Raw genomic sequence first — 110,812 nt, forward strand, 5'->3', positions numbered from 1 at the left:
CTTCTCGGGGATCTTCGGGGGCGCGGGCGCCGGTGCGGGCGGCGGCGTGAAGGTCAACGCCCTTGGCAATGTCTTCGAGGGCGGCCGGGTCCGGGCCTTTGCCGCGGGCGGCGTGGTCGACCGGCCGACCTTCTTTCCGATGCGGGGCGGCGCGACCGGGCTGATGGGCGAGGCAGGCCCCGAGGCGATCCTGCCGCTGACCCGGCTGGGCAATGGCAAGCTCGGGGTCGCGAGCCTCGGCGGCGGCGGGGTGCGCATGGGCGATGTGCATGTCAGCGTCGCGGGCAGCACTGCCAGCCCGGAACAGATCGCCGAGGCCGTGCGGCGGGTGACGCGCGACGAGGCGCAGCGGGTCTATGCCCGCCAGCGCCGGGAGGGCGTCTGATGGCCTTCCCGCCCGAGGCGGTGCGCATCGCGGGCTTCACGCTCCGCCAGATCAGCAGCGCCATCCGCACCCAAAGCCCCTACAGCTTTGCGCAGACGGCCTATGACTTCATGGGCGGAACTTGGGCGGCCGAGCTGACGCTGGCGGCGTTCGATGCCCGCGAAAGCGCGGCGATCTCGGCCTGGCTTGCGGGGCTGAACGGCCCGGCCGGACGCTTCGAGCTCGACATGGCCGCGATGGACTACGCGGGCCCCCAAGGCACGATCTCGGCCGATCCGGTGGTGGCGGTCGCGGCCCAGCCCCGGGCGCAGACGCTGGTGCTGCAACTCGCCACGGCGGCCGACACTATAGAAGCAGGCGACTATCTCACGCTCGACGGCCATCTGCACATCGTGACCGGGGCCGAGGCCCCCACGGCCGCCTTCCGGCAGACCCTCACCCTCTGGCCCCGCCTGCGCGCCCCTGTCGCGGCGGGCGATCCGGTGGCGCTGCGCGCGCCCTGGGGGACCTGGGCGCTGGCCGGACCCGAGACCGCGCTCGCCGTCAGCCAGGCCCGCCTCCGCACCCGCACATTGCAGCTGGTCGAGGCGCTCTGATGACAGGCTCAGCCGGTGATCTCGCGCCGCGCCAGATCGGCAAGGAAGGCCGAACGGGTCAGCCCGCGCTCCTTCGCGGTCTGGTCGATGGCCGCCAGCAGCCCCGCATCCATGGTGATATTGGCCTTGGCGGTCCGCCCGCTCAGCCGGAAGAACGGCACCGCCAGAAGGAACGCCCCGGCCTCCAGATCGCGGGCGACCTCCGCATCGGTGCGGACCGCATCGAGGCTGCGCGCCTCGGGCAGGGGCTCGTCTTCCAGATGAAGCGCAAGCGCCTCGCTGGCATTGGGCAGAAGATCGTCGAGCGCATCGGCGGCCGAGAAGCAGCCGGGCACGTCGGGGAAATGGATGCCGAAGGCGCTGTCGCCCTCCTGATGCACGACGCCGATGTAATGGCGCATGGGGTCTCTCCCTTCGGTCACAGCCAACCGGCCTGCTTGTGGATGTTGCGCACCGTGCCCAGCGGCAGGTCCTTCTTCGGGTGCGGAATCGTCACCGTCCGGTCGCCCTTGCGGAACTTGTGGTGCGAGCCGGTGACCTTCACCAGCACGAAGCCGTCCTGTTCGAGGCGCTTGATGATCTTCCGGCTGTTGGTTTCCACCCTCGGCGCCCCTGTGTGGTTGTGCGCATATAAATACGCCCTGCGCTGCGCGAGTACAAGGGTCGGGTGCAGATATATGCGCATGGAGGCGCTCTGATGGACACCAGCGGCGACCGGAACCTCGGCCTGCTGGTGCAGTGCCGGTTCGACAACGGGGATCTGGCGATGTTCACGGGCCATGGCACGGTCGAGTGGGAGGGCGTGACCTATCTCGGCGCGGCGGGGCAGATGCTGCGGATCGGCGAGGCGCAGGAGACCTCGGGCGGCGAGATGCCGGGGCTGACGCTGACGCTGTCGGGGCTCGATCCGGAGGTGGTGGCGCTGGCCGAGCTGGAGGAGTTCCAGCGCCGCCGGGTGACCCTGCGCCTCGCGCTCTTCGGGCCCGAGGGCCAGATCGAGGCGGCCGATGTGCTCTGGGACGGGCTGGCCGACACGCTCGACAGCGATGACGGGCCCGAGGCCGCGACCGCGACGCTGGCCTGCGAGGAACGCGCCATGGATCTGGGCCGCAAGCGCCCGTTCTACTACCTGCCCGAGGATCAGCAGCGCCGCTTTCCCGGCGACCGTTTCTTCGACCTCGTCCAGGCCATCCAGAACCGGGAGGACACATGGGGGAGATGATCACCCGCCGCGAGGGCTGGGAGCTGCGGCTGGCGGCCGAGATCGGCGCCTGGGAGGGCCGGGTCTTCGTCTGGGGAACGGCCGATTGCCTGGGCTTCTGCCGGGCGACCGCACGGGCGATGACCGGCCGCGATCCGATCCCGGACCTGCCGGATTATGCCTCGGAATACGAGGCCGCCCGAGGCCTCGTCGCGCTGGGATACCGCTCCATCGCCGATCTGATCGACGCGCATCTGCCGCGGGTGCCGGTCGCGTTGGCGCGGCGCGGCGACTGGGTGATGGGCGATGCTGCGGGCGCGCTGCCCGGCGCCATGGGCGTGGTGACCGGCCGCCATGCGGTGCATCTGGCCGAGCGCGGCCCCGTCCGCCGCCCGGTCCTCGACGCGGAGGCGGCATGGCGCATCGGGTGATTGGCCTCGCGGCGGCTCTCTTTCTTCTATCGGTTGCCCCCGCCGCCGCGATGCCGCCGGTCGGGGCGGCGCTGGCGGCGGCCGCCGGGGGCTGGGCCGCCGGGCTGACCGCGACCGCCATCATGGGCCAGGCCGCCATGGCCTTCGTGCTGTCGGGCGTGCAGATGGCGCTGGCGAAGAAGCCGAAAGCGAAGACCCGCGACGAGATCACGCTGAACAAGATCCAGCCGGTGACCGCGGGCCTCATCCTCTATGGCGAACGCACCCTGGGCGGCACCATCACCGCCCGCTCGACCACCGAGGCCGGGGGCAAGCCGCATCGGCGCTATCATTCCGTCATGCCGCTCGCCTGCCACGAGATCGACGGCGCGGTCGAGATCTGGCTCGGCGAGACCAAGGTCTGGACCGAGGCGCAATACCGGCAGGACGCCGCCCGGGGCACCGGCGATCCCTACCACTGGGGCCAGATCGAGAGCGACTTCAAGGGCCGCATCCGGCTCCGCGTCCATACCGGCGCCGAGGATCAGGCGGCCGAGCCGCGCTATGTCGCGGCCGCCTCGGAATGGACGGCCGATCACCGCGGCCGCGGCGTCGCCTATGTCTATTTCGAGGCCGATTACGACCGGGACCTGTTTCCGACCGGCGCGCCGCAGATCCGCGTCCGCGCCCGCGGCAAGCGCGTCTATGACCCGCGCGACTGGATCTCGACCCCGCTCGCCTCGGCCAGGGCCGTCCGGCCCGGCTCGATATGGGCTGGCTATGACGGCGGGGCCATCGGCCGGACCTCGGGCGCGAGCTATCCGCAGGGCGAATCCGACGCCGCCTGGACCGGCGGCCCCATCGCCGCGCGGTTCTTCTTCGGGCGCCGCTATCCCGGCGGGCTCACCCCCGAGGCCGGGCTCAGCCCGGATCTGACCGCGCAGGACGGCGACACGCTCGATTACACAAGGATGGCGCTCGACGCGGATCTCTTCGCGGCCTTCGATGTCGCCTTCCCGGCCGCCCCCGAAGGCGTGATCTGGGAACAGGGCGGTTCAGGCTATGGCGCTTATCTGGGCGTGACCGGGGCCGATCTCGTCTTCCGCGCCGGATCGGGCGAGGTCGCGGGCGAGGAACTGGCCCGGGCGACCCTGCCGGTCGCGGAACTCGCCGGGCGGCGCGGCACGGTCTATGTCGAGATCGACATGACGGCGGGCGCGGTTGCGCTGTGGTTCAAGGGGCGGCGCTATTCGACGAACCCGGCGCTGTGCCTGCGCGACTACGCCCTGACGCCCGAGCTCTTCGGCGGCATCGGCTGGACCGAGGCCGATCTCGACGATGCCGCTATCGTGGCGCTGGCCAATGCCGCCGAGGAACCGGTGCCGCTGGCCACGGGCGGCACCCAGCCGCGCTATGCCTTCAACGGCGTGCTCGATACCGAGGCCAGCCCGCGCGAGAACCTCGATGCGCTCTCCTCCGCCTGGGGCGGCTGGTGGGCCTGCGAACGCGGGCGGCTGACGGTCGGCGGCGCGGTCTGGGAAGAGCCCGAGCTGACCATCACCGAGGACATGCTGGTCGCGGGGATCCGGGTGATCGCGCGGCGGCCCTTCGAGGAGCAGTTCAACACCGTCAAGGCGCAGTTCGCCGATGCGACGGCCGAGCATGTGGTGACCGACCTGCCGGTCCTCGCCTCCGAGACCTACCGCGCCGCCGACAATGGCGAGCGGCTGGTGCGCGATCTGGGCGAGCTGCCGGGCGAGACCGATCCGGTGCGCGGCCAGCGGCTGATGAAGCTGGCGCTCCTGAAGGGGCGGCGCCAGCGCCAGGTGATCCTGCCCTGCAGCCTCGCGGCCTGGGGCGTGCGGCTGGGCGACACCGTCCGGGTGACGCTGCCCCGGCGCGGCTGGCAGGCCAAGACCTTCGAGGTCACGGCCCGCGCGGTGACGGTCGGCCCCGAAGGCGTCCAGGTGCGGCTGACCTGCCTGGAAACCGGCCCCGCGATCTTCGACTGGCGGACCAGCGAGGAACAGGCCCGGCCCGCGGGCGGCATCCCCACGCTGCCCTCGCCGACCGCCAGACCGCAGGTCTCGGCGCCGACGATGACCGAGGAGCTGTACGAGACCCGCGGCGGCGGCGGGGTCAAGACCCGGGTGCGGCTGGCAGCCAGCACCGACAATCCGTTCATCGACGCCTGGCAGTTTTCCTGGCGGCCGATCTCGGCGCCCGAGGCGACCGTGCGCGGCCTCACCGACACGCCCGAGGACCTGATCGACGACATGGCGCCCGGCACCTATGTCTTCGGCGCGCGCGGGCGCAACACGCGCGGCATGTGGTCGGACTGGGTCTATGCGGGCGCGGCCGCGGTGCAGGGCGAGAACGCCCCGCCGGTCGCGATTACCGGGCTGTCGGGTCAGTCCGCGGGCGGGGCCGTGGCGATGCTGCGCTGGGACCGGCATCCGTCCCTCGACGTGCGCCAGGGCGGCTGGATCGAGTTCCGGCATTCGGCCGAGCTGACCGGCGCCACCTGGCAAAGCTCGGTCGTGATCGGCAAGGCGGTGCCGGGCGGGTCGACGGACGCCTCGCTGCCGCTCAAGACCGGCAGCTATCTCGCGCGGCCCTATGACGCCAGGGGCAATCCCGGCCCGGTCAGCGCGGTCGCGCTGCGCGCCGCCTCGCTGGTGCCGATGACAGAGGTCGCCCGCCTCGACGAGGCCCCGGGCTTTGCCGGGACCAAGGCCGGTTGCTCGGCCGCGGGCGGGGTCCTGTCGACCGACGAGGGCGCGACCGAGGCGCTTTACGTCTTCTCGGCGCTCATCAACCTCGGCACGGCCGGGCCGGTGCGGCTGGTCAGCGATGTCGGGATCCTGATCGAGGAACGGCAGGACCGGATCTTCGGCCCCGAAACGGGCGCCTTCTGGTCCCCGCCCGACGCGCTCTTCTGGCAGGGCGGGGCCGATGCCTATGGCGATCTCGACACCCAGGTCCGGGTCCATGACGACGCGACCGCGACCTGGGGCCCCTGGCAAAGCTTCGATGCGGCCGAGTTCGACGGCCGCCTCTTCCAGATCCGCGCGGCGCTGTCCGTCGAAAGCGCGGCCTATGCGCTGCGCGTCACCCGCCTGTCCGTCGCGGCCTACCGCGCGACGTAACCCCAGAGGAGATCATGACCCAGGCCACCTATATCCCGAACGTCACCCACACCAAGGCCCAGGCCTTCGCCTTCTTCCAGGGCGCCCTGGCCGCCGCCGCCTCGACCAATGCCGGGGCGACCGCGCCGTCCGAGACCTGGCCCGGCATGCTCTGGGTCGATACCGCCGCGAAGGCGCTCAGGATGCGCAACGAGGCCAATAGCGGCTGGATCGCGCTTGGCGGCTATGCGTCTGACAGCTTCGTTCCGGCCGGGCTGCGGGAACTGACCGAGGCGCAGGCGCTCGACAGCACCGGCACGGCCTATGGCATGCTGACCGGGAAGATCCTCGCCGCGCTTCTGGACAAATACGACAGCACCAACACCAGGGCCGCCTGCCACCAGTTCCATTCGGACGGGTCCTCCGAGCCCGGGATCGTCGCGATTGGCGATTTTGCGATGGCGCATGTCGCGTATTATTCGGCGCAGAAGGGCTCGGATGGCTGGCGCATGGCGTTCTCGTCCGATGAGGGCATGAGCTGGGGGCCATGGATCGCGCTGCCCGGCGACTATGCCAACGAGACCGGCGGGGCCGGGACCTTTCCCCTGACCGAGGGCGCGTTCCTCTGTCCGTTCCAGTCCTATGCCAGGCGGGCGGTCACGCTGCCGGGCGGCTCGGGCACCGAGCTTTTCCCCGCGCTCACGACAAAGACCGTCCGGGTGCCCGCCCTGGCCACGCATGTGCGGTTTGCCGTTGTGAGGAGCCGCACGGGCGATGCGGTCCTGACCGTGACCCTCTCTCCCGCGGGCGCGCGGACCGAGCTCTGATCCCCCGAGACCCATCCCGAAGGAGACCGGCCATGGCCGACGATACCGACATCCCCCGCGACCGTCCCGGGGCGGACCGGACCCTCTGGGCGCGCCGCCATGCTTGAGGCGACCGACCACGCGCTCCGCACCCTGCTGGCGCTCCTCGGCGGGCTGGTGCTGGTCTGGCTCCGCACCGATGGCATGGCGGTGATCGCCCGCATGGGCATCGTGCTGGCCTCGGGCGCCATCGGCTATGTCGCGGGCCCCGAGATCGCGCTCTGGCTGGGCACGCCCGAGCGCCTGACCATCGTCGGTGTGACCGTCCTCGGCCCGCTGGCGCTCGAAACCGCCGCCGCGGCCCTCCTCTGGCTGAAGCGCGACCCCGCCCATCTGGCCGAGATGCTGCGCCTCTGGCGGGGCGGGAAATGAGCCGGACCCTCTACCTCACCCTCACCGCCGCCATCTGGCTGGCGCTCATCGTCTGGCCCTGACGCTCGGTCCAGAGGTCGACCGTTAATCAAGCGCTGCTTGAATAGGGCGCCCGGCACTGCGCCGACACCACCCATCCCCGAACAGCCCAAGGAGGGCGAAATGCTGAACTTCATCCTGAAGTCTCTTCCCGCGTTGATTCCGAACTGGCGGGCGGTTCTGTGGCGATCGCACTCGATGCGCGCGCTGATCCTCGGCGTGATCTGGACGGGCCTCGTCTCGATCATCGCCATGGTGCCCTGGCTACCGATCCCGCCCATGCTGGTCGCCTGGGTCTATCTCGGGCTGCTGGCCTATGGCGCTGTCGGTCGCCTTCTGGCGCAGGGGATCGGCGATGAATAAGATCCTGCTCGCCGTGGCCGGTCTGGTGCTGGTCGCCGTCTTCGCCTTCCCTCAGCCGCAACCCGATATCGGAATTCCGACATCGGCCCCGGCCAGCGCCCGGACGCAGGAGGCCCGCGCGCTGGCGCTGGCCGTGCCGCTGATCGCGAAATGGGAAGGCAAGCGGAACGCGGCCTACCAGGACCTCGTGGGCGTCTGGACAATCTGCTACGGCCACACGCGCACCGCGCGGCCGGGCATGGTTCTGTCGGATGCGGACTGCGAGGCCCTGCTGCGCGCCGAGGTGCGCGACTATCGTGCCCGGCTTCTGCCCCACTTCTCGGCCGAGACGCGCGCCCGGCGCCTGCCGCCGCCCCGGGATGCGGCCTTCACCAGCCTTGCCTTCAACGTCGGCGTGGCCGGGGCGGGCCGATCCACCGCGACCCGGCGTCTGAACGAAGGCGACGTGCCGGGTGCCTGCGAGGCCCTGACCTGGTGGAACAAGGCGGGCGGGCGCGTCGTCGCGGGGCTCCGGAACCGCCGGACCGAGGAATACGGCTACTGCATGCGCGAGGCGTCGTGATGGGCTGGCTGATGCAGATCCTCGGCGGCGGGCTGGCGGGCCAGCTGCGCGCGGCCTACGAGGCGCGGCTGCGCGCCGCCAACGATGCCGACCGGATCGCGGCCGAGATCCGCATCGCCGAGTTGCAGGAGCGTCAGGCGAATCGGGCGCTCGGCGGGCGCCTGACCGCGTGGGTGCAGGCCGCCTGGGCGGCGCCGTTCATCCTCTACAACGCTAAGCTGCTGATCTGGGACAAAGTTCTGGGCCTCGACGCCACCGACGCGCTGTCCGCCGACCTGCTGGACCTGCAGCTGAGGATCGTGACGTTCTATTTCGGTGGGGCCGCAGCTATCGGGGTGGTCCGGGCGCTCAGGCGGTAGGGGCGATCCTGGCGGCCCGGACGAGCGGGATCCGGTGGCGCTGGCCAGGCGGGTGTGCGGGGCGTGAAAGGGCGGAAAGCGGGCTTTCGCTGCAAGAGCGGACCTATCATAGCCAAGCTGGCAGAGCAGACATTCAGCCTACGACAATTTCGATGCCTGGCGGTAAGCCGCAGGCCACATGCAAAGGTCCTATGCCCTGTTCTCCGAGTGTCGGATGTAAGCTCTTCTGAGGTTCACAATCGACAGGATCGTTTCAGACATTCTGTAGAATGTATACAGGCATTCAAGGTATATAAATATTACAATCAAGATCATCACTGTCGAAATCAAATCCAAGATCATCAAGAGATAAGCTTTTGAATTGAAACCCAGCAATTCTGTAAAAGTTGGCCAAAATTCTGCGAGCGCATCAGAGAAGAGCTTGGGGCTAGTTAATTCAAGCGATGCGATAGTCATTAACACCGCCCCAATTATCGACAATGCGATAAAATATGACGAGCGGCACTTAAAATTTTCACCTAAAACTCCAAGGCGCGCCAGGTCGGTTCGATCATTTTCGTCCTTTGGGCATGGAAGGCCAACATCTGCCATCGTGTGGTCCGAAAACAGGGCTGTGAATGTAAAACCCGTAAGGATCGTGATCGACGTGACCAAGACCGAATAGGACGAATATATCGAAGTTTTCGCAAAGACGGCGCAGATTGCAGAGAAGATCAGAAACAACACTATTCGAAGACAGTGTCCTTCCCTCCTCCCTGTTACGGCGCTGACGTAAGTGCCGTAATTTTTTTCGATAAGCCCCTTCATGTCTTAGTTCATCATCGGCATTATTTTTTCTCGCAGAACTCGAACCATCTCATCTCTTACTTGGTCCTGCCGCGGCACTCCGTTTGCATCGAACTGCACATTCAGCAGAAACTTCGTTGCAAAGTTGTTTTCCCCAAGGAGATAGATTGTGCGCCTCCTTCCCTGTTCCCTAACAACTGCCGTGCATCCAATGATGTCTTCATCATTAAGCTCTAGCATCTCGCCATTGTTCACAATATCCGCTAGAATCTGCTTGCGACGCCGCACATCGCCATGCACTCGTTCTGCCACCGCGCCTACTTGATCAGCGAAATCATCTCCGAACTCGGTGTTCTTGATTGCGATCACACCTGACCGACCGAACAGATGCTGCCGTTCCGGACGGTCATCAGGTCGCCGATAGGTAAGTGTGAGTTCCACTGGAACACCATTCCCGATCTCGCCGGACAAACTCCGCAAGGTGCGGGAGGCAATGCTATAATTACCACGGAGAATATGAATAAGGCATTTACTCATGCCATCATAGTCGCCAAACTGACCGTGATAAGTTACGCCGATAATAATCTTCCCATCTCTCAGGCGCGTGATAAGGTAGTGGAAGGGTCTAAGGTTGAGACTGTCGGCGGAAATTGTTCCCAAGATGTTATTTCTGTACTGCTGCCCGTAATACGCTCCGTCGAAGCGCCCAAAATGTAGATACCCATCGACCAATTCATGTTCCCCGAACGGCAGGTCCGTCCCATCTTTTATTCTCTGGATTACGTCGTCGTCGCGTTCATCTAGGGGGTTAGGATCGATGATCCGATCCACAACTCTTTGAAATTCGTTGGGCGTAAATCCCGATTCTATGGGGTTTGCGGGATCATCTTCATTTTTTGTTGTCTTAACAAGATAATGAAAGGAGGTCGTGACGATGTTGTTCCGAGTTCGTTTCGCCATTCAGATTCTCATTACCCAAAAGTTATATTTTCTCTATGCCTGCCTTAAAGGTTGACCCCCAGCAGCGCAAGGACAAGCTACCTAGAACACCGCCTGTCGATGAAGGTGCGAACAAAGTGTGCCCCTCCCCCACATGTTACGTATACCTAGGACTCCTGCGCAAGTCATGGCTTATGCAACGTTAAAATAAACTCAGCAAAATCGAGCGGTAGCGATCAAGCCTAGGTCTGGTCCAAGCCAAAGGTCCGCTCTCGGGAGGCTGCGCCGCAGCACGTGCGATCCTCGCGAAGGCCTGCAGCGGAACCGCTCGCTACGTTTATGCAGGTGGGCAGGGAAGCGGACGGTGAGTTTGCGAAAGCATTTCCTCCGGTAATCGGCGAAGACTGCTGTTCTCCTTGCGTTCCTTAGAAGCAAGGTTCGCAAGAAGCAGGCGACGGACGGCAATGCACCAGAGCATAGGCGGTGGGTCAGGTCGTTTTTTTTCGGACATTCTCGCGCACTTCTGAGTGTGCGGATCAAACCCCGCCCGATACGCTCAGCCAAGCAGTAACTTCCCGAAAAACTACACCGAAACTGTGGCGGACGCGGCAGGCCTTAATACGGCCGCACCGCATGACGGCGTCGGCTTCGATATGTTCAAAATCCATCAAATTCGACTTCACCCAAGCTATGCGCTCTGAGCTCTACATTGAGAAATTCGAGGGCCCTTTTTCGGTGCTCATTCAGACAGTTGGCAATTTTCGGAGACCTAATTTCCATCACGGATTGGTGCTCCACAATCAAATTCTTTGATATGGCTTCCGTCGCAATCTCGCGAGCCTTCTGCAGGTGCTTTCCCGCTTCTGTTAATCCAGGGATCTTCGGTTTAGGGATTTTACATTCGTCTATAATCTTCCCATCTCTATCCTTTAGACGACCAGTAGAAATTGCATTCTGAGTGTCCGAAATCGCTTGAATAAAATCCGCGGCTCGATTTTCAAGGTGAAATGGTGTTCTCAGGGCGGGCCTATCGAACGCCATGCTAAGCATTAGTAGGTAATGCTCTGTTGGGTTATACTTTTCGCGGTACTCCAGAACGTCCTTGTAGTATCTATACATCAGGTCGACATGATTATTGAGGTACTCTTGGTAATCTTCCCAAAACATCAAAGAAATCTGGAACTTGAATCCAGATCGATTCAAATTCCTCACATGATCCTGAAGGTTCGCATCTCGCGGACCAGTTGTTGCAATTATGAAGCGGTCGAGATCCGGGGTGAACCTTTTTGCAGCTTCGACCTCAGAATCTATCTCCGCAATGGTCAGCTGTTTGGACGGAATTCCTGAGCTATTCTTCTTCTTGCACTGAATTCCGACGTGCTCTCCATTCTTGCGACTGCATCCATAAACGTCAACGCCAGCCTGAGCCTGTCCCTGACGCCCATTTCTTTCTGCATAGTCGTCCTCCCAAAGCACCTTTGCAATGTCGAGGGTAAGCCTTTCGAAGTCTTGCCAATTTGCAGGTGGGGCAATCTCTACTTCAATGGCTGGCACGCTTCCCTCCTAAAAAATAACGTGATTGAGGCGGCGAGCAAGATGCTCCTCGCTCTTGCAGACCTGCTTGCCTATCCGTAACGGCGAGAGCAGGCAATCGCAAGCGAACTGCGGTTCATCCTGCGGCGAGCTTGAAAGGCCGCTTTGACGGCATGCGACTGGCGGAGCGACCGGCAGCTTTGGGCCGCCTGCGTCGCTGGTTGAGAGTTGTTCCATGCGCCAAACGCATGTCCCCTTCCGCGATTCGTCAACCGGTGAAGGCCTCGGGTGACGAATGGCCGCTATCGGCAGCGAGCGTCCCTGGTCAGTTTGCGCGGGGAGGGCGGCCGTGCCCCGCGTTCCGCCGGACCAGTGGCGAAGTGCAATCAACCGGCTTTGATCTTGACGACATTGTCTGCGCAGCCGGTCACATGCCGTTCCCACGCATCCATGACTGGGCGTCTGCGTTCCAATAGATCGGATCGTGCATAGGTTCGCTCGACGCGGTTGCCGACCGTATGGCCGAGTATCGTCTCGGCGACGTCGTAGTCGCAGGCATCGGTGTCCTGGACCCAAGTGCGAAAACTGGCACGAAACCCATGTGGGCGTCCTGCCTCGCCGATGGAATCCAGCGCTTTTTCAATCGCGCGTGACGTAATCGGGGCCCCTGAGCGGCCGGGGAATAGCAGATCGCCCCAAACTTCTTTTCCCTCGTCAACGATCTCGCGGGCGGTGACCGGCAGGGGCACGCGAAAGTCCTTTGTGCGTCCCTCTTGACCTTTCACCCGTTCGGCCGGGACCGTCCAGACATCGCCATCGACCTCGTTCGCCCGTGCTCCGGCGCAGCCCATGTACCTGACCAAGGTGAGCATCATGAAACGCAGGCACTCATGGGCGGGCGATCCGCTATCTAGCCGGGCATATAGCGCAGGCATGTCCTGCCAAGGCGTCACGTGGATATGCTGGGTGGTATGCGACACGGTTCCGAGCAGGCGCTGCGCGGCGTCCGCTGTAAATGGATCGCACTCGAACCCCATCAGCTTCCCTTCCCGGAGAACGAGGCGCGTCCTCTGCCAAGCCTTCTCCGCGGTTGGGGGTTTGGTTTGCCAGATCGAAGACATCGCATCGCGGATGTCCTGAGCCGTCAATTGCGATATGCAAATCCGTCCGATCTTCGGGATCACGTGAACGCGCAACGGCGAGAACCATCTGCCGCGGTCGCCGTCGCCACGAAGTTCAGCTTTCTTGGCCTCAAAGACCATTTGGGCGAGTTCGGCGAAGGTGGGATCGTGTTTGTCGCGTGCTTCCCTTTCGGCGCGCCGCAGCGCGTCGCGGAGGTTGATGGGGTCTTGGCCAGAGCGTAGCTCAGCCGCCCATCTATCGCGCTCTTTTCGAGCGGTCGCCAACCCGACTTCCGGCCAGGACCCGAGGCCCATTTCCCGCCGCTTGCCGAGATGGCTGTATCGGAAGACCCACTTTCCGGAAGTGGGCGATGCCTTCACAAGCCTGAGCCCGCTTCCATCGTCATGTTTCCCGGCACACGCTGCCTTGATGCCCCGCGTCGTGAGGTTTGCCATTCGGTCCTCCGGTCAGTCCCCCAGCCAGTCCCCCAGTCTGCATCGCGCTTCCCAGCTTTTTGCTGATCGCCGCTGACAGAATTTATGGGCTAAGGTATTGTTATTTTATGGAGTCCCAGCGCCCAGAGCAACCCATAGCACACCTAGTTCGCTGTATCTCGACCGCACCATAGTCCCTCGGAAACAGGGACTTACTCTCCCGGATGTGCGGGAGAATAAATCTGTGTCCCTCACACTTCTGCCCAAGGGCATCTTCAAGCGCGGCAGCAATTACGCCGTCCGATTCACCGGTCCTGCCGAGCTGAGACAGGCGCTCGGCAAGCGCGAAATCATCCGGTTTCTCGGGACGTCCGACCTCGGGGCAGCCCCGAGCCGACGCCGGGAAACGCTGGACGAGATCAAGGCGTCCCGTTTCGCGAAACGCGATGAGCCCGTAGATGAACCCGGGCCGCAGCTTGTCTTCGGGACGACCCTGAGGGAAGGGCTGCAGGATGCCGCCGCAGACAATCTTGCCGTTCATCTGCGCATCGCAGCCTGAGCGGAGCAGGCTCGTCGCCCGCGACCGCCCGGCGTCCATATCCCCTGACGGAAGCCGCCGGGCGCGCCTCGGATCACCGGCCGGGCGAAGGTGCGAGGCGTGATCGCATCCGGCCATCGCGCCCGCCCGGTCGCGCAGATCCTCGCCAGGCTTGGCCTCGATCCTCGGGGGCTGCGGAGGTCCCGAAACGCAGCAGGTTTGGCCTTGGGGGCCCTGCAAGCCGACCTGCCCGGGCCGGGGACGAGGCGGGACGCCGATTGCCCCGCCGCAGCCGGTCGTGGGGCGGCGGATCTGCCCGGGACTGCCGCCCTGCCGTCGGACGCGCGATCCGCCCGTTCGCTGCCGTGGCATCGTGGTGCGTCCGCGGACTTGATCCGCCGGACCCCGTCCCCTAGGCTTTTTCGGCGCAGGGAGGCCGGGCGGCATGAGACGGTTTGCGATCCTTCTGGCGGCAGGCCTGCTGCGCGCGGCCTCGGTCCAGGCCCAGATGTGGATGCCGCTGACCGGCACCGGCGGCGAGTTCGACGGTGCCGTGGTCTGCGAGGATCACCCCTGGGGCGAAAGCTCCTGCATCCTTTTGGGATGCCGCGCCGGGCAGCCGATCGATCTTTATGTCGTCTCCCGCACGCTCACGCGGTCCGGGCTGACCGATGCGATGCTGACTGTCGACGGGCGCGTCATCTCCGTTGCCGCGTTCCAGCGACAGGAGGGCCATGACGATCTCTTCTTCGCGGGCGCGACCCGGCAGAGCATCGAGGCCATCGCGGAACCGCTGCGCCGGGGCAGCCGCTTCGCGCTGGACTTCGAGGGCGGCGCTGCGGGACTGACGCTTCAGGGCTCGCTGCGGGGGTCGTCCCGCGCCATCGACCATGCGCTGTCGGTCTGCCCGATGCCGCTGCCCGCGCCCGTGGCCGACCCCGCCGGGGACGCGCTGGCGCAGGTGCAGCGGGATTGCGCCGAGATCGGCGGCACCGTCACGCCAGAGCAGCCGATGGCCCGGCCGGTCGATATCGACGGCGTCGCGCCCATGGATCTTGCCGTCGATTTCGGGGCGGTCCGGTGTTCGAGCGCGAGCTCGTTGTATTGCGGCTCGGGCGGCTGTTCGCAGCAGATCTACCTGGGTGTTGCGGGCGGGGGCTATCGTCCGATCTACGGCGATACGATGTACGGATTCGAGGTGCCGAGCCCGGGGGTGCTGCGCGTCGATGTGCATGGCAGTGCCTGCGGACGCGTCGGGGCCTCGGGGGCCTGCAGGCTGACCTTCCGGGTCGATCCCGACGGCGTGACGCTTTTGTCGAAGGAGTAGGGGCGGTTGGGATGCTGCCCGCGGGTATGATCCGGCGGGCCGGAGCGCGGGGGCGCAGGCCAACGGATCGGCCAGCGCGCGGGGGGCGGCCGTGGCCGGGGCGGGGTCTCTCAGAGGCGCATCGTCTGCCCGGCTGCCGGGCAGCGGCGGCCACATCTGCCCAAGGATGCGGCAGATGTCAGCGTACCCGCCGCCGGGCGTCCGGGCGGGGATGGCGGGCTCGCGGGGCTCCGCTAAGAGAAAGGGGCCCGTTGGCCTTGGCCGGGGGCCTGCGAACGCGGTCGGGATAGGGACGGGCCGGATCGTTTCACGCAGCCTTCAAGTTCTGCGTTGCACTTACGGGTTCAGATGATACCTTTTTGGGCAACGGACGCAGAGCCGACAAGAAGAGCGGCCCCAAAAAGGGGGCGCCAGAACGACAGGGGATACCGGTTGACCGGAACAAGCGACGGTTTCGTGGTCTTCGACCGCGTGCAGAAGAGCTATGACGGGGAAACCCTCGTCGTCAAAGACCTCAATCTCTCCATCGGCAAGGGCGAGTTCCTGACGATGCTCGGACCCTCGGGGTCGGGCAAGACCACCTGTCTGATGATGCTGGCCGGGTTCGAGACCGCGACCCATGGCGACATCCTTCTGGACGGCAAGCCGATCAACAACATTCCGCCGCACAAGCGCGGGATCGGCATGGTGTTCCAGAACTACGCCCTGTTCCCGCACATGACGGTGGCCGAAAACCTGGCCTTTCCGCTGGAGGTGCGCAAGATCGGCCGATCTGACCGCGAGGCGAAGGTGCAGCGCGCGCTGGAAATGGTGCAGATGGGCGCGTTTGGCGGCCGCCGACCGGCGCAGCTTTCGGGCGGCCAGCAGCAGCGGATCGCGCTGGCCCGCGCGCTGGTCTTCGAGCCCGAGCTGGTCCTGATGGACGAACCGCTGGGCGCGCTCGACAAGCAGCTGCGCGAGCATATGCAGTTCGAGATCACCCGGCTGGCCCACAATCTGGGGATCACCACGGTCTATGTGACCCATGACCAGACCGAGGCGCTGACCATGTCGGACCGGGTCGCGGTGTTCAACGACGGGCGTATCCAGCAACTGGCCCGGCCCGACGAGCTTTACGAGAAACCCGTGAACAGTTTCGTCGCCCAGTTCATCGGCGAGAACAACACGCTGCTTGGGCGCGTCAAGGAGATCGACGGTACCGCGCTGGTCGAACTGGACGATGGCGAGGTCATCGACGCCATGCCGGTCAATGTCTCGCGTCCCGGCGAACGGACGCTGGTCTCGATCCGGCCCGAGCGGGTCGAGATCGACCCCAAGCGGCTCACGCCCGGGGCGCATCTGATTCATGCCGAGGTGCTGGAATTCATCTATATGGGCGACATCTACCGGACCCGGCTGCGGGTCGCGGGAAACGACGATTTCGTCATCAAGACCCGGAACGCCCCGGATCAGCGCCGGCTGAGACCCGGCGAGCATATCGAGATCGGCTGGTTGCCGGAGGACTGCCGCGCGCTGGACGCGCCCTGACGGTTTCCGGGCCCGCCTTGCCCGGGGGCGGTGGCCGGAGCAACACTGAACCGGGCCAAGTCAGCAGGGAGATCGCAATGACGATCAGACATCTTCTTTCCGCAACCGCGCTGGCGGCGCTGCCCGCCGGATTTGCCCTTGCCGAGGACCTGCCGCCCTGCGAGGGCTGCGCCGACAGCTTGACGGTCGTGTCCTGGGGAGGGGCCTACCAGACCAGTCAGCAGAAAGCCTATTCCGAGCCCTATGCCGAGATGACCGGCACGGGCTTCACCTGGGACGAAAGCTCGAACGAGGCGGTGGCCAAGCTGCGCGCCATGAACGAGGCGGGCAACGTCACCTGGGATCTGGTCGATGTCGAGGGCCCGGACAGCCAGCGTCTTTGCGACGAGGGTCTGGCGATGGAGGTGGATCTCGACGAGATGCTGGCGCCCGGGGCCGACGGCACCCCGGCGTCCGAGGATTTCGGCGACAGCGTCATCAACGATTGCTTCGTGCCGCAGATCGTGTTCTCGACCACATTCGGTTACCGCACCGATGTCGCGGCCTGGAACGGCAAGGAGCCCGAGAATCTCTGCGCGCTGTTCGATACCGAGACCTTCCCGGGCAAGCGCAGCCTCGAGAAGCGTCCGAAGAAGAACCTCGAATGGGCGCTGCTGTGCGACGGCGTGACCAAGGACGAGCTTTACGACGTGCTCGACACGCCCGAGGGCGTGGACCGCGCGCTGGCCAAGCTCGACACCATCAAGGACGACGTGATCTGGTGGTCGGCGGGCGCCGAGACGCCCCAGCGCCTGGCCGATGGCGAGGTGGTCATCGGCTCGACCTATAACGGCCGTCTGTTCAGCCTGATCGTCGAGCAGAAACAGCCGGTGAAGATGCTCTGGGACTGGCAGGTCTTCGACTATGACGGCTGGATCATCCCCGCCGACCTGCCCGAAGACCGGCTGAACCGGGTGATGCACTTCCTGCATTTCGCGACCGACACCCAGCGCCTGGCCGATCAGGCCAAGTATATCTCTTACGGCCCGTCGCGCGCCTCGTCGCAGCCGCTGGTGTCGACCCATGCCGAGCTTGGCATCGAGATGGCGCCGTTCATGCCCACCAACCCCGAGAACCAGAAGAACTATCTGGTGAACAACATCGAATGGTGGGCCGACAACCAGGATGACGTCGAGGCCAAGTTCCAGGCCTGGCTCGCCAGGTAAACCCGCCCGTCGGGCAGCGCGCCCCTGCGGGCGGCGCGCTGCCCCGACATTCCGGCCGGGGCGCGCGCGTTTGCCTGACGCGTGCACGCCCGGGCTCCAGGCACAAGACCAGGGGGACGCGCGAGATGCCCAAGGGGTATATCATCGCCCATATCACCGTGACCGATCCGGAGGCCTACCGCGAGTATGTCGACCGCGACACGCCCATTCTTGAAAGCTTCGGCGGACGGTTCATCGTCCGGGGCGGCGCCTCGGAAGCGCCCGAAGGGCCGATGAAGGACCGCCATGTGGTGATCGAGTTCCCCGATTTCGAGACCGCGAAGCGCGCCTTCCATTCGCCCGAATACCAGGAGGTCGCGCGCATCCGCCACGCCACCGCGTTCAGCGACATCGTTCTGGTCGAGGGCGTGGCATGACCGAGACCGCCACCGACCCCACCGGCCCGGTCCTGGCCGCCGACGGCCTGCCGCTCAAGCGCAGCCTGCGCCGCGCGCTCCGGGCGCAGAAGCTGCGCGCGCTGATGCTGATCGCGCCGCTGCTGATCTTCATCCTGGTGACCTTCATCGCGCCCATCGCCGACATGCTGTTCCGGTCGGTCGAGAACGAGATCGTCGCCGACACCCTGCCGCGGACCGCCCGTGCGATCCAGGATTACGACCCGGATCTGGGCGGGATGCCCTCCGACAAGGTTCTGGCAGCCTTCACCTACGATCTGGTCGCCGCGGACGAGCGCAAGCAGCATACCCGCCTCGGCTCGCGGCTGAACTACGAGTATTCCGGGATCTCGTCCCTGTTCCGCAAGACCGGCCGCCGGGTCGACGATTTCGGCGAGACCTATCGCGACCAGTTCGCCGCGGTCGATCCCGCCTGGGAAGAGCCCGCCACCTGGATCGCGCTGATGGCTGATCCGGACTGGGTCGCCGAATACCGGGCCTGGACCGCGGCGGGCGATGCCGCCAAGGCCGCGCGGCGCGATTTCGCGCAGGCCCAGCCGCTGTTCCGGCTGCGCGACGGGGTCGAGGACATCCTGCCCGAGACCGCCAGCGCCTATGCCGAATTCGCCCGCATCGTGCAGGTCGAGGACGGCGACGACCCGGCGGCCGAAGAACCCTGGGCGCCGGTCTATCTGGCGCTTTACCGGGACCTTCTTCATGTCGGGCCGGGCGCCATCGCCCAGCTCGGCCCCGAGGCCGAGGCGATGCTGGATGCCGCCCATGACGCGGTCGAGGATTTCGCGCCGGTCGATCTGTCCGGGCTGTATCTGAAAGCCGACAAGGATTGGGCCGATCCCGGTGTCTGGGGCACGATCAAGGCCTTCTCTCCCGCCTACACGCCCGGCTATTTCCTGAATGCGGTCGATCTGCAACTGACCCCCGACGGGGTCGCGGCCCAGCCCGAGGACCGGCAGATCTACATCATGCTGTTCGAGCGGACGCTGTTCATGAGCCTGATGATCATGGGGTCCTGCGTGCTTCTGGGCTATCCGATCGCCTATCTGCTGTCGAACCTGCCGCTCCGGACCTCGAACCTGTTGATGATCCTGGTGCTCTTGCCGTTCTGGACCTCGCTTCTGGTGCGGACCTCGGCCTGGAAGGTGCTCTTGCAGCAACAGGGGGTGATCAACGACGTCCTCGTCTGGCTGGGGATCGTGTCGAACAGCGGGCGGCTGATCCTGATCAACAACCAGACGGGCACCATCATCGCGATGACCCATATCCTGCTGCCCTTCATGATCCTGCCGCTTTATTCGGTGATGAAGACCATTCCGCCCACTTACGTGCGGGCCGCGAAAAGCCTTGGCGCCACCAACTGGACGGCCTTCTGGCGGGTCTACTTCCCGCAATCGGTGCCGGGGATCGGCGCGGGCTGCATCCTCGTCTTCATCCTGGCTATCGGCTATTACATCACGCCCGAACTGGTCGGCGGGACCAACGGCACCTTCATCTCGAACCGGATCGCCTATCATATCTCCAGCTCGCTCAACTGGGGGCTGGCGGCCGCGCTGGGCTCGATCCTGCTGGCGGTCGTGCTGATCCTTTACTGGGCCTATGACAAGCTCGTGGGCATCGACAATGTGAGCCTGGGGTAACGCGCATGTCACAGATGGACCTTCCCCCCTATGCCACGGCCGGTCAGCGGATCTGGCATTATGCCTTCTACGTGATCTGCGGGCTGATCTTCTTCTTCCTGATCGCGCCGATCCTCGTCATCATCCCGCTCAGCTTCAACGCCGAGAATTTCTTCACCTTCACGCCGAAGATGCTGGCGCTCGACCCCGAGGGCTATTCGCTGAAGCATTATCAGGAGTTCTTCACCAGCAATTCCTGGCAGCATGCGCTGTGGAACTCGGTCAAGATCGCGCCCGCCGCCACGCTTCTGGCGGTCGGGCTCGGTACGCTCGCGGCGGTGGGGCTCAGCCAGGAACATGTGCCGTTCCGCCGGGCGATCATGGCGATCCTGATCTCGCCGATGATCGTGCCGCTGATCATCTCGGCGGCGGGGATGTATTTCTTCTATTCCCGGATCGGGCTGCAGGGCACCTATGTCGGCGTGGTGCTGGCCCATGCGGCGCTGGGCATTCCCTTCGTCATCATCACCGTGACGGCGACGCTGGTGGGGTTCGACAAGTCGCTGACGCGCGCGTCGGCCAGCCTTGGCGCGAACCCTGTCACGACCTTCTTCAAGGTGCAGATGCCGCTGATCCTGCCGGGCGTCGTCTCGGGCGGGCTTTTCGCCTTCATCACCTCCTTCGACGAGGTGGTGGTGGTGCTGTTCGTCGGCTCGGCCAACCAGCAGACGCTGCCCTGGCAGATGTTCACGGGGCTGCGCGAACAGATCAGCCCGACCATTCTGGCGGTCGCGACGATCCTCGTGGTGATCTCGATCGGGCTGCTGACGGCGGTCGAGATCCTGCGGCGCCGGTCCGAAAAGATGCGCGGCATGAGCCCGGGCTAAGCGGGCGGGGCAGGGCCCCGTTCTCCGCTTGACGGAACAACCGCCGCGCCTGTCTTGTTGAAGAGATGTCTACGGCAAGGGAGGGGAGGCCATGAAACCGTTCAAGACACTGGTACTCGTCGCCAACGAGCGCGAGGCCCGACTGCTGGTCAATCTGGGTCCCGGCAAGGGTCTGAGGGAGGTCAGCCATTTCCAGAAGGCGCGCGAAATCGAATATGCCGACGGGCGCGGCCGCGATCAGGGCGGGCCGGCCGCCGGGCGCCATGCGCTGGAGCCAGCGACCAGCGCGCGACAGCTGAGCCGCGAGAGCTTTGCGATGCATGTTCTGTCGGTCGCGGCCGAGGCCTGGGCGCGGGGCGACTACGACCGCTTCGTGATGACCGCGCCGCCGCAGATGCTGGGCGAATTGCGCAACCGCATCGAAGGCCCGCTTGAGCGCGCGCTTGCCGTCGATCTGAACAAGGACATCGTGGGGGTTGCAGCGACGGACCTGCCTCGCCATTTCGAAGAGGTGATCGTGTTCTGAGACGGGCTGCGTGGGGTAGCCCGGGAATGCGGTCGCAGCGGAGGCTGGACCAATGACCGATACCAACTCGACGCTCAACGACGGCGCGCGGGCATCGGGCGCCCAGGGCAAGGGCTACCGTCCCGCGCTGATCCGGGGGGGCTGGATGCTTGTCATGCTGGCCCTCTTCTACGCCGCGCACACGGTGCTGATCATCGCGGCCGTGCTGCAATTCGGCTGGCTTCTCTTCGCCAAGGAAGAGAACGAGCGGATCGCCGAATTCGGCGACAAGCTGGCCAACTGGATGGCGATTGCCGCGCGCTACCTGACGGTGGCGAGCGAAGCCAAGCCTTTCCCCTGGACCGACTGGAGATAATCGGCCGATCCCGGGCGCAATCGGACCGGGTGGCGCAGAGCCTGCGCCGCCCGGCAGTGCGGCGGGGGCTCAGTCCTCCATCGCCTCCAGTTCGTCGATGAAGCCCGAGATCATCGACAGGCCCTTGTCCCAGAAGGCCGGGTCCGAGGCGTCGAGCCCGAAGGGGGCCAGCAGATCCTTGTGGTGCTTGGACCCGCCCGCCTTCAGCATGTCGAAATACTTGTCCTGGAAGCCCGGACCGCTTTCCTCGTAGACCGCGTAAAGCGCATTCACCAGCCCGTCGCCGAAGGCATAGGCATAGACGTAGAAGGGCGAATGGACGAAATGCGGGACATAGGCCCAGAAGGTCTCGTAGCCCGGCATGAACTCGAAGACGGGCCCGAGGCTTTCGCCCTGAACGCTCATCCAGATCTCGTTGATGTCCTCGGGTGTCAGTTCGCCGCCGCGCCGGGCCGCGTGCAGCTTGCATTCGAAATCGTAGAAGGCGATCTGCCGCACGACCGTGTTGATCATGTCCTCGACCTTGCCCGCCAGCAGGGTCTTTTTCTGGGCCTGCGTCGTGGCGCCCGCCAGCAGCTTGCGGAAGGTCAGCATCTCGCCGAACACGGAGGCCGTCTCGGCCAGCGTCAGGGGCGTCGAGGCCAGCAATTCGCCCTGACCGGCGGCCAGCACCTGATGGACGCCGTGCCCCAGCTCATGGGCGAGCGTCATCACGTCGCGCGGCTTGCCCAGATAGTTCAGCATCACATAGGGGTGGACGTCGGTCACGGTGGGATGGGCGAAGGCCCCCGGCGCCTTGCCGGGTTTGACGCCCGCGTCGATCCAGCCCCGGTCGAAGAAGGGTTCGGCGATCTCGGCCATCTTCGGCGAGAATTCTGCATAGGCCTCCATCACGGTGGTCTTGGCAGCGTTCCAGCCGACCGTCTTCGGCTCCTCGATGGGCAGCGGCGCGTTGCGGTCCCAGACCTGCAGCTTGTCGAGCCCCAGCCATTTCGCCTTCAGCGCGTAATAGCGGTGCGAGAGCTTGGGATAGGCCGCGACCACGGCATTGCGCAGCGCCTCGACGACCTCGGGTTCGACATGGTTCGACAGATGCCGCCCGGTCTGCGGCGTCGGCATCTTGCGCCAGCGGTCCTCGATCTCCTTTTCCTTGGCGAGCGTGTTATGGACCCGGGCAAAGAGCTTGATATTGGCGCCGAAAACCTCGGCCAGCGCGCGCGCGGCCGCCTCGCGCCTGTCGCGGTCGGGATCGGTCAGCAGGTTCAGCGTGCCCTCGATCCCCAGCGCCTCGTCGCCGACTTCGAAGCCAAGCCCGGCGACGGTTTCGTCGAACAGCTTGTTCCAGGCGCTCGCGCCCACCACCGACTGGTCGTGCAGGAATTTTTCCAGCTCGTCCGACAGCTGATAGGGCCGCATCGCCCGCATCCGGTCGAAGACGGGCTTGTAGCGCGCAAGGGCCGGGTCGGCCGTGATCACGGCCTCATAGGCACTGTCGCCGATCCGGTTGAATTCGAGCGAGAAGAACACCAGCGGCGTGGTCGCCGCGGTGATGCGGTCCTGGCAATCCGACAGGAACTTGGCGCGGCCCGCATCCATGGTGTTCTGATAATAGCGCAGCCCCGCAAAGGACATGATCCGCCCGGCCACGCGGTCGATGGCCTCGTAGCGTTCGACGCAAGCCAGCATCCCGGCGGCGTCGAGCCCGGCCAGCTTGCCCTCGTAATCGGCCGCGAAGGCCGTGCATTCCTGTTCGAGCCAGTCCATGTCCCGGGCGATTTCAGGGGCGTCGGGGGCCGCGTAGAGATCGGACAGATCCCATTCCGGCAGGTCGCCCAGAGCGCCGCCGGCGCTGGCATTGGCGTCGAAGACGGGGGCGGGCGGGGCGATGCGCATGGGCGATCCTCATTTGTTGTCTCGACCCAGAGATAGAGTGCCGGGGGGCGGCGGTTCAAGCGCCGGGCTGTCCTTCAGGGCCTGCGTCCGGGTCCGGCGCCTCCAGCAGGGCCTTCAGATCGTCCAGGGTATTGGCCTCGGCGGCGGGCTTGTCGCGCCGCCAGCGCGCCATCCGGGGAAAGCGCAGGGCAAGGCCGGATTTGTGCCGGGGGCTGGCCCGGATGCCCTCGAAGGCGATCTCGAAGACCAGTTCGGGCGCGACCTGTCGCACCGGGCCGAAGCGTTGCAGGGTATTCCTGCGCACCCAGGCGGTGATGTCGCGGAATTCGGCATCGGTCAGCCCGGAATAGGCCTTGGTCACCGGCACCAGCGCAGCGCCGTCCCAGACCGCGAAGGTGAAATCGGTGTAAAGCGTCGCGCGCCGCCCGTGCCCCGCCTGGGCATAGATCATCACCGCATCGACGGTCAGTGGATCGAGCTTCCATTTCCACCAGTCGCCTTTCCTGCGCCCGGCCAGATAGGGCGCGTCCGCGCGTTTCAGCATCACGCCTTCGGCCTCGGCCATGCGCGCCGCGCCCCGGGTCCGGGCCAGATCCTGCCAGTCGTCGAAGGGCAGGACCGGCGACAGGCGCAGCGGCCCGCCGGGCGGCACCCCTGCGATGATCTGTTCCAGCCGGGCGCGGCGTTCGGCCAGCGGGCAGGCGCGGATATCGGTGCCGCCGTCTTCCAGCAGGTCATAGGCAAGAAACGCGGCCGGGGTCTCGGCCAGCAGCCGTTTCGACACGGTCTTCCGCCCGATCCGGGTCTGGAGCACGGCGAAGGGCAGGGGGCGGCCGTCTTTCCAGGCCAGGATCTCGCCGTCGAGCACGGTGCCTGCGGGCAGGAAATCCCGGGCGACGGCCAGTTCGGGAAAGCGGTCCGTGATCAGGTCCTCGCCGCGCGACCACAGGAAATGCGTCCCGCCGCGTGCGATCAGCTGGCCGCGGATGCCGTCCCACTTGTATTCGGCGATCCAGTCGGGGGGCGCGCCCAAGGCCTCGGGCGGGCCCTCGATCTGATAGGCCAGGTAGAACGGATAGGGGCGCGAGAGCGCCGCGGCCGGGTCGGGCGCCTCGATCAGCGCCCGCCAGCTGGTCGTCGCGGGGGTCCAGTCGCCCATCAGGCGGTGCGCCAGCTCGGCCTCGTCCTGCCCGGTGGCACGGGCCAGCGCGCGGGTCATCAGGGTCTGGCTGACGCCGACGCGGAACCCGCCGGTCAGCAGTTTGGTGTAGAGGAACCGTTCGGTCCCGCCGAGGCTGTCCCAGGCGTCAAGGATCGCGGTCTTGCGGGCGGGCTCGTCCATCGCGGCCATGGCAAGGATGTCGGCCATCCGGGCCGACAGGCTGAGGTCGCTGTCCTGCCCGGGCGGCGGCAGGACCAGCGCGATGGTCTCGGCCAGATCGCCCACCACCGGGTAGCAGTGCTCGAACAGCCAAAGCGGCAGCCCCGCCCGTTCGGCCGCCCATTCCCGCAGCCGCGCAGCCGTCACCGCCCGGCGCGGCCGCCGCCCCGACAGAAGCGCCACGGTCCAGAGCCGGTCGGGCTCGGGCGCCTCGGCCAGATAGGCGGCGAGCGCCTCGACCTTGGCGGTGGTGCGGGTGGTCCGGTCGAGCGCTGTATAGAGGGCGGCGAAGCGGTTCATTCCGCGTCGCCTTCGGTCGTTTCGCCCTCCCAGGCGGTGGCGACGATGCCCGCATCATAGCCCTGTTCGGCCAGCCAGCGCCGGAACGGGCCGGTATAGCCATGGGTCACCAGAACCCGCTCGGCCCCCGTCGCGCGGATCGCGGCGTTGAGCCCGTCCCAGTCGGCATGATCGGACAGCACGAAGCCGCGGTCGGCCGCGCGCCGCCTGCGCACACCGCGCAGCGCCATCCAGCCCGAGGCGAGGCCGGTCGAGGCCTGCCCGAAGCGCCGCGCCCAGGCGCTGCCAAGGGCCGAGGGCGGGGCCAGCACCAGCGCGCCGGGATGGGCGCGCGGGTCGGTTTCGGGCGTGACCGGCACCGTGTCGGGCAGGGCGATGCCTTGCGCGCGCATCACCCGGCAGGTGGCCTCGATGGCGCCATGGGTCAGGATCGGGCCCGGCCCTGCGCCGTCCCCTGCGCCGTCGCCAAGCCCGACCAGCAGCCGCTGTGCCTTGCCAAGCGCATAGGCGCCCAGAAGGCTGGCCCGGCCCTGAGCTGCGTTTTCCGCCCACCAGTCGCGGATTTCGGCCATCACCTGCGCTTGCGGGCGCCAGCGGAAGACCGGCAGCCCGAAGGTGCATTCGCTGATGAAGGTGTGGCAGGGCACCGGCTCGAACGGTTCGGACAGCCCGTCGGGCTCGGGCTTGTAATCGCCCGAGACGACCCAGACCTCGCCGTTGCACTCGACCCGGATCTGGGCCGAGCCGGGCACATGGCCCGCCGGGTGGAACGAGACCGACGCCGCGCCGATCCGGCGCGTCTCGGCGTAGCGGATCGTGTCGAGCGCGATGGCGCCCAGCCGGTGGCGCATGACCGGGGCGGCGGTGTCGGTTGCCAGATAGCGGCGGTGGCCGGGGCGGGCATGGTCGGCATGGCCATGGGTGATCAGCGCCCGGTCGACCGGCGCCCAGGGGTCGATGTAAAAATCGCCTGCGGCGCAATAAAGCCCGTGCTCGGTGACGCTCAGAACGCTCATGGCCCGACTATAGCGCGGCCCGGGGCCGGGGCGATTGCATTCGGTGCGGCGGCGGCGCATAGCGCCTCCATGGCCGATGTGCATGTGACCGAACCGATCCATCCCGACGCGCTGGCGCTGCTGGCGGCGGCGGGGCTGAGTGTGTCTTGCGGCTGGGAGGACAGCGACCCCGCGGCCGGGCTGGCCGCCGCGCGGGCCTGGATCCTGCGCACTTTCGTGGTGAGCCCTGCGATGATCGCCGGGGCGCCCGCATTGCAGGCGATCTGCAAGCACGGGGTCGGCACCGACAATATCCCGGTGGCCGAGGCAGAACGCCGGGGCATTCCGGTCTTCAACACGCCCGGGGCCAATGCCAATGCGGTGGCCGAGCATACGATGATGTTGCTTCTGGCGCTGGCGCGGCAGGCGGTGGCGATGGACCGTGTCGCGCGGACGGGCTTTCAGGGCGTCGAGCGGCTGGCGCCGGTCGAGCTTTCGGGCCGGCGGATGCTGATCGCGGGCTTCGGGCCGATCGGCCAGCGGGTCGCGCATCTGGCGCGGGCCTTCGGGATCGAGGTCACGCTCTGGCACCGGCGTCTGAGCGCCGAAGACGCGGGCCTGCCGGTGGTGCGCGATCTGCGGGCCGCGCTGCCCGCCGCGCAGATCCTCAGCCTGCATCTGCCGCTGAACGAGGGCACGCGCGGGCTGATCGGCGCGGCCGAGCTGGCGGCGCTGCCCGAGGGCGCGATCCTGATCAATACCGGGCGGGGCGGTGTCGTCGACGAGGCGGCGCTGGTCGCGGCCGCGCCCCGGCTGGGCGGCATCGGGCTCGATGTGTTCGAGACCGAACCGGCGCGACCCACCGACCCGCTTTTCGCATTGCCGAATGCGCTGGTCTCGCCCCATGCCGCGGCGCGGGGCGACCAGAGCTTTCGTCGGATGGGGATGATGGCCGCCGAGGCCGCGATCCGGGCGCTCGGCGCTTGACAGTGGGGGGAACCCCTGTATAAGCGCGCCATTCCGGCCCCTCGCGGCCGGGATTTTCATTGGTGTTGGTGGCCCCCGCAAGGGGATGCCTGTCAGGGTCCGGGCCGTGCCGGAACGGGTCCAGAGGACAACGCCCTTCATTGCCGCTTTCGGGCGGCGCCCGTTTGAAGGAGATCAGCCGTGACCAAACGCACGTCTGCCAAGTACAAGATCGACCGCCGCATGGGCGAAAACATCTGGGGCCGTGCCAAGTCCCCGGTCAACCGCCGCGAATACGGCCCCGGCCAGCACGGCCAGCGCCGCAAGGGCAAGCTGTCCGACTTCGGGATCCAGCTGCGCGCCAAGCAGAAGCTGAAAGGCTACTACGGCGACATGACCGAGAAACAGTTCCGCCGCATCTTCGCCGAGGCCGAGCGTCAGCGCGGCGATACCGGTGAACTGCTGGTCGGTCTGCTGGAGCGCCGTCTCGACACCGTGGTCTACCGCGCCAAGTTCGTGCCGACCATCTTCGCCGCCCGCCAGTTCGTGAACCACGGCCATGTGACCGTGAACGGCCAGCGCGTCAACATCCCGTCCTACCGGGTCAAGGAAGGCGACGTGGTCGAGGTCCGCGAGAAGTCCAAGCAGATGGCCGCGCTGCTCGAAGCGACCCAGCTGGCCGAGCGTGACGTTCCCGACTATATCGAGGCCGACCATTCCAAGATGACCGCTACCTTCGTGCGGATCCCGGGTCTTGGCGACGTGCCCTATCCGGTGCTGATGGAACCCCACCTCGTCATCGAATTCTACGCGCAGAACTAAGGTTCCGCGCCGACCCGCAAGATCTGGGGCCCGTCCTGCCGCGCGCAGGGCGGGCTCTCTGCGTTGCGGGCGCTGCGGCCTCGGGCGCCGGTCCGGCGGAATCCCTGTCGCCGCGCCGGTTCGCCCGCTTGCCCGAATCCGGGCGGCGCGCTATGGGCCGCTCGCAGAGGGTCCCTGGGAGTTCCGATCATGGCCGAAAAACCTTCCGTCGAGCAGGCGTTCGAACGCGGGCTTTTCGCATCGCGCTGGCTGATGGCGCCGATGTATCTGGGCCTCGTGGTGTCGCTGGCGATGCTGGTCGTCGTCTTCATGCGCGAGATCGCCTATTACGCGCCGCAGGTGCTGACCATGTCCAGCGAGACCGCGATCCTGGCGGTGCTGACGCTGATCGACCTGACGCTGGCGGCCAACCTGCTGCTGATCGTGCTGTTCTCGGGCTACGAGAATTTCGTCTCGAAGCTGGATATCGGCGCCCATAGCGACCGGCCCGACTGGATGGGCACGGTCGATTTCTCGGGGCTCAAGATGAAGCTGATCGCCTCGATCGTGGCGATTTCCGGGATTCACCTGCTGAAACGCTTCATGGAGATCGGGCAGGCCAAGGCCGATGCGATCTATGGCGATACCGAACTGTTCTGGCTGGTGCTGATCCACATGGTCTTCGTGCTGTCGGGCGTGCTGCTGGCGGCGATGGACTGGCTGTCGGCGCGCGCCGGGAAACACTGAGCCGGGGCGGCCCGGCCACGCCGGTCACGCGGTCCGCCGAACCGCCCGGGCGGGGTCTTTTCGTGCTGGCCTTGGCCCCGGCCGTGGGCTACGGATGCCCGCCAAGGAGACAACGAAAATGACCAGGATCCCCCCCCAACCCGGAATTCTCGAGATCGCCCTTTACCAGGGCGGGCAGTCGAAAATCGAGGGGATGAGCGATGTCGTCAAGCTGTCGTCGAACGAGAACCCGTTCGGCACCTCCGAGAAGACGAAAACCGCCTTCTCGCGCTGCGTGCACAGCCTGCATCGCTATCCCTCGACCGACCATGCCGAGCTGCGCGCCGCCATCGGCGAAGAGCACGATCTCGATCCCGAGCGGGTGATCTGCGGCGTCGGGTCGGACGAGATCATCGCCTTTCTCTGTCAGGCCTATGCCGGTCCCGGCGACGAGGTGATCCATACCCGGCACGGCTTTGCCATGTACCGGATTTCGGCACTGGCCGCGGGGGCGACGCCTGTCGAGGTCGAGGAGGTCGAGCGCACCGTCGATGTCGACGCGATCCTTGCCGGGGTCACCGACCGGACCCGGATCGTGTTCCTGGCCAATCCGGGCAACCCGACCGGCACCATGATCCCCGAGGCCGAGACCCGGCGGCTGGCCGAAAACCTGCCCGAGCGCGTGGTGCTGGTGCTTGACGCGGCCTATGCCGAATATGTCGAGGGCTTCGATGGCGGCCGCGCGCTGGTCGACCGGCACCATAACGTGGTGATGACCCGGACCTTCTCGAAGATCTACGGCCTTGGCGGGCTGCGGGTCGGCTGGGCCTATGCCGCGCCCGAGGTGATCGGCGTGCTGAACCGGGTCCGCAGCCCCTTCAACCTCGGCCAGGCGCAGCTTGAGACCGCCGAGGCCGCGGTGCGCGACCAGGCGTTCGTGGCGCGCTGCCGGGCCGAGAACACGCGGCTTGCGGCCTGGCTGGCCGGGGCGCTGACCGAGGCGGGCGTGCCGACGGACCCGACCTTTGCCAATTTCGTGCTGCCCCGCTTTGCCGACGCGGCCGAGGCCGAGGCCTGCGATGCCTATCTCAAGTCGCAGGGGCTGATCGTGCGCCGGGTCGGCGGCTACAAGCTGCCCCATGCGCTGCGCATCACCGTGGGCGACGAGGCCGCCTGCCGACGGGTGGCCCATGCCGTGCGGGCGTTCAAGGAGGGGGCTCGGTGAGCAGCCCGCTCTACGATCGGGTCGCGCTGATCGGGCTGGGCCTGATCGCGGGCTCGATGGCGCTGGCGATGCGCCGGGCGGGGCTGGCGGGCGAGATCGTCGGCACAGCCCGCTCGGCCGAAACCCGCGCCATTGCCGCCGAGATCGGGCTGGTCGACCGCGTGGTCGAGACCGCGGCCGAGGCCGCTGAGGGTGCCGATCTGGTGGTGCTGGCCGTGCCGGTCGGCGCGATGGGCGCGGTCGCGGCCGAGATCGCGCCGCATCTGGCACCCGGTGCCACCTTGACCGACGTGGGGTCTGTCAAGCGCGCGGTGATCGAGACGGTCGCGCCGCATGTGCCCGAGGGCGTTCATTTCATTCCTGCCCACCCGCTGGCCGGGACCGAGCATTCGGGGCCCCGGTCGGGCTTTGCCGAACTGTTCGACAATCGCTGGAGCCTGATCGTGCCGGTGCCCGGCACCGACCCGGCCGCGACCGAGCGGCTCCGGCGGCTCTGGGAAGGCATGGGCGCCAATGTCGAGGAGATGGACCCCGACCACCACGATCTGGTTCTGGCGGTGACCTCGCATGTGCCGCACCTGATCGCCTATACCATGGTGGGCGTCGCCGACGACCTGCGCCGGGTGACCGACAGCGAGGTCATCAAGTATTCGGCTGCGGGCTTTCGCGACTTCACCCGGATCGCGGCTTCGGACCCGACCATGTGGCGCGACGTGTTCCTGACCAACAAGGAAGCCACGCTGGAAATCCTCGGCCGCTTCACCGAAGAACTGTTCGCGCTGCAACGGGCGATCCGGACCGGGCAGGGCGACGAGCTGTTCGACTATTTCACCCGGACGCGCGCCATCCGCCGCGGCATCATCGAGGCCGGCCAGGATACCGACGCGCCCGATTTCGGCCGCGGCACCAAGGCCCGGACCTGATGCGGCGCGCGGGCCTCGGTCTTGCGCTGGTTCTGATCGCCGGAACGGGAAGCGCCGCCACGCTCGACAGTGTGCTGCGCCCGAAGCCGCGCCCGGCCGCCACCCAGGCTGCCACCCGGACCGATGCCGCGACTGTGGCGATGGCAGAGGGGCCGGCCGCCCTGGGCAGGACCCTTGCCCCGGCGCGCCCGCAGCCGCGCCCCGAGGGCGATGCCGAGCTGCCGCTGGCCGGGGCCGAGCCCGACCCGGCCCCGGACCTCGCGCTGCGCCCGCATTCCCGGCCGACCGTCGCCGGGGCGCCCGTCCGCGTGCGCGAGGTCACGGCCGATCTGACCCTCGACCGGTCCGCCCGGCCCGAGCCGCGTCCGAGAACGCCCTATCAGGTGGCGTCGCTGTCGGCGGCGGGCATCCGCACCCAGCCCTCGGCCATCCTGACCCCGCGCGGCGGTGTCGTCTGCGGCGATCCCGCGATCACCGGCCAGATGATCGCGCCGATCCCGGGCCGGATCGCGGGCTGCGGGGTCGACCGGCCGGTGCGGGTGACGGCGGTCGACGGCGTGGCGCTCAGCCAGGCCGCCACCATCGATTGCGACACTGCCCGCGCGCTGCGGGTCTGGGTCAGCGACGGCATCAAGCCCGCCGTGGGGCGTCTGGGCGGGGGCGTTGCCTCGCTGAAGGTCTTTGCCCATTACGCCTGCCGTCCGCGCAACAACCAGAAGGGTGCCAAGGTGTCCGAACACGGGCGCGGCCATGCCGTCGATATCGGCGCGGTGACCTTGCGCAACGGCGTGTCGATGACGGTGGCCCGGGGCTGGAACGACGCCGCGCAGGGCAAGATCCTGCGCCGCATCCATCGCGCGGCCTGCGGTCCCTTCGGCACCGTTCTTGGCCCCGGGTCGGACGGGTTTCACAAGGATCACATCCATGTCGACACGGCGCGCTACCGCAGCGGGTCCTATTGCCGCTGACGCGGCCGGAGCCGTCTAGCGCAGCCGCAAATTCGGCGCAGGTCCCAGCGGCACCGGGCCGAGCCACACTTGCCCCAGCGCAAGGCGCAGCGGCACGTCCAGCATGCCGGGCCGCCCCGACAGCCCCGCCAGCAGCCCCAGCGCCTCTTCCAGCCGGTCCGCGAGCGGCGCGGAAAGCCGCCCCGAGCCGCGCGCAAGCGCGATCATCTCGCGCCAGTTGGTGGCCCGCAGCGTGAGGCTGCCCGAGGGCTGGCCTTCGGCATCGACATCGAACCGGCCTGCCGCCTGCAACGCCAGATCGCCCCATTGCGCGTCAAGCCGCCCGATCTCGACCTGCCGCAATTGCGGCCGCCGGTCCTCGACCGCGTGCCGGTCCCAGGGCGCGTCGAAGACCGCCACGGCCTCGATCGCGACCTGCTGGAAGACGGGCGGCAGCAGCCCGGCCGGATCGAGCGTCGCGACAAGCTTCTCGGGCGGGCGCATGCCGCTCGCGGACAGGCGCAGCCGCTGGGCGCCGGGGCGCTCGTCAAGCGCGGCCGTCTCGATTTCGGCGCCATCCATCGAGGCGCGCCAGCCCGCATCCGACACCAGCCCGAAGGCGCCGATGGAAAGCTGCGCCGAAACCAGCTCCAGCGCCAGACCCGGGCGGAAGGCAAGCGCGCCGGTCATCGCCTCGGCGGTGACCTCGATCCTCTCAGTGGGTGTCGCGATCCGCTGGGTCTCGGGCCAGCGAACGGTGACGCGCTGGGGCCGGTGGCTGTGCGCGGAAAAGCCGAACCAGGGCAGCGACCAGGCCAGCCCCGTGGCCGGATCGGCCAGGTCCAGAGGCGCGAGACGGGTGTCGAAGCGGGCCGGGAAGCCGGTCACCGAGATGCGGCCCGCATCGGCTGCCCACCCTTCGGCGCGGCGGGCATCGAGCCAGCCTGCAAGACCGCGTTCGATCCCGCGCGCGGCCAGCGCCCAGTAGCCCGACCAGGCCAGCGCCGCCAGCACCGCCAGAGACAGAAGAAACCGCATCGCCTTCCCCCCCTTTCGTCCCATGCCCCGATGAGGGTAACAGGGGGCGACGGGAAAGGACCAGACGATGCAGGACGGCTTGTGGGTTTTCGGCTATGGATCGCTTCTGTGGAAGCCGGGCTTCGAGGTGGCCGAGAGGCGGCTCGCGCGGCTCGACGGCTGGCATCGCAGCTTCTGCATGCGCTCGATCCATCATCGCGGCAGCGAGGCCGAGCCGGGGCTGGTGCTGGCGCTGGATGCCGCGCCGGGGGCCTCTTGCCATGGCGTGGCGCTGCGGGCCGCGCCGGGGAGCGAGGAGGCGACCCTGGCCGCGCTGCGGGAACGCGAACTGATCTCGTCGGCCTATTTCGAGGTCGAGCTTGAGGTGACGCCGGAGGCTGGCCCCGACGGGACGGTGCCCGCAGCCTTGCGGGTGGTGGCCTATGTGATCGACCCCGATCACGTGCAGTATTGCGGCGGGCTGCCGCTGGACGAGCAGGCGCGCATCATCGCCCGGGCGAAGGGCGGGATGGGGCCGAACGACGAGTACCTGTTCAATACGGTGGCGCATCTGGCCGAGCTGGGCCTCGCCGATCCCGATCTGGACTGGCTCGCCCAGCGGGTCAGAGCGCTGCAAACGGATTGATTGTTGTGGGGGCGCCCGGCTTCGCCTAGTCTCTGCCCCAAGAATGACCGGGCCAGAACCCAATCCCATGGACAAGACCCCTCGCGAGGCCGAACCGCAGTTTTCCAGGCCGCTGCGGCAGGTTGTGTTGATGACAAGTTCCTGCGTGCTGTTCGCAACGGGGGCCTATCTGGCCTATCCGCAGGTGGCGCCGGTCTTCATGGCCAGCCCCTATCTGAACGGGGCCATCTTCTGCGTGTTCCTGATCGGGGTCGCGACCTGCTTTCTGCAGGTGATCCAGCTGGGCGCCTCGGTGCGCTGGATCGAGGATTTCGCCTCGGGCATCCCGGGCCACAACCTGACCCGCGCGCCGCGCCTGCTGGCGCCGCTGGCGGCATTGCTGCGCAAGCGCCGCGACAAGCGGATGCAGATCAACACGGGCTCGGCCCGCACCATCCTCGATTCCGTCGCAACCCGGATCGAGGAACAGCGCGACATCACCCGCTATCTGACCAACCTTCTGATTTTCCTCGGGCTTCTGGGCACCTTCTACGGGCTGGCCACGGTGGTTCCGGCGGTGGTGGACACCATCCGCTCGCTTGCGCCGCGCGATGGCGAGGGGGGCGTCGAGGTGTTCGGGCGGCTGATGACCGGGCTCGAAAGTCAGCTGGGCGGCATGGGCACGGCCTTTGCCTCGTCGCTTCTGGGGCTGGCGGGCTCGCTGGTGGTGGGGCTTCTCGAACTCTTCGCGGGCCACGGCCAGAACCGGTTCTATCAGGAGCTCGAGGAATGGCTGTCGTCGATCACCCGGCTCGGGTTCTCGACCGGCGAGACCGAGGGCGAGGTCAGTGCCGAGGTCGGGCTGCTGGCCGCCACGCTCGACCAGCTGGCCGAGCAGATGGAGGGGCTGCACACGCTCTTTGCCGAATCCGAGGGCGAGCGGGTGGCGCTGGAAAGCCGGGTCGGCACGCTTGCGGAGGCGGTCAACACGCTGGGCGCGGCGATGGAGCGCCAGCTTGACGACACGCGCGCGGTGACCGAGGCGCTGTCGCGGGTGGCCGATGCGCAGGGACGCGCGACCGCCGCCATCGAGGCGCGGATGGGCGAGGAGGGCGCGCTGGCCGATGCCGAGGCGCGGATGCGGCTGCGGTCGATCGACGTGCAGCTTCTGCGCATTCTCGAAGAGATTTCCGCCGGGCGTCAGGAGACGGTGACCGATCTGCGCGGCGATCTGGCGGCGCTGGGCCGGGTGCTGTCGCGGCTGGCGCCCGGGGACGAGCGGTGGGGCTGAGATGGCCCTGACCCGGCGCGGCGGCGGACGGTTTCAGGCCACGATCTGGCCGGGCTTCGTCGATGCGATGACGGCGCTTCTGCTGGTCCTGATGTTCGTGCTGTCGATCTTCATGCTGGTGCAGGAGATGCTGCGCGAGACCATCACCGGGCAGAAGAGCGAACTGACCGAGCTGAATGCCGAATTGTCGGCCCTGGCCGATGCGCTGGGCATGGAACGGCAGCGCGCCTCGGGGCTCGAAGAGCAGGTGGGCGAACTGGGCGCGGCGTTGACGACGGCGCGCAGTGACGCCGAGGCGCAGGCGGCGCTGATCGCGGCGCTGCGCGACCGGGTCTCGACGGGCGAGGCCGATCTGGCCGCCGCGCGGACCCGGATCGAGGATGTCGAGGCGCGCATGGCTCGGCTTCTGACCGAGCGCGACGCGGCGCAGGCACGTGGCGATGCGCTGGCGGGCGAGGTGGCCGAGCTTGAGGGCACCCGCGACCGGCTGGAGGCGGCGCTGGCCTCGACGCGGCAAGAGGTCGACGCCCAGACCGAGGCCGCGCGGCTGGCTGCGGCCCGGCGCGAGGCGCTGGAGGCCCTGATTGCCGATCTGCGCGCCCGGAACGCCGAAACCGAAGCGGCGCGCGCGGCGCTGGCGGACGAGGTCCAAAGCACCGAGGCCGCGCTGTCGCAGGCCGAAAAGGACCGTCTGGCCGAGGCGGCGGCAGCTGCGGCGCTGCGCGACAGGCTGGCCGGGTCCGAGGACGAACTGACCGCCATGAGCCTGGCGCTGGAAGAGGCCCGCAAGCGGGCCGAGGACACGCTGACCCTGCTGGCGGCGGCCGAGAAGGCGCGCGATCAGGCTGCGGCCAGGGCCGAAGGCGCGCTGACCGAGGCCGACCGGCGCGCGGCGTTGCTGGCGGTGGCGAACGAGACGCTGGACAAGGAAGAGGCAAAATCGGCTGAAAGCCAGCGGCAGGTCGAATTGCTGAACCGCCAGATGGCGGCGCTGCGCGGCCAGTTGGGCGAGTTGCAGGGGTTGCTGGACGCCGCCGAGGATCGCGATGCCGCGGCCCGGATCCAGATCGAGACGCTGGGCAGCAAGTTGAACGCGGCGCTGGCGCGGGCGGCGTCCGAACAGCGCGCCCGGGCCGAACTGGAGGAAGCCGCGCGCCGCAAGGCCGAGGAAGAGGCCGCGCGGCTTGCCGCCGAGAAGAAGACGCTGGAAGGCTACCGGTCGGAATTCTTCGGGCGGATGCGCACGCTGCTGGCCGGGCGCGAGGGCGTCAGGATCGTGGGCGACCGCTTCGTGTTTTCCTCCGAAGTGCTGTTCGAGACCGGCAAGGCGGATCTGTCGGACGATGGCGAGGCGCAGATCGCCAATGTGGTCTCGATCCTGCGCGAGGTCGCGGGCGAGATCCCGCCCGATATCGACTGGATCCTGCGGGTCGACGGCCATACCGACGACGTGCCGCTGGCGAAGGGCGCCGATTTCGCCGACAACTGGGAACTCAGCCAGGCCCGCGCCCTGTCGGTGGTGCGCTACATGACCGAGGATCTGGGCTTTCCGCCCGACCGGCTGGCGGCGGCTGGCTTCGGTCAGTACCAGCCGGTGGCGCGGGGCAACAGCCCCGAGGCGCGCGCCCAGAACCGCCGGATCGAACTGAAGCTGACCGAACGCTGAGCGTCAGCGCCGCCGCCGTCCCTTGGGAACCGGCAGCGGGCGCACCCGCTTCTCGATCTCGTCGTACAGCATCCCGGCGATGTTCTTGCCCGAGGCCTTCTCGATCCCTTCGAGCCCGGGCGAGGAATTGACCTCCAGCACCTTGGGCCCGTCATGGGCGCGCAGAACGTCGACTCCGGCGAGGTTCAGCTTGAAGGCACGGGCCGCGCGGACGGCGGTTTCGCGCTCCTGCGGGGTGATCTTGACCGGAACCGCATAGCCGCCCTGATGCAGGTTCGACCGGAAATCGCCCTCGGCGCCGGTCCGCTTCATCGCCGCCACGACCTTCGAGCCGACGACAAGACAGCGGATGTCCTCGCCCGCGGCTTCCTTGATGAAGCGCTGGACGAGGAACGAGGCCTTCAGTCCGCGAAAGGCCGAGATCACCGATTCGGCCGCGTTGTTGGTCTCGGCCAGCACCACGCCCTTTCCTTGTGTCGATTCCAGCAGCTTGACGATCAGCGGCGCGCCGCCCACCAGCGAGATCAGGTTGCCGGTATCCTTGGGCGAGGCGGCGAAGGCGGTGGTCGGCATTCCGATCCGGTGGCGGGCGAGGATCTGATGCGCATGCAGCTTGTCGCGGCTCGCGGTGATACCTTCCGAGCCGTTGACGCAATAGGTGCCGATGGTCTCGAACTGGCGGATCACGGCGGTGCCATAGGCGGTGACCGAGGCGCCGATCCGGGGGATGATCGCGTCATAGCGCGGCAGGCGGGCGCCATCATAGTGGACCTCGGGCGCCAGTGCGTCGAGCGCCATGTAGCAGCGCGCGGTGTCGATCACCTCGACCACATGGCCGCGCGCCTCGCCTTCGGCCACCAGCCGCGCGGTCGAGTAGTTGTGCGGCTCGCGGCTGATCACGGCGACGCGCAGCACCCGCGCGGGCGCCACCTCGCGCACCCGGGCCGTGTGATAGACGTCATAGGACAGGCGGGGCTGGCAGAAGCTGTCGACCGGGCTGACCAGAACGTCCTCGCCCAGCGCCTGCCGGCCCAGCAGCATCCGGTAGGCCATGCCGCCCCGGTGGGTCAGGGTCAGCTCGATCGGCCAGCGCCGTCCGCCCACCACGATCTCGGCGGCGATGACATAGCGCCATTCGGAATCGCCGTTCGACGAGGTCACCTCGCGGCGGTCGACGATGGTGGCCGAGCAGGGGATCGACAGATCCTCGCGGCCGGGAATCGGATGCACCGCGAACCGGACCTTGGGCCGCGAGGCAGGGCCGAAGGGTTCGATGTCGAAGGCATGCAGCGCCGAGGTCTTGGCGCCGGTATCGACCTTGGCCTTCATCGCGGGCAGCCCCAGCTCGGGCAGCGAAATCCATTCTTCCCAGCCAAGGCGAAAGCCCGGGAGCGCCGGTTCGGTGTGCTCGGTCATGCGGATCGTCCTGTGCGGTGGCCGGGCGCCGGGCCCGTTCCCTTCCCCAAGTGCTGTCCGGTATCCTGTCCCGAGGCCGGACCTCTCGCGCCCTGTTAGCGAAGCCCGCTCCGGGGGCACAAGCGGCGCATCGTCCCGGGGCCGAAGATTTTCATCTGAAGCGGCGCGCCGGAGCCTCTGTCCCCGGCCGCGCCAGGCTGATATGCGAACGCCCATGACGACATTCGGTTTCACCCTTCATGCCACCGACGGGGCCGCGCGCAGCGGCGCCATCGCAACCCCGCGCGGCACGATCCGCACCCCCGCCTTCATGCCTGTCGGCACCGCAGGCACCGTCAAGGCGATGCTGCCCGAAAGCGTGGCCGCGACCGGGGCCGACATCCTTCTGGGCAATACCTATCACCTGATGCTGCGGCCCGGGGCCGAGCGGGTGGCGCGCCTTGGAGGGTTGCACGCCTTCATGCATTGGAACAAGCCCATCCTCACCGATTCCGGCGGGTTCCAGGTCATGAGCCTCGCCGGGCTGAGGAAAATGTCGGAAGACGGGGTCGCCTTCCGGTCGCATATCGACGGCTCGACCCACATGCTGAGCCCCGAACGCAGCATGGAGATCCAGCGCCTCTTGGGGTCCGACATCGTGATGTGTTTCGACGAATGCCCGGCGCTCCCGGCCTCCGAGGCCGAGGTCGCGCGCGCGATGCGGCTGTCGATGCGCTGGGCCGAGCGGTCGAAGCAGGCGTTCGGCGACCGTCCGGGCCATGCGCTGTTCGGGATCATGCAGGGCGGCGTCACCCGCGAGCTGCGCGAGGAATCGGCCCGGGCGCTGACGGCCATCGGCTTCGACGGCTATGCGGTGGGCGGGCTCGCCGTGGGCGAGGGGCAGGAGGCGATGTTCGGCGTCCTTGACTACGCGACCGGTTTCCTGCCCGCCGACCGGCCGCGCTATCTGATGGGCGTCGGCAAGCCCGACGACATCGTGGGCGCGGTCGCGCGCGGCATCGACATGATGGATTGCGTTCTGCCCTCGCGCTCGGGGCGTACGGGGCAGGCCTTTACCCGGCGCGGCGTCGTCAACATCAAGAACGCCCGCCATGCCGACGATCCGCGGCCGCTGGACGAGCACTGTTCCTGCCCGGCCTGCCGCAACTATTCGCGCGCCTATCTGCATCATGTGTTCCGCGCGCAGGAGATCCTCTCGTCGATGCTGCTGACCTGGCACAACCTGCATTATTTCCAGGAGCTGATGGCGGGCATGCGCGCGGCGATCGCCGAGGGCCGTTTCGCGGCCTGGCAGGCGGCGTTCCATGCCGGGCGGGCCGAGGGCGATATCGAGCCGCTCTAGGCGGGGGCGCCGTTGATGGCGGGTTTACCCTGGCGGGGCTTTGCCCGGACGGGGGCCGTCTCGGCGCTTGCGCCGGGGGCGCCGGGCGGGCATTCTGGACCCCGGAACATGGCGGGCATGTTGAATTGGCGACCAATTGCCCCAGATAATGACAGCAGACCGGGGACGGCCATGCGCTGCCGATGATCGGGGCCGGTAGCCGTCCAGCGAACCTAAGGATACCTCATGCCCGAGCATATCAGCTCTTCCTATCCCGTCCTTCCGCTGCGCGATATCGTGGTCTTCCCCCACATGATCGTGCCGCTCTTCGTCGGCCGCGAGAAATCCGTCCGTGCGCTCGAAGAGGTGATGCAGGACGACAAACAGATCCTTCTGTCGGCGCAGATCGACCCGGCGGTGGACGAACCCACGACCGAGGGCATCTACCGGACCGGCGTGCTGGCCAATGTGCTGCAACTGCTCAAGCTGCCCGACGGCACCGTCAAGGTGCTGGTCGAGGGCAAGACGCGGGTGCGCACCACCGGCTATCTCGACAATCCGTCCTTCTTCGAGGCGAGTTGCGAGCCGCTGTCCGAGGAACTGGGCGACGAGGAGGTTGTCGAGGCGCTGCTGCGCTCGGTCGGCGCCGAGTTCGAGCGCTATGCCAAGGTCAAGAAGAACATCCCCGAAGAGGCGCTGTCGGCGGTCGCCGATACCCGCGAACCGGCCAAGCTGGCCGATCTGGTCGCGGGCCATCTTGGCGTCGAGGTCGCGCAGAAGCAGGAGCTTCTGGAAACGCTGACCGTCGCCGCGCGGCTGGAGAAGGTCTATGGCCTGATGCAGGGCGAGATGTCGGTCCTGCAGGTCGAGAAGAAGATCAAGACCCGCGTCAAGTCGCAGATGGAGCGGACCCAGCGCGAATATTATCTGAACGAGCAGATGAAGGCGATCCAGCGCGAGCTGGGCGATGGCGATGACGGCCAGAACGAGATCGCCGAGCTGGAAGAACGGATCGCCGGCATCAAGCTGTCGAAGGAAGCCTCCGAGAAGGTCGCGGCCGAGGTCAAGAAGCTGAAGTCGATGTCGCCGATGTCGGCCGAGGCGACGGTCGTGCGCAACTATCTCGACTGGATCCTGTCGCTGCCCTGGGGCGTGAAATCGCGGGTCAAGAAGGACCTGACGGCGGCCGAGAAGGTTCTGGACAACGACCATTACGGGCTTGAGAAGGTCAAGGAACGGATCGTCGAATATCTGGCGGTGCAACAGCGCAGCCAGAAGCTGAAAGGCCCGATCCTCTGCCTCGTCGGCCCGCCCGGCGTCGGCAAGACCTCGCTTGGCAAGTCGGTGGCGCGGGCGACGGGACGCGAATTCATCCGCATCAGCCTGGGCGGCGTGCGCGACGAATCCGAGATCCGCGGCCACCGGCGGACCTATATCGGTTCGATGCCCGGCAAGATCGTCCAGGCGATGAAGAAGGCCAAGACCACCAATCCGCTGATCCTGCTCGACGAGATCGACAAGATGGGACAGGATTTCCGCGGCGACCCGGCCTCGGCCATGCTGGAGGTGCTGGACCCCGAACAGAACGCGACCTTCGTCGATCACTATCTCGAGGTCGAATATGACCTCTCGAACGTGATGTTCCTGACCACGGCCAACAGCTACAACATGCCGGGGCCGCTTCTGGACCGGATGGAGATCATCAGCCTCGCGGGCTACACCGAGGACGAGAAGCGCGAGATCGCCGAACGTCACCTGGTGCCCAAGCAGATGAAGAACCACGGGCTGAAGGCGAAGGAATTCGAGCTGACGCCCGAGGCGCTGACCGAGATCATCCGCCGCTATACCCGCGAGGCGGGGGTGCGGAACCTCGAACGCGAGATCGCCAAGCTGGGCCGGAAGGCGGTGACCAAGCTGATCAAGAAGGAGACCGACAAGGTCACCATCGGGCCGGATGTCCTCGAGGACTATCTGGGCGTCAAGAAGTACCGCTACGGGCTGGCCGAGAAGGAAGACCAGATCGGCGTCGTGACGGGGCTGGCCTGGACCTCGGTCGGGGGCGATCTTCTGTCGATCGAGGCGCTCAAGCTGCCGGGCAAGGGCCGGATGAAGACCACCGGCAAGCTCGGCGACGTGATGAAGGAATCGATCGATGCCGCGTCGAGCTATGTCCGTTCCATCGCGCCCGATATCGGCTTCAAGCCGCCGCGCTTCGACAAGATCGACATCCACGTCCACGTGCCCGAGGGTGCCACGCCCAAGGACGGGCCGTCGGCCGGGGTGGCGATGGTGACCTCGATCGTGTCGGTGCTGACCCAGATCCCGGTTCGCAAGGATATCGCGATGACCGGCGAGGTGACGCTGCGCGGCAATGTGCTGGCCATCGGCGGGCTCAAGGAGAAACTGCTGGCGGCACTCCGAGGCGGGATCAAGACGGTGCTCATTCCCGAAGAGAACGAGAAGGACCTGCGCGAGATCCCCGACAACGTGAAGGAGGGGCTGACGATCATTCCGGTCGCCCATGTCCGCGAGGTTCTGAAACAGGCCTTGGTGCGCGAACCCGAGCCCATTGAATGGGACGAAGCCGCCGAGGAGGCCGCAGCGGCCGCCGCCGCCAAGGCCTCGGGCGGCGAAACTGCGGGGCAGGTCGCGCACTGACGCGGCAACGTCCGGCACCGTCCATGACAAGGGACGCGCCCGGGAGGGCGCGTCTTTTCGTTTCCGGCCTTTGGGCCGGGGGCAGCGCGGGCGCCCGAAAAAAGCCGAAGCCAATTCGCCCCGACCCTCTTGCAAAGCGCGGCACGGGCGGATAACAAGCGCGCCACGGGTGATTAGCTCAGCGGTAGAGCGCTTCGTTCACATCGAAGATGTCAGGAGTTCGAATCTCTTATCACCCACCATCTTCTCAATGGCTTATGGCGTTTTTGCGAACTGCCCCGGGGTCCGTGAACCTTTCGGAGCTTCGTGACGTCCAGAACGTCGGCCGCGCGGCGCAGGTGGGTCGGAGAGGATCTGGCGTAAACGCGCCCGGTGACTGAGACGTTGGAATGCCCCAGATACTGGCTGATCTCGCTCATCGGAACGCCCGCCTCGGCCATATGGACAGCTGCGGTGTGCCGGAGCACCTGCGGGGACACGTCCTTGAGGCCTGCCGAGGCGACCGCCCGCTGGAACCCCTTGCGGATCGATTTCACCGGCCCCCCCCCGGCCCATCCGATGACCTGATCGCTCAGGGCGGCCTCTTTCGCGGCGGTCAGCGCGGCCCGCGCCCCGGACTTCATCGGGACCACGGCACGACCCTTTCTCGGACCCGTGGTATCCCGGCGCAGATCGATCTGACCTCGTCTCATGTCCACACGATCCCAGGTACGTTCCCGGACTGCCGTCACGCGCGCTGCGGTGGAGAGCATCAGGGTGATCGCAGGCGCGATATACGGTTCGCAGTCTGCGGCCAGCAGCCGGCCGATTTCCGCATGCGTCAGGTGGCGATCACGCGGAGAGGGCTTCGGCGGCCTGTCAATGCATGGCGAGAACTCGATCATGCGCATCCTTGCCGCCCCGTTGAGCGCCGTGCGCAGGCGTCCCGGTTCTGTCCAGGATGAGCCGTCGCCGATCCCGGGCGCACGGCGCGCTGCGGTGTAGGCGCGGCATCTCTGGGTCGAGATCCGGTCGGGGCGAAGCGCGCCGAAATGGGCCAGGATCGGCTTCCCGGTCCAGCGCATGGTTGCCGTCACTGGCCGTCACTGGCCGTCCCGCACGATCTGCGCGATAGGCTTTGGCCGGTTATGTGGCCGCTTCAGCGGCAGAGCGCTGTGCGCTCCAAGCCATCACTTCACGATTTATCGACAAGCTGCTCTAAGCGTTTGGAAATAGCGCCCTGAACCGATGTCGCGATCTCTTCCGGAAAGTCGTGCGGCAGGTCAACGACCGTTGCGGCGATGTTCCCGCCGTGCCGACACGTTCCGCCACACGGCGGCGGATGGTCGGATTATCGGGCAGCAAGTTGTCGAAGACGGGGATTGCTTCACCGCCGAGAAAGCGGTCTTCCCGCAGCGGCAGGGAGAGCGAGATCGGCATCCGATGTTCCCACTCCAGCCAGGAACGGTCGTAGGCAAAGCTGATTGCGCCGGATTTCTCGCGCAGGAGCTGCCCGACAAGCCGCGTGTTCAAGAAGACGTTCAACGGTGCAAAGCTGCGGCGGCGCCCCATCTAGAAGATGTACTCCAGGCCGCTTTGCGCCCCCTTGCTTCTTGGTTGCACCTGGATTTCAAGGTCGAGCGCAGCGAACAGGTCGAAGAGCGTTTCCAGCTTGGTACTGGCGACGCCATTCTCGATCTTGGAGATGGTTTCCTGCAGACCCCGCTTCTGGCTGCGAGGTCTTTTTGTGTGAAACCCTTGGCCTTCCGTGCTTCACGGATGGCATGTCCGATATCCTTGGGGGTGCGCGCTAACTGCGTCATGTCATGTCTCTTTCTGTCCTTATGACGCAAAAATCATATTTTGTCAGTATGATGCGAAGGTCATAAGGCGCCAGTATGATGTTTGCATCATACATCGCCTTTATGGCCTCCGCGTCATAAACCCGCGAGGAAATGCCCCGTCAGAGCGACGGGGCCGGGACTGCGCGGCGGCGATTGCGCACGCGCGTGATGTTCTCGAGGGGCGCCAGGATGTTGCGGCGCTCGGGTGTGCCGGTGGCCGTGGCCATCAGCAGGCGTTCAAGCGCGGCGAAACGCTCATCCGGTTTGTCGTCGGTCAGCGGCTCCAGCTCGTGAATGGTGAAAAACGCGATCATCGTGATCTTTCTGTTCTTGGCATTGTCGAGCCCGAACCGTTTGGGGCTTCGTTGAACAGGACGACCGGCGTCTTCGTGCATGAGAGGGACACCTTTGGGCGCAACATATGTCAAGCAGGCCTGCCCTTGTCCCGCCCCCTACAGCCCGGGGGACTGTTTTCCCGGCAAACGGACGCAGCTGCGCCATCTGCGCTTCCGTCAGCCAGAAAAGCTCGCTCATGATCCCTCCCCAAATCGGGAGTTTGAATTACGCGGCGAGCCCGCGCTCAAGCAGATTTATGGGTCCTGCTCCAGCGCCCATCAGCCGGAAATTCTTGCCCATCGCTCAGTCTCCATGCGGCCCCCAAATCACGCCCCGGCCGTAAATAAATGGGCTCTGACGCGAATTGAGAAGTCATCGGAACGGTTCCCGCTCAAATCGTCGAAACGTGAAATTCTTCCTTCTAGAATCGCCTAAGTTGTGTGATGTTTCTTTACTGCCAAGGCAGAGTGCATGTGAAAGGTGCAAGAGGGGACAGGGTCCCTTCGGTTTTGTCCAACCAATCCATAAAATGGGGACAATTGCCATGAAGATCTCGAAGGGATTTATTGCTGCCGCCTTTGCCGTCGCAACAGGTTTCGCGGGGACCACTGCGATGGCCGACTCGTGCTTCTGGATGTCAACGGATTCCGGCAATCCCTGGGTTCCCGCTCCACAAGGCGATGTCGACAAGGACAAGTGCTTCGCGTTGGATAGCTGCGATGGCGGAAAAGGGGAATCCGGCGGCGGATGCTACAAGTGGGCGGCCAGCGCCGATGCCCCGCGCGAGCCCTGGTATTCCTGCTTCTGGCTCAACAACCAGACCAATGAATGGGTTCCCGCCCCGCAGGGCATGGTCAGCGAGGGCCAATGCCAGGCGCTCGACAGCTGCCAGACCGGTGGCGGAGGCCAGTCGGGCGGCGGATGCTACAAGTGGACCGTCAGCGCAACCGACCCGCAGAATCAGTGGGATTGAGGATTTCTCGGATGGGGGCCGCCCCCGTCCGAGCTTTCAGATCTCTTGAATGCGAAGCGGGTCGTTGCCGCAATTCCTGTCGGTGCGCCGACCGGGACGCCATAAGCGGAAGGGTCATATCGGAGTCAAGTCTTGCGCATGATCGGCGTCGCTGCCGACGTTCGGTCGTTTGGGTCGCTCGCCTCTGCTGACCGGGTGACCCTGCCTGCGCCATCCCGGAGGATCACATAGCCCCGTCGGTCTGCCCTGTGCATGGCAAGATCGCGTCTGCGCGAGGTCCGGGATGGAGGGCAGAGGTGCCGATCTCTCTTCACAAGCAGGCGACAACGACACCGGGGATCCGGGCGGCGATCCAGGCGGGCACGGACCCGGCCTGGATGGTGGCCGAGCGGGACGGGATCTCTGAACAGACGGTCGGGACGTGGCGGGGGCGCGATGACGTTCACGACCGGTGCCACACGCCGCACAGGCTTCAGACGGCGCTGACCCCGGCGCAGGAGGCGGTGGCGTGCGCTGCGCAAGACGCTCCTCCTGCCGCTCGACGAGCTGCCTGCCGTGGTGCGCGAGGTCCTCAATCCGCATGTCTCGCGCTCGGGGCTCGATCGCTGCCTGCGGCGCCATGGCCTGGGCAACCTGCGGGCGCTGCAGCTGAAGGAACCCGGCCCCGCGCATGGCAGCTTCAAGGCCGACGACCCCGGCGACCTGCACATCGACATCAAATACCTGCCCCGGATGGCCGACGAGGATCGCCGCCGCCACCTCTTCCTGGCCATCGACCGGGCCACGCGGTGGGTCTTCGTGCGCATCTACCCGGCACAGAGCGCGGCTAATGCGCGGAGGTTTCTCCGCGATCTCGAGCGCGCGGCCCCGATGAAGATCACCCGGCTGCTGACCGACAACGGCAAGGCCTTCACCGACCGGCTGTTCGGCCTGCACAAGCGCACTGCAACCGGACAGCACGAGTTCGACCTGCTCTGCACGGACCTCGGCATCGAGCATCGTCTTGCGCCTCCGATGCGGCCGCAGACGAACGGCATGGTCGAGCGGTTCAACGGCCGGATCGAGGGCATCCTCCAGAGCCATCGCTTCCACAGCGGCGGGGACCTCGAGCAAACTATCCTGCGCTGCGTGCACCTCTGCAACAGCCAGCTGCCGCAATCGGCCCTGAAGGCCAGAACACCGGTCGACGCCCTCAAGGACTGGCCAGGTCAACGGCCCGAACTCTTCAGGAAGCGGGCATGCAATCACGCGGGATGTGACGCGGATCAGTTCTCGAAGCATGGGTCGCGTTTGACTGTCGTTCGCCACCGAAGTCGACTTCGGCGTTGCGGTTGCGGTTGCGGTTGCGGTTGCGGTTGCGGTTGCGGTTGCGGTTGCGGCGTGTGGGGCGGGTCATCGGGTCGGGCTCGGCGGTGGATTGGTCAGAATCAGAAGAGGATGTGGGCGGCGCACCGTATCCGGCGGATCGCCGGGTCCCTCGTCCCCGCCGGACGTCGCTCTCGCCTTCAGCTGAAAGCTCTTCATGGAAGCCCGGGCATTCACCAGGGTGTCATCGACCGAGAAATGCTCGTCCGAGAGCCGTGGCGCCACCTCGTGATGCGCCAGGATGGCGGCCACGATCCGACGGGATATCTCCGTCGTCAACAACCGGTCGCGGTTCTTGCTGAACACCGTGGGGACCCAGATCGCATCATCGATCCCGAGGCCCAAGAACCAGCGGAAGAGCAGGTTGTAATCCATCTGCTCCATGAGCTGCGGCCCGGACCGGATCGAGTAGAGGGCCTGCAGCAGGCTGGCTGGGATCGACCCCTCCGGCGCGATGGAGGGGTGGCCCTTACCCGAGTGGAGCCGGTCGAACTCGGCGTCCAGCGCGCGCAGCGCATCGTTGACGACGGCCCCGATCCTTCGAAGAGGATGTCGCGCCGGAACTCGATGTTCGAGATCGGCGTAGCTGAACGGCGAGCCCGTCACCTGGTCCGATCCCCGACGAACGTCTCGCCGGTGGAGTGCTGGACATACGGGGGCTCGACCAAGCGGGCGACGACCGCCGCGTCCGAAAGCCCATCAGCCCGGCGACCAGTCGCGGATCAGTTTCTGGCCGTTCCTGCGTCGAGGGGAAAACCCCGCCCCACTCGCGGTCGACCCAGCCCCGGTCAATGAGCTGGGCCAGTTTCACCGACGCGTGGCGCCTGTCGATCATGGCGACAAGCCTGGGCCGGAAAGGATCATCCTGTTCGGTGGCGCGGACCCGGCTTCATCGGGCAATCCGGACTTGCAGGGTTTGCGCATGACGCACACGAAAACCTGCAGATCCACGCCACCAAAACCGCCAGTTCCCCACCTGAAATAAAAGCGTTCTGACCTGGTCAGAGTGACTATATCCGTGCCCGCTCCCGCTGGGGACGGATCGCCTGGGGCAGAAATCGGACGAGGGCAGGGAACTTCGGGGCAAGGGCAGCGTTCTGTGGCTGAAGGGCGGCCGTCGGGGTGCCTTTCATGGAGGCGGGCGTTTCGCTTGCGTCAGATGCGCAGGACTTTGCTCAGCGAGGGGCAGGGACCGGCCAGTATCTGCCGGATCGGTGCAACCGGCGGCGCTCCGGCTCACATCCCCGTGCGCTGCTCTTTTCAGGGGCGGGCATGAGGATTTTGTTATGAGGTGCGGGATGGCTCCCGGTTCCGCACCTGAATCGTACACACCGCCCCTCCTCCCTGGAGGCGGAGAACAAACGAGAGGCAAGGAGAAGACAATGACATCCTATTTTGCACCCGCCGCGATCGCATTGGGTCTTTCCACGGCGATGGCCGCCCCGGCGATGGCGGGCAGCTATGCCCCGGCTCCGGCCGAACCCGTGATCGTGCCCGCCGTGCCGGCTGCCGCGCCCGATGGCGACTGGGGCGGCGCCTATGTCGGTCTGAGCTACGGCTATATCGACGTCGATACCGATAGCGGGGCCCCGGACGATGACAGCGATGCCCTTGGCATCATGGCGGGCTATCGCTGGGACTTCGGCAAGACCGTTGCCGGCGTCGAGGTCGAGTATGGCGAACCCGATCTGAACTTCGGGTCGGAAGAGGTCGACTCGGTGTGGCGGATCAAGGGTCAGTACGGCTACGATTTCGGCCGCACGCTGGCCTACGCGACCGCCGGTATCGCGCCCACCGACACCTCGCTTGGCAGCGAAACCGGCTATCTGGTCGGTCTCGGCGTCGATTACCAGATGACCCCGAACTGGGTGCTGGGCGCCGAAGTGCTGTATCACGACTTCGACGAATTCGGCAGCTCGGGCGTGGGCGCCGACGCGACCACCGCGGCGGTTCGCGTGTCCTACCGGTTCTGACCGGTCACCGGGTCAGATCGGCCAGCACCCGCGGGATCGTCAGAACGTCCTCGCGGGTGCAGTCGAACGGCCCGACCTGAACCCGGATCACCAACCGCCCCTCGTGGCGGGTCTGGGTCAGATAGATACGGCCGTCATCGTTGACCCGCCTCAGCAGGTCGGCGGTGGCGGCCTCGTCGTTCAGGGCAAAGGTGAACAGCGACAGGCGCGGTTCGGTCACGATCTCGACCCCCGGCAGCGCCGCAATGGCGTCGCGCGCCTCTGCCGCCCAGGAGACATGGTTCCTGATGCGAGTGCGCAGGCCCTCGAGCCCGTAGGCGCGCAGCGTGAACCACAGCTTCAGCGCCCGGAAGCGGCGCCCCAGTGGCACCGTCCATTCGTTGAAATCCGTCACCTCCGCCTGACCGGGCGTCTGCAGGTAGTCGGGGCGCAGGCCCAGGGTGCGGACCTGCGGCGCCGGGTCGGCCAGAAACTGCACCGAACAGTCGAACTGGACGCCCAGCCACTTGTGCGGGTTGAAGACAAGCGAGTCGACCGTCTCGATCCCGTCCCAGAGGTCCCGGAATTCGGGGCAGATCATCGCCGAGCCAGCCCAGGCGGCATCGACATGGATATAAAGCCCGTGCGTCCGGGTCACGGCCGCGCAGGCGGCGATGGGGTCGGTCGCGCCGATGCCGGTGGCGCCGACGCACAGAACGACCCCCGCCGGGACCCGCCCGGCCATGAGATCGGCCCGGATCGCGGCATCGAGCGCGGTCGGGTCCATGGCGAAATCGGCGTCGGTCGCGACCTTGACGAGATTCTCCTGCCCGATCCCTGCGATCCGAACTGCCTTGTCGACCGAGCTGTGGGTCTGGGCGCTGGCATAGATCCGCAGCCTCGGCTGCCCGGCGAGACCCCCGGTGTTGCCCGCCCAGCCCAGCGCGCGCTCGCGCATCGTCAGCACCGCCGAAAGCGTTGCGGTAGTGGCGCTGTCATGGATCGTGCCGGTGAAGCGGTCGGAAAGTCCCAATGCCTGACGCAGCCAGCCGACCATCACCTGCTCGATCTCGGTCGCTGCGGGCGAGGTCTGCCACAGCATGCATTGCGCGGCCATGGCACTGGCCAGCTGCTCGGCCAGCATCGAGGCGGGCGAGGCGTTCGACGGGAAATAGGCGAAGAAGCGGGGATGCTGCCAATGGGTCATGGCATCCGGCACCAGCGCCTCGAAATCGGCGAAGATCGTCTCGACCGGTTCCGGGGTCTCGGGCGGCGTGGCGGGCAGTTTCGCGGCCGTTTCGCCCGGGGCGGTGTGGGCGCGGACCGGCCGGTCGCGGAGCCCCGAGTGGTAGGCCTGCGCCCAGTCGGCGGCGCGTTTCGACCAATAGGCGAGATCGTCCTGATTCATGGCCTGTCCCCTCCGTTCGGGTCCGGGATAGGCCCGGGACGGCGGGGCGGGCAAGGAGGCGGGGTGCCTCAGCGGGGGGAGCGGGGTCAGTCGAGGGGGGGCGGGGTCAGTCGAGCGTCGCCTGCACCCGGCGCGGCAGGCTCGCACGCACGGTGTCGTAGCTTTCACGCAGGCGGTGGGCCATCTCTTCGGGGTCGTGGCGGGCGGTTTCGAGCGCGATCCAGCCGCCGCGCGGCAGATAGGGCGCCTTGCCCGCCCGGCCGACCGAGATCAGCATTTCGGCAAAGCCCGGATCGGCACATTTCAGCGAGACCCGGCCCGAGCCCGGCGCCATCAGCGCAAAGATCTTGTCGCCGACCTTCCAGACGTCGGTTCCCGGGCCGAAGGGCTGGCTGCGCGCGGCTCCGGGCAGGCCGTCGCAAAAGGCCAGGATCTGGTCTTCGGTCATCGGGGCAGGCGTCTGGTCGGGCGTCGGGTCGGGTGTCGGGGCGGACATGGGGCGGGGTTCCGGGCGTCGGGACAGGGATCGCAGGCTTGGCAGGACCGTGCCGCGCTGATAAGACACCCGCATGACGACCGTCCGCAACCCCATTTGCTGCATTATCCGCTGACATCCCTCGGGCGGGCCGGGCGTCGTATTTCCCTCAGACAGGATATGTGCCAGAACCCGCCGCGGGACGCGCGCGAAGGATCTGGACCGCATGACCGACATTCAGCTTTACAACACCCGGACCCGCCAGAAGCAGAGGCTCGAGCCGCTCGACCCCGCCAATGTGCGGATGTATGTCTGCGGCCCCACGGTCTATGACCGCGCGCATCTGGGCAATGCCCGGCCCGTGGTCGTGTTTGACGTGCTTTACCGGCTGCTGCGGCATGTCTACGGGGCCGATCACGTCACCTATGTGCGGAACTTCACCGATGTCGACGACAAGATCAACGCCGCGGCGCTGGCGCGCAAGCAGGCGGGCGATCCGCGCCCGCTGGAAGAGCTGATCCGCGAGCGCACCGAAGAGACCATCGGCTGGTATCATGCCGACATGGACGCGCTTGGGGCGCTGAGGCCCGGTCAGGAGCCCCGCGCGACCGAATTCATCGGCGCGATGATCGCGATGATCGAGGACCTGATCGCGAAGGGCCACGCCTATGCGGCCGAGGGCCATGTGCTGTTCCGGGTGCGGTCCTACAAGGACTATGGCGCGCTGTCGGGCCGGTCGGTCGACGACATGATCGCGGGCGCCCGGGTCGAGGTCGCGCCCTTCAAGGAAGACCCGATGGATTTCGTGCTGTGGAAGCCCTCGGACGGTGACCTGCCGGGCTGGGACAGCCCCTGGGGCCGCGGGCGGCCGGGCTGGCATATCGAATGCTCGGCCATGTCCTATGAGCTTTTGGGGCCGAGCTTCGACATTCATGGCGGCGGGATCGACCTGCAGTTTCCCCACCACGAGAACGAGATCGCGCAAAGCTGCTGCGCCCATCCCGAAGGCGATTTCGCGAAGGTCTGGATGCATAACGAGATGCTGCTGGTCGAGGGCAAGAAGATGTCGAAGAGCCTCGGCAACTTCTTCACGGTGCGGGATCTGCTGGATCAGGGCGTGCCGGGCGAGGTGATCCGATTTGTGCTTCTGATGACCCATTACAGAAAGCCTATGGACTGGACCGCAGACAAAGTTCGCCTAGCAGAGAATACTCTTGAACGTTGGCGAACCTTCACCGCTAACCTGGAACCAAGCCCGGAGAATGACTTTGAAGCTGATCCGAGTGTGATCGAAGCACTTGCTGATGATTTGAACACGCATCTGGCTATTTCAAAGCTTAATGCGCTCAAGTCTGAGCCTCAGAAGTTGCTCGATAATGCGCGGCTGTTGGGTTTTCTGTCCGACGAGTCTCGACGCGGAAAAATGGTTCATGCAATTCCGGTCTCGGTCGGAGGAGAGGACGACCTGTTCTGGGGTAACGATTACATTCTTCTCTATAAAATGAGAGATCGCCTTGTCGAACTGCGTAATTCGGCGATGGAAACCAAGGATTTCTTCGAGGTGGACCGTCTGAAGGCGCTGCTGATCGGGGCGGGCGTCGAGGTGCGGATGAGCAAGGCAGGTGTCGAGCTGGTGCCGGGGGCGGGCTTTGATCCAGCCAGGCTGGAGGCACTGGAATGAGCGTGCAACGGCTTGGCGGTTTCACCCGGCGGCACGCCGGGCAGCGCCCGACCCTCCCCCCGGGAGGGCGCCTTGGTGACGTTCTGCGCCGAAGGGGCGGCAGGTGCGGCTGCGATGTCTTGTGCTGCGCGGCCGTTGCGTGCGCCCTCCCGGGCTCGGGCGCTGCCCTTCTTTTCCATGCGGGAGCGGACGCATGAAAGACCGCCTTTATCTTTACGACACCACGCTCCGCGACGGGCAGCAGACGCAGGGCGTTCAGTTCTCGACCGACGAGAAGATCCGCATCGCCCATGTGCTGGACGAGTTGGGGGTCGACTATATCGAGGGCGGCTGGCCCGGCGCGAACCCGACCGACAGCGCCTTCTTCGAGGCGCGGCCCGAAACCCGCGCCACCTTCACCGCCTTCGGCATGACCAAGCGGGCCGGGCGGTCGGCCGAAAACGACGAGGTGCTGGCGGGCGTTCTGAACGCGGGCACCGGGGCGGTCTGTCTGGTTGGCAAGACCCATGATTTCCACGTCACCACGGCGCTGGGGATCGGGCTGGACGAGAATATCGACAATATCGCGAAATCCGTCGCCCATCTGGTGGCGCAGGGCCGCGAGCCGCTGTTCGATGCCGAGCATTTCTTCGACGGCTTCAAGGCCAATCCCGGCTATGCGCTGGACTGCTGCCGCGCCGCTCTGGAGGCGGGCGCGCGCTGGATCGTGCTGTGCGACACCAATGGCGGCACCCTTCCGCCCGAGATCGGCCGGATCACCGCCGAGGTGATCGCGGCGGGCATCCCGGGCGCCCGGCTGGGCATCCACACCCATGACGACACCGGCAATGCGGTCGCGGGCAGTCTGGCCGCCATCGACGCGGGCGCGCGGCAGGTGCAGGGCACGCTGAACGGGCTGGGCGAGCGCTGCGGCAACGCGAACCTGACGACGCTGATCCCGACGCTGCTGCTGAAAGAGCCCTATGCCAGCCGTTTCGAGACCGGGATCACGCCGGAGGCGCTGGCGGGGATCACCCGGGCCTCGCGGCTGCTGGACGAGATCCTGAACCGGGTGCCGCAGAAAAGCGCACCCTATGTCGGGTCTTCGGCTTTCGCGCACAAGGCGGGGCTGCATGCCAGCGCAATCCTGAAGGACCCCACGACCTACGAGCATGTCGAGCCCCAAGCGACCGGCAATATCCGCATCATCCCGATGTCGAACCAGGCCGGGCAGTCGAACCTGCGCCGCCGTTTGGCCGAGGCCGGACTTGAGGTGGCAAAGGACGACCCCCGGCTGGCCGAAATCCTCGACGAGGTGAAGGTGCGCGAGGGGCAGGGCTATTCCTATGATACCGCGCAGGCGAGCTTCGAGCTGATCGCGCGCCGCGTGCTGGACCGGCTGCCCGCCTTCTTCCGGATCAAGCGTTACCGGGTGACGGTCGAACGGCGGCGGCTCGATCCCGCCCGGGTGGTGACCCTGTCCGAGGCGGTGGTGGTGCTGGATGTCGATGGCGAGAGGAAGCTGTCGGTGTCGGAAAGCCTCGATGCCGAGGGCAACGATCGCGGCCCGGTCAACGCGCTCTGGCGGGCGCTGGCCAAGGATCTGGGGCCCTATCAGGCGTTCATCGACGATATGCGGCTTGTCGATTTCAAGGTGCGCATCACCAATGGCGGCACCGAGGCCGTGACCCGGGTCATCATCGACAGCGAGGATGGGGCGGGGCGGCGCTGGGCGACGGTCGGCGTGTCTCCGAACATCGTCGATGCCTCGTTCGAGGCGCTGCTGGACGCGGTGGTCTGGAAACTGGTGCGTGACGGCGCGCCCGACTTCGACGCGCGCCGCCCATGACGCTGGAGGCCTGTGCCGAGATCGTCCGCAAGGGCGATCCCGACCGCTTTCTGGCGGTCATGGCGGCGCCGGTCGCGGCGCGGACGCGGCTCTTGCCGCTTTATGCCTTCAATGTCGAGGTCGCGCGCGCGCCCTGGGTCACCGAAGAGCCGCTGATCGCCGAGATGCGGCTGCAATGGTGGCTGGACGCGCTGGAGGAAATCGCGGGCGGCGGTCCGGTCCGCCGTCACGAGGTGGCGACGCCCCTCTCCGAGGTGCTGGCCCGCGAGGCTGCCCGCGATCTGCTGCCGCTGGTCGAGGCGCGGCGCTGGGACGCCTATCGCGAACCCTTCGCCGATGGCGCAGCCCTCAAGGCGCATCTGGCGGCGACCTCTGGTCGGCTGATGGGGGCGGCTGCCCGGGTGCTGGGCGCCGAAGACGGGCAGGCGGCGCTGGCCGATCTGGGTCTGGCCATGGGGCTTGCGGGCTGGTTTCTGGCGGTGCCCGCGCTTCTGGCGCGGGGACGTCAGCCCTTGCCGGACGACCGGCCGGAGGCCATTGCCGATCTGGCCCGGTCGGGGCTTGCGCGGCTTGCTGCTGCGCACGCGGCGGGCCTTCCGGCCCGTGCGATCCCGGCGGCGCGGACGGCCTGGCGCACGGGCGCGATCCTGAAGCGGGCCGCTGCCCGGCCCGATCGCGTCCGGGGGGGCGGGCTGGAAGAGGCGGAAGTCGCGCGCCGGGCGGGGCTTTTGCGGCGGGCGCTGACCGGCGGCTGGTAGCGCGGCGGGCTTGCCCAAGACGCATCATTCGAAAATGGGGGGAAGTGCAGGTTTCTGCCTGATCCCGCCATTATGGCGCAGCATCAATACGGTGCGTTTTGCTGCGGCCCCCCGAACTTCCGCGAACATGCGGGGAGCGAACCGGTATCTTATAAAGCGTTTAGTGGCCTTGCCTCCGAAGAAAACGCCGCTGCGGCCGGCCCCCGCAACGACGCTGAAAATGCATGTGAAGCCTCCCGACTTCCCAGCCATTCCAGGGTCAGGATGGGCAAACGGACCAGTCGAACTGTTGGCCCATGATCCGAAACAAAGCGTCGAGCGGTTCGCCAAGGGTGAGGGGCACCGGCCTTGGCCCCCCGAGCAACTCGAATACGCAAAAAAAGCGCTTCGAGGGAGTGATCCGCCGCGTCTACTTCCTGAGCTGCTGCACTGGCCAGCGCATCAGCGACGTGGTGCGCCTCAACCCGAACGACGAAGATGATGGCGGTTTCAGCCTGCCGCAGCAGAAAACCGGCGTGAAGCCGTGGTGCCCAATCTTCCCCGAGCTTGAGGCGGAAATGACCAAATGGTGCCGCCGTCGCGGCCCCTGCCTGCTTCGGGAGGACGGCAAGAGCAAAGGCAAGCCATTCAGCACGATCCAGATGTGGAAGGCGTCTGACCGCGAGCGCCAGAAACACCCGAGCCTTGCGGGCGCTGTCCCCCATGGCCTGCGAGCCAATGCGGTGATCCGGCTCCGGGGCGCTGGTTACTCTGCACTGAAGATCTCGGACATGGTGGGGATATCTGTCGATATGGTCGAGCATTTCTGCCGACACGCAGACCGCAAGGCAAGCGGGCAGGCGGTCCCGCAGGACCTACGGGAACGAAACGACGGCACGACTGTGGAACACTGGGAAAGTGGGAAGCAAAAATGACTGAAACACAGTCGCTTATCGGACCGAAAAGAGAGTGCAGGTTTCTGTTGCCAGGTACCTGCGAACCCCGCCTTACGTTGCTAGACGCAAGGGCTTAAGATTTGGTTTTGCGGACTGCTTACGCAGCCAGCGCCACCGGAGCACGGTTGTCATTGGCAACTATCATGCTTGCACCGATAACGGTGGTAGCTCACCGGGCAAAAGCTAACCCCTTTAGACGTCCGTCGATCCTGTTTCGGCCCCAGGATCCCGCCAATGTGGGATATTTGGTGGAGCCGCCGGGTACCGCCCCCGGGTCCGATCCGCTTATTACGGGCGCGTTTATCGCCATAGTCCCTTGCGGGACGGTGCCAAGATAAGCCGAGGCGGCGCGCGCTTCAAGGGGTCAGCGCGCGGGAAGGGCCGCACAATGGGCGCCGCCCGCCGCCTGACCCGAGCCGAGCGCGAAAAGCGCCGGGGCAAGATAGGGGTCGAGCGGGGCGGACCGCGCGAGGTCGAAGGCCAGAAACCCCGCCGCCGCGGTCAGAAGGATCAGAACGACCGGGCGCCGGGTCATCTGCGCGCCTCAAGCCCCAGCAGGGGCCGAAGCTGGATGCCGTACCAGGACCCGGTGAAAGCGGCCGCGAACCAGGCCCAGCCATGCAGGCTGCCGGTCGAGATCCCCGAGAAGAAGGCGCCGATATTGCAGCCGAAGGCAAGCCGCGAGGAATAGCCCAGCAGGAACCCTGCGATCACCACCGCGACCCAGGCCCGCGCCGGGTGATCGGCGATCCGTCCTGTCAGCCCGTCGCGCCAGAATGCGGCCAGTGCCGCCCCGGCGATCAGCCCCAGATCGGTCAGCGAGGTGACGTCGGTCAGCACGCTTTCGCGCAGCCGCTCGGCATTGGCGGGGGCCGACCAGAAGGCCGAGCCCGAGAGGTCGGCCCCGAGCGCCGCCGCGCCCTTCGCGACCCAGAGCCCCAGACCGTAGACGACGCCCCAGGGCTGGCCCGCCACCGCCAGATGCAGGATCGCCAGCCCGGCCAGCAGCACCGCCGCCAGCCAGTAGCGCGCCGGGATCGCGCGCTTGCCCGGATCGGCCAGCGCCATCGCAAGCCCCGCGACCGAGGCCAGCAGCACCAGCGTCAGCGCCAACCCCCCGGTGCCGGTCAGCGCGGCAACCGGCAACGCGCCAAGCTCGGTCCACCAGACCAGATGATAGGCGCCGAAAAAGCTGCCCAGACAGAAGAAGGGCAGGGCGATGGCGCTGACCAGATTGCCCGATCCGGCATTGACCAGTGTGCCCGACCCGCAGCCCAGCACGATCTGCATGCAGGCGCCGAAGACGAAGGCGCCGCCGACCATCGCATAGCCGACAGGGGCATGGGCGCCCACCAGCTCGCCCGGATGGGCGGCCAGCATCGGGAAGGCCGCCGCTGCGACCAGCGCCAGACAGACCATCTGCGCCACCAGCCCCGAGGCGTCCCGCTGCAGGATCATCCGCCGCCAGGGACCGGTAAAGCCGAAGCGCAACCCCTCAAGCACCAGCCCGAAGCCGAGCCCGATCATCAGCAGCGCGCCCGAGCGTGGCCCGGCCATCGCGGCCACGGCCAGAACCGCCAGTGCGCACAGCCCGAAAGCGGCGGTTCGGGGCAGGATGTGGGGGGGAACGGGCATCGTCTGGCTGCTGTCGGTCATGGGGTCAATAGCGTCCGGTCACGCGGTTCCAGAGATTGCGAAGCGGGCCGGGCAGGTTCGCGGTCTCGTGCCCCGAGCGGGTCCAGCCGACCATCGACTCGGGGTAAAGCCTGACCCCCTCGATCCCGGCCAGTTCGCTGAGCGCGAACCAGTTCGTCGCGGCCCAGTGGCCGGTATTGCAAAACGACACCAGCCGGTCGCCCTGGGCAAAGCCGTTGGCCGCGGCGAGATCCGGGACCAGATCGGGCTTGATCAAGGCGGGGGCGTCGCTGCCGAACCAGCCCGAATGGGTGAAATAGCGCGATTGCGGCAGGGTGCCGGGCCGGGCCGCCGCCGGATGCTTGGCATTGCCCGCCCAGAAGGATTGGGGCCGCGCGTCGATCAGGTCGCCGGGCGCGTCGCCCGCGACGATGGCCTCGACATCCTCGGTGGTGGCCAGCCAGTCATGACTGAAGCTTACCTCGATATCGCTGGGCGCGGGGCGCAGCGCCGGGCCGGTCTCGACCGGCAGGCCGGATGCGCTCCAGGCGGTCATGCCGCCGTTCAGGATCGCAAGCGGGCTGACCCCGCTCGATTTCAGCGTCCAGTAAACCCGCGCGGCCGCGCCGAAATCGGACGGGTCGCTGCCCTGATGCACGATCACCGTGGGCCGGTCCCGGGTCACGCCGAGACTGCGCAGCACCTCGGTCAACCGGTCCTCGGGGATCAGCGCGCCCGGATTGTCGGCCGGGCCGCGGAACAGCCCGTAGGGCGCCGAGACCGCGCCGGGAATATGGCCAGCCTCGAAGACCGGGGCGGCGCCATCGGGGCCGCTGCGGATATCGAGCACAAGCGGCGCGACCGCGGCCTGCGCCTCGGCCAGACCCTGGGGGTCGATCAGCGGTCCGAAACCCGGTGCGGCAAGGGCTGCGGGACCGGCAAGAAGGGCAAGGACGAAGGCGGCGCTCGGGGCAAATCTGGTCATCTGGTCACCTCATGAATTGCGCCCCAAAGCTGTGGCGGCCGGACGCGCGACGCAAGGCCGCAACATCTTGTTAACCCTAATCCGATTCGTTTTGAAGGTCGCCTGTTCGTTGTGCGTCTGCCGCGAGACCACGCGTGGACGGTTTCGCGGCATCGCCCCGCCCCGGCCGCGCATCGGGCGGTCCCGCACGGACCGGGCCGCAAATGGGGGGCTGGGCGGGAAATGCCCGCCGGTTGACAGCGGGCGTGGTCGGTTCGCGATTGATCCCTCCGCGCGTCATGCCGATCATGGAGCCACCGGCAATAGAGTAGCAGGGTGGTGTCTCCTGCGCCCGTCTTGCGACGGGTTCTTCGCAGCCACGGTGTTCGACCTGATCCGATCGGGACGGCACTCTGGCTTGTCTATGGGCTTTCCCGATCCTCACTACAGACAGACCGCTCGGTTGCGGTCGGGAAAGCGCAGACCTCATGCCCTCTTACCTTGTGTCTTATTCCGCTCTTGCGGGAGCGATCCTCTGCGAAGTCGCGGGCTCCAGTTTCCTTCTGAAATCGGAGCAGTTCACCAGGCTTGGCCCGACTGCGGTCATGGCCTTGTTCTACATCGCCTCTTTCTATCTCTTGTCGATCGCTCTCAAGACGATTCCTCTCGGCATTGCCTATGCGGTCTGGGGGGGACTGGGCACCGTGCTGATCGCGCTGGTCAGCGTCACGATCTTCCGGCAATCGCTGGATGCGGCGGCCATAGTGGGGATCGCCATGATCGTGGGCGGCGTCGTCATCATGAACGCCTTTTCGACGGTCTCTCACTAGCAGAGGCCACCGCCAAGGGCTTGGCGACAGAGCAAAGATGGCCCGCGAAGGGCCGCGGCTCGTCAGCGGGTCCGGACGGGTCGGCAAGGGCCGAGCCGTCCGGACTGGTCGGCGCCCCGGCAGGAGCGCCGACCCGGTTCAGGCTGCCGCCTCGGCGGCGTCGGGTCCTAGAAGCCCGCCTTGATCTTCTCGAAGGCCGCCGACTGCTTTTCGCGCAGCTCGCCCGGCATCGGCAGTTGCGCCAGCACCGGCACGTCGATCGGGCCGAGCCCGACCGCGGTCAGCGCCTCGTCGCCGATTTCGGCCATCGCCTTGTCGTTCGACTGGCCATAGCCCGCATCCAGCAGCGCCTGGGTCGCGGCGGGGTCGAGCATGGCGTTCAGGAAGTCGTAGGCCTTCTCTTCCGACCCGGGGCCGTCCTTGAGATCGACATAGCCGCACAGCCAGAGCGACGAGCCCTCCTTGGCCTCGCGCTGGAAGCCGATGGGGAAGTCCTGTTCGACCATCGTGGGCAGGGTCTCGTTCCAGGCCCAGGCCACCAGCACCTCGCCCGAGGCCAGAAGCTGCGCCAGCTCGGCCGGATCGGTCCAGTAGGTGCGCAGGTTCGGATGCACCTCGCGCAGCCATTCCACGGCCGCGTCGAACTGGGCATCCGTGGCATGGGTCCAGTTGGTGGTGCCGGTCGCCAGATAGGCCAGCGCGAAGGTGTCGTCCACGTTGTCGGGCAGGGTCACGCGGCCTTCGTATTTCGGGTCCTTGAAGACCTCGAGCGAGGCCACGTCCTCGGCCGGCACCTCCTCGGTGTTATAGGCGATCCCGGTCGAGCCGAAATCGGTCGGCACGAAATAAACGTCGGCGCCGGTATCGGCCACGTCGGTGCCCTTGAGATCGGCGTTCAGATCGCCCCAGGCAGGGATCTTCGAGGTGTCCCAGGGGTCGAGAATGCCGGCTTCGACCCATTTCGTGACCGAGCCCGCGCAGACATGGCTGACATCGGTCCGGAAGCCAGAGCGCAGTTTCTGGAACGCTTCTTCCTCGTCGCCGAAGAAGGTGAAGGTCGGGTTGTCTCCGTATTTGTCCTTGTACTTGGTGTGGAAGGCCGCGTTCTCGAAGCCGGGATAGTCGAACACGAGCAGATCGGCGTCGGTGGCCCAGGCGGCCGACCCTGCAATCAGGGCCGCGGTGCTGGCGAGAATCAGGCGAACGGTCATGGAGGTCCCTCGCATTGGGAATGGGTGCAAGGTAACGCTAGCGGTGCGCCGGGCTCCGCTCAAGACCATTGGCGGGACTCGCCTCCGCGTCGCGGGTCTGCCAAAAGGGGGCCAGGCAAGAGGACGGGGACCGATGGGACAGGCAATGGTCACGGCGGGCTGGTGCCGGCTGATGGCACGATACAATCGCTGGCAGAACCGCGCGATGATGGAAGAGGTGGCCGGGATGGACGAGGCCGCCCGCACGGCCGGGCGCGGCGCCTTCTGGGGGTCGATCCAGGGCACCATGGCGCATCTGCTCTGGGCCGATCACGTCTGGATGTCGCGGCTCGACGGCTGGGAGGCGCCCCATGTGGGGTTGTCCGACAGCGCTCATTTCGTTGCCGACTGGTCGGAATACCGCTCCAAGCGGCAGATCACCGATGCCCGCATCAGCCGCTGGGCGCAGGGCCTGACCGAGGCCGGTCTTGCGGGCGATCTGGCCTGGTATTCGGGGGCCGCGGGGCGCGAGATGGTGGTGCCGCGCGCGGTCTGCGTCGTTCACATGTTCAACCACCAGACCCATCACCGCGGCCAGATCCACGCGATGCTGACCGCCGCCGGGGTGTTGACCGCGCCGACCGATCTGTTTCTGATGCCGGACCTGATCGGGTAGGGACGCCCGACACGGAAAGAGGGAAAAACAGGCATGTTCAGAGCGCTGGTCGTCGAGAAGGATGCGGAGGGCAAGACCCGTGCTTCGGTGCAGGATCTGTCGGAGGACCGGCTGCCCGAGGGCGATGTCACGGTCGCGGTCGAATATTCGACGCTGAACTACAAGGACGGGCTTTGCCTGGGATCGGGCGGCGGGCTGGTGCGCAGCTGGCCGCATGTGCCGGGCATCGACTTCGCGGGCGTGGTCCAGCAAAGCGCCGATCCGCGCTACAAGCCCGGCGACCGGGTGGTGCTGACCGGCTGGCGCGTGGGCGAGGTGCATTGGGGCGGCTATGCCCAGCGGGCGCGGGTGAAGGCCGACTGGCTGGTGCCGCTGCCCGACGGGCTGTCGACCCAGATGGCGATGGCGGTCGGCACGGCGGGCATGGCCGCGATGCTGGCGGTGCTGGCGCTGGAGGATCAGGGGCTGAGGCCCGGCGACGGCCCGGTTCTGGTCACCGGCGCCTCGGGGGGCGTGGGCTCGGTGGCGACGGCGGTGCTGGCGCATCTGGGCCATGAGGTGGCCGCGGTGACCGGCCGCCCCGGGTCCGAAAGCTATCTGCGCGATCTCGGCGCCAGCCGGATCGTGCCGCGCGAGGACCTGTCCGAGGTGACGCGCAAGCCCTTGGAAAGCGAGATCTGGGCGGGCTGCGTCGATCCGGTGGCGGGCGCGATGCTGGGCCGGGTGTTGAAGCAGATGAAATACGGCGCCTCGGTCGCGGCCGTGGGCCTTGCGGGCGGCGCCGCCATCGAGGGCGCTCTGATCACGCCCTTCATCCTGCGCGGCGTGAACCTTCTGGGCATCGACAGCGTGATGCGGCCCTACGAGGACCGTCTGCGCGCCTGGCAGCGGATCGCGACGGACCTGCCGATGGATCGGCTGAAGGGCATGATCCGTCACGCGACGCTGGAGGATCTGCCCGGGCTCGGGGCCGACATCCTGAACGGCAAGGTCCAGGGTCGCGTCGTGGTCGACGTCAACGCCTGAGCCGACCGGGCCTTAAACCGGCCCGGGCCGGATCGGCGGTGGGCGTGTCGAAGCAAAGGCTTGCGGAGATGGGGCGCGGAGGCAAACTCCGCGCCCTTTGCTTTGCAGAGTGAAGCTCTGGCGGCTCTGGCGTTCGGTCTGACTTGCGGAAGGAGAGTCGTCTAATATATTGAAAATAAAAATATTAATTGGATTCTGGCTTCGCCCTTTCCGGGCGTGTCGTTGGCCGGGCTCTTCCCCGCACTTGGTCTTTCGAAGAAAACGTCCTAAGGTTTGGCGCAACGGAACGCCGCCTGTCCGGGGGCGGTGGCGGCGCGACAGGTGTCGGCATGACCGAGTCCGGGACGACTGACTGGCGCCTTTGCCCGTCGGGTGGAGGTTCTGCATCGGGGCGCCCACTGGGCCGCCGGATGTGACGAAGCGCAAGGAGGGCATGATGTTCAAGCAGATCCTGGTGCCGGTCGATCTTGCCCATGCCGACCGGCTGACGCGCGCCTGCGAGGTGGCCGGAGATCTGGCGCGCCATTATGGCATCGGCGTGACCTATGTCGCCGTGGCCGCGCCGCAGCCGGGCGCGGTCGCGCAGTCGCCCGAGGAGTATCGCTGGAAGCTCGATGCCTTTGCCGCGGCCGAGGCCGACCGGCATGGCCACCGGGTGGCCTCGCGGCTGATGGTCAGCCCGGACCCGGCGGCCGAACTCGACGAGGCGCTGGTGCGCGCGCTTGAAGAGTCGGGCGCCGATCTGGTGGTCATGGCAAGCCATGTGCCCGGATGGGCCGAGCATGTCTTCCCGTCGCACGGGGGCAGGCTGGCAAGCCATGCCAAGGCCTCGGTCCTGCTGGTGCGCCCCTAGCGCCCAATAGGGCCGGGGGCCCCGGTCCGGCGGCCCTGAACGAGAAACCGAAGAAGACACGGGTCGCGACCGGCGGCGACCGCCACAGACATGAAGGGGAAAACATGACCGATCAGACGTCCCAGGACCTGACCGATCAGGGAATTCCGGCGCCCGAGGGCGAGGTGGACCTGATCGAGACCGATTACGAAATCGGTCAGGACAATATCGAAGGCAGCCTGGGTCCGTTCGGCTTTGACATTCACAACCCGGTTTTTCTGGTCTCGGGCCTTTCGATCATGGCCTTCGTTTTCTATGCGCTGGCGCTGCCGGGCCAGGCCGAGGCGGTCTTCGGCTGGCTGAGGCCGTTCCTGACCTCGACCTTCGACTGGGTGTTTCTCAGCGCGGGCAACATCTTCGTGCTGTTCTGTCTGGCGCTGATCGTGCTGCCGGTCGGCCGGGTCCGGCTGGGCGGTGCCGAGGCGACGCCCGATTACAGCTATGCGGGCTGGTTCGCGATGCTGTTCGCCGCCGGGATGGGCATCGGGCTGATGTTCTTCGGCGTGCTCGAACCGGTCTATCACATGGCGATTTCCCAGCCGCTGGGCACGCCCTCGCCCTTTGCCGCCGATGGCAGCCTGATCCCCGGCAATGTCGATGCCGCGCGCGAGATGGGGCTGGCGGCGACGATCTATCACTGGGGGCTGCACCCTTGGGCGATCTACGCGGTGGTGGCGCTGGCGCTGGCGCTGTTCACCTATAACAAGGGGCTTCCGCTGACGATCCGGTCGGCCTTCTACCCGATCTTCGGCGAACGGATCTGGGGCTGGACCGGCCATGTCATCGATATCATCGCGGTCTTCGCAACGCTCTTCGGGCTGGCGACCTCGCTGGGCTTCGGGGCGCAGCAGGCCAATGCCGGGCTGCACCATGTCTTCGGGGTGCCCGAGGATCTGACGGTGCAGATCCTGCTGATCACCGGCATCACCGCGATCGCCCTGATCTCGGTGCTGCGCGGGCTCGATGGCGGGGTGAAGGTGCTGTCGGAAATCAACATGGTCGTGGCCGCTCTGCTGCTGGTCTTCGTGCTGGTGGCCGGGCCGACCGGCACCATCCTTGCCGATTTCGGCGAGGGCATGCTGGCCTATGTCAAGGATCTGCCCGCGCTCTCGAACCCGTTCGGGCGCGAGGATACCGATTACATGCAGGGCTGGACCGCCTTCTACTGGGCCTGGTGGATTTCCTGGTCGCCCTTCGTCGGCATGTTCATCGCCCGCGTCAGCCGCGGCCGGACGGTGCGCGAATTCGTGGTCTGCGTTCTGCTGATCCCCAGCCTGGTCTGTGTGCTGTGGATGGCGGTCTTCGGCGGCGCGGCCATCGACCAGGTGCTGTCCGACCCGGTGAACAGCGCGGTCAAGGCGCAGGTGATCGACAGCTACAACCCGCCGATGTCGCTCTTCGCGATGCTCGAGGCGCTGCCCTGGGCGTCGGTCACCTCGGTGATCGGCATCGTGCTGGTGATCGTCTTCTTCGTCACCTCGTCGGATTCGGGCAGCCTGGTGATCGACACGATCACTGCCGGCGGCAAGATCGATGCGCCGCTGCCCCAGCGGGTGTTCTGGTGCGCCTTCGAGGGGGCGGTCGCCATCGTGCTGCTGGTCGGCGGCGGACTGTCGGCGCTGCAGGCGATGGTGATCTCGACCGGGCTTCCGTTCACGCTGGTGCTGCTGATGATGTGCTTTGCCATCTTCCGCGGTCTTCAGGCCGAGGCGCATTAGGGCGATTCGGGCGGGGCTAGAGCGTAATCTCCGGATTTCAAGGCGTTGCGTGGCCGCACTTGGCCGATTAGACAGGTTGGAATGGCCACGCAGCGTCCGGGTGGGGAATGGTTGCGCTCGATACCGAATTTGTCCGCAACCAGTTTCCGGCCTTCCGGTACAAGGAGTTGCGCGACAAGGTGTTCTGCGAGAATGCGGGCGGGTCCTATGCATGCCGCTACGTGATCTGGCGGCTGCACCGCTTTTACCAGGAGCGCAAGGTTCAGCCCTACGGCGCCTTCCCCACGTCGCGCCTGGCGGGCGAAGAGATGGACGAGGCCCGCACCCGTCTGGCCGCACATCTGGGCGTCGGCCGGGACGAGTTGCATTTCGGCCCCTCGACCAGCGCCAATACCTATGTTCTGGCCCAGGCCTTCGGCGCCTGGATCGAGCCGGGCCAGGCCATCGTCGTCACCGATCAGGATCACGAGGCCAATTCGGGCGTCTGGCGGCGGCTTGCGGCGCGCGGCATCGAGTTGCGGGAATGGAAGGTCGATCCCGGGACCGGGCATCTCGACCCCGCGGCGCTTGAGCCTTTGCTGGACGAGACGGTGCGGCTGGTCTGTTTTCCGCATGCCTCGAACATCCTCGGCGAGGTCAACGACGTGGCCCGGATCACCGCTATGGTGCGGCGGGCGGGCGCCTTCACCTGCGTCGACGGGGTCAGCTTCGCCCCGCACGGGCTGCCCGACATCCCGGCGCTGGGGGCCGACATCTATCTTTTCTCGACCTACAAGACCTATGGGCCGCATCAGGGCGTGATGCTGATCCGCCGCGAGCTGGCCTATCAACTGCCCAACCAAGGCCATTGGTTCAATGCCGAGGACGTGTTGCGCCGGTTCGATCCGGCTGGTCCCGATCATGCCCAGGTGGCGGCGGTGGCCGGGATATCGGATTATATCGACGCGCTTTACGACCACCATGTCCGGGGCGGGCGTGACGCCCATGCCCGGGCGGGGATTGTCGCGGGCATGATCCGGATTCAGGAAACCGCAATTCTGGAACCGTTGCTGGAGTATCTGTCGACCCGCCCCGATCTGCGCGTGCTGGGGCCTGCGCGCGCCGGTCCGGCGCGGCTGCCGACGGTGTCGATCGCGCTCGACCGGCCGGGGCACGAGGCGGCCGGGCGGCTGGCCGCCAGGGGGGTGCTGGCGGGCGGCGGCGATTTCTATGCGCGCCGGGTGCTGGAGGCGATGGGGATCGACCCGGCGCTTGGCGTGCTGCGGCTGAGCCTGCTGCACTACACCCTGCCCGAAGAGGTTGACCGCCTCATCGAAGCGCTAGATTCCGAACTCTAGGGCCCGTGCGAGGGCAGGGGCCGCTTTATCGTGGCTATCGGCCTGTGCCGCCGCGCGGCGGGGGTCGATCGGGGATGTGACGAAACCGAATGTCAGACCAAGTGCCCGTGATCTGGTGGGTCCGCCGCGACCTCCGTCTCGGCGACAACGCAGCGCTTGCCGGTGCCATCGCGTCCGGCCGCCCGGTCGTGCCGCTTTTCATCCATGACGAAACGGTCGAGGCGCTGGGCGCGGCGGCGAAATGGCGGCTGGGCGAGGGCGTCGCGTGTTTCGGGCAGGCCCTGTCGGCGCGCGGCTCGCGGCTGATCCTGCGGCGCGGTCCCGCGCTTGACGTGCTGCGCGCGGTGATTGCCGGGACCGGTGCCGCCGCCGTGGTCTGGAGCCGCGCCTATGACCCGGCTTCGGTCGCCCGCGACAAGGCGGTCAAGGCCGCTCTGGCCGAAGACGGTGTCGAGGCGCGGTCCTGCGCCGGGCATCTGCTGTTCGAACCCTGGACGGTCGAGACCGGGCAGGGCGGCTTTTACAAGGTCTACACCCCCTACTGGAAGGCGGTGCGCGACCGCGCCGTTCCCGAGCCCGCCCCCGCACCGGGGCTGATCCCCCGGCCCGACACCTGGCCCGCCTCCGACGAGATCGGGACCTGGCGGATGGGCGCGGCGCTCCGCCGGGGCGCGGCGGTGCTGGCGCGGTTCGCCCCGGTCGGCGAGGCGGCGGCGCAGGACCGGCTGGACGAGTTCGCCACGCGCAAGATCGCCGATTATGCCGACCGGCGCGATATGCCCGCAGCCGACGCCACCTCGGGCCTGTCGGCGCATCTGACCTGCGGCGAGATTTCGGCGCGCGCCTGCTGGCATGCCGGGCTAAATGCGATGGACGCGGGCAAGGCCGGGGCCGAGACCTTCCTCAAGGAGCTGGTCTGGCGCGAATTCGGCTGGCATCTGATGTGGCACAGCCCGCATATCGCCGAGCGGAACTGGCGCGAGGGCTGGGACGGTTTCCCCTGGTCGACAGAAGGCGACAGCCCCGAGGCCACGGCCTGGAAGCGCGGCCGGACCGGCATTCCCTTCGTCGATGCTGCCATGCGCGAGATGTATGTGACCGGCACCATGCACAACCGCGCGCGGATGATCGCGGCCTCCTGGCTGACCAAGAACCTGATGACCCACTGGCGGGTTGGGATGGACTGGTTCGCCGAGCATCTGATCGACTGGGACCCGGCCTCGAATGCCATGGGCTGGCAATGGGTGGCGGGCTCGGGGCCCGATGCCGCGCCCTATTTCCGGATCTTCAATCCCGTCACGCAGGCCGAGAAATTCGACCCCGACGGCGCCTATCGCGACGCCTGGATCGCCGAGGGGCGCCAGAGCCCCGCCCCCCGCGCGCTGGCCTATTTCGACGCGGTGCCGCGCGCCTGGGGGCTTTCGCCGGGCGATGCCTATCCCGCCCCGGCCGTCACGCCCGAGGCCGGGCGCCGCCGTGCTCTGGCGGCCTATGAGGCGCGAGGGGGGTAGGCCGTTGCGGTGGCGCGCGCGATCTGCACAATCGCAGGACAGAACCAGAAAAAACCATAAGGGAACGAGGGAGCCAGGATGACCGTCCTGACGAGTACCAGGGGGCAGGCCGACCTGCCGCGCTATTTTGCACAGGTTTTCGACATCGCAGGCCGAATGGGCCACGGACGGCTCGATTTCGTGCTGTCCGACGGGCGGCGTTTTCGCGCCGAGGGCCGGGCGCCAGGCCCGGTGGCCGAGCTGGACATTCACGACCCGGATGTCTTCGCCCGGCTGATCCGCGAGGGCGATCTGGGCTTTTGCGAAGCCTATGTCGAGGGCGGCTGGTCCACGCCCGATCTGATGGCCTTCATGGATCTCGTTCATGCGGATAACGACGAACTCTTCGACGGGTTCCCCGGCCTGGGGCTGATCCGCGCCTACGAGCGGCTGCGCTTCTGGCTGCAAAGGAACTCGAAGACCCAGGCGCGCAAGAACATTTCTCACCATTACGACCTGGGCAACGACTTCTACGGGCTCTGGCTCGACGAGACGATGACCTATTCCTCGGCGCTGTTCCGCACCGGGCAGGAAAGCCTCGAGGCCGCGCAGGAGCTGAAATACGCGGCCATGGTCGACCAGATGGGGGTGGCGCCGGGCGATCATGTGCTGGAGATTGGCTGCGGCTGGGGCGGTTTCGCCGAATATGCCGCCGGACAGCGGGGGCTGAAGGTCACCGGGCTGACCATCAGCCGCGAACAGCATGATTATGCCGTCGCGCGGATCGCCAAGGCCGGGCTTTCCGACCGGGTCGAGATCAAGCTGCAGGACTATCGCGACGAGACCGGGCGCTATGACGGGATCGCCTCGATCGAGATGTTCGAGGCGGTGGGCGAGAAATACTGGCCGACCTATTTCCGGCAGGTGACCGACTGCCTCAAGCCCGGCGGGCAGGCGACGCTGCAGGTCATCACCGTGCAGGAGCGGCGCTACGAGATCTATCGCAAGGGCGTCGATTTCATCCAGAAATACATCTTTCCGGGTGGCATGCTGCCCAGTCCCGGCGTGCTGCGCGCCCAGGCCAGTGCAGCCGGGCTGGAAATCCGGCGCTCGATGGAATTCGGCGATAGCTATGCGCTGACGCTCCGGCGCTGGCACGAAACCTTCAACGAGCGCTGGGACGATGTCGCGCGGCTTGGGTTCGACGCGCGGTTCCGGCGCATGTGGAACCTCTACCTCGCCTCTTGCGCGGCCACGTTCCAAAGCGGAAACTGCGACGTGACTCAACTGACCGTTGCACGGCCCACCTGACGAATGCCCGCCTGATCCATGCCCACCGCCGCCAAGCTTGTCGCATTCCTTCTCTACGGAGGGCTGGCCTGGGCCGCCTCCGTCGCGCTTGTGCCGAGCTTTCCCGAGGGCATGGATCTGGGCCATTTCTTCACCGTCAACGCGGCGGTGGGGGCGCTGGCGGGCTGGTTCGTCATGGGCCGGCTCGCGGGGCAGGGCTATGGGCTGGCGGTCACGGCGGGACTGCGCACGACCGTGGTGCTGGTCTTCTACGCGCTCTTGATCCATGCCGGGGCCCGGGCCTATGCCCGCACCGTCGAGATGCGCTTTGGCGATCCGGTTGCGGCGGTCTTGGGCTGGATCGGGCTGGCGGCCGACTACGGGGTGCAGCTTTTCACCTCGCCCGCGGCGATGGGCGTGCTGCTGGTCGGCGGCGTTCTGGCCGGGCTGGCGGTCGAAGCCGTGTCACATTTCTGGACCTGAAGGACACGAACATGGAACGCATGTTCTTTTATGGCACGCTGTGCCATCTGCCGCTTTTGGCGCGGGTGCTGGACCGCCCGGCCGGCACGCTGACGACGCGGCCCGCGCGTCTGGCGGATCATGCCGTGCGGCTGGCCGAGGGCGAGAGCTTTCCGCTGATCCTGCCCGAACCCGGCAAGCAGGCCGAGGGGCTTCTAGTCGACGGGCTGACGGCGGAAGACCGTGCGCGGCTCGATTATTACGAGGGCGGCTATGGCTTCGACCGCCAGGAGGTTTCGGTCGAGACCGCCGGGGGGGCCGTCAAGGCCGGGGTCTATGCCCATGACCGCGCGGGGCTCGTGCCGGGCGCGCCCTGGGATCTTGACGGCTGGCGCAGGCGCTGGGGCGATCTGGTGACCGAGGCCGCGTCGGAGGCGATGCTGGGCTATCCCGACCGCCCGCCCGAGGTGACTGCGCGGCGCTACCGGATGATCCTGGCCCGCGCCGCCTCGACGCTGCGCGCCCGCCAGCCGGGGCCTGCCACCCTGCGCAAGCCGACCGGCCCGGGCGATATCGTCGAGACCGCCCGGGTCCAGCCCTATGCGAATTTCTTCGCGGTCGAGGAATATACCTTCCGCCATACCCGCTTCGACGGGCGCATGAGCGACGAGATGGTGCGCGCGGCCTTCCTGACGGGGGACGCCGCGACCGTGCTGCCCTATGACCCGGCCCGCGATGCGGTCTTGCTGATCGAACAGGTGCGCGCGGGGCCCTATGCACGGGGCGACAGCCAGGTCTGGTCGGTCGAGGCCATCGCCGGGCTGATCGACCCGGGCGAAACCCCCGAAGAGACGGTGCGCCGCGAGGCGCTCGAAGAGGCGGGGCTGACGATCGGGGCGCTGCATCGCTGTTTTGGCTATTACACCTCGCCGGGCGCGAAGGCCGAATACATCTACTCGTTCGTGGGCGAGGCCGATCTTGGGGCCGATGCGGGCGGTCTGGGCGGGGTCCCGGCCGAGGGCGAGGACATCCGTGCCCATGTGGTGCCTTTCGCGCGGGCGATGGATCTGGTCGATACCGGCGAGATCGGCAATGCCCCGCTCATCCTGTCGCTTCTCTGGCTTGCACGTCACCGTGAGGCCTTCCGGCCCCCGGCTTGAGTTCCCTCCGGGGCGCCGGTAGCAATGACGAAACCGGCAGGCAGAGGGAGACGCACATGGCGGCGATACGGAGCGATCTGGCCGATCTGGTCGGCAATACGCCTCTGGTGCGCCTGAAAGGGCCATCGGAGGCGACCGGCTGCGAGATCCTCGGCAAGGCCGAATTCCTCAATCCGGGTCAGTCGGTCAAGGACCGCGCCGCCTTGTGGATCATCCGCGATGCGGTGGCGCGCGGCGCGCTGGCGCCGGGCGGCACCATCGTCGAGGGCACGGCGGGCAATACCGGCATCGGGCTGGCGCTGGTCGGCGCCTCGATGGGGTTTCGCACGGTGATCGTGATCCCCGAGACGCAAAGCCGCGAGAAGAAGGACATGCTGCGCCTGGCCGGGGCCGAGCTGGTCGAGGTGCCCGCGAAACCCTATCGCGACCCCGACAACTACGTGCGCTATTCGGGCCGTCTGGCCGAGGCGCTGGCGCAGACCGAAGCCAATGGCGCGATCTGGGCCAACCAGTTCGACAATACCGCCAACCGCCAGGCCCATGCCGAGGGCACCGGCCCCGAGATCTGGGAGCAGACCGGCGGCCGCATCGACGGGTTCATCTGCGCGGTCGGTTCGGGCGGAACGCTGGCGGGGACCGCGATGGCGCTGCAGCCCAGGGGCGTGAGGATCGGGCTGGCCGATCCCCATGGGGCCGCCCTCTACAGCTATTACACCACCGGCGAGATGACATCCGAGGGCTCCTCGATCACCGAGGGGATCGGACAGGGCCGGATCACCGCCAATCTTGAAGGTTTCACCCCCGATTTCTGCTGCCGCATCGGCGACGACGAGGCGCTGGGCGTGGTCTTCGACCTGCTGGCGCAGGAGGGGCTTTGCCTTGGCGGTTCGTCGGGGGTCAATGTCGCGGGCGCCATGCGGATGGCCCGCGAGATGGGTCCGGGCCACAGGATCGTCACCATGCTGTGCGATTCCGGTACCCGCTATCAGTCGCGGCTTTTCGATCCCGCCTTTCTGCGCGGGAAGGGCCTGCCCGTGCCGTCCTGGATGGACGGCCCCAAACGGTCGATGCCGGAGGTGTTCGCCGGATGAAGTTTCGTTTCCTTTTTGCGCTGCTGGCCGTCCTGGCCACAGCCGTTTTGCCGACCGTACTCTCCACCCCCGCGCTGGCTCAGGCCCAGGCCCAGCAGGAGGGCCCCGATTACGCCCAGTGGAACAAGGTCGCCTCGCGGGTGGAGAAGGTTCTTGCCGAGGGCAAGGCCTCGACGGCCGCCTTCGATACGCTGCGTGGCGAACTGGTGGACTGGCGCACGCGGTTTCTCGACGCGCAGAACATCAACTCGGCCCGGATCAAGACCCTGCGCGACCAGATCTCGGCGCTGGGCGATCCGCCCGCCGAGGGCGAGACCGAGCCGCAGGAAATCGCCAAGCGCCGGGCGGAACTGACTAAGCAGCTGAACGAGGCGCAGGCGCCAAGCCTGAAGGCGGTCGAGGCCTATAGCCGGGCCGACGGCCTGATCCGCGAGATCGACCAGATCATCCGCGAACGTCAGGCCGATCAGCTGCTGCAGCTGGGACCCTCGCCGGTGAACCCGGTCAACTGGGCCGCCGGTCTGACCGCGATCCGCGGCACCCTTGTCGAGGTCGGCAACGAGCTGTCGTCGAACTGGGAAAACCCCAATGCGCGCGCGACCATGCGAAGCGCGCTGCCCGTGACGCTGCTGTTTCTGGCCCTGGCAGCCCTCCTGACGGTCAGGGGCCGCCGCTGGATGGAGATGCTGTCGGTGTTTCTGGCCCAGCGCGGCCGGGGCCGGGGACGGACACTCTTTTCCGGCATCGCATCGCTCGGCCAGATCGTGGTGCCGACGCTGGGGATCGTGCTGCTGGCGGGGGCGCTGAAATCCTCGGCGATGCTCGGGCTTCGCACCGAGCGGCTGGCGCAGATCCTGCCGATCCTCGGCTTCACGATCTTCACCGCGGGCTGGCTGGGGGGCCGGGTCTTCGCCCAGCTGGGCGTCAGCCGCGCCATCCTGACCCTGCCGCCCGAGCGGCGCGCCGAGGGAAGGTTCAATTCCTGGATCATCGGGCTGATCCTGGCGCTGGCGATGCTGGCCCAGGAAGTCAGCAAGGTCGAGACCTACTCCGCCGAGGCGGTGGCGGTCCTGAGCTTCCCGATCCTGCTTCTGGCCGGGCTGATGCTGTCGCGGATGGGCCAGCTTCTGCTGGCGCATTCCCGGGCCGACAGCGCCGAAAGCCCCGAAGAGCGGCCCTATCGCAACCGCGTCGCCGCCTTCTTCGGCCGCGCCGCCATCGGGGCCGGGCTGATCGGGCCGCTGCTGGCGGCGGTGGGCTATGCCGAGGCGGGCGATTTCTTCGTCTATCCCTCGATCCTGACGCTGGCTTTGATGGGGTTCCTGCTGCTGTTGCAGCGCTTTGTGACCGATATCTACGCCATCCTGATGGGCCGCGATGTCGAGGACCCCGAGAATGGCGGCGACCTGATCCCGGTGCTGATCGGGATGATGCTGGTGCTGCTGTCCATGCCGGTGCTGGCGCTGATCTGGGGCGCGCGCATCGCCGACCTGACCGAGCTCTGGACGCGCTTCACCGCGGGCTACAGCATCGGCGGCACCCGGATCTCGCCGACGAGCTTCCTGACCTTCGTCGTGGTCTTCACGCTGGGCTATGCGCTGACCCGGCTGGTGCAGGGCATGCTGCGCTCGACCGTACTGCCGAAGACAAAGATCGACCCGGGCGGGCAGACCGCGCTGATCTCGGGCGTGGGCTATGTCGGGATCTTCCTGGCCGGTGTGGTGTCGGTGACGACCGCGGGCATCGACCTCAGCTCGCTGGCCATCGTCGCCGGTGCGCTGTCTGTCGGTATCGGCTTCGGGCTTCAGACCATCGTGCAGAACTTCGTCTCGGGCATCATCCTGCTGATCGAGCGGCCCGTCAGCCAGGGCGACTGGATCGAGGTCGGGGGCGTGATGGGGATCGTCAAGGATATCTCGGTCCGCTCGACCCGGATCCAGACCTTCGACCGCACCGACGTGATCGTGCCCAATGCCGATCTGATCGCCGGGCAGGTGACGAACTGGACCCGGCAGAACCTGACCGGGCGGGTCATCCTCAAGGTCGGTGTCGCCTATGGCAGCGACACCCGCAAGGTCGAGAAGATCCTCATGGAAATCGGCGAAAGCCATCCGCTGGTGATGGTGAACCCGGCGCCGCTGGTGGTGTTCCAGGGCTTCGGCGCCGATGCGCTGGAATTCGAGCTTCGGGTCATTCTGCGCGACATCAACTACGGGCTTTCGGTGCGAACCGAACTGAACCATGAGATTGCCCGCCGGTTTGCGGAGGAAGGGATCGAGATCCCCTTCGCCCAGCGCGACATCTGGCTCAGAAACCCCGAAACCCTGCGCGAGCGGCCTGCGCCGCAGCCGCCGGGTCCGTTCCTGCCGCGCCAGAGCGCCGAACCCCAGCCCGAGCCGCTCGCGGATCTCGGCGGCGACGCCGATGCCGATGGAGGAGATGGCCCACGTTGACCGGCCCGCTTTACCGCAAGGCCCCCTATCTCAGGGAGGCGCCCGCCACGGTCACCGCCCATGCCGAGGGCGGCGTGGTGCTGTCGGCGCCGCTTTTCTATCCGCGCGGCGGCGGCCAGCCCGGCGACACCGGGCGGCTGGTCTGGCAGGGCGGCCAGATGATCGTGGCCGACACCGTCAAGAGCGAGGCGGGGGCCGAGCTGTTGCTGGCGCCCGAGGGTGCCGCCCTGCCGCCGGTTGGAGCCGAACTCACCCAGCATCTCGACTGGGATTGCCGCTATGGGCATATGCGCGTCCATACCGCGCTGCATCTGCTGTCGGTGGTCATTCCGCTGCCGGTCTCCGGCGGCGCCATCGGCGCCGACAAGGGGCGGCTCGACTTCGACATGCCCGAGGCGCCCGGGGACAAGGGGGCGCTCGAGGCGGCCCTGAACGATCTGATCGCCCGCGATCTTCCGGTCGCCGAGCAGTGGATCACCGAGGCCGAACTCGACGCCGGTCCGGGGCTCGTGAAGACGATGTCGGCGGCCCCGCCGCGCGGCACGGGGCGTGTTCGCCTTGTCCGCATCGGCTCCGGCGAGGCCCCGGTCGACCTGCAACCCTGCGGCGGCACCCATGTCGCCCGCACCGGCGAGATCGGCGCGGTCCGTCTTGGCAAGATCGAGAAGAAGGGCCGTCAGAACCGGCGGGTGACGGTGCATCTGGGCGGTTAGCCTCGGCCATGGCACACTCGGCTTCGGACCCGTGCCGGAGGGTCGCGGGGCAGGGGGGGCGAGAGTGGCCAAACTCCTCTTGCATCGCGCCCCCGGCCGAGGGTAGACAGCCTGTCACGGAGAGGTGGCCGAGTGGTCGAAGGCGCACGCCTGGAACGCGTGTAGGCGGGAAACCGTCTCCAGGGTTCGAATCCCTGTCTCTCCGCCAATTCGCCCTATAAGATATTGATTTTATTGACTTTTAGGCGCGCTGCAAGGCTGCGCCCCACGTTGCGCCCATCATCCCCAAAATGCACTCCCGCGCGGCTCGTCACTGGGGATTTCCCCAGTGAGCCTCGCACCGCGCCTCGTGGATCTCATCGCGGCGTAGGCCAAGGTCGGCGGAGGTTGCTGGCAAACCGTTGTCGTCCTCAACTGTTTTCGGTCGGCCATCAGAAGCCACCTCGCCACGCTCCTGCGCAGCGTCGGCGTCCATCTGCAAACCGTTAGCAGATGACTCACCGTGCCCCACGCGCGCGGGTCAGCCGGCATCTGGCAACGGTTGCCAGATGCTCAGCCCCCCTGCACCACATGCACCCCTGCAAAACGTGCACCCCTACGCGCGCGGTTCAGCCTCTGGCGCTATCTGTCCACCGTGGACAGATAGCCGTGCCCCCCCCCTGCGCGCGCGGGTCAGCCCTTCCGGCGGGCCTCTCGGGCATGGGCACCGCAGGACTTGCTGCAAAACCGAGTCGTCGCCTTGGGCTTGGGCATCATCATGCCGCACCAGTCGCAGGGCCGGGGCTTGTTCTTCATCTTCGCGCGGCTGCGACAGGACCGCGAGCAATACACCTGCCCTGAATTGCAGGCGAAGAACGATCCGCCGCAATGCGGACACGTACGCGGGCGTCGCCTCTTGTCCCTGTCCCGTCGATCTGCGGTCTGGCACCGCTCGCAGCAATAGCGAGCTGTCGCAGGCTTCTCTGGCGCCACTGGATCGCCGCACCATGCGCAGGGCGGTCGATCTGCCTTCGCTTCGAGCCGGGCCTTGGCCTCCAGGGCGTTGAAGTAGGAGTTGCGGCAAGTCTTGTCACAAAACGCCCGGTTTGCCCGCACACCGTCTGGCAAAGCCTCTCCGCACCATTCGCACCGCGCGGTCAGGTCGAGCGGATCGCCAACACCACCGCCCGATCCTCGCTGGCCTCCTTGATCCGGGCAACGCGCCTGCGCTTCGAGTCCGCGCAGATTTCCCCGCAATACTTGTGATGTCCCTCGGGCAAGGGTTTGCCGCAGTTGATGCAGCGGGTCCGCTCGATCAGCGTTCCGGCCTCGATCACCCATTCCGGCTGTCCTTCGTTCCATGTCGGGCGCACCGCGCGAACACGCTTGAACGCCTCGTCCAGCAGTTCGCGGGCCATCAGGTCCGCGCTTTCCCAAGTCCAGCCCATCAGGCATAGGTCGCTGCGAATGCCGTGCCGCAAAGGCCCCTCAAGCCCGAACAGCGTCGCCGTTGCCCCGGCCTCGAAGGCCAGCCGGATCACCGCAGCCAGTTCACCGGCCAGAGCGTCAAAGCGGGCCTGCCCGAGACGCCCCCGCCGCGCCTCCCGTTCCCGCCCTTCCAGCTTTCGCTTCATCTTGGCTGCGGCGGGGGTCATCATCAGCATTATGCCGCACCGTCGTTCGTGCCCCAGTTGACCAAGGTCAGCGCCTTGTCGGTTTCGGCCGGATCGAGCCCGGCGGCCTTCGCTGCGGCCAGAGCCTCGATCACGGTTGCCGCCGCCCGCGCCCGCCCGCCTGCGTCATAGGCTTGCAGCGGCCGCAGACAGTCGATCACCACCGGCCCGCCCAGCTTCGCGGACGCTTCCTCGGCCATCAGCATGGCGAGAGGCTGCAAGACCCACTGCGCCAAATGGCGCTGCGCCTCCCTGACAACCGGACCTTGCGCCTCGGGAACGACCAGGGCGGGCAAGACCCCGAAGGCATTGCAGATCGCTGCCCGCGCCGCCGTCAACATCGCATCGGGCATCATGCCGGAAAGGTTCGGGGTCACGTCCTGCGGCTTCCAATCCTGCGTCGGGACCGGCCCGCCTGCCGCCGAAACGTTGACGGATTCCCGCACCAGCACGCGCCCGCGCCGCCCCCGGAAGCCCGCCCCGAGGGTTTCAAGATCCACCTCTTGGCTTTCGGGGAAGGGCACCACCTGAGAGCCCATCGGCGCGTTGCTATAGACCTCGGACAGGGCGGTTTCGATTTGGTGCAGCAGGCCCGCCGTCAGGCTGGATCGCCGCAACGGGGCCTGCCCCGCCCAGGGCTGCGCCGGATCGGGGGCGACGCGGAAATGCAGCACCTCGGCCGCCAGCGCGGTTTCGGTGGTGTTTCCGCCCGCCTCGGGCAGTGACAGACGATAGGCTCGAGGCTTACCGCCCCGCGTCGTCACCTCCCAATCGACCGCCGGGATAAGGTCGTCCCCGACGAAGAAGACAGCTTCGCCCCGCAGCGCCAGAGACCGCGCCGCGACCGCCAGCGCGTGACGGGTCAACAGGTCGGTGCCCTGAACGTCGGCCAGGGATAGCCCGCCCTCCCAGAGGGCGACGCATCCCTGCACCGTCGCCGTCAGTTCCGCGAGGCCCGACACGCCCGCGATATAGGCTTGCCGGGCGCCGATCAGCTGCGCCGTGTAGCCGGTGCTGGATCGGGTTTCGACGGGCTTGCGCTTGAAAGGCCACATGCTCACGCCCTCCTGTAAGGCCGCAGCAGGTCCGCCGCGCCCGAGTTCTGCAACGCCTTCGCCATGTGGGCGGGGTCGCGGTTGATGGTCTCGGAAAGCTGCCCCACGGAAGCCGACCAGGAACGTGCGCCCGCCGGAGTGTCCGCTTCGGCAGCGAGATAGGTCGCGAGCCGCTGCACCGCCGCCGCCACCGCCTCGGGCACCGGCCCGGCCCCTACCGTTGCCGTGATCCGATACGGCCCTTCAAGCGTCAGGTCATAGCCGTTCCAGGTCGCATCGGGGGAGGCCGCGATCCACGCCGAACCGTCCCAGATTTCCGCCGTCAGGTCGGCCACGGGGCGAAGCGGCGGAATCCACATGCCCGGCCCCTTCACCGTCCAGGTCACCGTGCGGGGGGCAAAGCGCCAGGCAATGTGATGCTCGACGCGCTGCCATGCCACCGGGGCCATCGTCAGCGCATCCCCGGTCAGTCCCGGGATTGCGGGATACGCCGAAGGCGCACCTTCCGTCTGAGCCATATACTCGATCATACGCGCCACCTTTTCAGGGGGTGGGTCAGGCCCTTAGGGGTGCGATCCCATTGGAAATGCCGAAGGTCTGCCTCGGTCTCGTGATAGGCTGGCCGCGTGACCATGGAGAGTTCGAAGAGGATCGCGGCGAAGATCGTTCGAATGAGCGCATTGCCTTCCTCAGGCGGTTCCTCGGTCACGTCCTCGGGTTTCTCGACAGCCTCGGGTGGGGCCACGCGAAACCCTGGGGAAATACCCGTGATGAGACCGGCGGCAAAGCCCGCAAGGAAGTCCTGCACCCAGCTGGCCCGCTGGATCTCGGGGGTCAGGACAGCTTCGAAGCTCAGCGCCTCCGCCGAGTCCTGCAACATCAGCGTCCCGGCCTTCCGGCTGGCAAGGGGGCGGTCGAAGGAATGGCACAGAAGAAGGTGAATATCGCGGTCGGGATCGTCCACCGCGAAGGAGAATGCATTGGGCGCGAATTGCTCTTTCTTCGGCCTGCGCCCCTTGCCTCCCGCGTCCAGAACCGCGCGCTTGCCATAAGGGAACCGCCCTGTCAGGCGGCGAGACCCATCCCCCGCCGCCCGCAGTTCCAGGCCCCCGTTGAAGACGGGGCTTTCCATCACGCCAGCTCCAGCCCGGTGACGAGTTCCAGCTGCGACGCGCGAGCCACCGTCACATCGGCGGTGGTCAGAGCCGTCAACCGAAGCCCGCCCGACTGCGCATCGCTGAACGGGTCGCGGATCAGATCCACAGCACCCCAAAGGCCGACGAAGACGGGCGAGACGCCGCCCGCCGCAGTCGTCAGCAGAACCGAGGTCTCTTTCGGGGTGCCCGCGGGCGCCGCGAGCGCGTTGGTCGTCTGCGCCACGCCGCCGAGTTGGGCGGTCATCCGCGCCCATTCGGTGATGCCGGTCCCTGCGAAAGCCTCGGCATCGTCCATGAAGGCCCAGAGTTCGGGGCGAACCAGCGCCTTGACCGCGCCGGGATCAGCGGCGGCATTGGCGGTCATGAACCGCACCACTGCCGCCCGCAGCGCCGCCCAAGACGCCGGGCCCGCCGCATCGGTGGACGTGATGCCATAGGTCGCCGCGCCGGTCACCACGCCCAGCGGCTGCCCGTTCGCTCCGGTGCCGAGGAAGATCGCCTTGTCCAGCTCGGCCGACATGGCGCCGTTCATGTCGCGGCGGATCGCCTGCTCCAGCGCCTCGCCCGATTGTTGCAGCGCCTTGCGCGTGATGCGCATATGCACGCCCAAGGTTTGCTCAGGTTTCAGCGCCTTGTCGGTTGTGGCGTAGGCGGTCGGGCCGGGAACCGAAGCCGTCTCGCCGTCCGCCCATCCCGCCGTGACGGCCGAGGTCGTCACCGGCCATTCGGTCGCGCCCGATCCGATCTGGATCATCTGCGCGCCCATCTTCGCCGCCACGGATGCCGGGAACAACCGGTCAATGATTGGCCGCGTGGTCATCGGGTCCGGGGTGCCGCTCGCCATCGTCTCACCGGCGCGGGTTTCCAGCGCCATGAGCGGAACCGGGATGCCGCGATAACCGCCCGCGTTGCGAAGCTCGGTCACGACTTCCGCCGTCTTGCCCGACAGCGCCCGGCCTTCGTCCAGGTGCAACGCGACTTGGCGAAGCTCGAAGCCCGCCACCAGATCGGCAAATTCCCGATCCGCGCGGGTCTCAAGATCTTTGCCCGCCTCGCGCCGTTCCTCGGTTTCCGCGATCAGCGCCGCGCGATACCGCGTCTCATTCGTCCGATATTCCGCATCGAGGCTTTCCATCGAACGGGTTTCATCGTCGGTCGGGCTGTCCTTCCCGACCAGTTCGGCCAGCTTCTGGCGGATCTCCGATTGCCGCCGCTGGATCTTCACGGAATCAAGCATTTGTCACTCCTGCTCGATAGGTTGGCGGCCCGTTTCACGGACCAGTTTTTTCCAAGCGTCTCGCTCGGGGTCGATCCGGCCGAGGCCGATTTCGATACGGGTTTTGCGAGCATGACAGCGCCCGCAAAGGCATTGCAGGTTGCCGAGGTCGAAGGGGGCGCCGCCGTCGCGCAGGGGCGTGATGTGGTCCACCTCAAGCCGCCCCTTGGCGCCGCACTCGACACACCGCCAGCCGTCGCGCCGCTTGGCCTCAAGCCGAACAGCCTTCCACCGTTGCGTGCGGTAGATCGCAGAACCGACACGGGGGAACCGTCCTAGACCCATGCCACGCGCCCCCCTCGGGCCTTCGGGGCGCCGGTCATGCGGACGCCTTGTGCCACCGCCAACACCGTGGCCGCCGCCGCGTCGATCCGGCCGAGGCTTCGAGCCTTGGCGAGTTTGTGGTTCCCAGCAGGGTCTACCAGCGTGATCGCGTCCGCGAAGGCAGAGCGCAGCAGAAGCGAGGGAACCGTTTTCACCTTCCCTTCAAAGAGTGCTCGCCGGAACCGCTCCACATCCTCGGAGCCGTCTTTCCACCCGAACCCGCGCCAGATGAACGGCACCCGATCAAGGCCAGCGTTCCGCAACGCCTCAAGAAACTCAGCATGTCGGAAACGGTCGCCGCAGATCGCCGCCGGAGCCTGCCCGTTCAACCGCTCGACAACGCTTGCCAGGAAACGGCCCACGGGCACGGTTGTCTCTCCCATCGTCACCAGCTCGCCCCGGTCGCACATTTCGACATAGCGCCGGGCCACGCCGTCAGCCTGCCCGCGATCCGCAAGGCCCGGTTTCGTGGGGAAGGCCGCCACACACTCAAGGCGCCCGGTCAGGGGCCAATACAGCGAAGCGGCGGACATGCTCCGCGAGCCGCCCAGGTCAACGCCAAGGATCACCGGCCCTTCCCGCTCGGGCAGAGCGTCGGGCGCGACTTCCGCGCTCATCCATTCGTCAACCGTGACCAACACCGACCGATCATCGGAGGCGACACGTTCATTCCGGTTGAGATTGCGGAAGGACGACAGCGCCGAACCGCCGCGCGCAATCGCCCGTCGCGCCTGCGCCTGTAGCCATTCCGGGGTTGAGCCGATACCCTCTTTCGCGCCGGGGTTGGCGATCAGCAGGCTTTCCAGATCGTCGGGCGGCAAGCCCGGTTCCGGCCGGTGTTCCTGCACATACGTTCCGGGGGGCGGTTCATCCAGCCAGCGGGAAAAGGTGTTGGCGTCGTCCGGGGCGGACGTGGAAATGATGAGCGCCCGGCCGTCGCGTTTCCCCAGGCCCGACAGGATTGCGTTCTCTAGGCTGTCGCCCTTCTCGCGTTCCCACGCCGCCCGCTCGTCGAGGATCGCCAGCGTCGGGGCGCCGCCGAGGATCGACTTGCCATCGGCCGCGATCACGCGCGCTAGCCCGCCGCCGTTCTCGGCCGTCTCCACTTCCAGCTTGCTACCGCGCCGGATCGTGAATTGTTCCTGTTCGTCCTCAGGCAGGCCCTCGATGAAGCCCACCAGGAAGCCGAAAGCGATCTTGGCTTGGTCCCGGTTCCGCGCGGCGAAAATGATCTCGCGTTTCGGCTGGGGCGCAATCTCGCCCATCAGGTGCCCGAGCGAGAGCCCGGCAGACAGAGCCGTCTTAGCGTTCCCGCGTCCGATGCTGAGACAGCCAACGGCCACGTCCTTCGCGAAGGCGCCCCGGATAAAGTCCTTCTGATAGCCCGCCAGCCTCAACCGCCGCCCGGCCGTGCGCCCCTCGGGCACGATCAGCCGGGGCAGGAACCGCAGCGCCGCCGAGGCTTCTTTCGACGCCCTAGCCACGATTTCCCCCGGATTTTTTCGGGAGTGAGAAAGGAAGAGCCCGCTCCGCGACGGCCTCCCCTCTCCCATGCGAAGCCATTGGGACCATTCTCAGCGCCTCCCGTGCAGGCGGTAGTGCATCACCGGCCCGCTGGGGTCGCTGCGGACGGGCTCGGCGTTGACAAGCGTGAACGTGCCCGCGTTGGTCGTGAGCTTGTCGTTCAGCGCGGGCGTCACGTCGGCATGGGGCAGCATGGCCGCCACGAGATCGCCAGCCTGTATCAGCGAACCCGTGCGATACTCCACGTCCGCTCCGGTCTCGATGATCTGCACCGCCCATGTCTCGGTCGTCACCGTGCCAGTCTCGCCGGGGCGGGTGCGCGTGTCAGTCGTCCGGGCCAGCGTGGCGGCACCGCCGAAGCGGGCCGTGAGACGGGCAGTCAAGGCGGAATGGCGTGGAGACATGTCACCCAAAAAGGTAAGCAATGCTGCCTTATATCATTGTCCAACATAGGTCAGTAAGAGTTACCTATATGCAGGAGACACACTACCGTCACCCGCTCCTTCCCCCCGCATGCAGGGGAAGGCCCTTCGCTGCCTCGATCCGTATCCGCGCGATGCCCGGTATCGGGGGCCAGCCGCCTTCCCGCAGGCTTTGCACCTGCCCCGGTCGTGGGAGCCGTCCCCGTTTCCGGTCCCCGGTCGTCGGCCTCACATAGCCTTTGCCGGTGGGTTTCGTTGTCGCGCATCTGAGCGGCCCAGAAGGAGCCGGTTCCGCTCGGGTCGGGTGATGTCCCCGGATCGTCATACCCCGTTGATCTGGCTCAACGGTCAAAGGCGAGGGCGGTTGATGGGATATGCCCGGCTCATGGTCCGGTCTGCTCACGATGGATGGACGCCCCCGCACCGCGCCCGAGGCACGGGGGCGAGGGTGGGTCAGTCGTCCCGGTGAACGGCCCGGTGATGCGCCCGGCAGAGCCACGTCACATCAAGGGGGCGGTCATAGTCGTCGTGGTGGGCTTCCGATTTCGGATCGCCGCAGACTTCGCAGGGCTGTCGTTCCAGCAGACCCAGGCGCATGGCGTTCCGCACCGTGAGGTGGGCGAGGTAGCTTCGCGGGTTCCGCTTCCGCCAACGCTGTTGCCGGGTCGGCCGCCGGGTGCTATCGTCTGCCTCGGTAGACTGATTTTTGCCCTCGGTCGCGGTTGCCGCCGCACCGGGGGTTTTCCTTGCCCCCATCATCGCGCCCCCTCGACAAAGCCGGTGAGGCCCGCATCGGTCAGGCGAAGACGCACTTGATTGGCGTGGCCGGGGCTGAGACAGTCGATGATTTCGACGGGCTCGCCGGGACGGTGCACGGTGATCGTCGTTCCACCGTCCCGTGTCTCGACGCGGTAAAAGCCGCGAGGCTTCAACGCCATGAGATCGTCAAGGCTCAGATCGCTTGCGGAAAACATCACGCCGCGACCCCCGCGCGGGTCTTCTCCCACGCTTCGATTTCGGACAGGCGCCAGCGGGCGCAGCCGGGGGTGAGTTTCACAACGCGGGGAAAGCCGGGCTGTTCTTTGGCCCAGCGCCACACGGTCGGGCGATGAACGCCCCAACGCGCGGCAAGGTCTTTATCGGAAAGGAAAGTTTCTTGCATCTGTCGCAGTCCTCAGTTTGACTAACGACAGGATGCGACAGGCGGCTCGGGTAATTCGTGGGGTCTTACCCTTTTTTCTTCGGGTTCCGCACCGACCCCTTAATCGTCTCTGAGCTCACTTTAAATTCTGCCGCAAGCATTTCGCGAATGCGCGTCCATGTTCTGCTCGGTTTCTCCCGGAACAGTTCGTTCGCCCGCTCCTGCGCTTTCTCGCCGTGCCGGTTCGCGAAGCTCCCGGAGGAGCGGATTGTTCGGCCCCGCTCGCTGGCTTTCAATTGACGCTCACCGCAAAGGGCTTTGTCTTCCCATTGAAATTTTACCTGAGCCAGCGCCCATTTCACGCCAGCATCAAAAGCATGTCGCGCAGCTAGGTCTGCGTTCTTATTTTCAATTTCAATTTTCGCGCAATCAATAGAGCATACAATAACATGAGCAAAGTCCGAAGGCGAATGCTCTGGCGTTTCCTCTGTATAAGGCTCATGGGCAAGAATTGACCTTGAAGTCTCATATGCCCGCTTTGACACCGCACCGAAGATGCCGCCGTATTTCTTAATATCGTCGTTCCATGTGCTCCATGACGCCCGCACCCTTTCCATATCCTCGCGGTTCCGCACGTCACCCATGTTCACTTCATACGAGGTGATGCCGGTGCCGAACTTCCACTTCTTCATCCTGCCGCCTCCATCTTGACCACCTTGGCCCCAGCCTCGCCCCGCAGGAACGCGCCCCATGCGGCCATCATTTGGCGCCGCCGGTCCAGCATGTCGGACCGCCGATAGGCCCTTTCCACGTCGCTGCCAACGGTATGGGCGAGCGCAATTTCGGCCATGTCGCGGGGATAGCCACGTTCGGCCGTCCAGTCGCGGAAGGTCGAGCGCAGTCCATGCGGGACAGCAGGGCGCCCGGATCGCGGGTCGAGATAGCCGCCCTCGCGCGCCTCGTTGATCCGCCTCATGCACGCCGAAAGCGCCATGTCCGACAGCATCCCGCCACGTGCCGCCGGGAAGGCATAGGAACTGCCCGCCATCCTCGGCAGGGCTTTCAGCAGCACCACCGCCTCGGCCGTCAGCGGCACGCGATGTTCCCGGCCTGCCTTCATCCGCTCTGCGGGTATCGTCCAGAGCCCCGCCGTGAGGTCAAATTCCTCCCATGTCGCCCCACGCACTTCGCCCGAGCGGGCAGCCGTCAAGGCCATCAACTCCAAGGCCCGCGTTGCCATGCCGTCCCGGCCGCGCAGGTCCGCGAACCAGTCGGGCGCATCGGCCAGCGCCAAGGCGGGATGGTGCGCGACCTTTGCCACCTTGCCGGGCTTGGGCAGGATCGCGTCGAGATTGCCCTTCCAACGGGCCGGATTGTCGCCCGTCCGGTGCCCGGCCACGGTCGCCCATGCCAGCACCGCCTCGATGCGCCCGCGCAGTCGGGATGCCGTCTCGGTCTTGCTCGTCCAGATCGGTTCAAGCGCCCGCTGCACGTCCGACACGGTGATTTCGTCCACCAGCATCGGCCCGAGCGCGGGCACCGCGTAGGCGTCCAGCGTGGATCGCCATTGGGCCTTGTGCTTTTCGTTGCGCAGTTCGCCCAACTTGGCGGCGCAGTATTTTTCAACCGCCTTGGCGAAGGTAAGCCCGCGCCGCTGTTGCGCCGCCAGAGCGGCCCGTGCGGCCTTGCGCTGTTCCACGGGGTCTATGCCCTGCCGGATCATGTCCCGCGCCTCCCGCGCCCGCTCGCGAGCTTGGGCAAGAGTTACGTCAGGATAGCCACCAAGACCAATGTCTCGCCGCTTGGCCCCCACTGTCGCGCGCAGGATCCACGACTTGGCGCCGGTCGGGGCTACCTGCATCATCAGCCCCGAGACGCCGCCCACCGCGAAAACCGCGTTGCGCCCCCGGCCGGGGTGTTCCAGCCGCTTCACGTCTAGGGCCGAAAGTTCCTTCGCCTTCCTCGGCACGGTTCGAGGCCCCCTTCTCTGCGCCCAACGTAAAACCCATCAAAAAGCATGGCATTGGACGTTACGGATTGCAACAGGGGGATACAGGGGGACGCTATATTTTGTTGGGAGACGGGGCAATAATGCGCCGGGGTGCTACATGCTGATACAGGGCAAGGGCTGCCTGTCTCTCCGCCACTCGCCCTCGCGAAAGCGTTCTCCCGATCCGGCTGCGGCCGGAGTTTCTCGTTGTATTAGAGGGTTATGCGGGAGGGGCTGAGCACTGGCCTCGTCGCCAGAAGGCCCGGAAGCGGTCTCTGAGGGCCGATATTCTCCGGACCTCATGACTGCGCCGATTTGGTGAATAGATTTCAAGTATCTGGAATTGCTATATTTTTCTGAGGCTGCGGCTGAACACTTCGATTTCAGGGTCGCGCGTCGAGAAGGAACCGAAATCGAACCTATGCATAGTCGAAGTATCAGTCGGACCCTGGCAAAAGGGATAGCCCGAGTTCTTTCAGGAACGAGTTGTGTCTCGAAGTTGCCTCTCGGATCTGGTTTCCGATGTCGAGCAACTCCTTCTGCGTAGAGCCCAAATCGATCTCTACCTCGTCAACGGCGGTACTGATGTATCGCGAGATGTTGAGGTTGTAGCCTTCTTGAGCGATGCGCTCCATGCTCACGCGCTTCGAGTAGCGGTCCTCTTCCTTGCGGAACTGGTACGTTTCAATGATCTTGCCGATGTGCTCATCCGTCAGCTGGTTCTGACGCTTGCCCTTCGCAAAGTGCTCCGCCGCGTTGATGAACAGGACGTCATCCGGCTTTTTGCACTTCTTTAGGACGAGAATGCAGACCGGGATGCCGGTCGAGTAGAATAGGTTCGCTGGCAGGCCGATTACCGTGTCTATGTGACCGTCCTTCAACAGCTTCGTCCGGATGCGCTCCTCTGCCCCACCCCGGAAAAGCACGCCGTGAGGGAGGATGATGGCCATAACGCCCTCATCTTTCAGGTAGTGAAACCCGTGCAGCAGGAAGGCGAAGTCGGCGGCCGACTTGGGCGCAAGCCCGTAGTTCTTGAACCGCACATCATCGCCCATCGCTTCGGTCGGCTCCCAGCGGAAACTGAACGGCGGGTTTGCCACCACGGCATCGAAAGAGGGCTTCTTGGCGGGGTTCAGTTCGCGCAGGATATCCCAATCATTGGCCAGAGTATCGCCGTGGTAGATTTCAAATTCGGTGTCCTTCACCCCATGCAGCAGCATGTTCATGCGGGCGAGGTTGTAGGTCGTGATGTTGCTTTCCTGACCGAATATCTTGCCAATGCCATGCGTGCCCATCCGCTTGCGAACGTTCAGCAAGAGCGAGCCCGATCCGCAAGCAAAGTCCAAGACGCTAGCCAATCGGTCCTTTTGGCCCGTCGCGGGTTCCTGGCTGTCCAAGGTCACGATCGCCGATAGAATGTCGGAAATCTGCTGCGGGGTGTAGAACTCGCCCGCCTTCTTGCCCGAACCGGCGGCGAACTGTCCGATCAGGTACTCATAAGCATCGCCAAGATGATCCACCTCGGACGAGAACTCGGCCAACCCGCGGGCGATCTCGGCGATGATCGAACACAGTTTTTTGTTCTTGTCCGCCTGCGTCTTGCCCAGCTTTTCCGAGTAAAGGTTGATCTCGGAGAACAGGCCACCGAAGGTGCTCTGGAAGGACTCTGTTTCAATATACTTGAAACCTCTGTCTAGCGTCAGCAGTAGCTCATCGCTTTGTATACGGGCAAGGTCGGCAATGTTGTTCCACAGATAGGGTGGCTGGATTACATAGTGCACCTTGCGGCGCATCTGCTTTTCAAATTCAGCCACATCGTCTGGATTACGCCGATACCAGAGCTGCAATGGAGTCGCGATGTCCGACTGCCTCGGATCTGCAACATCCAGTGGCATCTCTTCGATGCTCCGTGCGCTCTGCCGAGCTTTCGCAGCCTTCTCGGCTGCTTCGGCCCTCAGGGCGGAAACCCGTGCTCGTTCAGCCGCAACGTCCGAGTCACTTGGATAGTCCCCCCCCAGCTCTCGCTTCGCTGCCGCCTCGTAGTTGTCCGACAAGTAGCGCAGGAACAGGAAGGACAGCATGTAATCGCGAAAGTCGTCCGCGTTCATCGCTCCGCGCAGCGTGTCGGCGATGTTCCAGAGCGTCTTGCCCAGTTGCTTTTGGATTTGGTCGTTCATTGTGCGGGTGCTTCCTCAGGGGCGTCGACAGGCGCAAGTGCGGGTGCGGGCGCATGAAGGACAAAGTTGTACTTGTCCTTCAAGCCCACGAAAACCCTGTCAAAAAGTTCTCGTGAGTCCTGCTCCAGGATTTCGCCTTCGAAGTAATACACCTTCTTATGCGAAAGCGTGTTGATGACACGCGCGACATCCTCGGGATCGCTGATGCCTATTTCTCTCAGGACATAGCCAAACTGGCCAACTCCAAGGAACGACGCGACATTCTCCAACACCTGACGCAGCAGCGCGAAGTGAAATGCCCGTACCTCATTTGCTGCCCACGCTTGTTCAAGCAGTTGCAGAAGGCGCAAGTGGTAAAGCAACACGTCGTTGTTCGGGCTCTCCAACGCAAGCTCACCATTTTTAGCGCTTAGAATGCCAATTTTCGCATGCTTCTTGAACTTATCAGCCTTCTCACCCTTCTTCAGCCAATCGGCTAGGATCGCGAAAAACCCAAGGTGATGCGTCGTGATGATGAACTTGCGCTTCTGGAAGTGGTCTTCGATCAAATCGAACAGGGTTGAAGCGGTGATGAAGATGTTATGATCATCCAGGCTGGAAACCGGATCATCGATAAAGAAGTGGGATGCCTGCTGGTCTGCCCATCCATCCACCTCGAAAAGCGCGAGGAAGAAGCACCAGACGAAAATCCGCTCTTCCCCGCGAGAAATCTTGAAGGGGACTTTTGTGACGATGTTGGCGTCATCGGGGTCAGGAACTTCCTGAAAGAACGACACCGCTTGAATGCCATCCTGTGGGTCGTCGTAGTAAAGAAACTCAAAACGATAGCCCGGCTTGAAGCGGTTCAGCTTATCGCGCACGTTGTCTTCGGTCAGCGCGCTGTGGAACTTGTTCAGGCTGCACTTGCGGATATCCAACTGAATGGGCGTTCCATCGTTCTCGGGATCGTTCTGCCAGACGAACAGATCCTCGCTGTAGGCGTTGTAATAGACACCTGAGTGCGTGCCTGCCTCGTCTTTGGTCGCATCCTTGTAGGCGACCGAAAGCCGCGTCTTGCCGGTTGCGTTGAACGCATAGACCAAAACGATCTTTTCTTTTGCTTTCAGGAGGGTGTCAGCAATGTCGGAGTGGTTCATGAATCTTTTTCTTCAATGGTTGGGAAAAGCTGCTGCATTAGCCCCTTCTTGTGCGCGGCCAACGTGTCGAGCTTTCGCGTCTCGGCAGAAATGAGGTCGTCGAGGGAGCTGAGGCAGTCGGCGATGCGCTGTTGTTCGTCAGTCGTGGTTGGAACAAAAACAACAATGTCGCCGATCTTGGTTGGCGAGGTGTGACGGACTTTCGCTCCAGATGCCGTGTCATGGATCGCTTTTCGAACCGGGAGCGTATTAAGTACGTGGAAAAAGAACTCGTTCAACCAAGCAACTCCAGGCCTTTTTGTCACCAGGCCAAGTCTTTGATTATGTAGAAACTTGTCAGACTGGGGAACGAGAGCCGGACTGCCAAGCAAACCAGCCGCCTGTTCGGTCATGGCAATCAGCATGTCTCCCTCGTTGAGCACATATTCACGCGGAATTTCGCCGTTGAAGTATTTCTGTTTCTCGCCTCGATCGCGGTATCCGCCCTCCTCGTAGAAGTTACCGGGTGTGAGGAGAACATAGTCACCTTCATTGCTGAAGAACTCACTTTGGAAAGCGTAGCCGTGCTTTATCTCACAGAGCTCGGAGAACGTACTTCTTTCCCAACCACCCGTCCCTTCAAACTCAGGGAAGCGGAGGCGGGGTTGGGTTTCGCCTTCCTGGGGGAAAAGCTGCTGCATCAGGCCCTTCTTGTGGGCCCTCAGCGCCTCCACCTTCCGACCTTGCGCCTCGATCAGCGCGTCAGCTGAGTCCAGACAGTCGGCGATCTTTTGTTGTTCCTTGAGAGAATTTGGACCGGCTGGGACCGGCACGGGCAAAGCCAAGAGATCAGTGTTGTTGATGCTGAGAGAGCCATGAGCGCGGGCTCCAATTTCAATGAACTTCCGCAACCACCGCCCGTGCAGATTGCCAAGAAACAGGTAGTTCAAATACTTCGGGGAAGTCGCCTCGCCTTTGATGCGGAAGCAAGTGAATATGCTGTTGGGGACGGCAGCAAGCTTTTCACCGGTGTAAAGCGCGATAAATCCCTCGGGGTATTCTTTTGTCGCGCTCTTGTTGTAGGCAAAGTCATTCTTCTGGAGAAGCAAGTAGTTCTTGTAAGAATCACCCGCGATGATCCGCCCGAACTTCTCCATTTGGCTGACAAGGCCAACGCCGGAAGTGATGCTCATCGGGACACAGGTCTTGTCCCCGACCTTCTTGGTGCTGATCGACGCGACAGAGCCAAGGGAAACATTCTCCCAAGCCCCAGCATCCTGAAACTCGGGAAAACGCCGTTCAGGCACGAACGCAGCCCCGCCGCCCGTCGCGGCAGACGATTTCAGCTTACTGCTCATATGCACTCAGCCCCGAAATCTCACGCCCACCGGCGCGCTTCAACAGCAGCGGCATCAGGTCGGCCATCAGGTCCAGTTCCTTCACCCGCCGTGCCTTCCAGTTCAGGCCAAGGGGCCCCATCAGGTCGGTCAGCGCCTCGCCATCAAAGATCATGCGTTGCAAGATGGTGTCGACAAAGCCTTGCAACGCTTCGGTCGCCAGCCCGTGCTTGCCCGCGATGCTTGCCAGTTCCGCCGCGTGCTTCTCCGCCTTGAATCGACTGTAACCGTCGCGGATGACCCTTTCGCTTAGTCCCTCGCCCGCCTTGAGGGTGTTGATATAGGCCGCGATATCCTCGCGCTCATCCATGAACTTGGCATCTGACTGGATCAGGCCGATCAATTCCTCGCGGCTCATCTTCTGCTTGCCAGGTGTTGCCTCGGAATAGCGAGCGATCAGACCCATGATGTAGTCATAATCGATGACGGCCGAGGCGAAGAGGACGAATTCGAAGTCCAGTTGGTCGGCGTCCTGGCTCGGCGCGCCATCGCCCTGATCATGGCCCTTGCCCTGCTGGGCCCTAAGGCGTTGGGCCGTTTCGAGATACGCACCGCGGAAGCCAAGCAGGTTTTCGCGCGGCAGGACCTGCTCGATATCATCGCGGTTTTCTTCGGTCAGGTCGGTGTACTGGTCAAGCTGGGTCTTGAGGCGCTGGACCTCTTTGAAGTGTTCAATGAACGCCGCGCGGGCCGCATCGCCCTTGAGCTTCGGCACCGCATCCGGGGCGCAGTCGAGGCCCTGCGATTTCATGAAGGAATCGAGATTCTGCACCGCGGTTTCTAGCTTCTGGATGACCACGGGCGCCTTGTCGACCAGCCAGATTTCTCGGGCTTTCTCGGCGGCGGCCTCGCCTGAGAACAGCGCAATGGCGGCATCGACCGCGCCCTGTTGCTGGCGGAAGTCGAGGATGTTGCCATAGGGCTTGGTGGCGTTCAGCACCCGGTTCGTGCGCGAGAAGGCCTGGATCAGTCCGTGATGCTTCAGGTTCTTGTCGACGTAGAGGGTGTTCAGGAACTTAGAGTCAAAGCCGGTCAGCAGCATGTCGACGACAATCGTGATGTCGATCTTGTGGTGTGGTTGGTTCGGGTAAGCCTTCTTGAGGTCAGCATCCGGCCATTGCTGGTCTTTGATGCGCTTCTGCACGTCCTGATAATACAGGTCGAATTCGCCGATCTTGTGGTTGGTGCCGTAATGGGCGTTGTAGTCGGCGAGGATGGCTTTCAGCGCCTCCTTCTTCTTATCGGGTTCAACCGCGTTGTCTTCCTTCTCCTGCGGCAGGTCCTCCTGGATCTGCTTTACGTCCGGATTGCCCTCGGCAGGCGGGGAGAAGACGCAGGCGATGTTCAGCGGTTGGAAGCTGGGATCGGCGGCCAGCTTCTCGGCCTGCACGGTCTTGAAGAGTGCGTGATATTCGATGGCGTCATTGATCGACGATGTGGCAAGCAGGGCGTTGAAACGACGCTGACCAGTGGCTTGGTCATGCTTGGCGAGGATCGCCTCGATTACGGCCCGTTTCGCCAGGGGTTCGCCCGGCTTGGGCAGGGTTTTGCCCTGTGGCTTGAAGTAGTCCACATGGAACCGAAGGACGTTGCCGTCTTCGATGGCGTGGGTGATCGTGTAGGTGTGAAGGCGCCGCTGGAAGAGGTCGTCCGTCGTCTTCATGCTGGCTTGGGTGTCTTCGATCTTCTGCTGGGCGGCGTTTTGGTCGAAGATGGGCGTTCCCGTAAAACCGAAGAGCTGGGCGCGCGGGAAGAACTCCTTGATGGCCCTGTGGTTCTCGCCGAACTGGGAACGGTGGCATTCGTCAAAGATGAAGGCGATACGCTTGTCGCGCAGGGGTTCTAGCTGTTCTTTGAAGCTCTTCTTGCCGTCCTTCTTCTGCTGCTTGTTGCGCTTGCTGTTCTCGTCCAACGCGAGCCCCAGCTTCTGGATCGTGCAAACGATGACCTTGTCGGCGTAATCATCCGAAACAAGCCGGCGAACAAGGGAAGCGGTGTTGGTGTTTTCTTCGACGCAGCCTTCCTGAAACTTGTTGAACTCCTCGCGCGTCTGTCTATCGAGGTCCTTGCGGTCCACAACGAAGAGGCACTTCTCGATGTCGGGATTGTCCTTCAAAAGCGTTGACGCTTTGAAAGAGGTAAGCGTCTTGCCGCTGCCAGTCGTGTGCCAAATGTAGCCATTGCCGCAGTCTTGGGCGATGGAGTCGACAATCGCCTTCACCGCATAGACTTGATACGGCCGCATCATCAGGAGCTTTTGCTCGCTTGCGACAAGAACCATGTAGCGGCTGATCGTCTGGCCGAGGGTGCACTTCGCAAGAAACGTCTCGGCGAAGCTGTCGAGGTGTACAACCTTCGCGTTGTCGACATCCGCGAACTCATAGACTGGCAGAAAGCGCTCGTCGGCATTGAAGGCAAAATGGCGCGTATTGTTGTTCGAGAAGTAGAACGTTCTATCACGATTACTTACAATGAACAGCTGCAGAAAGCACAGAATTGTCCTAGTATAGCCGTTCCCCGGGTCATTCTTGTATTCGACTATCTGCTCCATGGCACGACGCGGGCTTATGCCGAGAGTCTTGAGTTCGATCTGAACGACTGGCACGCCGTTGATCAGGAGAATGACGTCATAGCGATGGTGGCTGTTGTCCGTATTAATACGGAGCTGATTGACCACCTCAAAGGAATTCTTGCACCAGTCCTTTATGTTAACGAGCGTGTAGTTCAGCGGCGTGCCGTCATCGCGGGTGAAATTGCTCCGCTCTCGTAAGATTCGAGCTGCTGTGAAAACGTCTGGGGTAACGATTTCATCGAGCAGCCGCTGAAACTCACTATCGGTAAGCGTCACGCGATTCAGTTGTTCGAACTTCCGCCTGAAGTTCTCTTCCAGCGTGGCCCGATCACGGATATCGGGGCGATATTCATATTTGAGATCTCTTAGCTTGGCGACCAGATCCTCTTCAAGATCGCGTTCAGCTTTGCTCATTGTCGTTGCAGCATTCATCGCGTGAACAGTCCCATCGAACAGAACAAGGTGTCTGAAATCGGGTCGAAACCTTTATCCAAAAGATGCCCTGCACCGCAGGGGCCCTCGATAGTCTTCGTGCCAATATTTTTCTTAATCAATCGTCCGCCCCGTCGGCTTTATCGGAGCTGTTTTGTTGTCCGTTTTCAATACCTTTCAGGCGATCGTACTCTTCGACCGCCATCACTACAACGACCGGTCGTCCGTGCTTTGCAACTGCGACAGGCCCAGCCCGGGCGAGATCAATCAGTCGGCCGAAGCCGTACTTCGCGTCTTTCGCGCTCAGGGTCTGCATCTCACTCCCCGCCCTTGGCCTTTCGTATTATTGGCCATTTTGGCCCAATGAAGCAATAGGAGTTGCTGCGCGGGATGTAGGAAATCAGATGGTCAGGTGTGGCCGAAGGTGCTCTTCTGTTCGTTCCAGCTATGCGGAAACGGTTCAAGCACACGCGCCAGCGTCACCACCGGGCCCGGCTTCCCGTCCAGGATCGCCTCGACGATGTCGGGCGCGATTAGGGTTAGGCGCAGAACGCGGGTCATGTACGACGGCGCGATCCCCTCGCGCTCGGCCAGTTCGGCGACGGTCGCGAACTCGCCCGACTCCAGCATGCGCTTCCAGCGGAAAGCGCGGGCCAGAGCCTTGACCAGCGCGCTATCGATCTTGCGCGGTCGCGCTGAGCCCTCGGGCATCTGCATCTCCTTCCGTCCACCGCGCTTCACAACGCGGAACGGGACGTAGAGCGTCACAGTCTCGGGGATCGGCGACCCACGGCTCATGCGGCCTCTCCGATACTGCCAGCCAGCATTTCGCGCGCGAGTCCGCTGAGGCCATCAACGCGCAGCCGGACGTTCAACCCGTCCGTGCCGATGTCCACGCGCTCAACCATCAGCGCCACGATGCGCGCCTGCTCGGCGGGGAAGAGTTCCTCCCACAGCGGGTCGATCTGCTGCAGGGCTACGCGAGCCTCGGCCTCAGTAATGTCGGCGGCATGGGCGCAGGCGGCCTTCCACGTGCCCGCCACGATCTCCGGCTGGCGAAACACAGTGCGAAGCTGGTCGATGACCGCGGCCTCGATCGCGCCCGCTGGCACGCGACCCACCGGGCAGGATCCGGCACCGTGCTTCAACACCGCTTGGCTGACATAGTAGCGGTAGAGCCGGTCGCCCTTGCGCGTGTGGGTCGGTGAGAAGGCGGCGCCATCGGGCCCGAACAGTAGCCCCTTCAGCAGGGCGGGCGTGTCGGCGCGTGTGCGGGCGGCGCGCTTCCGGGGGCTCTCCTGCAGGATCGCATGGACACGGTCCCATGTCTCGCGATCGACGATGGCGTCGTGCTCGCCGGGATAGCTCTCGCCCTTGTGCACTGCCTCGCCGATATAGGCGCGGTTGCTGAGGATCCGATAGGTGTATTTTTTGTCGATCCGGTTGCCGCGTGGCGTCCGGATGCCGCGTGTGCCAACCTCTCGCGCCAGTTCCGTGCACGACCCGATCTCAAGAAAGCGCGCGAAGATCCAACGAACCTGTGCTGCGGCCTCCAAGTCGACCACCAGCTTCCGGTTCTCGACGCGGTAACCGTATGGTGGCACCCCGCCCATCCACATGCCCTTCTTCCGGCTGGCGGCGACCTTGTCGCGGATGCGCTCGGCCGTCACTTCGCGCTCGAATTGGGCGAACGACAGCAGGATGTTCAGCGTCAGCCGCCCCATCGAGGTGGTCGTGTTGAACGACTGCGTGACCGAGACGAACGTCACGCCGTTCCTGTCGAATACCTCTACCAGCTTGGCAAAGTCGGCGAGCGAACGGCTGAGGCGGTCGATCTTGTAGACGACGACCACGTCGACCAGCCCGTCCTCGATGTCCTCCAGCAGCCGCTTGAGGCCGGGCCGTTCCAGCGTGCCGCCGGAGATGCCGCCGTCGTCATACTGATCGCGGACAAGTACCCAGCCCTCGGACCGCTGGCTGGCGATGTACGCCTCACAGGCTTCGCGTTGGGCGTGCAGGCTGTTGAACTCCTGCTCCAGCCCTTCCTCGGAGGATTTCCGAGTGTAGATCGCGCAGCGCAGTTTCCGGACCATTCCTGATTTCGCAGGGGCCTTCGTCATGTCCGCGCCCTCCGATTCTTGAGGCCGAAGAACACCCAGCCATTCCAGCGCGTGCCCGTGATGGCGCGCGCGATAGCGGACAGCGACTTGTACGGCCGCCCCTGCCATTCGAAGCCGTCGGCCGTGACGGTGACGATCTGCTCGACGCCCTGCCATTCGCGCAGGAGGCGCGTGCCGGTGATCGGGCGGTCGCGATCGGCACGGATGCTGCGCTTCTTGCTGTCGCCGCCGTCCAGTTCCTCGCCCAGCCGCTCAAGGCGCCGGATCGTCTCCGGCTTCAGCCCGCCATAGGCGAGCTCCTGGATGCGATAGGCCAGCCGGCTTTCGAGGTAGCGGCGATTGAAAGGTGGTGGCTCGCTGTCGAACAGCTCGCGCCACTGTTGCTTCAGGTCAGGCGTCGGCGTGGTCTTGAGCGCGGCCAGGCGCGCGGGGATCGGATCGTGGGTCGTCATGCGGTTCTCCGGTGAGTTGGAGTTGCATGACGGCATTGGTCGGTCGGAGAGTGTAGGCAAATTTCTCCAGTATCGTCAGGGTGTTCGTCTCGCTCTCGCATCCGCAACCGAACCAGCCCAATCGCCAGCAGGCGGCAGAGTTCGGTGCGGCGCTCGGGGGGCGTCATCTGGTCGGGTGGCAGTGGGTTCGACCCCAGCCGCGGATATGTCGGTGCGTTTCGCATGGGGGAAACGCTACCCGCGCACCCTCTGAAAACAACCGGAATCAATGGCTTATGGGAGTTCCGCGTAAGCCTGCGCAGAGGATGGGAACCGGCGGAGCCTCAGTGACGGGTCGCCGGCGCGACCTCGGCATCGGTGTCGAGAACCAGCGCCGATCGCCAGAGCGGTGTCTTGACGAACAGCGCATCCTCCGACCGGTACCGGCTGGCGCCGTCCTGCTTCTCCAGAAGGCCGGCCCAGCAGAGTGGGCGTAGCACCTGGACGTAGAGGCTGCTCATCATGGTGTCGAACCCGACCTCCGGCTCGCCATAGAAGACGCGCCGGAGGTCGGCGCCTGTCGCGCCGTCCTCGGTTTCTACGTTCAGCACATTCAGGAAGACGTCCCAGTTGCCGAGGATCGGCGCATCGTCGAAGCGTGACATGCTGGCGTGGTTGAGGCGGAACAGGAAAAACGGGACGACCGTGCCGAAGATCCGACCTGGATGGCCGACCAACGCCTGGCCTGCCTTGGTCAGGCGGAACTCGCCCTTGTAGTGTCGGCCGAGCTTCATCGCGATCATCAGGTCATGCAGCACCATGAGGGGGGCGAAGTCGGGCTCGTTCAGCACCTTGTTGACGGCGAAGAGGTCCGCCTCTGTGTGGCCTGGCCAGTCAAACTCGGCCGCGGCCCAGTGCACGAAGATCCGTTTGAACGCCTTGGACGGCGTCAGGGGGATGCCGCCGTGCTCGCCGATCCAGGCGGAGGTCTTCGCGATCCCGCGGACCAGCGGCGAGAACGCCAGCGACGGATCGGCATCGTCGATCTCCCGAAACGCGATCATGATCGCCGATCCTTGCGCGCCAGATCAGCCATGGCCTTGCTCAGCAGATGTCGCGGGATGCTGACCAGCGCGAAGCGTTTCTTGTCCGATGGCGCCACATCATGGGGCGCCTCGATCACCAGTTCGACGTGATCCTCGCTGGCGTGCAGTTCCAAAGTGATGTCGGCGTCTTCGAAATCCACTTCGTGGCGGCGACCATTTCGGCCCCGGATGATGACGTGCGCCATGCTCAGATCTCCCGCGCGAACCAGCGGATGCGGCCGACGATATGAATCTCGTCGGCCGTTCTTTCGTATTCGGGATAGTGCTTGTTGTCGGAAATCACGCGAACCGTTGGCGGATCGCTGTTGGCGATGTGCTCGAGCCGCTTGGCGACGAGTCCCATGCCGTCGTCGAGAACAAAGATGCCCGGCGGGTTCGGGGCGCGGCGCGTCATGTCAACGAGAACCGTGTCGCCGTCGAGCAGCGTCGGGGCCATGCTGTCGCCCTCGACATGCATGATGCGGAGCTGGGACGGGGTGGCCTTGAGGCTGTTCCGGATCCAGGAGCGCCGGAAGTGGTAGGCGCGCTCGGCGCTGTCGCCATGGTCCTCGACAACAGCGCCACCGCCCATCGACGGACGAGGGCTTGCATGCGCGATCGAGACGAAGGTCTCGTCCGGGTTCTCGATGAAGGGCGACGGGCCCTCGACCTCGCCGATGCCGTGGATCAGCCAGTCGCGGTCCACCTTCAGCACGCGGGCAACTTCGGCCAGCCGGTCGATGCTCGGGCGCGCGGAGCGGCCGCGCAGGATGTCGTAGACAAAGGAGCGGTTCACGCCGGCCATCTCGGCGACGTGGGCGGGACTGATGCCAAGCTGGTTGGCCCGGGCCCTGAGGCGGTCGGAAAGCGTGTGGTGCTCGGTCATGACATCCCCACCCAGCTGTGGATGAAATAGGATAAAATCGGATTGATCGAGGCCCGTCAAGCGAATAAGAACAGAAGGTAAACATCTTACACGGGAATCGGCACGGAGGGCAGTGAATGCACATTGACAAATTGTACTTCACGCTCCCCGAGATCCTCGACCGGTGGCAGATCACGGAAGCGGACCTGATCTACCTCGCGGAGAACGACAAGCTCCGCCTGTCGGTGCGGGTGTTCGGCGTGCCCATGGAGTTCGGCGACTACGAGGAAGGTGCGGACGGCGAACCCTGCCGGGTGCCGTGGGAGCAGAACTACTACAGCGGCCTGCTCGATCTCCATGCCCGCGATGTGTTCCAGCTTTTCCGGTGCGGTGAGGTTCATCTCGCGAGTTTTCGGACGCCGAGGGCCGACTACGCGGAGACCTGGGGCGATGCGCAGCCCGTCCTCGTCATGATCGGCGACCTGCTGCTAAGGCGCGATGAACGCGACCGTTTCGAGGTCGAGACCGGGTTCTCGCCCGGCGGACAGCCGATGGAGGAGGCCACCTTCATCCACTCGGCCGACTATCTCGAGGTTCGCTGCGACGGCTGCCGGTTCAAGCTGGGCCCGATCCAGGCGGAGGTCGTGCGCGCGCTGCACGAGGCAGCGCAGGCCGGCGCGCCCTGGCAGAACGGCAAGGCGATTCTGTCGCGCGCCGGCTCTAAGAGCCTGCGCATGGCCGACGTCTTCAAGTCGCAGAAGGACTGGCGGCATCTGATCCGCTCCGACCGGCGCGGCGGATACCGTCTGAATCTCGACTGAGCGATCCCCGTCCGCCCGGTCCCTGTGGGATCGGGAGGGGGATGGGTGAGGGATGGCGGCGCCCCGTCAACGGCCAAGAGCCAGTCCTGCAAGGACCGACTGATCCCCCTCCGCATCCCCCGCCAGTCCCCACGACATCCCACACCGTAATTGCGCACTGTCTCCTCAACGACGACACGAGAGGAGACACCGATGCTGCAGAGGCATTGCCTGAACCAGAAGGAGCTGGCCCGGCGCTGGGGGATCTCCCACCGGACGCTGGAACGCTGGCGCTACAACGGCCAGGGGCCGGCCTTCCTCAAGCTCGGCGGACGCGTGCTCTACCGGCTCGCCGATATCGAAGCCTTCGAGCAGAGCCAGCTGCAGCGTGCCCTGAAAATCAGCGAGGCGGTCGCGCGCGTCGGTCATTCGCCCCGTCGGCTGACCGCTGACCCCGCGCGGGCCGCACGGGTATGCTGATGGTCGCCGCAACCCCGATCGGCGCCCGCGTGGCGACGCCGAAGCTCACCGATGTCGAGCTCTACGCCTGGATCGCACAGGCCGAGGCTGGCGCCCGGATCGAGTATCACCGCGGCTTTCTCGGGATCGACGTCACGCCGGTGATCTCGACCCTGCCGGAGCCCGAGCGCCGCCAGCTCGCCGACCTCGGTCAGGCCGCGCTGGGCGCCTTCGAGAAGGGCCTCGTCCACCTCGTGCAGGAGCGCGTGGGCCCCGACCACTTCGCCTACATCGCCGTCGCGCGACCCAGACCCAGAGCCGCCAACGCCTCGCTCTCGGCGCTGCTCCTCGAAGAGCGCGCCGCGTGATGGCTTTGCCATTCCCTTCCAACGGAGACCCCGCCATGCCGCACCCCGACAATGCCCCCCGCCTCATTGACCTCGAAGGTCTCGCCCTCGGCGACATCGCGGCGCTGCCGCCTGAGATGCTGCTGGATCTGCAGACGACGGCGCTCGCCGAGACCGCCCGCGTGAAGCGGCTGCGGGACCGGCTCGAGGCCGGGATCGCGCAGCGCTTCGAGGCCGCCGTCGCGGCCGAGCGGGCCGCGCAGGGCAAGACCAGCGGCACCGTTCGGGTCGAGGACGAGGGCGTCGTGATCGTCGCGGACCTGCCGAAGAAGGTCTCCTGGGATCAGGACCGGCTTGCCGCCATGGCCGAGCGCATCCGCGCCGGCGGCGACGATCCGACCGAGTATCTCGAGATCGCCTACCGCGTGCCCGAGCGGCGCTTCGGCGCCTGGCCCGCGGCGATGCGCGAGGGCTTCGCGGACGCGCGCAGCGAGACCACCGGCAAACCCGTCTTCCGGCTCGAGGCTCGAGACCGGTGACGCGCGGCGGCGGGACGCCCGCACGGCAACGCCGGGCAGGTTCCCCTTCGGCACCCGGTCACCCCCGCCGCCGCGCACCCTGAACGCAACTCCCGGAGAACCCCATGGCCTTCCGCATCATCACCGCCGACGAACGGCTCTCGACCGCCGAGAACAAGACGTCCCTAGCCATCTTCGGCCCGCCCGGCGTCGGCAAGACGACGCTCCTGAAATCCCTGCCCGCCGAGGAGACGGTCTGTCTCGATCTCGAGGCCGGCATGAAGTCGGTGCAGGACTGGCGCGGGGACTCGATCCCGGTGCGCAGCTTCACCGATTTCCGCGACCTCGCCGTGCTGATTGGCGGCCACGATCCGGCCCAGCATCCGAAGTCCTGGTATGGCGCCGAGTATCACGCCTGGCTGCAGCAGCAGTATCTCGGCACCGGCATCGAGGACTTTCTCGCCCGGAAACGGATCGTCTTCGTCGACTCGATCACCGACCTGACGCGGCAGGCCATGGCCTATGCCCGCCAGCAGCCCGAGGCCTTCTCCGAGCGGACCGGGAAGCCCGATGTCCGCGGCGCCTACGGGCTCCTGGGCCGCGAGGTGATCCAGGCGCTGAAGCACCTGCAGCACGCCCGCGTCAAGACGGTGATCTTCGTCGGCGTGCTCGAGAAGATGACCGACGAGTTCGGCACGGCGACCTGGCAGCCGCAGATGGAGGGCACCAAGGCCGGGCGCGAATTGCCGGGCATCGTCGATCAGGTGGTCTCCATGCAGCTCTTCGGCCGCGACGCCAAGGGCGACTGGACCCTCGATGAGACCTCCGCCGAGCGCCGGCTCGTCTGCCGCTCCGGCAACCCCTGGGGCCTTCCCGCCAAGGACCGCTCCGGTCGTCTCGACACGACGGAGCCACCCGATCTCGGCGCGCTGATCGCGAAGATCGACGGCCGCGCGCCCGCTCACCCCGCCACCCCTTCCTGATCCAGACGCAAAGGACAGACCCATGAGCTACGATCTCAACGACGCCCAGCCGCAGATGGCCCCCATCGGCGAGCTGATCCCCGACGGCACCTTCGCCAAGGTCCGCCTGACCGTGCGCCCCGGCGGCGTCGACGGCGCCACGCCGATGGACGCAAAACTCCTGAAGGCCTCGCAGTCGAGCGACGCGAAGATGCTGGACTGCGAGTTCACCATCCTCGAGGGGCCCCATGCCCGGCGGAAGTTCTGGCAGAGCTTCACCGTGGCGGGCGGCAAGGTCGACGAGAAGGGCCAGTCGATCGGCTGGAAGATCTCCAAGTCCACCTTTCGGGCGATGGTCGACAGCGCTCTCGAGCTCGATCCCAGGGACGAGAGCCCCGACGCCAAGGCCAAGCGGGTGCTGCCCGGGCTCAAACATCTCGACGGCATCGTCTTCGTCGCGCGGATCATGGTGGAGCCCGCCTCGAACCCGCAATACCGCGACCAGAACCGCATCGCCAACGTCGTTCTGCCTGACGAGCCGCAGCATGCCGCGATCATGCGGGGCGAAGCCGTTCCTCCGGAGCCCGTCAACGCCCCGCCGCGCAAGGCCGCGAGCGCGCCGGCGCCGGGCTGGCAGGCGCCCACGCCGGCATGGGGCGCGCAGCCGCAAGCGCCGTCCGCGGTTCCGGCCTGGGGCGCGCAGGCGCCGGCCCAGCAGCCTCCCGCCCAGCAGCCGTCCGCCCAGCAGCCGCCTGCGTCCCCGCCGAGCGGAGCGCCGGCGACCGGCATGCCCGCCTGGCTCAATGGGTGAGGCGCGATCGGCAGCGCGGCGGCGGAGGTCAAACCGGCCTTCGCCGCTGCCCGAGGTCCGGCGCGATCCGGCCGGGCCGATGACCCCGGATGAATGGCAGGCGCACGTGACGCGCGAAGCGGCGCTGGAGATCGGACGATGGCTCGAGGCCCGAGGAAGACTGCACGCCCCCATCGCAAGCCTCAGCCTCGGCGACCTCGAAGCCATGGCCAGCAACGCGATCTCGCGCTGGATCGTGCTCCAGTCCGAAAAGCTCCAGAGGGCGGGTTGGCCGCCCGAGGACCCGATCGGGAGCTTCTTGCTCGGGTAGCGCTCTGCGCCGTCTGCGCCCGAGAGGCGCGCGGCTTCGGCTACTGCCACGGCCTCCGCTGGGATCGCCATCCATACCACCGCTTCTGCTCGCGCCGCTGTCAGGACGTGGGCAGCGCCATCGCCCAAAGGAACAACGGCATGATCGACAAGACCGCGCGCGAGGCCCGTGCGATCCGCGATGCGCGGACGCTCTTCGCCGAAGCGCTCACCGACCTCGGGCTCATGGAGCCCTTCTTCCACCGCAGCGCCGAGGACATCGACCGCCTGATCGAGGCGGCCGTCACCGGCTACATCGACAGCATGCAGGACCAGGCCGCGCGCAAGGAGCGCAACGGCACGGTCCTCGACGACCCGATCCCATTTTAGGAGCGCGGTGATGATCGACCTGAACGACGACACCGCGTCCTGCAGCTGGAAACCTCTGCTCGAGGCGGCCACCGAGAACGCCGTCACCGACTTCGAGATCGAGTTCTGCGACAGCCTCCGCGAGAAGCTCGCGCGGTTCGGCGAGAGCGCCCGGCTGACGGACGCGCAGTTCCACAAGCTGACCTGCATCGCGCGGGCCGGCGGGTTCTGGGAGCGCGAGCGATGATCGACCTGAACCATGGCTCGGGTTTCCTCTACGGCGCCGGCGCGCCGCGCCCGCCCATTGCCGAAGCCGTGTCCGCCGCCATCGACACGGCGCTGTCCGCGCGCCACCGCGCCGAGCGTCCGCGCACCTATGTCAGCTCCTCGGGTCTCGGCCGCGACTGCCTGCGCCAGATCCAGTACGACTTCCTCGCGGTCCCAAAAGACGAGGGCCGTGAGTTCGCGCCGCGCACGCTGCGCATCTTCGAGGCGGGCCACCGGGCCGAGGACATCGTCGCGGGCTGGTTCCGGATCGCCGGCTTCGACTTGCGCACCGAGCGCCCCGATGGTCGCCAGTTCGGGTTTGAGGCCCTCGGCGGGCGCTTCAGGGGCCATATCGACGGCTGTCTCGTGTCGGGCCCCGTCGCGATGGACTATCCCGCGCTCTGGGAGAACAAGGCGCTCGGCGCGGCCAGCTGGAAGGATGTGGTCAAGCGCGGCGTCAGCCTCGCACGGCCGGTCTACGCGGCCCAGATCGCCCTCTATCAGGCCTACATGGAGCTGCCGGCCCCGGCGCTCTTCACCGCGCTGAACCGCGACACGATGGAGCTGCACGCCGAGCTCGTGCCCTTCGGTGCGCATCTCGCGCAGGAAATGTCGGATCGCGCCGTCGCCGTGGTTCGGGCCTCCGAGGCCGGGGAATGGCTGCCGCGCGCCGCGGCCGAGCCCACGGCCGTCCTCTGCCGTGGCGGCATGGCGGCCGGCAAGTGGCACGCGCCCTGTGCCTGGGCGACACGGTGTTGGGGAGATCGGTCATGATCCCTGACGCCTACGAGCTCAAGCGGATCGTCCGCGCCCATCGCGAGCGGTTCTGGTGCTCCGACCTTCTCGGAGCGGCGGAGTTCGCGCCGATCTATTTCTTCGACGATCAGGCCGCCTTCGACGGCGATATCGTAGACCACGCGATGACCCGGGTGCTGACCGGTCCGCTTCGGCTGCCGCATCCCTCCGTGATCTTCGAGGTGCGCGAGCAGCGCGCGTCTCCCTCGGGCCTGATCGTCTGCGCCCGCGCCGACGGTGATATCGTCGAGGCCACGTTCCTCATGCGCAAGCGGGCGCCGCGCGGCTGGACGGATTGCCTGGTGCGGATCTGGATGCATCCGGACGGCAAGGCGGAGATCGAGGGCAACCCGGCCGAGCGACACGACGAGACGGTCCGCGGTCACGGCGAAGTCGCCGCCGGCATCGTCTGGCGCGCGCTGACCATCCTCGGCGCCTCACCTGAAATCCGCGACCGCAAGGTGTCGCTCGCGAAACGGTCCCGCCTGTCCCGTGAGGGCGTACGCGGTTGGGTCTGGCGTCAGGTCGCCATCGATCCGGCTCGCCTTCAGGCAGCGACACCGCCGCAGGGCGGCAGTCACGCCAGCCCGCGCTGGCATATCCGACGCGGTCACTGGCGGCAGCTCGCCGACGGGCGCCGGGTCTTCGTCCGCCAGTGCGAGGTGGGCGATCCAACCCGCGGTGGGATCGTCAAGGATTACGCAGTGGAGGCACGCCATTCATGACCGAGTTCACCCCATCCGCCACGCAGGCCGCCGCGATCCGCGAGATCAAGGAGTGGTTCGAGACCCGCACAGAGCAGCAGCAGGTATTCCGCCTGTTCGGCTATGCCGGGTCCGGCAAGAGCACCGTGCTGAAGTTTGCGCTCGAGGAACTCGGCCTCTCGCCCCACCGCAGCGCGAAGGACGGCCGCTGCGTGCCAGGCGTCGTTACCGCCACCTTCACCGGCAAGGCCGCGCTGGTGCTGACCCGCAAGGGCACGCCGGCGCGCACCATCCACAGCCTGATCTATTCGGTGATCGAGGCGACCGAGGAGGAAATCGAGGAGGCTGCCCGAAAGATCGCGGTCGCCGAACGCGACGCCCGCCGGCTGACCGGGTTCGCGCGCACCACGGCCGATGCCGCGATCGAGGCGATGCGCCAGGGGCTCTCGGCCATGAAGCATCCGCGCTTCGCCCTGAATCCGCAGAGCGACGCTGCCGACGCCCGGCTCATCGTGCTCGACGAGGTGTCGATGGTTGGCGAGGAGATGGCGCGCGACCTGATGAGCTTCGGAAAGCCGATCCTCGTGCTCGGGGATCCCGGCCAGCTGCCGCCGATCCGGGGCGAAGGCGCCTTCACCCGCGACGAGCCGGACGTGATGCTGACCGAGATCCACCGCCAGGCGGCCGAGAGCGCGATCATCCGCCTCGCCACCATGGCGCGCGAGGGCCGGCCCATCGGCTTCGGCGTCTACGACGATCATGTCGCAAAGCTCCGCAAGGGCGACATCACGCCGGAACAGGCGCTGCGCGGCGGCCAACTGATCTGCGGGCTGAACGCCACGCGGCTGCAGATCAACAACGCCATGCGCGCGGCTGCGGGGCTCGGTGGGACCTGGCTGCCCACGGGGCCGGCCGAGAAGATCATCTGCCTGAAGAACCAGAACGATCTGGGGCTGATCAACGGGATGTTCGTGACGCTCGAGGACATCGTCGACGAGGGCAGCCTCTACTTCTCCGCCGTCGTCCATGACGAGGACGGGCGCCACATCGGCGAGCCCTATGAGGACGGGCGCCCGGGCCGGCTGCGCATCTACAAGGGGCATTTCGAGGATCACGTCGCCTACGACGACAAGCGCCATGACCGCGACTACAAGGAGAAGCGCCTGCTGACCGAGGCGACCTTCGGCTGGGCGATCACCGCTCACAAGGCGCAGGGCTCGCAGTGGGAGAATGTGATCGTCTGGGACGACGGGCTGGGCCGCAGCGAGATTGATCGGCGCCGCTGGCTCTACACTGCGATCACCCGGGCCGAGCGCGGGCTCGTCCTCCTGGCCTGAGGGGCGCGATGATCGACCTCAACGACATCGCAGTCGCGAAGACCCGGCACGATCTCGCGGCGGTGAAGGAGCGGCTGGCATGCACCGCGGCCGACTGGCTGCCGGGGCTCTTTCCCGAGGCACGGCTCGCGCGCGACCGCCGTTCCTTGCGCTGCGCGGACCTTTCCGGGCGCCCGCCGCGCAAGGAGGGATCCTGCACCATCCACCTCGACGGACCCTATGCCGGCTGGGGCTTCGACTACGCCACCGGCGAGCGGGCCGGTCCCATCGACCTGATCGCGCAGGCGACAGGGCTCTGCGACGGCGCGCTCTTCGACGAGGCGGCGCGGTTGGCGGGGATAGACCATCCCGCGCCGCGGTCAGCGCCGTCGTCGACCATGCGCGCACGCCCGGACCATTCGGCCGAGATCGCGCGTCTTGTCGGCGGGGCGGTACCGCTCGCGGGCACGCCAGGCGAAACCTACCTGCACGCCCGCGGGCTGTCGGATCCCGGATCGCCCGACCTGCTGTTCCACCCCGATCTCCCGGACTTCGACAGCTGCCGGGGCTGGCCCGGCCTGATCGCGATCGTGCGGCTGCCGGACGGGGAGCGCGCACCGGGCATCCACCGCACGTTCCTGCTCGATGACGGCAGCGCCAAGGCGCCCCCGGGCAAGAAGATGCTCGGCAGCGTGAAGGATGCCGTGGTCCGGCTCTTCCCGATGTCCGAGGACGGCCACATCGGCATCGCCGAGGGTATCGAGACGGCGCTCGCTGCCCACGCGCTCTTCGGCACACCGGTTTGGGCAGCGCTGTCGGCCGACGGTCTGGCGCGGTTCCAGTGGCCCGAGGGCACCCGGCGCGTCACCATCTACGCCGATGCTGGGGACGCCGGCCGTCAGGCGGCCGCAACGCTCTCGGACCGCCTGAACCGGGCCGACATCCCGAACGAGATCGTTGCGCCGCTGCATGGCGACGATTTCAACGACGACTTTCTGCGAGGCGCTCGCGCCGAGGACTACGCGCGCCCGGCAGGCGCGACAGCGAGTAAGCAGGCCGCAGACCCCATCGACGCCGAGACGGCCACCCCCGTTGTCGCCTCCGCCGACGATCCCGCCACCTTGATCGCCGCGGCCGAGGCGTTGACCAACCCGCCCGAGTTCGAAGCGCTGTCCACGCTGCTCGGGCGCATCGCGCTGGCGAAGCTAGACCCGCTGCCCGAGCGGCAGGTCATCGCGCGGATCAAGTCCGCGACCGGGATCGGCATGTCGGTGCTGACCCAGCAGTTGGCCGAGCTTCGTCGCCGTGTGAACGCCACCGGCGATCCGCACGCGCCGATCCCGAAGCCCGCCTGGTTCAGGCGCCTTCGGCTCGATCTGGCCGGCGCGCCCGAGCGCAACGAGGCCAACGTCATCGTCGCGCTGACCTCAGATCCGGCCTTCGCCGGCGTGCTGGCCTTCGACGAGTTCGGGCAGGAGATCGTGGTGCGCCAGCCGCTGCCGTGGGACGCCGGAATCGCCTCCCTCCCGCGCTCCTGGGAGGACGCCGACGACATCCGCGCCGCCGAATGGCTGCAGCTGCGCGGCATCAACGTCGCGCCGGTGGTCGTGAGCCGCGCCGTCGGCGCCGTCGCCCGCGAGCTGCGCATCCATCCCGTCCGCGACTGGCTCGACACCCTGACATGGGACGGCACGCCCCGCATCGAGACCTGGTCCAGCACCTATCTCGGCGCCGAACCCACCGCGTTCCATCACACCATCGGCGCGCTCTGGCTGATCTCGGCCGTCGCCCGCATCTACCGACCCGGCGTGAAGGCCGACCACATGCTGATCCTCGAGGGGCCGCAGGGCGCGCGCAAGTCCACCGCGATCAAGGTGCTGGCCGGCGAGGAATGGTTCACCGACGAACTGCCGGAACTCGGCTCGAAGGACGCGGCGCTGCACATGCAGGGCGTCTGGATCGTCGAGATCGCCGAACTCGACGCTATCGGCCGCGCCGAGGTCTCGCGCATCAAGGCGTTCCTGACCCGCACCACCGACCGCTTCCGCCCGCCCTACGGCCGCTACACCGTCGAGGTGCCCCGGCAGTGCGTGTTCGCCGGCACCGTGAACCCCGACACCTATCTGCGCGACGAGACCGGCAACCGCCGCTTCTGGCCCCTCCGCTGCGGGGCCATCGACATCGCGGCGCTCGCGCGCGACCGGGACCAGCTCTGGGCCGAGGCCGTCCACCGTTTCCGCGCCGGCGCGATCTGGTGGATCAACGATCCGGCCCTGCTGGATGAGGCCCGCGAGGAACAGGACCGCCGCTACCAGTCGGACGCCTGGGACGACCTGATCGAACACTGGCTGACGCACGAGATCCGCACCGTCTCCGATGGCTTCCCCGACTATGGCAACTCCCGCACCGAGAGCGTGCCGCGCCCGGAGTCGCTGCGGGATGTGTCGGTTGGTGAGATCCTCGAGGAGGCCATCGGGCTCGAACCCGCGCGCTGGACGCGCGGGGACCAGATGCGCGTCTCGGCCTACCTCAAGGCGAACGGCTGGGAGCGGTACCGACGGCGCGACGAGGGCGGGCGCGAGGCGTCACGCGAGTGGCGATATCGGCGAGGTACGGGATAGGCCTCAGAAAGGTGGCAACCGGCCCTTACCGACCGCGTGGTCGCAGCCTCGTTACCGTTCGAACATCCTGTGCTACCGCAGTGCTCGCTTGGAGCCACTGCCGCATTTCTTGGAAAACCGGGTGGCTGCCGTCTGGGTCTGCTAGGGTCAAGAGTACTGCAAAAGGCACTCCTTCCGCGGGGAACTGCGCCTCAGCACGAACGAGGCTAGTAACCTCCAGACGCCATTGCGACGAGCTTCCTTTCTCAACAAATGTGCTCTCATACTGCTTGGCGGGCCACCATTTGAGGCCGTGGTCTATGAGCGCCTTCTCGGGTATCGCGAGATTGGTTGACTTGGGTAGGTAGCGGGCCGCGATCTGGTTCGTGAAGCGGACACTGCCATCGGAAGCGGGCTCCGGCTGACGCTGCTTCAGCGATGCCTCAAGATTGACGCGGACGAACTCGGCACCGAAGGCTGGATCAAGCGGTGGTGCGTAAACGAGCGTGATTTTGGCGAGGCCTGAGCAGCGTCCGTCTGTAACAAGGCTTTGTGGCCAACTGAACGGGAACCGGAGTATGACCGGCTTCTTCTCGCCAATGCTAAGGCGGCTTTGGAAAAGCAGCGTGATCTGGTGGTCGTCCGTTTCCAGCATCGTGGCGACGGCTCGCGGCCTGCCGAAACCCGCGAATTGCCGGCCAATGTCCTTGAGACCACGCTTCGTCAGTGGCTCGGGCATCGCCGTGTGATGCAGCAACATTGCCCGAAGCGCTTCGACAGACAAGCCGCCCTCGGTAGCGGTGTCGAGGCCTGCCAACGTACGCGCAACCAGCGGCGCGGCGAAACTCGTGCCGACGACGCTCTGCCTGCCGCCCGAAGGAGACAATGACGCAAGCCCGGTGGGCTTTCCGGGCCCACTCCCTCCTGTTCCGCCATAGCACGCGACATCGGGCTTGACACCAACTTGGAGACCGGGCCCGCGCGTCGTGTAAACGGTCGGCGCGTCGGCAATCTGATTGGTGTTTGGAGGATTGAGTGCGCCGACCGAGATCGACCTGACGCTCTCGGCGGGCTTGAAGATCGTGTCGGGTGAGGTTCGTGACGCGAAATAGTTGATGACGTCGACTGGACGCTTCTGCCAGGCGGAACGCGCCTGAGCGGGTGGCAGGTTCCCGGCAGAATTCACGAAGACCACGCCGTAGGTATCTGCGATCTGGTCGAGGCGAGAAGCGTAGATACTGTACCGGTGCCGCTCGACCGGCGCGACCGCGTTTATGGAGAGATTAAACACTCTGACGCCATGTTCGTTCTTCGCCTCTGCGACGGCCTGCTCGATCTCCTCTAGGAAGTCGGAGAAACCTCGACGATAACGAGCCATGAACGGACCGTTAGGGTACAGGGGTATGTCGTAGAGACGGCAGCCATTCGCCTCGGGCGCGACGTCAACGCTATTGAGCGTTTGCCCAATGGTCAGGAGTCCGGCGACGTTCGTGCCGTGGACCGCGTCATATTCTCCTGACGATAGATAATCGAACCGTCCCGCAACCCAGCCGTCAAGAACCGGCGCCACACCGGAGTCGATGACACCCACGATCGGGTAAGTCGATCGGCCCTCCGGAACGGGGATGGCAACCGGTTCGGCCGCGGCAGTGGCATCAGAACTTGAACGGTCGTCTGTCAGCTCGAGCAGAACAGGTGGCAAGATCGCACGCACCAAAGGATGCTTCTGGAGCGCAGTCAGGGTCGCCTCGTGTCGTTCCGGATTTCGGTCCATCGAAGAGAGGCTGATTTCCTGGCCTGAGTCGCTTCCAGCCACACCTCCTCGATTGTCGATCAGAGCGTCGACAGGCTGTGTGGTCAGCTGAACTTCGAGGACGGGGGTTCGTCCAACCTCAAAGGCGAGATAACTGCGCGCACCCAGGCCGAGAGACAATAACAGCCGCTCAAGTGAGCGCCGTAATGCGATCCGTCCGAGCGGGTCATCGGCGATCACCCGTTCGGCAGGCGTCTCGAAAAGTTCGACCTGATAGCCGGAGACTGCCCGAGGATCCTCGAGCGCCGCAAGTGCTGCTGCGGTAGAAAATGCACGTTTCTGCTCGGGAGGTGCGATTTCGATGGTCTCGATGGCGCCGACTTCTGCTCGCGCGATGGTCGGCGCCTTGTAAGGCTTATTGTCAACCCTCCGATACTTTGTCTCGACGGAGGCTTCAGCCTGCTCGATGCGCTGTCGCAGAGCTTTCAGGTAGATCAACGGAGCTCGAAAATAGAGCGTTCCGACCGCGTCTGCCCCTACACACGGGAATTGGTCGGGCTTGAACAGCCACCATACAGGTCGATAGGATTTTGCCAGTGCTTCGTTGCGCATCTGGATTTTCAGATACGCCGCAGGACCATAACGGCTCGCCCGAATCTCGTCGATGATCCAGTCGATTGCGGCCAGCAGCGAGTCCTTGTGGGCGACGAATGCCTTGTCCGCGTCCTCGAAAAAATCCTTGTTCCGCGGCGGCTGTCCCGGATCGGGCGCCTGATGAAAATCTCGATCGTTCAGGATGATCTGAACCGGATTATTGGGCATGCGACGCCTCCAGCAGTGGCAGATGGCGCTTCGCCTTCTTGAGGTCGCTCACCCGCGACTGGCCGTACCCCGTCGCCTCACCTATTTCGGTTTGCTTGAGCGAAAGCGTACCATCATTCGCGATCAGGCTGATAAAAGCTTCTTGATCGACGGCGAGGATGCGGGCCGCCACATGATCGTTCTGCGGTGCACGGGCTAGTACAGAACTCAAGGCACGGAACAATCCTGGCCCGTCATGAGATTCGCCGCTGAGCGCCAGCGTCCGTTTCACGGCCGTGCACACTCTTTCGATGTCGGCCCCCGTGCACCCCGCGAGACAATATGAGAATACCCTGAGGGTAGAGGCAGGCGGTTCGAGCGGTTGGAGGAACCGCGCAATCAGGCTTTCGCGGGCGGGCTCGTCCGGCTCGCCGAGTTGAAGATGCGTTTCGAAGCGACGCCAAACGGCTGGGTCCAGGAGCTTGTCATGGTTCGTAATAGCGATCGTGATTCCGAAGTTGCGCCGCTGATCGAGATTCTGCAGCAAGGTGTTGACCACGCGCTTGATCTCGCCGATCTCTTGCGGATCGTCCCGGAGCTTCGCGAGCGCGTCGAACTCGTCCAGCAGCAGAACGCAGGCGTATCGGTTGGCGAAGTCGAACAGGTTCGCAATATTGCGCGCGGTAGTGCCCAGAAACGATGATATCAGGCCGTCGATGCGTGCCACGACCAGAGGTAATCCTAACCGGACGGCGATATAGTGGGCGGTAATGGTCTTACCCGAACCAGGCGGCCCATAAATCAACAGAGAGCGCGTGGGCGACACACCTACCTCCTGCAGCGCGGCCTCGCTGGCCCATTCCCGCAGCAGACCCTCGACCGTTTCTGACACTACTGCCCTATAAACGGGCGCCAGGCCGTCCCGACCCGGAAAATCAACTGTGCACAACCGGGCCCCGGTCTCTCTATCGATCGGCGGGTTAACTCCCTGCTCGAGGACTTCCCCGGAGATATGGCCGCGCGACATCTCTACGCGGCTCGGAGCTAGTTCCTGTGTGTCGCGCGCGGCGGCGCGCAAGCGCTCTAACGTGGCGGCTTCCTTCGTCGCTCCGGCCTTCTCGAGGCGCTCACGAAGACGCAGCACCTG

107 protein-coding genes, 2 tRNA genes, 1 other RNA gene and 3 pseudogenes (1 of these 113 cut by a window edge) are annotated in these 110,812 nt (G+C 66.1%); 65 read left to right on the top strand and 48 right to left on the bottom strand.

All coding sequences use genetic code 11. The features are described 5' to 3' along the window. A partial coding sequence (locus DSD19_RS22215) for a phage tail tape measure protein (protein WP_371412532.1) occupies positions 1–385 on the top strand: 385 nt, incomplete at its 5' end. After that, entirely contained in the window at positions 385–981 is a 597-nt protein-coding gene (locus tag DSD19_RS05100) for a hypothetical protein (protein ID WP_113668781.1), read from the top strand. The genes DSD19_RS22215 and DSD19_RS05100, both read left to right, overlap by 1 nt. An 8-nt stretch (positions 982–989) precedes the next feature. On the opposite strand, the gene DSD19_RS05105 is transcribed toward DSD19_RS05100, so the two are convergent. Together DSD19_RS05105 and DSD19_RS05110 are read right to left on the bottom strand one after the other, a co-directional pair. Continuing rightward, complete coding sequence (locus DSD19_RS05105; RefSeq protein WP_113668782.1) at positions 990–1,382, bottom strand: type II toxin-antitoxin system HicB family antitoxin; 393 nt, start codon at positions 1,380–1,382, stop codon at positions 990–992. A gap of 17 nt (positions 1,383–1,399) precedes the next feature. Beyond that, positions 1,400–1,582, bottom strand: coding sequence for a type II toxin-antitoxin system HicA family toxin (locus DSD19_RS05110; protein ID WP_075786980.1), 183 nt, complete (start codon positions 1,580–1,582; stop codon positions 1,400–1,402). A 96-nt stretch (positions 1,583–1,678) separates the two neighbouring features. Here DSD19_RS05110 and DSD19_RS05115 point away from each other — a divergent pair, with 96 nt between their 5' ends. From DSD19_RS05115 to DSD19_RS05145, 8 genes are all read left to right on the top strand, one after another. After that, positions 1,679–2,203, top strand: a complete 525-nt coding sequence (locus DSD19_RS05115) for a hypothetical protein (RefSeq protein WP_113668783.1) — start codon at positions 1,679–1,681, stop codon at positions 2,201–2,203. Further along, positions 2,191–2,613: a hypothetical protein gene (locus DSD19_RS05120; RefSeq protein WP_113668784.1), complete on the top strand. Its 423-nt coding sequence runs from the start codon at positions 2,191–2,193 to the stop codon at positions 2,611–2,613. Before DSD19_RS05115 ends, DSD19_RS05120 begins: the two co-directional genes overlap by 13 nt. Further along, positions 2,598–5,741: a phage tail protein gene (locus DSD19_RS05125; protein ID WP_113668785.1), complete on the top strand. Its 3,144-nt coding sequence runs from the start codon at positions 2,598–2,600 to the stop codon at positions 5,739–5,741. Before DSD19_RS05120 ends, DSD19_RS05125 begins: the two co-directional genes overlap by 16 nt. A gap of 14 nt (positions 5,742–5,755) precedes the next feature. After that, positions 5,756–6,547, top strand: coding sequence for a hypothetical protein (locus DSD19_RS05130; protein ID WP_113668786.1), 792 nt, complete (start codon positions 5,756–5,758; stop codon positions 6,545–6,547). A gap of 99 nt (positions 6,548–6,646) precedes the next feature. Then, the gene (locus tag DSD19_RS05135) at positions 6,647–6,958 is read left to right on the top strand and encodes a hypothetical protein (protein ID WP_113668787.1); all 312 of its coding nucleotides are present in this window, start codon (positions 6,647–6,649) and stop codon (positions 6,956–6,958) included. A 162-nt stretch (positions 6,959–7,120) separates the two neighbouring features. Next, positions 7,121–7,360, top strand: coding sequence for a hypothetical protein (locus DSD19_RS21360; protein ID WP_133260359.1), 240 nt, complete (start codon positions 7,121–7,123; stop codon positions 7,358–7,360). Beyond that, positions 7,353–7,922 carry a lysozyme gene (locus tag DSD19_RS05140; RefSeq protein WP_165828050.1) on the top strand — a complete coding sequence of 190 codons (570 nt, stop codon included), beginning with the start codon at positions 7,353–7,355 and terminating at the stop codon, positions 7,920–7,922. Before DSD19_RS21360 ends, DSD19_RS05140 begins: the two co-directional genes overlap by 8 nt. Beyond that, on the top strand, positions 7,922–8,281 hold the full coding sequence (locus tag DSD19_RS05145) for a hypothetical protein (RefSeq protein WP_113668789.1): 360 nt from the start codon (positions 7,922–7,924) through the stop codon (positions 8,279–8,281). Before DSD19_RS05140 ends, DSD19_RS05145 begins: the two co-directional genes overlap by 1 nt. A gap of 189 nt (positions 8,282–8,470) precedes the next feature. On the opposite strand, the gene DSD19_RS21365 is transcribed toward DSD19_RS05145, so the two are convergent. The 4 genes from DSD19_RS21365 to DSD19_RS05150 all read right to left on the bottom strand — a co-directional run bounded on the left by DSD19_RS21365 (position 8,471) and on the right by DSD19_RS05150 (position 13,116). Beyond that, a complete protein-coding gene (locus tag DSD19_RS21365; RefSeq protein ID WP_133260360.1) occupies positions 8,471–9,088 on the bottom strand; it encodes a hypothetical protein in 618 nt (205 codons plus the stop codon). 3 nt (positions 9,089–9,091) lie between these two features. Beyond that, a complete protein-coding gene (locus tag DSD19_RS21370; protein ID WP_133260361.1) occupies positions 9,092–10,027 on the bottom strand; it encodes a hypothetical protein in 936 nt (311 codons plus the stop codon). 636 nt (positions 10,028–10,663) lie between these two features. Then, positions 10,664–11,560, bottom strand: a complete 897-nt coding sequence (locus tag DSD19_RS21375; RefSeq protein WP_133260362.1) for a hypothetical protein — start codon at positions 11,558–11,560, stop codon at positions 10,664–10,666. 365 nt (positions 11,561–11,925) lie between these two features. Next, positions 11,926–13,116: a site-specific integrase gene (locus DSD19_RS05150; RefSeq protein ID WP_113668790.1), complete on the bottom strand. Its 1,191-nt coding sequence runs from the start codon at positions 13,114–13,116 to the stop codon at positions 11,926–11,928. Between the two features lie 223 nt (positions 13,117–13,339). On the opposite strand from DSD19_RS05150, the gene DSD19_RS05155 reads away from it, so the two are divergent. From DSD19_RS05155 to DSD19_RS05195, 9 genes are all read left to right on the top strand, one after another. After that, positions 13,340–13,654, top strand: a complete 315-nt coding sequence (locus DSD19_RS05155) for a DUF6538 domain-containing protein (RefSeq protein WP_113668791.1) — start codon at positions 13,340–13,342, stop codon at positions 13,652–13,654. 424 nt (positions 13,655–14,078) lie between these two features. Further along, positions 14,079–14,960 (top strand): hypothetical protein, encoded by an 882-nt coding sequence (locus DSD19_RS05160; RefSeq protein WP_113668792.1) that lies wholly within the window; start codon positions 14,079–14,081, stop codon positions 14,958–14,960. Positions 14,961–15,392: 432 nt separating this feature from the next. Further along, a complete protein-coding gene (locus DSD19_RS05165; protein ID WP_075786966.1) occupies positions 15,393–16,487 on the top strand; it encodes an ABC transporter ATP-binding protein in 1,095 nt (364 codons plus the stop codon). 77 nt (positions 16,488–16,564) lie between these two features. Beyond that, positions 16,565–17,692, top strand: a complete 1,128-nt coding sequence (locus tag DSD19_RS05170; protein WP_113668793.1) for an extracellular solute-binding protein — start codon at positions 16,565–16,567, stop codon at positions 17,690–17,692. 125 nt (positions 17,693–17,817) lie between these two features. After that, positions 17,818–18,108, top strand: a complete 291-nt coding sequence (locus DSD19_RS05175) for a DUF1330 domain-containing protein (RefSeq protein WP_113668794.1) — start codon at positions 17,818–17,820, stop codon at positions 18,106–18,108. Further along, a complete protein-coding gene (locus DSD19_RS05180) occupies positions 18,105–19,781 on the top strand; it encodes an ABC transporter permease (protein ID WP_113668795.1) in 1,677 nt (558 codons plus the stop codon). Before DSD19_RS05175 ends, DSD19_RS05180 begins: the two co-directional genes overlap by 4 nt. 14 nt (positions 19,782–19,795) lie before the next feature. Continuing rightward, positions 19,796–20,647 carry an ABC transporter permease gene (locus DSD19_RS05185; protein ID WP_075786962.1) on the top strand — a complete coding sequence of 284 codons (852 nt, stop codon included), beginning with the start codon at positions 19,796–19,798 and terminating at the stop codon, positions 20,645–20,647. 91 nt (positions 20,648–20,738) lie between these two features. After that, positions 20,739–21,173 (top strand): host attachment protein, encoded by a 435-nt coding sequence (locus tag DSD19_RS05190; RefSeq protein WP_113668796.1) that lies wholly within the window; start codon positions 20,739–20,741, stop codon positions 21,171–21,173. A gap of 52 nt (positions 21,174–21,225) precedes the next feature. Then, on the top strand, positions 21,226–21,528 hold the full coding sequence (locus tag DSD19_RS05195; RefSeq protein ID WP_081382209.1) for a DUF4389 domain-containing protein: 303 nt from the start codon (positions 21,226–21,228) through the stop codon (positions 21,526–21,528). 69 nt (positions 21,529–21,597) lie between these two features. Here DSD19_RS05195 and DSD19_RS05200 read toward each other — a convergent pair whose 3' ends face one another. Genes DSD19_RS05200 through DSD19_RS05210 form a run of 3 tightly spaced genes read right to left on the bottom strand, consistent with a single transcriptional unit; the run spans position 21,598 to position 26,118 of the window. Beyond that, positions 21,598–23,421: a M3 family oligoendopeptidase gene (locus DSD19_RS05200; RefSeq protein WP_113668797.1), complete on the bottom strand. Its 1,824-nt coding sequence runs from the start codon at positions 23,419–23,421 to the stop codon at positions 21,598–21,600. 55 nt (positions 23,422–23,476) lie between these two features. Then, positions 23,477–25,102 (bottom strand): ATP-dependent DNA ligase, encoded by a 1,626-nt coding sequence (locus DSD19_RS05205; RefSeq protein WP_113668798.1) that lies wholly within the window; start codon positions 25,100–25,102, stop codon positions 23,477–23,479. Next, positions 25,099–26,118, bottom strand: a complete 1,020-nt coding sequence (locus tag DSD19_RS05210; protein ID WP_113668875.1) for a ligase-associated DNA damage response exonuclease — start codon at positions 26,116–26,118, stop codon at positions 25,099–25,101. Before DSD19_RS05210 ends, DSD19_RS05205 begins: the two co-directional genes overlap by 4 nt. A 69-nt stretch (positions 26,119–26,187) precedes the next feature. On the opposite strand from DSD19_RS05210, the gene DSD19_RS05215 reads away from it, so the two are divergent. The 6 genes from DSD19_RS05215 (at position 26,188) to DSD19_RS05240 (ending at position 31,706) form a co-directional block, all read left to right on the top strand. Further along, a complete protein-coding gene (locus DSD19_RS05215; RefSeq protein WP_165828051.1) occupies positions 26,188–27,084 on the top strand; it encodes an NAD(P)-dependent oxidoreductase in 897 nt (298 codons plus the stop codon). 180 nt (positions 27,085–27,264) lie between these two features. Then, a complete protein-coding gene (rpsD, locus tag DSD19_RS05220; RefSeq protein WP_075786957.1) occupies positions 27,265–27,885 on the top strand; it encodes a 30S ribosomal protein S4 in 621 nt (206 codons plus the stop codon). Between the two features lie 189 nt (positions 27,886–28,074). Next, entirely contained in the window at positions 28,075–28,611 is a 537-nt protein-coding gene (locus DSD19_RS05225) for a TIGR00645 family protein (RefSeq protein WP_075786956.1), read from the top strand. Between the two features lie 118 nt (positions 28,612–28,729). Beyond that, complete coding sequence (hisC, locus tag DSD19_RS05230; protein ID WP_075786955.1) at positions 28,730–29,815, top strand: histidinol-phosphate transaminase; 1,086 nt, start codon at positions 28,730–28,732, stop codon at positions 29,813–29,815. After that, positions 29,812–30,738, top strand: coding sequence for a prephenate/arogenate dehydrogenase family protein (locus tag DSD19_RS05235; protein ID WP_075786954.1), 927 nt, complete (start codon positions 29,812–29,814; stop codon positions 30,736–30,738). Before hisC ends, DSD19_RS05235 begins: the two co-directional genes overlap by 4 nt. Continuing rightward, entirely contained in the window at positions 30,738–31,706 is a 969-nt protein-coding gene (locus DSD19_RS05240; protein ID WP_243627714.1) for an extensin family protein, read from the top strand. Before DSD19_RS05235 ends, DSD19_RS05240 begins: the two co-directional genes overlap by 1 nt. Positions 31,707–31,721: 15 nt before the next feature. Here the strand turns inward: DSD19_RS05240 and DSD19_RS05245 are convergent, their stop codons facing one another. After that, positions 31,722–32,723 (bottom strand): DUF2125 domain-containing protein, encoded by a 1,002-nt coding sequence (locus DSD19_RS05245; RefSeq protein WP_134079444.1) that lies wholly within the window; start codon positions 32,721–32,723, stop codon positions 31,722–31,724. 67 nt (positions 32,724–32,790) lie between these two features. Between DSD19_RS05245 and DSD19_RS05250 the strand changes: the two genes are divergently transcribed. The 3 genes from DSD19_RS05250 (at position 32,791) to DSD19_RS05260 (ending at position 36,284) form a co-directional block, all read left to right on the top strand. Then, the gene (locus DSD19_RS05250; protein WP_075786952.1) at positions 32,791–33,348 is read left to right on the top strand and encodes a gamma-glutamylcyclotransferase; all 558 of its coding nucleotides are present in this window, start codon (positions 32,791–32,793) and stop codon (positions 33,346–33,348) included. Positions 33,349–33,415: 67 nt separating this feature from the next. Further along, positions 33,416–34,618 (top strand): biopolymer transporter ExbB, encoded by a 1,203-nt coding sequence (locus DSD19_RS05255; RefSeq protein WP_075786951.1) that lies wholly within the window; start codon positions 33,416–33,418, stop codon positions 34,616–34,618. A gap of 1 nt (position 34,619) precedes the next feature. Continuing rightward, positions 34,620–36,284, top strand: coding sequence for a peptidoglycan -binding protein (locus tag DSD19_RS05260; protein WP_113668800.1), 1,665 nt, complete (start codon positions 34,620–34,622; stop codon positions 36,282–36,284). Between the two features lie 3 nt (positions 36,285–36,287). Here DSD19_RS05260 and rimK read toward each other — a convergent pair whose 3' ends face one another. Further along, positions 36,288–37,700 (bottom strand): 30S ribosomal protein S6--L-glutamate ligase, encoded by a 1,413-nt coding sequence (gene rimK / locus DSD19_RS05265; protein ID WP_113668801.1) that lies wholly within the window; start codon positions 37,698–37,700, stop codon positions 36,288–36,290. A 214-nt stretch (positions 37,701–37,914) separates the two neighbouring features. Between rimK and tgt the strand changes: the two genes are divergently transcribed. The 3 genes from tgt (at position 37,915) to DSD19_RS05280 (ending at position 41,921) form a co-directional block, all read left to right on the top strand. Beyond that, positions 37,915–39,042 carry a tRNA guanosine(34) transglycosylase Tgt gene (tgt, locus tag DSD19_RS05270; protein WP_113668878.1) on the top strand — a complete coding sequence of 376 codons (1,128 nt, stop codon included), beginning with the start codon at positions 37,915–37,917 and terminating at the stop codon, positions 39,040–39,042. A gap of 225 nt (positions 39,043–39,267) precedes the next feature. Then, positions 39,268–41,679 carry an endopeptidase La gene (gene lon, locus DSD19_RS05275; protein WP_113668802.1) on the top strand — a complete coding sequence of 804 codons (2,412 nt, stop codon included), beginning with the start codon at positions 39,268–39,270 and terminating at the stop codon, positions 41,677–41,679. 167 nt (positions 41,680–41,846) lie between these two features. Further along, positions 41,847–41,921, top strand: a tRNA-Val gene (locus tag DSD19_RS05280). Here DSD19_RS05280 and DSD19_RS05285 read toward each other — a convergent pair. The 3 genes from DSD19_RS05285 to DSD19_RS05300 form a co-directional block, all read right to left on the bottom strand. Beyond that, on the bottom strand, positions 41,892–42,755 hold the full coding sequence (locus tag DSD19_RS05285) for a site-specific integrase (protein ID WP_243627716.1): 864 nt from the start codon (positions 42,753–42,755) through the stop codon (positions 41,892–41,894). The two genes, DSD19_RS05280 and DSD19_RS05285, sit on opposite strands and share 30 nt — an antisense overlap. A 121-nt stretch (positions 42,756–42,876) precedes the next feature. Next, positions 42,877–43,191: a HipA N-terminal domain-containing protein gene (locus DSD19_RS05290; RefSeq protein ID WP_243627717.1), complete on the bottom strand. Its 315-nt coding sequence runs from the start codon at positions 43,189–43,191 to the stop codon at positions 42,877–42,879. Positions 43,192–43,621: 430 nt separating this feature from the next. Beyond that, positions 43,622–43,897, bottom strand: coding sequence for a hypothetical protein (locus DSD19_RS05300; RefSeq protein WP_133260363.1), 276 nt, complete (start codon positions 43,895–43,897; stop codon positions 43,622–43,624). A gap of 485 nt (positions 43,898–44,382) precedes the next feature. Between DSD19_RS05300 and DSD19_RS05305 the strand changes: the two genes are divergently transcribed. Together DSD19_RS05305 and DSD19_RS05310 are read left to right on the top strand one after the other, a co-directional pair. After that, entirely contained in the window at positions 44,383–44,811 is a 429-nt protein-coding gene (locus DSD19_RS05305) for a hypothetical protein (RefSeq protein ID WP_113668806.1), read from the top strand. A 296-nt stretch (positions 44,812–45,107) separates the two neighbouring features. Then, positions 45,108–46,074: pseudogene (locus tag DSD19_RS05310) on the top strand (DDE-type integrase/transposase/recombinase); the annotation flags it as partial. On the opposite strand, the pseudogene DSD19_RS05315 reads toward DSD19_RS05310, so the two are convergent. Further along, positions 46,073–46,782, bottom strand: a pseudogene (locus tag DSD19_RS05315) (transposase); the annotation flags it as partial. The pseudogenes DSD19_RS05310 and DSD19_RS05315 sit on opposite strands and share 2 nt — an antisense overlap. Positions 46,783–46,787: 5 nt before the next feature. Further along, positions 46,788–47,011: pseudogene (locus DSD19_RS22720) on the bottom strand (IS5/IS1182 family transposase); the annotation flags it as partial. Positions 47,012–47,558: 547 nt separating this feature from the next. On the opposite strand from DSD19_RS22720, the gene DSD19_RS05320 reads away from it, so the two are divergent. After that, a complete protein-coding gene (locus tag DSD19_RS05320; RefSeq protein WP_113668807.1) occupies positions 47,559–48,149 on the top strand; it encodes an outer membrane protein in 591 nt (196 codons plus the stop codon). Between the two features lie 4 nt (positions 48,150–48,153). On the opposite strand, the gene DSD19_RS05325 is transcribed toward DSD19_RS05320, so the two are convergent. Then, positions 48,154–49,536 (bottom strand): pyridoxal-dependent decarboxylase, encoded by a 1,383-nt coding sequence (locus DSD19_RS05325; protein ID WP_113668808.1) that lies wholly within the window; start codon positions 49,534–49,536, stop codon positions 48,154–48,156. A gap of 106 nt (positions 49,537–49,642) precedes the next feature. After that, positions 49,643–50,032: an MmcQ/YjbR family DNA-binding protein gene (locus DSD19_RS05330; protein WP_243627718.1), complete on the bottom strand. Its 390-nt coding sequence runs from the start codon at positions 50,030–50,032 to the stop codon at positions 49,643–49,645. Positions 50,033–50,237: 205 nt separating this feature from the next. Between DSD19_RS05330 and cysS the strand changes: the two genes are divergently transcribed. The 4 genes from cysS to DSD19_RS05350 all read left to right on the top strand — a co-directional run bounded on the left by cysS (position 50,238) and on the right by DSD19_RS05350 (position 55,192). Then, positions 50,238–51,692, top strand: coding sequence for a cysteine--tRNA ligase (gene cysS / locus DSD19_RS05335; RefSeq protein ID WP_113668810.1), 1,455 nt, complete (start codon positions 50,238–50,240; stop codon positions 51,690–51,692). Positions 51,693–51,885: 193 nt separating this feature from the next. Further along, a complete protein-coding gene (gene cimA, locus DSD19_RS05340) occupies positions 51,886–53,520 on the top strand; it encodes a citramalate synthase (RefSeq protein WP_113668811.1) in 1,635 nt (544 codons plus the stop codon). Then, positions 53,517–54,278, top strand: coding sequence for a squalene/phytoene synthase family protein (locus tag DSD19_RS05345; protein WP_113668812.1), 762 nt, complete (start codon positions 53,517–53,519; stop codon positions 54,276–54,278). Before cimA ends, DSD19_RS05345 begins: the two co-directional genes overlap by 4 nt. 296 nt (positions 54,279–54,574) lie before the next feature. After that, entirely contained in the window at positions 54,575–55,192 is a 618-nt protein-coding gene (locus DSD19_RS05350) for an integrase (protein WP_207802421.1), read from the top strand. Positions 55,193–55,225: 33 nt separating this feature from the next. On the opposite strand, the gene ssrA is transcribed toward DSD19_RS05350, so the two are convergent. From ssrA to DSD19_RS05365, 4 genes are all read right to left on the bottom strand, one after another. Then, positions 55,226–55,577: a transfer-messenger RNA gene (ssrA, locus tag DSD19_RS05355) on the bottom strand. Continuing rightward, the gene (locus DSD19_RS21660) at positions 55,578–55,748 is read right to left on the bottom strand and encodes a hypothetical protein (RefSeq protein WP_165828052.1); all 171 of its coding nucleotides are present in this window, start codon (positions 55,746–55,748) and stop codon (positions 55,578–55,580) included. Further along, the gene (locus tag DSD19_RS05360; protein ID WP_113668813.1) at positions 55,745–56,869 is read right to left on the bottom strand and encodes a YeeE/YedE thiosulfate transporter family protein; all 1,125 of its coding nucleotides are present in this window, start codon (positions 56,867–56,869) and stop codon (positions 55,745–55,747) included. Before DSD19_RS05360 ends, DSD19_RS21660 begins: the two co-directional genes overlap by 4 nt. Before the next feature lie 4 nt (positions 56,870–56,873). Next, a complete protein-coding gene (locus DSD19_RS05365) occupies positions 56,874–57,833 on the bottom strand; it encodes a sulfurtransferase (RefSeq protein WP_113668814.1) in 960 nt (319 codons plus the stop codon). 467 nt (positions 57,834–58,300) lie between these two features. Here DSD19_RS05365 and DSD19_RS05370 point away from each other — a divergent pair, with 467 nt between their 5' ends. Next, positions 58,301–58,642, top strand: a complete 342-nt coding sequence (locus DSD19_RS05370) for a multidrug efflux SMR transporter (protein WP_075786937.1) — start codon at positions 58,301–58,303, stop codon at positions 58,640–58,642. Positions 58,643–58,809: 167 nt separating this feature from the next. Here the strand turns inward: DSD19_RS05370 and DSD19_RS05375 are convergent, their stop codons facing one another. After that, entirely contained in the window at positions 58,810–59,853 is a 1,044-nt protein-coding gene (locus DSD19_RS05375; RefSeq protein ID WP_113668815.1) for an ABC transporter substrate-binding protein, read from the bottom strand. Between the two features lie 133 nt (positions 59,854–59,986). Between DSD19_RS05375 and DSD19_RS05380 the strand changes: the two genes are divergently transcribed. The 13 genes from DSD19_RS05380 to DSD19_RS05440 all read left to right on the top strand — a co-directional run bounded on the left by DSD19_RS05380 (position 59,987) and on the right by DSD19_RS05440 (position 74,348). Beyond that, positions 59,987–60,508, top strand: coding sequence for a DinB family protein (locus DSD19_RS05380; RefSeq protein WP_243627720.1), 522 nt, complete (start codon positions 59,987–59,989; stop codon positions 60,506–60,508). A 33-nt stretch (positions 60,509–60,541) separates the two neighbouring features. Further along, positions 60,542–61,534, top strand: a complete 993-nt coding sequence (locus DSD19_RS05385; RefSeq protein WP_113668816.1) for an MDR family oxidoreductase — start codon at positions 60,542–60,544, stop codon at positions 61,532–61,534. Positions 61,535–61,970: 436 nt separating this feature from the next. Then, positions 61,971–62,387, top strand: coding sequence for a universal stress protein (locus tag DSD19_RS05390; RefSeq protein WP_075786934.1), 417 nt, complete (start codon positions 61,971–61,973; stop codon positions 62,385–62,387). A 104-nt stretch (positions 62,388–62,491) separates the two neighbouring features. Next, the gene (locus DSD19_RS05395; RefSeq protein ID WP_075786933.1) at positions 62,492–64,144 is read left to right on the top strand and encodes a BCCT family transporter; all 1,653 of its coding nucleotides are present in this window, start codon (positions 62,492–62,494) and stop codon (positions 64,142–64,144) included. A 107-nt stretch (positions 64,145–64,251) separates the two neighbouring features. Continuing rightward, positions 64,252–65,481, top strand: coding sequence for an aminotransferase class V-fold PLP-dependent enzyme (locus DSD19_RS05400; RefSeq protein WP_075786932.1), 1,230 nt, complete (start codon positions 64,252–64,254; stop codon positions 65,479–65,481). Between the two features lie 89 nt (positions 65,482–65,570). Beyond that, positions 65,571–66,992, top strand: coding sequence for a deoxyribodipyrimidine photo-lyase (locus tag DSD19_RS05405; RefSeq protein WP_113668817.1), 1,422 nt, complete (start codon positions 65,571–65,573; stop codon positions 66,990–66,992). A gap of 78 nt (positions 66,993–67,070) precedes the next feature. Beyond that, the gene (locus DSD19_RS05410; RefSeq protein ID WP_075786930.1) at positions 67,071–68,282 is read left to right on the top strand and encodes a cyclopropane-fatty-acyl-phospholipid synthase family protein; all 1,212 of its coding nucleotides are present in this window, start codon (positions 67,071–67,073) and stop codon (positions 68,280–68,282) included. Positions 68,283–68,300: 18 nt separating this feature from the next. After that, on the top strand, positions 68,301–68,744 hold the full coding sequence (locus DSD19_RS05415; RefSeq protein ID WP_113668818.1) for a TrgA family protein: 444 nt from the start codon (positions 68,301–68,303) through the stop codon (positions 68,742–68,744). An 11-nt stretch (positions 68,745–68,755) separates the two neighbouring features. Continuing rightward, complete coding sequence (locus DSD19_RS05420) at positions 68,756–69,883, top strand: NUDIX domain-containing protein (protein WP_113668819.1); 1,128 nt, start codon at positions 68,756–68,758, stop codon at positions 69,881–69,883. 56 nt (positions 69,884–69,939) lie between these two features. Continuing rightward, positions 69,940–70,974, top strand: a complete 1,035-nt coding sequence (locus DSD19_RS05425; RefSeq protein ID WP_075786927.1) for a cysteine synthase A — start codon at positions 69,940–69,942, stop codon at positions 70,972–70,974. After that, positions 70,971–73,427 (top strand): DUF3772 domain-containing protein, encoded by a 2,457-nt coding sequence (locus tag DSD19_RS05430; RefSeq protein ID WP_113668820.1) that lies wholly within the window; start codon positions 70,971–70,973, stop codon positions 73,425–73,427. The genes DSD19_RS05425 and DSD19_RS05430 overlap by 4 nt, the downstream gene beginning before the upstream one ends. Further along, positions 73,424–74,140, top strand: coding sequence for an alanyl-tRNA editing protein (locus DSD19_RS05435; protein ID WP_113668821.1), 717 nt, complete (start codon positions 73,424–73,426; stop codon positions 74,138–74,140). Before DSD19_RS05430 ends, DSD19_RS05435 begins: the two co-directional genes overlap by 4 nt. A 118-nt stretch (positions 74,141–74,258) precedes the next feature. Further along, a tRNA-Ser gene (locus tag DSD19_RS05440) sits at positions 74,259–74,348 on the top strand. A 928-nt stretch (positions 74,349–75,276) separates the two neighbouring features. Here the strand turns inward: DSD19_RS05440 and DSD19_RS05450 are convergent. The 23 genes from DSD19_RS05450 to DSD19_RS05565 all read right to left on the bottom strand — a co-directional run bounded on the left by DSD19_RS05450 (position 75,277) and on the right by DSD19_RS05565 (position 96,896). Next, positions 75,277–75,783, bottom strand: a complete 507-nt coding sequence (locus DSD19_RS05450; protein WP_075786925.1) for a hypothetical protein — start codon at positions 75,781–75,783, stop codon at positions 75,277–75,279. Next, positions 75,783–76,847, bottom strand: a complete 1,065-nt coding sequence (locus DSD19_RS05455) for a phage portal protein (RefSeq protein WP_075786924.1) — start codon at positions 76,845–76,847, stop codon at positions 75,783–75,785. The genes DSD19_RS05450 and DSD19_RS05455 overlap by 1 nt, the downstream gene beginning before the upstream one ends. Before the next feature lie 2 nt (positions 76,848–76,849). Then, positions 76,850–77,377, bottom strand: a complete 528-nt coding sequence (locus DSD19_RS05460) for a hypothetical protein (RefSeq protein ID WP_075786923.1) — start codon at positions 77,375–77,377, stop codon at positions 76,850–76,852. After that, the gene (locus tag DSD19_RS05465) at positions 77,374–77,979 is read right to left on the bottom strand and encodes an HK97 family phage prohead protease (protein ID WP_113668823.1); all 606 of its coding nucleotides are present in this window, start codon (positions 77,977–77,979) and stop codon (positions 77,374–77,376) included. The genes DSD19_RS05460 and DSD19_RS05465 overlap by 4 nt, the downstream gene beginning before the upstream one ends. Further along, positions 77,979–79,241 (bottom strand): phage major capsid protein, encoded by a 1,263-nt coding sequence (locus DSD19_RS05470; RefSeq protein ID WP_113668824.1) that lies wholly within the window; start codon positions 79,239–79,241, stop codon positions 77,979–77,981. Before DSD19_RS05470 ends, DSD19_RS05465 begins: the two co-directional genes overlap by 1 nt. A 3-nt stretch (positions 79,242–79,244) precedes the next feature. Then, entirely contained in the window at positions 79,245–79,565 is a 321-nt protein-coding gene (locus DSD19_RS22540; RefSeq protein WP_113668825.1) for an HNH endonuclease, read from the bottom strand. After that, complete coding sequence (locus tag DSD19_RS05480) at positions 79,556–81,088, bottom strand: terminase large subunit domain-containing protein (RefSeq protein WP_243627724.1); 1,533 nt, start codon at positions 81,086–81,088, stop codon at positions 79,556–79,558. The genes DSD19_RS22540 and DSD19_RS05480 overlap by 10 nt, the downstream gene beginning before the upstream one ends. A gap of 90 nt (positions 81,089–81,178) precedes the next feature. Beyond that, positions 81,179–81,511, bottom strand: a complete 333-nt coding sequence (locus DSD19_RS05485; RefSeq protein WP_133260364.1) for a hypothetical protein — start codon at positions 81,509–81,511, stop codon at positions 81,179–81,181. A 794-nt stretch (positions 81,512–82,305) separates the two neighbouring features. Then, the gene (locus tag DSD19_RS05495) at positions 82,306–82,524 is read right to left on the bottom strand and encodes a hypothetical protein (protein WP_113668828.1); all 219 of its coding nucleotides are present in this window, start codon (positions 82,522–82,524) and stop codon (positions 82,306–82,308) included. Beyond that, complete coding sequence (locus DSD19_RS05500; RefSeq protein ID WP_113668829.1) at positions 82,524–82,712, bottom strand: AlpA family transcriptional regulator; 189 nt, start codon at positions 82,710–82,712, stop codon at positions 82,524–82,526. Before DSD19_RS05500 ends, DSD19_RS05495 begins: the two co-directional genes overlap by 1 nt. A gap of 65 nt (positions 82,713–82,777) precedes the next feature. Further along, a complete protein-coding gene (locus DSD19_RS21380; protein ID WP_133260365.1) occupies positions 82,778–83,383 on the bottom strand; it encodes a hypothetical protein in 606 nt (201 codons plus the stop codon). Then, entirely contained in the window at positions 83,380–84,660 is a 1,281-nt protein-coding gene (locus DSD19_RS05505) for a site-specific integrase (protein ID WP_075785233.1), read from the bottom strand. The genes DSD19_RS21380 and DSD19_RS05505 overlap by 4 nt, the downstream gene beginning before the upstream one ends. Positions 84,661–85,118: 458 nt before the next feature. Continuing rightward, positions 85,119–86,858 carry a type I restriction-modification system subunit M gene (locus tag DSD19_RS05510; RefSeq protein ID WP_113668830.1) on the bottom strand — a complete coding sequence of 580 codons (1,740 nt, stop codon included), beginning with the start codon at positions 86,856–86,858 and terminating at the stop codon, positions 85,119–85,121. Continuing rightward, positions 86,855–87,994: an AAA family ATPase gene (locus DSD19_RS05515; protein WP_113668831.1), complete on the bottom strand. Its 1,140-nt coding sequence runs from the start codon at positions 87,992–87,994 to the stop codon at positions 86,855–86,857. The genes DSD19_RS05510 and DSD19_RS05515 overlap by 4 nt, the downstream gene beginning before the upstream one ends. Then, positions 87,991–89,331 carry a restriction endonuclease subunit S gene (locus DSD19_RS05520; RefSeq protein WP_113668832.1) on the bottom strand — a complete coding sequence of 447 codons (1,341 nt, stop codon included), beginning with the start codon at positions 89,329–89,331 and terminating at the stop codon, positions 87,991–87,993. Before DSD19_RS05520 ends, DSD19_RS05515 begins: the two co-directional genes overlap by 4 nt. Further along, positions 89,321–92,374: a type I restriction endonuclease subunit R gene (locus DSD19_RS05525; RefSeq protein ID WP_113668833.1), complete on the bottom strand. Its 3,054-nt coding sequence runs from the start codon at positions 92,372–92,374 to the stop codon at positions 89,321–89,323. The genes DSD19_RS05520 and DSD19_RS05525 overlap by 11 nt, the downstream gene beginning before the upstream one ends. Before the next feature lie 118 nt (positions 92,375–92,492). Beyond that, positions 92,493–92,690, bottom strand: coding sequence for a type II toxin-antitoxin system Phd/YefM family antitoxin (locus DSD19_RS05530; RefSeq protein WP_113668834.1), 198 nt, complete (start codon positions 92,688–92,690; stop codon positions 92,493–92,495). Positions 92,691–92,782: 92 nt separating this feature from the next. Then, complete coding sequence (locus DSD19_RS05535; protein WP_113668835.1) at positions 92,783–93,172, bottom strand: hypothetical protein; 390 nt, start codon at positions 93,170–93,172, stop codon at positions 92,783–92,785. Further along, positions 93,169–94,494 (bottom strand): recombinase family protein, encoded by a 1,326-nt coding sequence (locus DSD19_RS05540; RefSeq protein WP_113668836.1) that lies wholly within the window; start codon positions 94,492–94,494, stop codon positions 93,169–93,171. Before DSD19_RS05540 ends, DSD19_RS05535 begins: the two co-directional genes overlap by 4 nt. Then, positions 94,491–94,946: a DUF2924 domain-containing protein gene (locus tag DSD19_RS05545; protein ID WP_113668837.1), complete on the bottom strand. Its 456-nt coding sequence runs from the start codon at positions 94,944–94,946 to the stop codon at positions 94,491–94,493. The genes DSD19_RS05540 and DSD19_RS05545 overlap by 4 nt, the downstream gene beginning before the upstream one ends. 323 nt (positions 94,947–95,269) lie before the next feature. Further along, positions 95,270–95,989 (bottom strand): hypothetical protein, encoded by a 720-nt coding sequence (locus DSD19_RS05555; RefSeq protein WP_113668839.1) that lies wholly within the window; start codon positions 95,987–95,989, stop codon positions 95,270–95,272. Continuing rightward, complete coding sequence (locus DSD19_RS05560) at positions 95,986–96,216, bottom strand: hypothetical protein (RefSeq protein WP_113668840.1); 231 nt, start codon at positions 96,214–96,216, stop codon at positions 95,986–95,988. The genes DSD19_RS05555 and DSD19_RS05560 overlap by 4 nt, the downstream gene beginning before the upstream one ends. 2 nt (positions 96,217–96,218) lie before the next feature. Continuing rightward, positions 96,219–96,896, bottom strand: coding sequence for a S24 family peptidase (locus DSD19_RS05565; protein WP_113668841.1), 678 nt, complete (start codon positions 96,894–96,896; stop codon positions 96,219–96,221). Positions 96,897–97,027: 131 nt separating this feature from the next. Here DSD19_RS05565 and DSD19_RS05570 point away from each other — a divergent pair, with 131 nt between their 5' ends. From DSD19_RS05570 to DSD19_RS05630, 13 genes are all read left to right on the top strand, one after another. After that, positions 97,028–97,696, top strand: coding sequence for a hypothetical protein (locus DSD19_RS05570; RefSeq protein WP_165828049.1), 669 nt, complete (start codon positions 97,028–97,030; stop codon positions 97,694–97,696). Positions 97,697–97,888: 192 nt separating this feature from the next. Then, positions 97,889–98,155 carry an AlpA family transcriptional regulator gene (locus tag DSD19_RS05575; RefSeq protein ID WP_094022092.1) on the top strand — a complete coding sequence of 89 codons (267 nt, stop codon included), beginning with the start codon at positions 97,889–97,891 and terminating at the stop codon, positions 98,153–98,155. Continuing rightward, positions 98,149–98,502, top strand: coding sequence for a hypothetical protein (locus tag DSD19_RS05580; protein ID WP_113668843.1), 354 nt, complete (start codon positions 98,149–98,151; stop codon positions 98,500–98,502). Before DSD19_RS05575 ends, DSD19_RS05580 begins: the two co-directional genes overlap by 7 nt. A gap of 35 nt (positions 98,503–98,537) precedes the next feature. Continuing rightward, complete coding sequence (locus tag DSD19_RS05585) at positions 98,538–99,020, top strand: hypothetical protein (protein WP_113668844.1); 483 nt, start codon at positions 98,538–98,540, stop codon at positions 99,018–99,020. Between the two features lie 104 nt (positions 99,021–99,124). Beyond that, positions 99,125–99,982 carry an ATP-binding protein gene (locus DSD19_RS05590; RefSeq protein WP_113668845.1) on the top strand — a complete coding sequence of 286 codons (858 nt, stop codon included), beginning with the start codon at positions 99,125–99,127 and terminating at the stop codon, positions 99,980–99,982. 22 nt (positions 99,983–100,004) lie between these two features. After that, entirely contained in the window at positions 100,005–100,772 is a 768-nt protein-coding gene (locus DSD19_RS05595) for a hypothetical protein (RefSeq protein ID WP_113668846.1), read from the top strand. Between the two features lie 79 nt (positions 100,773–100,851). Further along, positions 100,852–101,082 (top strand): hypothetical protein, encoded by a 231-nt coding sequence (locus tag DSD19_RS05600; RefSeq protein WP_113668847.1) that lies wholly within the window; start codon positions 100,852–100,854, stop codon positions 101,080–101,082. A gap of 140 nt (positions 101,083–101,222) precedes the next feature. Continuing rightward, positions 101,223–101,450 carry a DUF6511 domain-containing protein gene (locus DSD19_RS22020; protein WP_113668848.1) on the top strand — a complete coding sequence of 76 codons (228 nt, stop codon included), beginning with the start codon at positions 101,223–101,225 and terminating at the stop codon, positions 101,448–101,450. Positions 101,451–101,460: 10 nt separating this feature from the next. Continuing rightward, positions 101,461–101,676 carry a hypothetical protein gene (locus DSD19_RS05610; protein ID WP_113668849.1) on the top strand — a complete coding sequence of 72 codons (216 nt, stop codon included), beginning with the start codon at positions 101,461–101,463 and terminating at the stop codon, positions 101,674–101,676. Next, entirely contained in the window at positions 101,673–102,470 is a 798-nt protein-coding gene (locus DSD19_RS22225; protein WP_113668850.1) for a hypothetical protein, read from the top strand. The genes DSD19_RS05610 and DSD19_RS22225 overlap by 4 nt, the downstream gene beginning before the upstream one ends. Next, a complete protein-coding gene (locus tag DSD19_RS05620) occupies positions 102,467–103,216 on the top strand; it encodes a hypothetical protein (RefSeq protein WP_113668851.1) in 750 nt (249 codons plus the stop codon). Before DSD19_RS22225 ends, DSD19_RS05620 begins: the two co-directional genes overlap by 4 nt. Further along, entirely contained in the window at positions 103,213–104,532 is a 1,320-nt protein-coding gene (locus DSD19_RS05625) for an ATP-dependent RecD-like DNA helicase (protein ID WP_113668852.1), read from the top strand. Before DSD19_RS05620 ends, DSD19_RS05625 begins: the two co-directional genes overlap by 4 nt. 8 nt (positions 104,533–104,540) lie before the next feature. Next, positions 104,541–107,132, top strand: a complete 2,592-nt coding sequence (locus DSD19_RS05630; RefSeq protein ID WP_113668853.1) for a VapE domain-containing protein — start codon at positions 104,541–104,543, stop codon at positions 107,130–107,132. A gap of 25 nt (positions 107,133–107,157) precedes the next feature. On the opposite strand, the gene DSD19_RS05635 is transcribed toward DSD19_RS05630, so the two are convergent. Beyond that, positions 107,158–109,686, bottom strand: coding sequence for a S8 family peptidase (locus DSD19_RS05635; protein WP_113668854.1), 2,529 nt, complete (start codon positions 109,684–109,686; stop codon positions 107,158–107,160). Further along, a protein-coding gene (locus tag DSD19_RS05640; protein WP_113668855.1) for an ATP-binding protein crosses the window boundary here: on the bottom strand, positions 109,676–110,812 show its 3' portion. 72 nt of this gene lie beyond the right edge of the window; only the last 1,137 of its 1,209 coding nucleotides appear in the window; its start codon lies beyond the right edge, outside the window; its stop codon occupies positions 109,676–109,678. Before DSD19_RS05640 ends, DSD19_RS05635 begins: the two co-directional genes overlap by 11 nt.

The organism is Rhodovulum sp. BSW8 (assembly GCF_003314725.1).
Lineage (GTDB): Bacteria > Pseudomonadota > Alphaproteobacteria > Rhodobacterales > Rhodobacteraceae > Rhodovulum > Rhodovulum visakhapatnamense.

What these genes read in the sequence shown, in the direction of transcription:
- DSD19_RS05580 (WP_113668843.1), top strand. Translation starts at nt 98,149, where the DNA reads ATGCTGATGGTCGCCGCAACCCCGATCGGCGCCCGCGTGGCGACGCCG.
- DSD19_RS05465 (WP_113668823.1), bottom strand. Translation starts at nt 77,979, where the DNA reads ATGGAAAGCCCCGTCTTCAACGGGGGCCTGGAACTGCGGGCGGCGGGG.
- DSD19_RS05225 (WP_075786956.1), top strand. Translation starts at nt 28,075, where the DNA reads ATGGCCGAAAAACCTTCCGTCGAGCAGGCGTTCGAACGCGGGCTTTTC.
- DSD19_RS05120 (WP_113668784.1), top strand. Translation starts at nt 2,191, where the DNA reads ATGGGGGAGATGATCACCCGCCGCGAGGGCTGGGAGCTGCGGCTGGCG.
- DSD19_RS21660 (WP_165828052.1), bottom strand. Translation starts at nt 55,748, where the DNA reads ATGACCCGGCGCCCGGTCGTTCTGATCCTTCTGACCGCGGCGGCGGGG.
- DSD19_RS05430 (WP_113668820.1), top strand. Translation starts at nt 70,971, where the DNA reads ATGAAGTTTCGTTTCCTTTTTGCGCTGCTGGCCGTCCTGGCCACAGCC.
- DSD19_RS05245 (WP_134079444.1), bottom strand. Translation starts at nt 32,723, where the DNA reads ATGCGGTTTCTTCTGTCTCTGGCGGTGCTGGCGGCGCTGGCCTGGTCG.
- DSD19_RS05495 (WP_113668828.1), bottom strand. Translation starts at nt 82,524, where the DNA reads ATGTTTTCCGCAAGCGATCTGAGCCTTGACGATCTCATGGCGTTGAAG.
- DSD19_RS05460 (WP_075786923.1), bottom strand. Translation starts at nt 77,377, where the DNA reads ATGATCGAGTATATGGCTCAGACGGAAGGTGCGCCTTCGGCGTATCCC.
- DSD19_RS05380 (WP_243627720.1), top strand. Translation starts at nt 59,987, where the DNA reads ATGGGACAGGCAATGGTCACGGCGGGCTGGTGCCGGCTGATGGCACGA.
- DSD19_RS22020 (WP_113668848.1), top strand. Translation starts at nt 101,223, where the DNA reads ATGATCGACAAGACCGCGCGCGAGGCCCGTGCGATCCGCGATGCGCGG.
- cimA (WP_113668811.1), top strand. Translation starts at nt 51,886, where the DNA reads ATGAAAGACCGCCTTTATCTTTACGACACCACGCTCCGCGACGGGCAG.
- DSD19_RS05400 (WP_075786932.1), top strand. Translation starts at nt 64,252, where the DNA reads ATGGTTGCGCTCGATACCGAATTTGTCCGCAACCAGTTTCCGGCCTTC.
- DSD19_RS05560 (WP_113668840.1), bottom strand. Translation starts at nt 96,216, where the DNA reads ATGGCGCACGTCATCATCCGGGGCCGAAATGGTCGCCGCCACGAAGTG.
- DSD19_RS05545 (WP_113668837.1), bottom strand. Translation starts at nt 94,946, where the DNA reads ATGACGACCCACGATCCGATCCCCGCGCGCCTGGCCGCGCTCAAGACC.
- DSD19_RS05365 (WP_113668814.1), bottom strand. Translation starts at nt 57,833, where the DNA reads ATGACCAGATTTGCCCCGAGCGCCGCCTTCGTCCTTGCCCTTCTTGCC.
- DSD19_RS05250 (WP_075786952.1), top strand. Translation starts at nt 32,791, where the DNA reads ATGCAGGACGGCTTGTGGGTTTTCGGCTATGGATCGCTTCTGTGGAAG.
- DSD19_RS05530 (WP_113668834.1), bottom strand. Translation starts at nt 92,690, where the DNA reads ATGCAGACCCTGAGCGCGAAAGACGCGAAGTACGGCTTCGGCCGACTG.
- DSD19_RS05540 (WP_113668836.1), bottom strand. Translation starts at nt 94,494, where the DNA reads ATGACGAAGGCCCCTGCGAAATCAGGAATGGTCCGGAAACTGCGCTGC.
- DSD19_RS05375 (WP_113668815.1), bottom strand. Translation starts at nt 59,853, where the DNA reads ATGACCGTTCGCCTGATTCTCGCCAGCACCGCGGCCCTGATTGCAGGG.
- DSD19_RS05125 (WP_113668785.1), top strand. Translation starts at nt 2,598, where the DNA reads ATGGCGCATCGGGTGATTGGCCTCGCGGCGGCTCTCTTTCTTCTATCG.
- DSD19_RS05610 (WP_113668849.1), top strand. Translation starts at nt 101,461, where the DNA reads ATGATCGACCTGAACGACGACACCGCGTCCTGCAGCTGGAAACCTCTG.
- DSD19_RS21380 (WP_133260365.1), bottom strand. Translation starts at nt 83,383, where the DNA reads ATGAAGAAGTGGAAGTTCGGCACCGGCATCACCTCGTATGAAGTGAAC.
- DSD19_RS05635 (WP_113668854.1), bottom strand. Translation starts at nt 109,686, where the DNA reads ATGCCCAATAATCCGGTTCAGATCATCCTGAACGATCGAGATTTTCAT.
- DSD19_RS05410 (WP_075786930.1), top strand. Translation starts at nt 67,071, where the DNA reads ATGACCGTCCTGACGAGTACCAGGGGGCAGGCCGACCTGCCGCGCTAT.
- DSD19_RS05100 (WP_113668781.1), top strand. Translation starts at nt 385, where the DNA reads ATGGCCTTCCCGCCCGAGGCGGTGCGCATCGCGGGCTTCACGCTCCGC.
- DSD19_RS05105 (WP_113668782.1), bottom strand. Translation starts at nt 1,382, where the DNA reads ATGCGCCATTACATCGGCGTCGTGCATCAGGAGGGCGACAGCGCCTTC.
- DSD19_RS05555 (WP_113668839.1), bottom strand. Translation starts at nt 95,989, where the DNA reads ATGATCGCGTTTCGGGAGATCGACGATGCCGATCCGTCGCTGGCGTTC.
- DSD19_RS05450 (WP_075786925.1), bottom strand. Translation starts at nt 75,783, where the DNA reads ATGCTGATGATGACCCCCGCCGCAGCCAAGATGAAGCGAAAGCTGGAA.
- DSD19_RS05420 (WP_113668819.1), top strand. Translation starts at nt 68,756, where the DNA reads ATGGAACGCATGTTCTTTTATGGCACGCTGTGCCATCTGCCGCTTTTG.
- DSD19_RS05330 (WP_243627718.1), bottom strand. Translation starts at nt 50,032, where the DNA reads ATGTCCGCCCCGACACCCGACCCGACGCCCGACCAGACGCCTGCCCCG.
- tgt (WP_113668878.1), top strand. Translation starts at nt 37,915, where the DNA reads ATGACGACATTCGGTTTCACCCTTCATGCCACCGACGGGGCCGCGCGC.
- DSD19_RS05140 (WP_165828050.1), top strand. Translation starts at nt 7,353, where the DNA reads ATGAATAAGATCCTGCTCGCCGTGGCCGGTCTGGTGCTGGTCGCCGTC.
- DSD19_RS05415 (WP_113668818.1), top strand. Translation starts at nt 68,301, where the DNA reads ATGCCCACCGCCGCCAAGCTTGTCGCATTCCTTCTCTACGGAGGGCTG.
- DSD19_RS05180 (WP_113668795.1), top strand. Translation starts at nt 18,105, where the DNA reads ATGACCGAGACCGCCACCGACCCCACCGGCCCGGTCCTGGCCGCCGAC.
- DSD19_RS05135 (WP_113668787.1), top strand. Translation starts at nt 6,647, where the DNA reads ATGCTTGAGGCGACCGACCACGCGCTCCGCACCCTGCTGGCGCTCCTC.
- DSD19_RS05130 (WP_113668786.1), top strand. Translation starts at nt 5,756, where the DNA reads ATGACCCAGGCCACCTATATCCCGAACGTCACCCACACCAAGGCCCAG.
- DSD19_RS05535 (WP_113668835.1), bottom strand. Translation starts at nt 93,172, where the DNA reads ATGAGCCGTGGGTCGCCGATCCCCGAGACTGTGACGCTCTACGTCCCG.
- DSD19_RS05370 (WP_075786937.1), top strand. Translation starts at nt 58,301, where the DNA reads ATGCCCTCTTACCTTGTGTCTTATTCCGCTCTTGCGGGAGCGATCCTC.
- DSD19_RS05185 (WP_075786962.1), top strand. Translation starts at nt 19,796, where the DNA reads ATGGACCTTCCCCCCTATGCCACGGCCGGTCAGCGGATCTGGCATTAT.
- DSD19_RS05210 (WP_113668875.1), bottom strand. Translation starts at nt 26,118, where the DNA reads ATGAGCGTTCTGAGCGTCACCGAGCACGGGCTTTATTGCGCCGCAGGC.
- DSD19_RS05150 (WP_113668790.1), bottom strand. Translation starts at nt 13,116, where the DNA reads ATGGCAAACCTCACGACGCGGGGCATCAAGGCAGCGTGTGCCGGGAAA.
- DSD19_RS05350 (WP_207802421.1), top strand. Translation starts at nt 54,575, where the DNA reads ATGATCCGAAACAAAGCGTCGAGCGGTTCGCCAAGGGTGAGGGGCACC.
- DSD19_RS05405 (WP_113668817.1), top strand. Translation starts at nt 65,571, where the DNA reads ATGTCAGACCAAGTGCCCGTGATCTGGTGGGTCCGCCGCGACCTCCGT.
- DSD19_RS05385 (WP_113668816.1), top strand. Translation starts at nt 60,542, where the DNA reads ATGTTCAGAGCGCTGGTCGTCGAGAAGGATGCGGAGGGCAAGACCCGT.
- DSD19_RS05300 (WP_133260363.1), bottom strand. Translation starts at nt 43,897, where the DNA reads ATGCACGAAGACGCCGGTCGTCCTGTTCAACGAAGCCCCAAACGGTTC.
- lon (WP_113668802.1), top strand. Translation starts at nt 39,268, where the DNA reads ATGCCCGAGCATATCAGCTCTTCCTATCCCGTCCTTCCGCTGCGCGAT.
- DSD19_RS05160 (WP_113668792.1), top strand. Translation starts at nt 14,079, where the DNA reads ATGAGACGGTTTGCGATCCTTCTGGCGGCAGGCCTGCTGCGCGCGGCC.
- DSD19_RS05525 (WP_113668833.1), bottom strand. Translation starts at nt 92,374, where the DNA reads ATGAATGCTGCAACGACAATGAGCAAAGCTGAACGCGATCTTGAAGAG.
- DSD19_RS05345 (WP_113668812.1), top strand. Translation starts at nt 53,517, where the DNA reads ATGACGCTGGAGGCCTGTGCCGAGATCGTCCGCAAGGGCGATCCCGAC.
- DSD19_RS05175 (WP_113668794.1), top strand. Translation starts at nt 17,818, where the DNA reads ATGCCCAAGGGGTATATCATCGCCCATATCACCGTGACCGATCCGGAG.
- DSD19_RS05575 (WP_094022092.1), top strand. Translation starts at nt 97,889, where the DNA reads ATGCTGCAGAGGCATTGCCTGAACCAGAAGGAGCTGGCCCGGCGCTGG.
- DSD19_RS22225 (WP_113668850.1), top strand. Translation starts at nt 101,673, where the DNA reads ATGATCGACCTGAACCATGGCTCGGGTTTCCTCTACGGCGCCGGCGCG.
- DSD19_RS21360 (WP_133260359.1), top strand. Translation starts at nt 7,121, where the DNA reads ATGCTGAACTTCATCCTGAAGTCTCTTCCCGCGTTGATTCCGAACTGG.
- DSD19_RS05260 (WP_113668800.1), top strand. Translation starts at nt 34,620, where the DNA reads ATGGCCCTGACCCGGCGCGGCGGCGGACGGTTTCAGGCCACGATCTGG.
- DSD19_RS05595 (WP_113668846.1), top strand. Translation starts at nt 100,005, where the DNA reads ATGAGCTACGATCTCAACGACGCCCAGCCGCAGATGGCCCCCATCGGC.
- DSD19_RS05500 (WP_113668829.1), bottom strand. Translation starts at nt 82,712, where the DNA reads ATGCAAGAAACTTTCCTTTCCGATAAAGACCTTGCCGCGCGTTGGGGC.
- DSD19_RS05215 (WP_165828051.1), top strand. Translation starts at nt 26,188, where the DNA reads ATGGCCGATGTGCATGTGACCGAACCGATCCATCCCGACGCGCTGGCG.
- DSD19_RS05510 (WP_113668830.1), bottom strand. Translation starts at nt 86,858, where the DNA reads ATGAACGACCAAATCCAAAAGCAACTGGGCAAGACGCTCTGGAACATC.
- cysS (WP_113668810.1), top strand. Translation starts at nt 50,238, where the DNA reads ATGACCGACATTCAGCTTTACAACACCCGGACCCGCCAGAAGCAGAGG.
- DSD19_RS05470 (WP_113668824.1), bottom strand. Translation starts at nt 79,241, where the DNA reads ATGCTTGATTCCGTGAAGATCCAGCGGCGGCAATCGGAGATCCGCCAG.
- hisC (WP_075786955.1), top strand. Translation starts at nt 28,730, where the DNA reads ATGACCAGGATCCCCCCCCAACCCGGAATTCTCGAGATCGCCCTTTAC.
- DSD19_RS05590 (WP_113668845.1), top strand. Translation starts at nt 99,125, where the DNA reads ATGGCCTTCCGCATCATCACCGCCGACGAACGGCTCTCGACCGCCGAG.
- DSD19_RS05620 (WP_113668851.1), top strand. Translation starts at nt 102,467, where the DNA reads ATGATCCCTGACGCCTACGAGCTCAAGCGGATCGTCCGCGCCCATCGC.
- DSD19_RS21365 (WP_133260360.1), bottom strand. Translation starts at nt 9,088, where the DNA reads ATGAAGGGGCTTATCGAAAAAAATTACGGCACTTACGTCAGCGCCGTA.
- DSD19_RS05585 (WP_113668844.1), top strand. Translation starts at nt 98,538, where the DNA reads ATGCCGCACCCCGACAATGCCCCCCGCCTCATTGACCTCGAAGGTCTC.
- rimK (WP_113668801.1), bottom strand. Translation starts at nt 37,700, where the DNA reads ATGACCGAGCACACCGAACCGGCGCTCCCGGGCTTTCGCCTTGGCTGG.
- DSD19_RS05255 (WP_075786951.1), top strand. Translation starts at nt 33,416, where the DNA reads ATGGACAAGACCCCTCGCGAGGCCGAACCGCAGTTTTCCAGGCCGCTG.
- DSD19_RS05455 (WP_075786924.1), bottom strand. Translation starts at nt 76,847, where the DNA reads ATGTGGCCTTTCAAGCGCAAGCCCGTCGAAACCCGATCCAGCACCGGC.
- DSD19_RS05360 (WP_113668813.1), bottom strand. Translation starts at nt 56,869, where the DNA reads ATGACCGACAGCAGCCAGACGATGCCCGTTCCCCCCCACATCCTGCCC.
- DSD19_RS05320 (WP_113668807.1), top strand. Translation starts at nt 47,559, where the DNA reads ATGACATCCTATTTTGCACCCGCCGCGATCGCATTGGGTCTTTCCACG.
- DSD19_RS05520 (WP_113668832.1), bottom strand. Translation starts at nt 89,331, where the DNA reads ATGAGCAGTAAGCTGAAATCGTCTGCCGCGACGGGCGGCGGGGCTGCG.
- DSD19_RS05305 (WP_113668806.1), top strand. Translation starts at nt 44,383, where the DNA reads ATGAAGATCTCGAAGGGATTTATTGCTGCCGCCTTTGCCGTCGCAACA.
- DSD19_RS21370 (WP_133260361.1), bottom strand. Translation starts at nt 10,027, where the DNA reads ATGGCGAAACGAACTCGGAACAACATCGTCACGACCTCCTTTCATTAT.
- DSD19_RS05205 (WP_113668798.1), bottom strand. Translation starts at nt 25,102, where the DNA reads ATGAACCGCTTCGCCGCCCTCTATACAGCGCTCGACCGGACCACCCGC.
- DSD19_RS05630 (WP_113668853.1), top strand. Translation starts at nt 104,541, where the DNA reads ATGATCGACCTCAACGACATCGCAGTCGCGAAGACCCGGCACGATCTC.
- DSD19_RS05390 (WP_075786934.1), top strand. Translation starts at nt 61,971, where the DNA reads ATGTTCAAGCAGATCCTGGTGCCGGTCGATCTTGCCCATGCCGACCGG.
- DSD19_RS05395 (WP_075786933.1), top strand. Translation starts at nt 62,492, where the DNA reads ATGACCGATCAGACGTCCCAGGACCTGACCGATCAGGGAATTCCGGCG.
- DSD19_RS05625 (WP_113668852.1), top strand. Translation starts at nt 103,213, where the DNA reads ATGACCGAGTTCACCCCATCCGCCACGCAGGCCGCCGCGATCCGCGAG.
- DSD19_RS05195 (WP_081382209.1), top strand. Translation starts at nt 21,226, where the DNA reads ATGACCGATACCAACTCGACGCTCAACGACGGCGCGCGGGCATCGGGC.
- DSD19_RS05115 (WP_113668783.1), top strand. Translation starts at nt 1,679, where the DNA reads ATGGACACCAGCGGCGACCGGAACCTCGGCCTGCTGGTGCAGTGCCGG.
- DSD19_RS22540 (WP_113668825.1), bottom strand. Translation starts at nt 79,565, where the DNA reads ATGGGTCTAGGACGGTTCCCCCGTGTCGGTTCTGCGATCTACCGCACG.
- DSD19_RS05200 (WP_113668797.1), bottom strand. Translation starts at nt 23,421, where the DNA reads ATGCGCATCGCCCCGCCCGCCCCCGTCTTCGACGCCAATGCCAGCGCC.
- DSD19_RS05565 (WP_113668841.1), bottom strand. Translation starts at nt 96,896, where the DNA reads ATGACCGAGCACCACACGCTTTCCGACCGCCTCAGGGCCCGGGCCAAC.
- DSD19_RS05145 (WP_113668789.1), top strand. Translation starts at nt 7,922, where the DNA reads ATGGGCTGGCTGATGCAGATCCTCGGCGGCGGGCTGGCGGGCCAGCTG.
- DSD19_RS05425 (WP_075786927.1), top strand. Translation starts at nt 69,940, where the DNA reads ATGGCGGCGATACGGAGCGATCTGGCCGATCTGGTCGGCAATACGCCT.
- DSD19_RS05600 (WP_113668847.1), top strand. Translation starts at nt 100,852, where the DNA reads ATGACCCCGGATGAATGGCAGGCGCACGTGACGCGCGAAGCGGCGCTG.
- DSD19_RS05170 (WP_113668793.1), top strand. Translation starts at nt 16,565, where the DNA reads ATGACGATCAGACATCTTCTTTCCGCAACCGCGCTGGCGGCGCTGCCC.
- DSD19_RS05325 (WP_113668808.1), bottom strand. Translation starts at nt 49,536, where the DNA reads ATGAATCAGGACGATCTCGCCTATTGGTCGAAACGCGCCGCCGACTGG.
- DSD19_RS05515 (WP_113668831.1), bottom strand. Translation starts at nt 87,994, where the DNA reads ATGAACCACTCCGACATTGCTGACACCCTCCTGAAAGCAAAAGAAAAG.
- DSD19_RS05190 (WP_113668796.1), top strand. Translation starts at nt 20,739, where the DNA reads ATGAAACCGTTCAAGACACTGGTACTCGTCGCCAACGAGCGCGAGGCC.
- DSD19_RS05240 (WP_243627714.1), top strand. Translation starts at nt 30,738, where the DNA reads ATGCGGCGCGCGGGCCTCGGTCTTGCGCTGGTTCTGATCGCCGGAACG.